The sequence below is a fragment of the Achromobacter sp. NCFB-sbj8-Ac1-l genome (assembly GCF_052695805.1).
This window is the reverse complement of the sequence record NZ_CP199812.1, coordinates 5,251,335-5,361,843: the sequence shown is the minus strand read 5'-3', so window position 1 is coordinate 5,361,843 and position 110,509 is coordinate 5,251,335. Positions and strand designations below refer to the sequence as shown.

Annotated in this window: 104 protein-coding genes (2 of these 104 only partly in view); 48 read left to right on the top strand and 56 right to left on the bottom strand. The window is 67.7% G+C overall.

Annotation, left to right across the window (positions count from 1 at the left end; genetic code table 11):
- The 3 genes from ACUDP5_RS24680 to ACUDP5_RS24670 form a co-directional block, all read left to right on the top strand.
- A protein-coding gene (locus ACUDP5_RS24680; protein WP_263909975.1) for a thiamine pyrophosphate-requiring protein crosses the window boundary here: on the top strand, positions 1-326 show its 3' portion. The gene continues 1,444 nt to the left of window position 1, outside the view; only the last 326 of its 1,770 coding nucleotides appear in the window; its start codon lies beyond the left edge, outside the window; the stop codon is at positions 324-326.
- Positions 327-447: 121 nt separating this feature from the next.
- Positions 448-756, top strand: a complete 309-nt coding sequence (locus tag ACUDP5_RS24675) for a DUF883 family protein (RefSeq protein WP_445657437.1) — start codon at positions 448-450, stop codon at positions 754-756.
- A gap of 66 nt (positions 757-822) precedes the next feature.
- Positions 823-1,227 carry a PRC-barrel domain-containing protein gene (locus ACUDP5_RS24670; protein ID WP_445657436.1) on the top strand — a complete coding sequence of 135 codons (405 nt, stop codon included), beginning with the start codon at positions 823-825 and terminating at the stop codon, positions 1,225-1,227.
- Here ACUDP5_RS24670 and ACUDP5_RS24665 read toward each other — a convergent pair.
- Positions 1,218-1,625 (bottom strand): MarR family transcriptional regulator, encoded by a 408-nt coding sequence (locus ACUDP5_RS24665; RefSeq protein WP_263909981.1) that lies wholly within the window; start codon positions 1,623-1,625, stop codon positions 1,218-1,220. The genes ACUDP5_RS24670 and ACUDP5_RS24665 overlap by 10 nt on opposite strands.
- 105 nt (positions 1,626-1,730) lie before the next feature.
- Between ACUDP5_RS24665 and ACUDP5_RS24660 the strand changes: the two genes are divergently transcribed.
- The 3 genes from ACUDP5_RS24660 to ACUDP5_RS24650 all read left to right on the top strand — a co-directional run bounded on the left by ACUDP5_RS24660 (position 1,731) and on the right by ACUDP5_RS24650 (position 4,861).
- Positions 1,731-2,867 carry an FAD-dependent oxidoreductase gene (locus ACUDP5_RS24660; protein WP_445657435.1) on the top strand — a complete coding sequence of 379 codons (1,137 nt, stop codon included), beginning with the start codon at positions 1,731-1,733 and terminating at the stop codon, positions 2,865-2,867.
- Positions 2,868-3,007: 140 nt separating this feature from the next.
- Positions 3,008-3,487, top strand: coding sequence for a type III secretion system chaperone (locus ACUDP5_RS24655; protein ID WP_263909985.1), 480 nt, complete (start codon positions 3,008-3,010; stop codon positions 3,485-3,487).
- A gap of 12 nt (positions 3,488-3,499) precedes the next feature.
- Complete coding sequence (locus ACUDP5_RS24650; protein ID WP_445657434.1) at positions 3,500-4,861, top strand: hypothetical protein; 1,362 nt, start codon at positions 3,500-3,502, stop codon at positions 4,859-4,861.
- 5 nt (positions 4,862-4,866) lie between these two features.
- Here ACUDP5_RS24650 and ACUDP5_RS24645 read toward each other — a convergent pair whose 3' ends face one another.
- From ACUDP5_RS24645 to ACUDP5_RS24590, 12 genes are all read right to left on the bottom strand, one after another.
- On the bottom strand, positions 4,867-6,096 hold the full coding sequence (locus tag ACUDP5_RS24645; protein WP_445657433.1) for a hypothetical protein: 1,230 nt from the start codon (positions 6,094-6,096) through the stop codon (positions 4,867-4,869).
- A 76-nt stretch (positions 6,097-6,172) separates the two neighbouring features.
- Positions 6,173-6,901, bottom strand: coding sequence for a hypothetical protein (locus ACUDP5_RS24640; protein ID WP_445657432.1), 729 nt, complete (start codon positions 6,899-6,901; stop codon positions 6,173-6,175).
- A gap of 124 nt (positions 6,902-7,025) precedes the next feature.
- Positions 7,026-9,452 carry a fimbria/pilus outer membrane usher protein gene (locus ACUDP5_RS24635; protein ID WP_445657431.1) on the bottom strand — a complete coding sequence of 809 codons (2,427 nt, stop codon included), beginning with the start codon at positions 9,450-9,452 and terminating at the stop codon, positions 7,026-7,028.
- Entirely contained in the window at positions 9,449-10,159 is a 711-nt protein-coding gene (locus ACUDP5_RS24630; RefSeq protein ID WP_263909995.1) for a fimbria/pilus chaperone family protein, read from the bottom strand. The genes ACUDP5_RS24635 and ACUDP5_RS24630 overlap by 4 nt, the downstream gene beginning before the upstream one ends.
- Before the next feature lie 69 nt (positions 10,160-10,228).
- The gene (locus tag ACUDP5_RS24625) at positions 10,229-10,864 is read right to left on the bottom strand and encodes a DUF1120 domain-containing protein (RefSeq protein WP_445657430.1); all 636 of its coding nucleotides are present in this window, start codon (positions 10,862-10,864) and stop codon (positions 10,229-10,231) included.
- 38 nt (positions 10,865-10,902) lie between these two features.
- Positions 10,903-11,574: a DUF1120 domain-containing protein gene (locus tag ACUDP5_RS24620; RefSeq protein WP_263909999.1), complete on the bottom strand. Its 672-nt coding sequence runs from the start codon at positions 11,572-11,574 to the stop codon at positions 10,903-10,905.
- Between the two features lie 49 nt (positions 11,575-11,623).
- Entirely contained in the window at positions 11,624-12,376 is a 753-nt protein-coding gene (locus tag ACUDP5_RS24615) for a hypothetical protein (protein ID WP_263910001.1), read from the bottom strand.
- 47 nt (positions 12,377-12,423) lie between these two features.
- Complete coding sequence (locus tag ACUDP5_RS24610) at positions 12,424-13,161, bottom strand: hypothetical protein (protein WP_445657429.1); 738 nt, start codon at positions 13,159-13,161, stop codon at positions 12,424-12,426.
- A 172-nt stretch (positions 13,162-13,333) separates the two neighbouring features.
- Positions 13,334-14,413 carry an extracellular solute-binding protein gene (locus tag ACUDP5_RS24605; protein ID WP_263910005.1) on the bottom strand — a complete coding sequence of 360 codons (1,080 nt, stop codon included), beginning with the start codon at positions 14,411-14,413 and terminating at the stop codon, positions 13,334-13,336.
- 43 nt (positions 14,414-14,456) lie between these two features.
- Positions 14,457-15,101 (bottom strand): response regulator transcription factor, encoded by a 645-nt coding sequence (locus ACUDP5_RS24600; protein WP_263910007.1) that lies wholly within the window; start codon positions 15,099-15,101, stop codon positions 14,457-14,459.
- Positions 15,102-15,167: 66 nt separating this feature from the next.
- The gene (locus ACUDP5_RS24595) at positions 15,168-18,452 is read right to left on the bottom strand and encodes an ATP-binding protein (RefSeq protein ID WP_445657428.1); all 3,285 of its coding nucleotides are present in this window, start codon (positions 18,450-18,452) and stop codon (positions 15,168-15,170) included.
- Entirely contained in the window at positions 18,449-19,639 is a 1,191-nt protein-coding gene (locus tag ACUDP5_RS24590; RefSeq protein ID WP_263910011.1) for an EAL domain-containing response regulator, read from the bottom strand. The genes ACUDP5_RS24595 and ACUDP5_RS24590 overlap by 4 nt, the downstream gene beginning before the upstream one ends.
- A gap of 260 nt (positions 19,640-19,899) precedes the next feature.
- Between ACUDP5_RS24590 and ACUDP5_RS24585 the strand changes: the two genes are divergently transcribed.
- Positions 19,900-20,397, top strand: a complete 498-nt coding sequence (locus tag ACUDP5_RS24585; protein WP_263910013.1) for a hypothetical protein — start codon at positions 19,900-19,902, stop codon at positions 20,395-20,397.
- A 17-nt stretch (positions 20,398-20,414) separates the two neighbouring features.
- Here ACUDP5_RS24585 and ACUDP5_RS24580 read toward each other — a convergent pair whose 3' ends face one another.
- Positions 20,415-21,290, bottom strand: a complete 876-nt coding sequence (locus ACUDP5_RS24580; RefSeq protein WP_263910015.1) for a glycosyl transferase — start codon at positions 21,288-21,290, stop codon at positions 20,415-20,417.
- A gap of 150 nt (positions 21,291-21,440) precedes the next feature.
- On the bottom strand, positions 21,441-22,181 hold the full coding sequence (locus ACUDP5_RS24575; RefSeq protein ID WP_445657427.1) for a sulfite exporter TauE/SafE family protein: 741 nt from the start codon (positions 22,179-22,181) through the stop codon (positions 21,441-21,443).
- Positions 22,182-22,355: 174 nt separating this feature from the next.
- On the opposite strand from ACUDP5_RS24575, the gene pdxR reads away from it, so the two are divergent.
- Together pdxR and ACUDP5_RS24565 are read left to right on the top strand one after the other, a co-directional pair.
- On the top strand, positions 22,356-23,807 hold the full coding sequence (gene pdxR, locus ACUDP5_RS24570) for a MocR-like pyridoxine biosynthesis transcription factor PdxR (protein ID WP_445657426.1): 1,452 nt from the start codon (positions 22,356-22,358) through the stop codon (positions 23,805-23,807).
- Between the two features lie 60 nt (positions 23,808-23,867).
- Positions 23,868-24,629, top strand: a complete 762-nt coding sequence (locus tag ACUDP5_RS24565; RefSeq protein ID WP_025139155.1) for a class II aldolase/adducin family protein — start codon at positions 23,868-23,870, stop codon at positions 24,627-24,629.
- Positions 24,630-24,732: 103 nt separating this feature from the next.
- Here ACUDP5_RS24565 and ACUDP5_RS24560 read toward each other — a convergent pair whose 3' ends face one another.
- Together ACUDP5_RS24560 and ACUDP5_RS24555 are read right to left on the bottom strand one after the other, a co-directional pair.
- Complete coding sequence (locus ACUDP5_RS24560) at positions 24,733-25,518, bottom strand: hypothetical protein (protein ID WP_445657425.1); 786 nt, start codon at positions 25,516-25,518, stop codon at positions 24,733-24,735.
- A gap of 116 nt (positions 25,519-25,634) precedes the next feature.
- Positions 25,635-27,059: an MFS transporter gene (locus ACUDP5_RS24555; RefSeq protein ID WP_445657424.1), complete on the bottom strand. Its 1,425-nt coding sequence runs from the start codon at positions 27,057-27,059 to the stop codon at positions 25,635-25,637.
- Between the two features lie 97 nt (positions 27,060-27,156).
- Here ACUDP5_RS24555 and ACUDP5_RS24550 point away from each other — a divergent pair, with 97 nt between their 5' ends.
- The 4 genes from ACUDP5_RS24550 (at position 27,157) to ACUDP5_RS24535 (ending at position 30,149) form a co-directional block, all read left to right on the top strand.
- On the top strand, positions 27,157-27,825 hold the full coding sequence (locus tag ACUDP5_RS24550) for an ArsR/SmtB family transcription factor (protein ID WP_445657423.1): 669 nt from the start codon (positions 27,157-27,159) through the stop codon (positions 27,823-27,825).
- A 57-nt stretch (positions 27,826-27,882) separates the two neighbouring features.
- Complete coding sequence (locus ACUDP5_RS24545) at positions 27,883-28,758, top strand: NAD(P)-dependent oxidoreductase (protein WP_445657422.1); 876 nt, start codon at positions 27,883-27,885, stop codon at positions 28,756-28,758.
- A 69-nt stretch (positions 28,759-28,827) separates the two neighbouring features.
- A complete protein-coding gene (locus ACUDP5_RS24540; RefSeq protein ID WP_445657421.1) occupies positions 28,828-29,277 on the top strand; it encodes an acetyltransferase in 450 nt (149 codons plus the stop codon).
- Positions 29,274-30,149, top strand: coding sequence for an alpha/beta fold hydrolase (locus ACUDP5_RS24535; protein ID WP_445657420.1), 876 nt, complete (start codon positions 29,274-29,276; stop codon positions 30,147-30,149). Before ACUDP5_RS24540 ends, ACUDP5_RS24535 begins: the two co-directional genes overlap by 4 nt.
- Before the next feature lie 38 nt (positions 30,150-30,187).
- Here the strand turns inward: ACUDP5_RS24535 and ACUDP5_RS24530 are convergent, their stop codons facing one another.
- Positions 30,188-32,512, bottom strand: coding sequence for a molybdopterin-dependent oxidoreductase (locus ACUDP5_RS24530; protein WP_445657419.1), 2,325 nt, complete (start codon positions 32,510-32,512; stop codon positions 30,188-30,190).
- A 231-nt stretch (positions 32,513-32,743) separates the two neighbouring features.
- On the opposite strand from ACUDP5_RS24530, the gene ACUDP5_RS24525 reads away from it, so the two are divergent.
- Together ACUDP5_RS24525 and ACUDP5_RS24520 are read left to right on the top strand one after the other, a co-directional pair.
- On the top strand, positions 32,744-33,679 hold the full coding sequence (locus tag ACUDP5_RS24525; protein WP_175191257.1) for a 4-hydroxy-tetrahydrodipicolinate synthase family protein: 936 nt from the start codon (positions 32,744-32,746) through the stop codon (positions 33,677-33,679).
- A 136-nt stretch (positions 33,680-33,815) separates the two neighbouring features.
- Positions 33,816-34,823, top strand: coding sequence for a Bug family tripartite tricarboxylate transporter substrate binding protein (locus ACUDP5_RS24520; RefSeq protein WP_445657418.1), 1,008 nt, complete (start codon positions 33,816-33,818; stop codon positions 34,821-34,823).
- 134 nt (positions 34,824-34,957) lie between these two features.
- Here the strand turns inward: ACUDP5_RS24520 and ACUDP5_RS24515 are convergent, their stop codons facing one another.
- Positions 34,958-35,467: a DUF1993 domain-containing protein gene (locus ACUDP5_RS24515; protein WP_263910039.1), complete on the bottom strand. Its 510-nt coding sequence runs from the start codon at positions 35,465-35,467 to the stop codon at positions 34,958-34,960.
- Between the two features lie 235 nt (positions 35,468-35,702).
- Here ACUDP5_RS24515 and ACUDP5_RS24510 point away from each other — a divergent pair, with 235 nt between their 5' ends.
- Positions 35,703-36,941: an MFS transporter gene (locus tag ACUDP5_RS24510; protein WP_263910041.1), complete on the top strand. Its 1,239-nt coding sequence runs from the start codon at positions 35,703-35,705 to the stop codon at positions 36,939-36,941.
- Positions 36,942-36,986: 45 nt separating this feature from the next.
- On the opposite strand, the gene ACUDP5_RS24505 is transcribed toward ACUDP5_RS24510, so the two are convergent.
- From ACUDP5_RS24505 to ACUDP5_RS24490, 4 genes are all read right to left on the bottom strand, one after another.
- Positions 36,987-37,592, bottom strand: coding sequence for an ATP-dependent Clp protease proteolytic subunit (locus ACUDP5_RS24505; protein WP_175191252.1), 606 nt, complete (start codon positions 37,590-37,592; stop codon positions 36,987-36,989).
- A gap of 62 nt (positions 37,593-37,654) precedes the next feature.
- Positions 37,655-38,011, bottom strand: coding sequence for an SRPBCC family protein (locus ACUDP5_RS24500; protein ID WP_445657417.1), 357 nt, complete (start codon positions 38,009-38,011; stop codon positions 37,655-37,657).
- Positions 38,008-38,322 carry an ArsR/SmtB family transcription factor gene (locus ACUDP5_RS24495; RefSeq protein WP_263910046.1) on the bottom strand — a complete coding sequence of 105 codons (315 nt, stop codon included), beginning with the start codon at positions 38,320-38,322 and terminating at the stop codon, positions 38,008-38,010. Before ACUDP5_RS24495 ends, ACUDP5_RS24500 begins: the two co-directional genes overlap by 4 nt.
- Positions 38,323-38,427: 105 nt before the next feature.
- Positions 38,428-39,483 carry a sensor domain-containing diguanylate cyclase gene (locus ACUDP5_RS24490; RefSeq protein ID WP_263910048.1) on the bottom strand — a complete coding sequence of 352 codons (1,056 nt, stop codon included), beginning with the start codon at positions 39,481-39,483 and terminating at the stop codon, positions 38,428-38,430.
- Positions 39,484-39,664: 181 nt separating this feature from the next.
- Here ACUDP5_RS24490 and ACUDP5_RS24485 point away from each other — a divergent pair, with 181 nt between their 5' ends.
- From ACUDP5_RS24485 to ACUDP5_RS24470, 4 genes are all read left to right on the top strand, one after another.
- A complete protein-coding gene (locus ACUDP5_RS24485) occupies positions 39,665-41,512 on the top strand; it encodes a methyl-accepting chemotaxis protein (RefSeq protein ID WP_263910050.1) in 1,848 nt (615 codons plus the stop codon).
- A 179-nt stretch (positions 41,513-41,691) separates the two neighbouring features.
- Entirely contained in the window at positions 41,692-42,186 is a 495-nt protein-coding gene (locus ACUDP5_RS24480; RefSeq protein WP_445657416.1) for a CHRD domain-containing protein, read from the top strand.
- A 443-nt stretch (positions 42,187-42,629) separates the two neighbouring features.
- A complete protein-coding gene (locus tag ACUDP5_RS24475) occupies positions 42,630-43,019 on the top strand; it encodes a tripartite tricarboxylate transporter TctB family protein (RefSeq protein WP_445657415.1) in 390 nt (129 codons plus the stop codon).
- A 12-nt stretch (positions 43,020-43,031) separates the two neighbouring features.
- Positions 43,032-44,543, top strand: a complete 1,512-nt coding sequence (locus ACUDP5_RS24470) for a tripartite tricarboxylate transporter permease (protein ID WP_263910054.1) — start codon at positions 43,032-43,034, stop codon at positions 44,541-44,543.
- 115 nt (positions 44,544-44,658) lie between these two features.
- Here the strand turns inward: ACUDP5_RS24470 and ACUDP5_RS24465 are convergent, their stop codons facing one another.
- From ACUDP5_RS24465 to ACUDP5_RS24455, 3 genes are all read right to left on the bottom strand, one after another.
- Positions 44,659-45,117 carry a lysozyme inhibitor LprI family protein gene (locus tag ACUDP5_RS24465; protein WP_445657414.1) on the bottom strand — a complete coding sequence of 153 codons (459 nt, stop codon included), beginning with the start codon at positions 45,115-45,117 and terminating at the stop codon, positions 44,659-44,661.
- A 75-nt stretch (positions 45,118-45,192) separates the two neighbouring features.
- Positions 45,193-45,645, bottom strand: coding sequence for a GNAT family N-acetyltransferase (locus ACUDP5_RS24460; protein ID WP_445657413.1), 453 nt, complete (start codon positions 45,643-45,645; stop codon positions 45,193-45,195).
- Positions 45,646-45,742: 97 nt separating this feature from the next.
- Positions 45,743-46,909 carry a mandelate racemase/muconate lactonizing enzyme family protein gene (locus tag ACUDP5_RS24455; protein WP_445657412.1) on the bottom strand — a complete coding sequence of 389 codons (1,167 nt, stop codon included), beginning with the start codon at positions 46,907-46,909 and terminating at the stop codon, positions 45,743-45,745.
- Positions 46,910-47,063: 154 nt separating this feature from the next.
- Between ACUDP5_RS24455 and ACUDP5_RS24450 the strand changes: the two genes are divergently transcribed.
- A complete protein-coding gene (locus ACUDP5_RS24450; RefSeq protein WP_445657411.1) occupies positions 47,064-47,975 on the top strand; it encodes a LysR family transcriptional regulator in 912 nt (303 codons plus the stop codon).
- Between the two features lie 5 nt (positions 47,976-47,980).
- Here ACUDP5_RS24450 and ACUDP5_RS24445 read toward each other — a convergent pair whose 3' ends face one another.
- The 3 genes from ACUDP5_RS24445 to ACUDP5_RS24435 are packed head-to-tail and all read right to left on the bottom strand — an operon-like array spanning position 47,981 to position 49,645.
- A complete protein-coding gene (locus tag ACUDP5_RS24445) occupies positions 47,981-48,331 on the bottom strand; it encodes a DOPA 4,5-dioxygenase family protein (protein WP_445657410.1) in 351 nt (116 codons plus the stop codon).
- Between the two features lie 4 nt (positions 48,332-48,335).
- Entirely contained in the window at positions 48,336-48,695 is a 360-nt protein-coding gene (locus ACUDP5_RS24440; RefSeq protein ID WP_175191240.1) for a translation initiation factor Sui1, read from the bottom strand.
- Between the two features lie 47 nt (positions 48,696-48,742).
- Positions 48,743-49,645 (bottom strand): LysR substrate-binding domain-containing protein, encoded by a 903-nt coding sequence (locus ACUDP5_RS24435; RefSeq protein ID WP_445657409.1) that lies wholly within the window; start codon positions 49,643-49,645, stop codon positions 48,743-48,745.
- A gap of 101 nt (positions 49,646-49,746) precedes the next feature.
- Here ACUDP5_RS24435 and dkgB point away from each other — a divergent pair, with 101 nt between their 5' ends.
- From dkgB to ACUDP5_RS24420, 3 genes are all read left to right on the top strand, one after another.
- Positions 49,747-50,550, top strand: coding sequence for a 2,5-didehydrogluconate reductase DkgB (dkgB, locus tag ACUDP5_RS24430; RefSeq protein ID WP_445657408.1), 804 nt, complete (start codon positions 49,747-49,749; stop codon positions 50,548-50,550).
- A gap of 70 nt (positions 50,551-50,620) precedes the next feature.
- Entirely contained in the window at positions 50,621-51,511 is an 891-nt protein-coding gene (locus ACUDP5_RS24425; RefSeq protein ID WP_445657407.1) for an NAD-dependent epimerase/dehydratase family protein, read from the top strand.
- Between the two features lie 134 nt (positions 51,512-51,645).
- Positions 51,646-52,695: an NADP(H)-dependent aldo-keto reductase gene (locus ACUDP5_RS24420; RefSeq protein ID WP_445657406.1), complete on the top strand. Its 1,050-nt coding sequence runs from the start codon at positions 51,646-51,648 to the stop codon at positions 52,693-52,695.
- A 49-nt stretch (positions 52,696-52,744) separates the two neighbouring features.
- Here ACUDP5_RS24420 and ACUDP5_RS24415 read toward each other — a convergent pair whose 3' ends face one another.
- Entirely contained in the window at positions 52,745-56,671 is a 3,927-nt protein-coding gene (locus ACUDP5_RS24415; RefSeq protein ID WP_445657405.1) for a molybdopterin-dependent oxidoreductase, read from the bottom strand.
- Between the two features lie 390 nt (positions 56,672-57,061).
- Here ACUDP5_RS24415 and nirB point away from each other — a divergent pair, with 390 nt between their 5' ends.
- The 3 genes from nirB to ACUDP5_RS24400 are packed head-to-tail and all read left to right on the top strand — an operon-like array spanning position 57,062 to position 61,348.
- On the top strand, positions 57,062-59,641 hold the full coding sequence (gene nirB / locus ACUDP5_RS24410) for a nitrite reductase large subunit NirB (RefSeq protein ID WP_445657404.1): 2,580 nt from the start codon (positions 57,062-57,064) through the stop codon (positions 59,639-59,641).
- Positions 59,641-60,069, top strand: a complete 429-nt coding sequence (gene nirD / locus ACUDP5_RS24405; RefSeq protein WP_263910070.1) for a nitrite reductase small subunit NirD — start codon at positions 59,641-59,643, stop codon at positions 60,067-60,069. The genes nirB and nirD overlap by 1 nt, the downstream gene beginning before the upstream one ends.
- Positions 60,070-60,094: 25 nt before the next feature.
- Positions 60,095-61,348 carry a nitrate- and nitrite sensing domain-containing protein gene (locus ACUDP5_RS24400; RefSeq protein ID WP_263910071.1) on the top strand — a complete coding sequence of 418 codons (1,254 nt, stop codon included), beginning with the start codon at positions 60,095-60,097 and terminating at the stop codon, positions 61,346-61,348.
- 84 nt (positions 61,349-61,432) lie between these two features.
- Here ACUDP5_RS24400 and ACUDP5_RS24395 read toward each other — a convergent pair whose 3' ends face one another.
- Positions 61,433-62,245, bottom strand: a complete 813-nt coding sequence (locus ACUDP5_RS24395; RefSeq protein ID WP_025139195.1) for a metallophosphoesterase — start codon at positions 62,243-62,245, stop codon at positions 61,433-61,435.
- Positions 62,246-62,317: 72 nt separating this feature from the next.
- Here ACUDP5_RS24395 and ACUDP5_RS24390 point away from each other — a divergent pair, with 72 nt between their 5' ends.
- The gene (locus ACUDP5_RS24390; RefSeq protein WP_263910072.1) at positions 62,318-63,295 is read left to right on the top strand and encodes a helix-turn-helix domain-containing GNAT family N-acetyltransferase; all 978 of its coding nucleotides are present in this window, start codon (positions 62,318-62,320) and stop codon (positions 63,293-63,295) included.
- 360 nt (positions 63,296-63,655) lie between these two features.
- Positions 63,656-65,893 carry a phosphocholine-specific phospholipase C gene (locus ACUDP5_RS24385; protein ID WP_445657403.1) on the top strand — a complete coding sequence of 746 codons (2,238 nt, stop codon included), beginning with the start codon at positions 63,656-63,658 and terminating at the stop codon, positions 65,891-65,893.
- A gap of 43 nt (positions 65,894-65,936) precedes the next feature.
- Here ACUDP5_RS24385 and ACUDP5_RS24380 read toward each other — a convergent pair whose 3' ends face one another.
- The 3 genes from ACUDP5_RS24380 to gvpU form a co-directional block, all read right to left on the bottom strand.
- Positions 65,937-66,623 carry a pentapeptide repeat-containing protein gene (locus ACUDP5_RS24380; protein WP_445657402.1) on the bottom strand — a complete coding sequence of 229 codons (687 nt, stop codon included), beginning with the start codon at positions 66,621-66,623 and terminating at the stop codon, positions 65,937-65,939.
- 32 nt (positions 66,624-66,655) lie between these two features.
- Positions 66,656-67,306, bottom strand: coding sequence for a response regulator (locus ACUDP5_RS24375; protein WP_263910076.1), 651 nt, complete (start codon positions 67,304-67,306; stop codon positions 66,656-66,658).
- A gap of 66 nt (positions 67,307-67,372) precedes the next feature.
- On the bottom strand, positions 67,373-67,828 hold the full coding sequence (gene gvpU / locus ACUDP5_RS24370) for a gas vesicle accessory protein GvpU (RefSeq protein WP_263910077.1): 456 nt from the start codon (positions 67,826-67,828) through the stop codon (positions 67,373-67,375).
- 175 nt (positions 67,829-68,003) lie between these two features.
- Here gvpU and ACUDP5_RS24365 point away from each other — a divergent pair, with 175 nt between their 5' ends.
- Positions 68,004-68,393 carry a hypothetical protein gene (locus ACUDP5_RS24365; RefSeq protein WP_445657401.1) on the top strand — a complete coding sequence of 130 codons (390 nt, stop codon included), beginning with the start codon at positions 68,004-68,006 and terminating at the stop codon, positions 68,391-68,393.
- Positions 68,394-68,494: 101 nt separating this feature from the next.
- Here ACUDP5_RS24365 and ACUDP5_RS24360 read toward each other — a convergent pair whose 3' ends face one another.
- Positions 68,495-69,478, bottom strand: coding sequence for a helix-turn-helix transcriptional regulator (locus ACUDP5_RS24360; RefSeq protein ID WP_445657400.1), 984 nt, complete (start codon positions 69,476-69,478; stop codon positions 68,495-68,497).
- 118 nt (positions 69,479-69,596) lie between these two features.
- Here ACUDP5_RS24360 and ACUDP5_RS24355 point away from each other — a divergent pair, with 118 nt between their 5' ends.
- A complete protein-coding gene (locus tag ACUDP5_RS24355) occupies positions 69,597-70,205 on the top strand; it encodes a glutathione S-transferase family protein (RefSeq protein ID WP_263910080.1) in 609 nt (202 codons plus the stop codon).
- A gap of 67 nt (positions 70,206-70,272) precedes the next feature.
- Here the strand turns inward: ACUDP5_RS24355 and ACUDP5_RS24350 are convergent, their stop codons facing one another.
- Together ACUDP5_RS24350 and ACUDP5_RS24345 are read right to left on the bottom strand one after the other, a co-directional pair.
- On the bottom strand, positions 70,273-71,595 hold the full coding sequence (locus ACUDP5_RS24350) for a ParB/Srx family N-terminal domain-containing protein (RefSeq protein ID WP_445657399.1): 1,323 nt from the start codon (positions 71,593-71,595) through the stop codon (positions 70,273-70,275).
- A gap of 72 nt (positions 71,596-71,667) precedes the next feature.
- Positions 71,668-72,849, bottom strand: a complete 1,182-nt coding sequence (locus ACUDP5_RS24345) for a multidrug effflux MFS transporter (RefSeq protein ID WP_445657398.1) — start codon at positions 72,847-72,849, stop codon at positions 71,668-71,670.
- Between the two features lie 90 nt (positions 72,850-72,939).
- Between ACUDP5_RS24345 and ACUDP5_RS24340 the strand changes: the two genes are divergently transcribed.
- Complete coding sequence (locus tag ACUDP5_RS24340) at positions 72,940-73,728, top strand: AraC family transcriptional regulator (protein ID WP_263910083.1); 789 nt, start codon at positions 72,940-72,942, stop codon at positions 73,726-73,728.
- Here ACUDP5_RS24340 and ACUDP5_RS24335 read toward each other — a convergent pair.
- The 6 genes from ACUDP5_RS24335 to cyoA form a co-directional block, all read right to left on the bottom strand.
- Positions 73,725-74,831 carry a porin gene (locus tag ACUDP5_RS24335; RefSeq protein ID WP_263910084.1) on the bottom strand — a complete coding sequence of 369 codons (1,107 nt, stop codon included), beginning with the start codon at positions 74,829-74,831 and terminating at the stop codon, positions 73,725-73,727. The two genes, ACUDP5_RS24340 and ACUDP5_RS24335, sit on opposite strands and share 4 nt — an antisense overlap.
- A 198-nt stretch (positions 74,832-75,029) precedes the next feature.
- Positions 75,030-75,842 (bottom strand): SURF1 family protein, encoded by an 813-nt coding sequence (locus tag ACUDP5_RS24330; protein ID WP_263910085.1) that lies wholly within the window; start codon positions 75,840-75,842, stop codon positions 75,030-75,032.
- A 4-nt stretch (positions 75,843-75,846) separates the two neighbouring features.
- Positions 75,847-76,242: a cytochrome o ubiquinol oxidase subunit IV gene (gene cyoD, locus ACUDP5_RS24325; protein ID WP_445657397.1), complete on the bottom strand. Its 396-nt coding sequence runs from the start codon at positions 76,240-76,242 to the stop codon at positions 75,847-75,849.
- Positions 76,239-76,880 carry a cytochrome o ubiquinol oxidase subunit III gene (gene cyoC / locus ACUDP5_RS24320; protein ID WP_175191214.1) on the bottom strand — a complete coding sequence of 214 codons (642 nt, stop codon included), beginning with the start codon at positions 76,878-76,880 and terminating at the stop codon, positions 76,239-76,241. The genes cyoD and cyoC overlap by 4 nt, the downstream gene beginning before the upstream one ends.
- The gene (gene cyoB / locus ACUDP5_RS24315; RefSeq protein ID WP_445657396.1) at positions 76,873-78,876 is read right to left on the bottom strand and encodes a cytochrome o ubiquinol oxidase subunit I; all 2,004 of its coding nucleotides are present in this window, start codon (positions 78,874-78,876) and stop codon (positions 76,873-76,875) included. Before cyoB ends, cyoC begins: the two co-directional genes overlap by 8 nt.
- 59 nt (positions 78,877-78,935) lie before the next feature.
- Positions 78,936-79,979, bottom strand: coding sequence for a ubiquinol oxidase subunit II (gene cyoA / locus ACUDP5_RS24310; RefSeq protein WP_263910088.1), 1,044 nt, complete (start codon positions 79,977-79,979; stop codon positions 78,936-78,938).
- 221 nt (positions 79,980-80,200) lie between these two features.
- Here cyoA and ACUDP5_RS24305 point away from each other — a divergent pair, with 221 nt between their 5' ends.
- A complete protein-coding gene (locus tag ACUDP5_RS24305; RefSeq protein ID WP_263910089.1) occupies positions 80,201-81,535 on the top strand; it encodes an MFS transporter in 1,335 nt (444 codons plus the stop codon).
- Positions 81,536-81,563: 28 nt separating this feature from the next.
- Here ACUDP5_RS24305 and ACUDP5_RS24300 read toward each other — a convergent pair whose 3' ends face one another.
- Positions 81,564-82,583 (bottom strand): amino acid ABC transporter substrate-binding protein, encoded by a 1,020-nt coding sequence (locus tag ACUDP5_RS24300; protein WP_263910251.1) that lies wholly within the window; start codon positions 82,581-82,583, stop codon positions 81,564-81,566.
- Between the two features lie 45 nt (positions 82,584-82,628).
- Positions 82,629-83,957 (bottom strand): aspartate aminotransferase family protein, encoded by a 1,329-nt coding sequence (locus ACUDP5_RS24295; RefSeq protein ID WP_445657395.1) that lies wholly within the window; start codon positions 83,955-83,957, stop codon positions 82,629-82,631.
- Positions 83,958-84,097: 140 nt separating this feature from the next.
- On the opposite strand from ACUDP5_RS24295, the gene ACUDP5_RS24290 reads away from it, so the two are divergent.
- Entirely contained in the window at positions 84,098-84,997 is a 900-nt protein-coding gene (locus ACUDP5_RS24290; RefSeq protein ID WP_263910091.1) for a LysR family transcriptional regulator, read from the top strand.
- Here ACUDP5_RS24290 and ACUDP5_RS24285 read toward each other — a convergent pair.
- From ACUDP5_RS24285 to ACUDP5_RS24275, 3 genes are read right to left on the bottom strand one after another with little or no spacing between them, the layout of a single operon-like run.
- On the bottom strand, positions 84,985-86,028 hold the full coding sequence (locus ACUDP5_RS24285) for a histone deacetylase family protein (protein ID WP_445657394.1): 1,044 nt from the start codon (positions 86,026-86,028) through the stop codon (positions 84,985-84,987). The genes ACUDP5_RS24290 and ACUDP5_RS24285 overlap by 13 nt on opposite strands.
- Positions 86,029-86,068: 40 nt before the next feature.
- Positions 86,069-86,647 carry a YdcF family protein gene (locus tag ACUDP5_RS24280; RefSeq protein ID WP_263910092.1) on the bottom strand — a complete coding sequence of 193 codons (579 nt, stop codon included), beginning with the start codon at positions 86,645-86,647 and terminating at the stop codon, positions 86,069-86,071.
- Positions 86,648-86,657: 10 nt separating this feature from the next.
- Positions 86,658-87,986 (bottom strand): XAC2610-related protein, encoded by a 1,329-nt coding sequence (locus tag ACUDP5_RS24275; RefSeq protein WP_445657393.1) that lies wholly within the window; start codon positions 87,984-87,986, stop codon positions 86,658-86,660.
- A 71-nt stretch (positions 87,987-88,057) separates the two neighbouring features.
- Between ACUDP5_RS24275 and ACUDP5_RS24270 the strand changes: the two genes are divergently transcribed.
- Complete coding sequence (locus ACUDP5_RS24270) at positions 88,058-88,459, top strand: hypothetical protein (RefSeq protein WP_445657392.1); 402 nt, start codon at positions 88,058-88,060, stop codon at positions 88,457-88,459.
- Between the two features lie 57 nt (positions 88,460-88,516).
- On the opposite strand, the gene ACUDP5_RS24265 is transcribed toward ACUDP5_RS24270, so the two are convergent.
- The 3 genes from ACUDP5_RS24265 to ACUDP5_RS24255 form a co-directional block, all read right to left on the bottom strand.
- The gene (locus tag ACUDP5_RS24265) at positions 88,517-89,131 is read right to left on the bottom strand and encodes a hypothetical protein (protein ID WP_263910095.1); all 615 of its coding nucleotides are present in this window, start codon (positions 89,129-89,131) and stop codon (positions 88,517-88,519) included.
- A gap of 49 nt (positions 89,132-89,180) precedes the next feature.
- Positions 89,181-89,582, bottom strand: coding sequence for a hypothetical protein (locus ACUDP5_RS24260; protein ID WP_445657391.1), 402 nt, complete (start codon positions 89,580-89,582; stop codon positions 89,181-89,183).
- Between the two features lie 87 nt (positions 89,583-89,669).
- Positions 89,670-90,563, bottom strand: coding sequence for a LysR family transcriptional regulator (locus ACUDP5_RS24255; RefSeq protein WP_263910097.1), 894 nt, complete (start codon positions 90,561-90,563; stop codon positions 89,670-89,672).
- A gap of 107 nt (positions 90,564-90,670) precedes the next feature.
- Here ACUDP5_RS24255 and ACUDP5_RS24250 point away from each other — a divergent pair, with 107 nt between their 5' ends.
- Entirely contained in the window at positions 90,671-91,669 is a 999-nt protein-coding gene (locus tag ACUDP5_RS24250; protein WP_263910098.1) for a TerC family protein, read from the top strand.
- 158 nt (positions 91,670-91,827) lie between these two features.
- Positions 91,828-92,592, top strand: coding sequence for a trans-aconitate 2-methyltransferase (gene tam / locus ACUDP5_RS24245; RefSeq protein WP_263910099.1), 765 nt, complete (start codon positions 91,828-91,830; stop codon positions 92,590-92,592).
- Between the two features lie 9 nt (positions 92,593-92,601).
- On the opposite strand, the gene ACUDP5_RS24240 is transcribed toward tam, so the two are convergent.
- Positions 92,602-93,405, bottom strand: a complete 804-nt coding sequence (locus ACUDP5_RS24240; RefSeq protein ID WP_263910100.1) for a helix-turn-helix transcriptional regulator — start codon at positions 93,403-93,405, stop codon at positions 92,602-92,604.
- A gap of 85 nt (positions 93,406-93,490) precedes the next feature.
- Between ACUDP5_RS24240 and ACUDP5_RS24235 the strand changes: the two genes are divergently transcribed.
- The gene (locus ACUDP5_RS24235) at positions 93,491-94,726 is read left to right on the top strand and encodes an MFS transporter (protein ID WP_445657390.1); all 1,236 of its coding nucleotides are present in this window, start codon (positions 93,491-93,493) and stop codon (positions 94,724-94,726) included.
- A 101-nt stretch (positions 94,727-94,827) separates the two neighbouring features.
- Here ACUDP5_RS24235 and ACUDP5_RS24230 read toward each other — a convergent pair whose 3' ends face one another.
- Both ACUDP5_RS24230 and ACUDP5_RS24225 read right to left on the bottom strand, forming a co-directional pair.
- Positions 94,828-95,166, bottom strand: a complete 339-nt coding sequence (locus ACUDP5_RS24230) for a protealysin inhibitor emfourin (RefSeq protein WP_263910102.1) — start codon at positions 95,164-95,166, stop codon at positions 94,828-94,830.
- Positions 95,163-96,227: a M4 family metallopeptidase gene (locus tag ACUDP5_RS24225; RefSeq protein ID WP_263910103.1), complete on the bottom strand. Its 1,065-nt coding sequence runs from the start codon at positions 96,225-96,227 to the stop codon at positions 95,163-95,165. The genes ACUDP5_RS24230 and ACUDP5_RS24225 overlap by 4 nt, the downstream gene beginning before the upstream one ends.
- Before the next feature lie 138 nt (positions 96,228-96,365).
- On the opposite strand from ACUDP5_RS24225, the gene ACUDP5_RS24220 reads away from it, so the two are divergent.
- Positions 96,366-97,010 carry a DMP19 family protein gene (locus ACUDP5_RS24220; RefSeq protein WP_445657389.1) on the top strand — a complete coding sequence of 215 codons (645 nt, stop codon included), beginning with the start codon at positions 96,366-96,368 and terminating at the stop codon, positions 97,008-97,010.
- A 6-nt stretch (positions 97,011-97,016) separates the two neighbouring features.
- Here ACUDP5_RS24220 and ACUDP5_RS24215 read toward each other — a convergent pair whose 3' ends face one another.
- Positions 97,017-98,471: an aminotransferase-like domain-containing protein gene (locus tag ACUDP5_RS24215; RefSeq protein WP_445657388.1), complete on the bottom strand. Its 1,455-nt coding sequence runs from the start codon at positions 98,469-98,471 to the stop codon at positions 97,017-97,019.
- 123 nt (positions 98,472-98,594) lie between these two features.
- Here ACUDP5_RS24215 and ACUDP5_RS24210 point away from each other — a divergent pair, with 123 nt between their 5' ends.
- Together ACUDP5_RS24210 and ACUDP5_RS24205 are read left to right on the top strand one after the other, a co-directional pair.
- Entirely contained in the window at positions 98,595-99,395 is an 801-nt protein-coding gene (locus tag ACUDP5_RS24210) for an arylamine N-acetyltransferase (RefSeq protein WP_263910106.1), read from the top strand.
- Between the two features lie 234 nt (positions 99,396-99,629).
- Positions 99,630-100,472, top strand: coding sequence for a prohibitin family protein (locus ACUDP5_RS24205; protein WP_175191481.1), 843 nt, complete (start codon positions 99,630-99,632; stop codon positions 100,470-100,472).
- Here the strand turns inward: ACUDP5_RS24205 and ACUDP5_RS24200 are convergent.
- Positions 100,465-102,558, bottom strand: coding sequence for a PTS sugar transporter subunit IIC/EAL domain-containing protein (locus tag ACUDP5_RS24200; protein WP_263910107.1), 2,094 nt, complete (start codon positions 102,556-102,558; stop codon positions 100,465-100,467). The genes ACUDP5_RS24205 and ACUDP5_RS24200 overlap by 8 nt on opposite strands.
- A gap of 287 nt (positions 102,559-102,845) precedes the next feature.
- Between ACUDP5_RS24200 and ACUDP5_RS24195 the strand changes: the two genes are divergently transcribed.
- From ACUDP5_RS24195 to ACUDP5_RS24165, 7 genes are all read left to right on the top strand, one after another.
- Complete coding sequence (locus ACUDP5_RS24195) at positions 102,846-103,088, top strand: hypothetical protein (RefSeq protein WP_263910108.1); 243 nt, start codon at positions 102,846-102,848, stop codon at positions 103,086-103,088.
- A gap of 154 nt (positions 103,089-103,242) precedes the next feature.
- On the top strand, positions 103,243-103,746 hold the full coding sequence (locus ACUDP5_RS24190; protein ID WP_445657387.1) for an RNA polymerase sigma factor: 504 nt from the start codon (positions 103,243-103,245) through the stop codon (positions 103,744-103,746).
- 52 nt (positions 103,747-103,798) lie between these two features.
- Positions 103,799-104,803, top strand: coding sequence for a FecR domain-containing protein (locus ACUDP5_RS24185; RefSeq protein ID WP_263910110.1), 1,005 nt, complete (start codon positions 103,799-103,801; stop codon positions 104,801-104,803).
- A 208-nt stretch (positions 104,804-105,011) separates the two neighbouring features.
- On the top strand, positions 105,012-107,333 hold the full coding sequence (gene fhuE, locus ACUDP5_RS24180; RefSeq protein ID WP_445659209.1) for a ferric-rhodotorulic acid/ferric-coprogen receptor FhuE: 2,322 nt from the start codon (positions 105,012-105,014) through the stop codon (positions 107,331-107,333).
- 154 nt (positions 107,334-107,487) lie between these two features.
- Positions 107,488-107,997: a sigma-70 family RNA polymerase sigma factor gene (locus ACUDP5_RS24175; RefSeq protein ID WP_263910112.1), complete on the top strand. Its 510-nt coding sequence runs from the start codon at positions 107,488-107,490 to the stop codon at positions 107,995-107,997.
- A complete protein-coding gene (locus ACUDP5_RS24170; protein ID WP_445657386.1) occupies positions 107,994-109,007 on the top strand; it encodes a FecR domain-containing protein in 1,014 nt (337 codons plus the stop codon). The genes ACUDP5_RS24175 and ACUDP5_RS24170 overlap by 4 nt, the downstream gene beginning before the upstream one ends.
- Before the next feature lie 109 nt (positions 109,008-109,116).
- Positions 109,117-110,509: the 5' portion of a TonB-dependent siderophore receptor gene (locus ACUDP5_RS24165; RefSeq protein WP_445657385.1), read on the top strand. The gene runs 1,079 nt beyond the window's last position; 1,393 of the gene's 2,472 nt are visible here — the first part of the coding sequence; its start codon is at positions 109,117-109,119; its stop codon lies off the right edge, out of view.

Genomic DNA, 110,509 nt, shown 5'->3' with positions numbered 1-110,509 from the left:
GGGAGCAGCGCGTCATGGGCGGCGACCCGCGCTTTGTGGCGTCGCAGGAATTGCCTTCGTTTTCGTATGCGGACTATGGCCGCATGCTGGGACTGGAGGGTATCCGCGTCACGTCGCCCGACGATGTCGGCCCCGCCTGGGACCGCGCGCTGGCTGCGGGGCGCCCGGCGGTGCTGGAAATCGTGACCGACCCCGAAATGCCCCCGTTGCCGCCGCACGTGTCGATGAAGCAGTTCGGCGCCTACATGGCGGCGCTGCGCAAGGAAGAACCCGGCGTGGGCGCCGCGGCCTTGCGCGCGACGATCAAGCAGTGGTGGGCGAGCTGAACGCAGCGTCGCAGCCCGGGCACGCCGCTTGCGACGGTATGGGGTCCCCGGGGCGGCCATTGCGCCGGGGCACAGGCCGGGACAGGCCTGATTGAACCGGTCATTTCTTCAAGGAGGTGCCATGACTACACGAAACGGCGACGGCACGACGTTGCGCGACCTGATATCCGGAACCGAGAACCTGCTGCGCAGCACGGCCAGCTACAGCGGCGCCGAGGTCGAGGCGGCGCGCGACCGCCTGAAACAGCAGCTCGATACCGCGCGGGCCGAGGCCCGGGGCTTGAAAAAGCGGGCGTGGCGGCGCGCCAGGGATGTGTCCGAGGCCACCGACGGCTACGTGCACGAAAACGCCTGGAAGAGCATTGCCGGGGCGGCGCTGGTCGGTGCGCTGGCCGGGATGTGCCTGATGTCCGAGTACCGGCGCCGCTAGCGCCGCCTCGGCATTTCACGATTTCACGATGTACAGCGCGGGAATCCCCCGCACAGGAGAGTAGCGATGGAACAACAGCAAACCACGAATATCGTTGGCGGCCCCAAGACCTCGGCCCAGGGGCCCGGCCCGGAAGTCATGGCGGCCAACACGCTGGAAGGCAATGATGTCTACAACGCCGAAGGCGAAACGCTCGGTGACATCAAGGCCATCATGATCGACGTGCCGCGTGGGCGCGTGGCCTACGCGGTACTGTCGCGCGGCGGCATCCTGGGCATGGGCGAAAAGCTCTTTGCCATTCCGTGGGCGGCCCTGAAGCTGGATACCGACCGCAAATGCTTCGTGCTGCACGTGGACAAGGAAACCCTGAAGAACGCGCCGGGTTTCGACAAGGACAATTGGCCCCGCATGGCCGATGAAACCTGGGCCCGCGACCTGCACAAGTACTACAACCAGGATATCTACTGGTAGGCGCTTTCCACCAGGCGCAGCAGCAGCCGGGCCAGCAGTTCACGTTCCGCCGGCTCGAAGATTGCGCAGGCCTCGTCGTCCATCTGTTTCAGGACGGCGCGGCCTGGCTCCAGCTTGCGCATCGCCGCGGGCGTCAGCGACACCAGGCTGCTGCGCCCGTCAGTCGGTGACGGTTCGCGCCGCACCAGTCCGTCGCGTTCCATGCGCGCCAGCAACTGCGCCATGCTGGGTTGCTCGACCCCTGCCGTTTCGGCTAATTCCTTCTGCGTCAGCTGGCCGCCACCCTTCAATGCCACCAGCACCGGCAATTGTGATGCCGTTACGCCCAGCGGCCGCAGCCGCTCGTCGACCTGTTTGGCCATGACGCGGGCGTACTGGTTGATGAGCAGGGTCGGCATTTGCCGGGGTTGCCAATCGATGGGGCCAGGCATGGATGTCCTTTTATTTTAATAGGCACCTATGTAATATGCATAGGTGCCTATCAAGTTAAAGGAAATGCCGCCATGCCGCAACCCCTTGCCATCGCCATCATCGGCGCCGGCCCTGCCGGCCTGACCGCCGCCAACGTGCTGCAACGCCACGGCTGGCGCGCCGACATCTTCGAGGCCGACGCCGCCCTGGGTGCCCGCGACCAGGGCGGATCGCTGGACCTGCATCCCGGCGAAGGACAAGTGGCGCTGCACAAGGCGGGCCTGTTCGATGCCTTCATGGGGATTGCCCGGCACGAAGACCAGGAACAGCGCCTGGCCGACCATGCTACGGGCGAGCTGCTTCGCGAGGAAATCCCCGAGCCTGGCGCCGGCGATCGTCCGGAAATCGACCGCGTGGTGTTGCGCGAACTGTTGCTGCAACGCTTGGCGCCCGATACGGTGCACTGGGGCGTACGCCTGCAGGCGGTGGTGGCACGCCCCGACGGCCGTTATGACCTGCGATGCCAGGGCGGCCTGGCTGGCCCCTACGACCTGGTGGTGGGCGCGGACGGCGCCTGGTCCAAGGTGCGCGCCGCGCTGACGCCCGTGCAGCCGGTCTACACCGGCGTCACCTTCGTGGAGTTGTGGCTGGCCGATGTCGACCGCCACCACCCCGAGATTGCCCGGCGCGTGGGCCACGGCACCTATTTTTCGATGCATGGCGGCGCGGGCATCGTTGCGCAGCGCAACGGCAACGCCACCCTGCGCGTCTATGCGGCGATCCGCACACGCCCCGAAGAAACGGACCGCCCCGATCTGGCGCTGGCCGGCATGACGCGCGAAGACCTGTTGGCGCGTTTTCCCGGCTGGGCGCCGTCGCTATTGGCCATGATCCGCCAGGCGGACCGGATCGCGGCGCTGCGGCCCATCGTCGCCTTGCCGCCAGGCACGCGCTGGCCCCACCGCGCGGGCCTGACCCTGGTCGGCGATGCCGCCCACGTCATGCCGCCGCTGGGCGTGGGCGTGAACCTGGCGATGCTGGATGCGGCGGAACTGGCCGAAGCCCTGGTCGGCGGCGACGACTGGCGGGCGGCGCAGCAGCGTTACGAAGCCCGCATGCTGGACCGCGCTGCCGAGACCGCGGCGCAATGCGCGCAATCGTTTGAAGAGATGTTCGAGGAAGAGGGCGGGCTGGCCTTGCAGGCGCAGCGGGATGCGCTTCGACCTTAGCGTCTCGCCAGGGCCGGCACGACGCGCGCCCTGCGATGGAACCTCGCGGCCATGCCGGTTACTAATGCCTGGATCGCCTGAACCCTCTGGGCGCAGGCTCCGGTGCGCCGACGTGCGCACCTCACCCCGGGGAGAGGACCATGCCTGCCGAAGTCTTTCGCTTGCGGGTTGCCGAGCTTGGCCAGTTGCTCGGTCAACCCGACTTGCCTGTCAACGACGCGCAAGTCTGTTCGATTCAAGTGAACGAGTCATGCTGGGTGCATATCAGCTACGACGAAGAGCATGACCGGGTGCATTGGACCGCGCTGGTGGGCAGCGTCGTCGGCGCGGGCCACGCCTCGCTGTTGCGGCATCTGCTTCGCTGCAACATGCAGAGGGCACTGACTGCCGGCGGCTATTTCGGCGTAAGCGAGCTGACCGACGCCATTACCTATTGCTATCACGAACCGCTCGAGGTCCTGCACGCGCAGCGCTTCGGCGCCGTGTTCGAGTCCTTCAGCGGCATGGCGACGTATTGGACTGCGCGGCTGGCCGAGCGCGCCGCGCGGCAAAGCGCAGTTGACGAGAGCGTGGCTACCGCAAGCGCCGGCGATCCGGGCGCATTGATCAACCGGGCCTGAGGAGGGCAAGACATGGGTATCGAGAGCAACATCCAGAATCCTGTCGGCATGGAACAATGGCGGCAGATCGCCCACGCGGGCGACACGATGCGGGTGGTCCTGAACGGCAGCGGCGGCGTCCATGGCCAGGATGCGCCGCAGACTGCGCCCGACTACGCAGTTCAAAACCAGCAGGCATTTGACAACCTGTTCTCGGCTTTGCATGGGGCGGGACATTCCGATCAGGCGATGGGAGTGCTGCGTGACTTGTTGGAGCGTACCCGGGATAGCGGCCTGCCGCTGACGGGCGCATTGGTGCATCAAGCGCTGCATGTGGCCAATGACTTCGCGCCGCCGGATTGCGTGGCGCTATGCCGCAAGTGGGATGTCATCGGTCAGACAGACGTATTGTCCCCGCGTACCGACCTGGGCTATGCGTTCCACGATGAACTCGATATCGTCATGATGAACCGGTTGATTGCGCAGTTCGGCGCCGACGCCCAGCCCGGGCAGATGCGGCAAGGGTTGGAAGAGATGATTTCCCAATTGCGCGATGCACAGGGGATCGGCCCGGAAATTCGAGAAAAGACCGATTCGGTGCTGCGCATGCGGTTGGAGCAGGTTCGCTTCGGAGAGCGTGCCGGACAGCTGGCCCACACCGCATTGGGCAAGCTCGATGATGCCGCCAGCGATGCCTACAAACTGGTCATGGACGGAAAACACCACGCTTACGGTGCGGCCTACTTCGAGAACGAGCGCGGCTACATGGCGGGTATGTTGAGCGCCTTGAACCTGATGCTGGACGAAGTGACACAGCCACTGACCGCGGACAGCTACCTGGCCTTGCATGACACCGCCGTGGCGGGGGTGCATAAGCGCGACCAAATGGGAACGGGTAGCCTGTTTCAGCAGGGGTATCGGGACAACGAAGGGGTCATGTTCGGCTTGGGCCTGAGCAACTGGTCCGTGGAAGGCAGGCTGGAATTCGAGGCGTCGGCCAAGGCGAGCGATCACCACGCCTGGGTGAAAATTATGCCGCATCCCGAGCAACTGGTGGACTACGTGGTGGCGCAGGCCAAGCCGGCGCAGCAATGCAGGGACAAGGCGGCCGCCATCATCCAGACCTACCACGATGAGCTTGCCCTGGCGCAGGATGAAGAAGGCAAGCTTGCCTGCATCGCCAAGTGTTGCCAGGATCTTGACCAGCATCACCTGTTCGCGGACGGCAACATCCGCACCGCCGCGTTCCTGACGCTCAACAAGCTGCTGCTGCAGAACGACATGAGTCCGGCGCTGTTCGAGGATCCCAACGTGCTGGACATGCATTCGATCAAAGAGATCGTCGACTTCATCCGGGCAGGGCAGGCGCTGTACGGCGCGTTGTTGTCGACCTGATCGTCTCAGTCGGTCGCCAGGTACGCCTGTCCGCCCGGCTTCAGATACTGCGTCAAATCGCTGAACGGCACCAGCGCCAGCGTGCCCAGGCAGATGCCCGACGCATGGCCCACGCCGGACACCGACAGGCTCAGCGCGCCGGGCGCCTGGGCGCCCAGCACCAGGTTGTCGGGCCACAGGCTGGCGCAGCCATCCTTGGACGGGTCCTTGGTGGTGCCTTCGGCTTCGGCAGCGGCCAGCGTGCGTTGCACGGTGGCCGTGATGTCGACCAGGGTCGGGCTGGCCTGGGGGCGCCCACGGCCGCGGGGCGCGTAGGCGTCGAAGACGCGGTTCCAGTCCAGGTATTCGCCGCGCAGCAGGTCGTAGGTGTAGGGCTCGAAATGGTTGTCGGGGTGTGCGCCGCCGCAATCCAGGCTGCCGCTTTCCGTCACGGTCATCAGCGCTTGCGACAGCCAGGTGACGGTAATGACTTCGTCATCGAAATTGCCCAGCGTGCCCGCGGATGGGAAGTCACCCATGCGGGTATAGGCCTCGCCCATGCATTGCAGCGCACCCAGGCTCTTGCGCCAATGGCGCTGTTCCAGCAGATGATTCACCCGCGCGCGGACCTGTTCATCGGGGTGGCGCGTCAGGCGCGGATACGGAAACCGCGTGCGCGGGTCGCGCCACATGCGGTAAGCCACCGCGCCGCGGCCGATTTCGTCGCCCATGGGTTCGGCATGGCCGGCCAGTTTCAGCGTGTCGTACGGGGCTTGCGCGGCATTGATCTCGGGGAAGGTGGCGATGCCGTTGTGCACCTCGGTGGCGGGCGGCGTCTTGGGGTCGTACTCGGCCACGCGGCGCAGTTCGAACGTGCGCTGCTTGCCGCTGCGCGCGTCCGTCCAGGTGCCGCGGTACCCCTGCGCGTCGCGCACGCCCTGCCAGGTGGCCGCGGTGGGCGGCGTGTCGGCCGATGCCGAATGGCCCGGTTGATCGCGCTTCCAGAAGGGCGGCGGTTCCGCCAGCGCCTGGGCGGTGCCGTGCAGGGGAATGTCGACGCCCGCCTTCGGGTAGAAGTAGCGCCCGTTCAGCGCGCCGTCCGCGGCCGCCTGGGCGTCCAGTTCCATCACGACCTCGCCGGCGCCTTGCAACGTGCCGGTATAGACGATCTTCGGGGCGGCGTGGGCGTTGCCCAGGGCCAGGCAGGCCAGTGCGCCAAGCAGGCAAGCTTGCAACGGGGTAGAAAAGCGGAACATCGGATCGCCGTCCAGGAGTTTGGGGGTCGGATCACTATACAAGAGTCCGCGTCGGCGCTGGTACCGGGGCCTGTCGTTACGGCAGCGGTTCCCAGGCGCCGCAATCCGGCCTGACGCCCAGGCGGGCGCCATTGCCACGCACCTGTTCTTCATCCTGCTGCGCAGCGTCGGCGGCGACGTCGAACGCGATGCCCAGCGCATCCGCCACGCGGGCGTCTTCGATCGGCAATTCCCAGGTCAGGAACACCTGAGACAGGTCCCGCGCGTCGGGAAAATCCGCCTCGTCGAAGCGGCTGGCCCCGCGCGGCACCACGCCGTGCGGCTGGCAGGTGTCGAACAGCAGGGCGGTGCCGCGCCGCAGTGCAATACGCTGGCCGGTGCCGGGGTAGATCAGATCCAGCCCCTTGTCTTCGCTGATGAACAGATTGCAGAAGGCCGCGCTGCCGTACTGCATGCCGTCGTGGTGGTAGCGCGCGCCGCGGCAGGCCATCAACGCGATGTCGCTGCAGGCCAGCACCTCGCCCAGGCCCAGCGCGGCGGTCCAGTCGCGCATGGCCCGCAGGCACTGGTGGTAATCGGGCCAGCGCGTCATGGTGCGCGCCAGCGGCATCTGTTCCACGTCGCCGGGGTCCAGCACCAGCCGCGATTCGATTTCCCGGGCCCAGTCGGCCGCCAGGCGGGCGGGGGCTTCGGGCACGTCCAGCGTGGCCGTGGCCACGCGGGCGCTGACGCTGCGGCTGCGGATGACGTCGCCGCTCCAGAAATAGGAGGTCAGCGCTTGCGGGGATGGAAAGAGGGCGGGCATGGCGGCGATCATGTTACCGCCTGGTGCGGGCCTGTGCCTGTCCCGCCCCACCCTCAGCGTTTGGCCCCGCGCAGCGGCCGATAGGGTTGCCGCATGCCTTGGGACCGGAAGATCCGTATCGCGATCAGCCGGTTTTCCCTTGCGGCCCCATGCGGCATACGCCCTGCGCCTCCTGGTAGGGCAGGTCCGGATCGGGCTTGCCGATGGGCTGGACGTCCAGGAAGCACTTCGCGCCGTCGGTCAGAGATACCTGCAAGGGCATCGGGTAGGCATCGTCCAGGAAAATCTGGCCGCCTTTGCCCACCAGGGTGATCAGGTTGCCGCGCGCGTCCATCACCGGCAGGCGTTCCGCCAACGGTTGCTGGTCGGCTGCGGAGACGGCCGACATCAGATAGCGCTGCACCTGGCGCAGGTTGAAGTCCACCACCTGCACCGAGCCGCGCGCGGGCTTGACCGACTGCACCCCATTGGGCAGGTTGGCATTGCGCGGCAGGCTGGTGGTGTTGATTTCCACCGAGCTTTCACTGTAGGCCGTCAGGCCCGGAATGACGGCATGGCCCCACGCGTCCGTCCAGGCCGGGCCCGCCGGCGTCTGGATCTGCACCCCGCCCAGGTCGCCGACCTTGGCGATGCCGAACGTATCGCCCACCTCATAGGGCGAGAAGGCCACGGCGCCGCCGGCCGCCACGACCGAGCCTTGCACGCCCCAGTTCGTCGACACGCTGCCCTGGGCATCACGGTTGGCCGACAGGTTGACGTGGGTGTAGCGCGGCAGCGCGTCGATCGAGGCCGACGAATTGACGGCGTTGCCCGGGTTGGCCACGCTGGATGTCAGGCTGTAGCTCAACTGCGGATTGACGGTATCGGAATAGCTTGCACCAATCGCGCTGCTGTCGCCCGCCTTGCTGGCATACACACCGGCGCTGGCGCTGCCCAGGGGAAAGCTGAGCGTCAGGAAGTACTGGTTGTCTGATCGGGCGCGGGTGTCGGCGCTGAGGTCCTTGGCCGCGGACAGGGTCACCGAGGTGCGTCCGAAACTGCGGCTCCACGACAGCGTGGCGCGCTGGCGCGTCGCGTCCAGGCCGGTCAGGCGGCTGGCGCTATAGCTGGCGGAAATGGCGCCCAGGGTCGGCTGGAACCAGGACACCCCAGCGGTATAGGTCTGGCTCGCCCGGCCGGCACTGCGCGGGTCGTCGGTGCGTTGCAGCACCTGCGCCATGTCGCGATAGCCGTCCGTCTGCCAGGTGGCCGAGAAATTGGTGGATAGCCGTTCCAGGGGAGACACGGACAAGGTGGCCGCGACCTGCTGCCCTTGCAGCTTGCTGCCGTTGGCGACCGCGCTGGAGGCGCGCAGGCCGATGGAGCCGCTCAGGGCGTCGTTGGGCGAGGCCGCAAAGGTGAACGCCAGCGCGCGATAGGGCGCGGAAATCAAGGCGCCGGCACTGAGGGTGCTGCGGCTTCCCAGGTTCCAGCCGTTGCTGGCGGTGGCCACCAGCGGCGTCTGGCTGTCGCTGCCGCGGCTGGCCTGGTAGCGTCCCACGGCAATGGACAGTCCTTGCGCCGTGGTGTTGCGCACGGCGCCGAACGATGCGGCCGAGACCGTGAACTGCTGCCGTTCGCCAGTGGTGGAAATCACCTGCACGTCCAGGTCGGAATTGCCGCTGATGATAGGCACGTCGGTGATGGTGTAGGCGCCCGCCGGCACCTGCGTCATCAGGATCAGCGTGCCCAGTTGCCGGACTTCAATGCGACTCTGGCCGTTGGCGATGCCGTTGAAGTTGACGCCCGAGGCCTGCGTCTGCCGCAGCGCGTACTCGGGAAACAGTTGCAGGCCACGCAGGGTGCCGACCGAGAACAAGGAGCCGGCGGGCGAGATCTGACCCGCCTGGAACGTGGCGCGCATGCTGGGCACGGCGCGCTGCGCATACGTGTCGCCTTGCGTGAAGGTCGACATGCCGCCCTGCGAGTAATAGTCCTGGCGGCTGCGCAGGATCCAGTCGGCGATGTTCAGGCCGGTTTCGCTGTAGGCGCGCAGGTATTGGTAGCCTGATTCGCCACTGCCGCTGCGCGCACCGCTCAGGTTGTAGTTGACCAGGGCGGCGGTGCCGCCTGACGCGTATTGACCCTGGATGGCTTCTTCGACGGGCGCGCGCGCCGCCAGCGGCGTCACGATGTGCACCTCCGACTGATTCGGCAACTGCGTGATGTCGGTTTCCGGATAGGCCTTGCGGTAGTCCTGGCAGGCTTGCTCCGAGGTGCCATCGGGCACCTTCAGGCCGGCGCGTTGCAGCAGCTCTGGCGTGAAGCACAGCGTGCCTTCGTCATTGAAGCGCACGTCCATCGTGCCCAGGTCGGCGCCGTTGACCTTCATGCGGACCCGGCTGACACCGGGAAGAAAGCGCGAGGTCTTGCTGAAGTAGGCGGCGGCTTCGGGCGAGATGCCCAAGCGCTTCAAGGTCTGTGGATCGAATTGTTGCGCGAACGCGGTTGCGGGGGCCGCCATGCAGACAAGTGCGGCCAGGCCCGCGGCCGGGATCGCGAGCAGGTTCATTTCACGGGTGTCGGCTTGCAGCCATTCGTCAAGGGGATGGCGTAGCTGCCCGCGGCGTAGCCATAGACCGTGGCCGGCCAGATCGTGACCGTGCTGCCGTTCGCGGGCTGGTCGCGGGTCGCCAGTTCAATGCGTTCGCCCGGCAGCAGGTAGGTCTTGGGCAGGGGCAGGTTGGCATTGCGGCTGTCCAGGCGGACTTGCTGCGCCATGCGCACCACGTAGCCGCTGTCATTGCACAGCCGCAGCTTGCCGTTGTCTGCCGTGGCGGTCAGGCGCGTCCAGGGATCCTTCAGCTTCTCCAGCGAGCGAGGCTGGATGATCATCGGGATGTTCTGGCGGAAGGTGGTCTGGATCTGGTTGTCGGCGCCGCGGGCGAAGGGGATGCCCTCGAACGCCACGCGCTTGAGGCGTTGCGTGGCGAGCGGGCCCTTCTTGGTCAACATGAACCGCACCAACTGCGACTGGCCGGCTTCGAGCCGTGCCATGGGCGGCGTGGCGACGACCAGTTCTTCCTGGTCCTCGGCGATGTTCTCGATGGTGGTGTACAGCAACACGGGCGCCGAGTCGGTGTTCTGCACGGTCATGGTGCCTTCGCCGGTCGCTTCGTCGACGATGAGCACCGAGGTTTCAGGGACGACGCCGGCGGCGCCGGCCGTGTTGGCCAGCAGGGTGCAGGCCAGGGAAACGCAAGTCAGCAGGGGTTTCATATCAGCAGGAATAGACGTGTTCAAGCCGGCCGGTGCCGACCTGTGTTAATTGGCCATCGGCAGGACGGCCTACTGGAAAATGGCGGACAGGCTTATCGAGCCGTCGAGCAGGGCCTCTCGGCCCAGGTACAGCGTGGAGGTCGGCGCGATGGCCGTTTCGATCCGCACGCCGACCGTCAGCGTGCGGCCGCTGGCCGGGCGGCGTTGCTCGCCGCGCGCCCAGGCGATCAGGTCGGTGGCGCCGACCACGGTGTCGGCGTCCATCAGTCGCCACGTCGCGCCGCCATCGGCCGAGACGATCAGTTGTACCGGCACACCGTCCAGCGTGGCCGTGTCGCGACGCCAGCGCAGTGCGAAGGCGCCCAGCGGCCTGCCGGATACCAGGCCAATACCGTGGCTGGTTTCCGGCGCCAGGCCGAGCTTGCTGCCGGCCGCGGGATTGGCAGAACCATCACCGCTGGACTGCCGCAGCGCCACCGCAGCCGGCTGGTCACAGGTCACCGTCACGCTGCGTTGCTGGGCAGGCAGCGCGGCGGCGTCAGCGGCGCGCAACAGGTTGCGCTTGATCTTGCCGTAGTCCACCGTGGTGGCCCCGCTCAACTGCATGCGGCAGCTGGGTGCCTGAGGCGCGGAGGGCGCGGCCGGGCTCGGCGCGCCGAGCGTTGCGCCCGCCAGGGCGATGAGGAATTTCAGGTAAGGCTTCATGATCAGCCGGCCATCCCGGCACAAGGCGGCGTCGGCCGCTAGAGATAGACGAGTGTCAGGACGGCTCCGCCGATGAAGGGAACATCAGCCGCCACGCCGAGCCGGCTGGCTCTGTCCAGCGCCGCCTGTGCACGCAGGGTGCCCACGAATTCGTAGCCGAACGCCGGTTCCTTGCGACCGGGATCGCTCCAGGTTTCCAGGCTGCCATCATCGTGGAAGAAGTTGCCGACCGAAGGCTGCCACGTCTTGCCGTTGTCGCCGCTGTAGATCGAATCCGTGGGCTTCTGATCCACCGTGAAGCCAGGCACCAACTGCACCGCCCAGGAGCCGATGGCGCGCCCGGCGTCGTTGCGCAAGCCATACTGCCGCGCGGCTGACCAGCTCTTGCCATGCCCGCCAAAGAAGACGATGTCGTCCTTGAACGGCACCAGGCCCGCATTGGCATCGCTGATGGTCAGCGCCACCGTGGTTTTCGCCTCGCACGAGATGCGCAATTCACGGTCGATCGCCGGCAGCAGCGTATAGGTGTCCAGCTTCAGGTCCTGCACTTTCACCTTGCCGAAGTCGAACGTGGCCTGCTGGGCGATTTGCAACGTGCAGGCCGCAGGTTTGATTTCCCCTTGCACCGCGACCTTCAGCGGCGCGTTTTGCGCCAGGCTTGCGATGGGGGCGATGGCGCAGGTCCAGGTAAGCAGAGTTCTGAGTTTCATGGTCGTTGGTCGCTCATCGACGCAGGCGATGCGCCGATGAGCGCGCCGATCAGAGATAGCTGAGGGTGATGGTGGTTTCGCCGCGGAACGACAGGTCGGTATTGAGCGTCAGCGCCGATTTCGGCTGGATGACGGCGCCGATCATGATGTCGCCATCGAACAGCGATGCGGATACCGGTACGGCGGGCGTGGCCGGGTCGGCGAAGCTCACGTAGGTGGTGCCGTCCGATTTCAACTGCGCCGCGTTGGCTGCGGTGTCGGCGGCAGTGGTCCACGCGGCCTTGTCGCTGCTGCTCACGACCACGGCCTTGGCGGCAGTACCGTTCGCCGCCGCGGTGGTGTAGCTGAAATTGCGAAACTGGAAGACATAGCGGCCGATACGGGAATTCGACGTCGCCACATCCACCAGGTCGTAGATGTAGCCCTTTTTCGCTTCGGCGCTGATGCCGGTGGCCTTGTGGTCGAGCGCGTCTTCCGAGGCGGTGGCCGCCTTGGCGGTCCCGGCCACGGACAGGGCCACCGCGGCATCGCCCTGGCACTTGATGGACAAGCGCTGAACGATGGGGGCGAGGGGGGTCTCGGCCTTGTCCTTCAGCGACGCTGGGTTGACCTTCTTTATGTCGAAGGCCAGCGCGTCAGCGGCCGGCGTGCAGCTGCCCGGCATGATGACGCCGCCGACCTTGACTTGCAGCGCGGCCGGGGTTGCCGCGCTGGTTGTCTGGGCGTTGGCGGTCGAAGTCGCCGCTGCGGCGGCGCAAGCCAGTGCCGCGTACAGGATCTTGCTGGAATGTGGGTGTTTCATGATTGCTCTCGAAATATCGAAGCCTGCGCTGCGCGAGCAGACGCGGATCAGAGGTAGTTCAGCGTGATGGTCGCGCCGCCTTCGAATTTGAGGTCACCGGTCAGCTTCAGGTCTTTCTTGGCCAGGATGAGCGGCGAAATCATCAGGTCGCCTTCAAATACGCTGGCCAGGACAGGGACGGTGTTGGCCTTCGTGTCGGCGAACGAGAGATAGTTGCTGCCGTCCCGCTTCAGTTGCGCGGTGTTCCAGCCATTCAGGTTGTCGGCGTAGGCCCACGTGACCTTGTCGTCGCTCTTGATGACCGCTGCCTTGGTGGGGACGGAGCCCGTGCCGCCACCGGTGTACGTGAAGTTGCGGAACTGCATGGCATACACACCGACGCGGCTGTTGCTGTCCGTGGGATTCACCAGGTCATGCAGCGAGTTCTCTTCGGTGGACGTGCCCGCCGGATGGTTTTCCATGCTCGAGCCGTAGGCCTTGCCCGACGCCTTCGTCGAACCCGTCACGTTCAGTGCGATCGCGGTGTCGGCGGTGCAGGTGATCTTGACCTTCTGGGTGATGCCGCTGAGCATGGTGACCTTGTCAGCGTTCAACGATTTCGGGTTGATGCTCTTCATGTCGAACGTCAGGTCGCCGGAGGCCGGCGTGCAGCTGCCCGGGGCGATGGTGCCGGTGACGGTGATCTTGAAGCTGGGGGCGGCGGCGGGGGCCGTCTGGGCCAGGGCACCCGTGCTGGCGGCGCAGGCCACGAGGGCGGCGAAAAGCTTGCTGGTGTGGTGTTTCATGGTTGTCTGAAAGCCAATGAGAGGGCGTGTCGGATGTTTCGTGGCGCCGCGCCCGGGGTTCAAACCAGGCGCTTTCACCACGGAAGCAAAGGTAACAATCCAGCACGGCAGCGCACCATCAGACAATTCCGGTAATCGGCCGCCCAAAAACAGGGACCGGGACCTTCCCGGCTCAGGAGGCCGGCTTCATGACCCGGGACAACCAGCCCGCGCGCAATTTGGCGAGATGCTTGATGGTCACGGTGGCCCATTCCACCGGGATCAGCCGGGTGTTCGGCGACAGCAGCGGGATCCGTGCTCGCGCGGCTTCGCTGACCTTGGTCTTCTGATTCGATGGCGCGTAGTACATCGCTTCCGAAAAGGCCTGTTGCGCCTGGGGGCTGAGCGCATGGTTGATGAAGGCCTGCGCCACGTCGCCGTGGGGCCGGTCTGCAACGCGGGCAATCAGGATGGGGATGGCGATGGTGCCTTCCTGCGGCACGGTGGTGCCGTAGCCGCCCAGCATGTCCATCTGGCTCTGGCTACGCGAATTCCAGCCTTGGGCCAGCAACGCCTGCTTCTGGGACACCAACCAATATTGGCTGGGACGGGGTGTCCAGGTCATGACATTGGGCGCGAGTTTTTCCAGGTAGTCGATGGCGGCGTCGAAGTTGTCGGTGCCGTCGGACCCGCCGGCAAGCCGATTCGCCAGCATCGTCATGGCGATCATGCTGCCGTTCACTTCCTTGCTGGAGGGCATGGCCACCTTGCCGCGGTATTTGGGGTCCCACATCTCGCGCCAGCTTTTGGGCGGCTGCGCGAACGCCGATTTGGCATAAACGAGCGTCATGGAATCGTACATGGCGGGCAAGGCCCAGAAGCCCATTTCCCGGCCAAGCGGCCCCAGGTCGGCGGCATTCGGGACGAGCTTCGGGTCCATCGGCGCGAGCAGGTGTTCGTCCTGCGCCAGCCGCGCATTGGGCGGATCGATGATCACCACGTCAATCCGCGGCGCCATGCGTTGCGCGCGCAGCACCGCCAGGGCATTGCGCGAATCTCGTACGGCGTAGTAGTTCACCTGGACGTTGGGATGGGCGGCTTCGAAAGGCCGGATGACGGTGCGTTGGTATTTTTCGTCGAACGCGTCGACCCCATAGGCCATCACCGTAAGCTGGACCGCGGTGGCGGCATGGACGGGCGTGGCGGCCATCGGCAGGGCGAGCAAGACAAGCGCCATGCCGATGGCCAGGGGACGGGTCTGACGGAGGTTCATGAGGGGCGGGGGGGCACGTTGAAGGAGGATGTCGCACAAGGGGTCATTTGAAGACATCGTGGTTGACGCCGAACATGACCAGTTCGTGGTCCGTTTCCACGTCGAGCTTGCGCATCGCGGCAATCTTGTGGGTGCTGACCGTCTTCACGCTGCGATTCATGATGCGTGCGATCTCACCTACCGAGGTCCCCGACAGGAAATGGCGCAGCACCTCCAGTTCCTTGGGCGACAGGCGTGCAATTCGGGCCGCCGCGTCCTGCGATTCGCCCGGATAGGCCGCGGAAAACACCTGGGGAGAGCTGCGGTAGATCTGGTTCTTCTTCAGCGTGTCCAGCGCCGTCTGGATTTCGGCCAGGTCGCGGCTTTTGAACAGCACGCCGTTGACGCCTTCTTCGTACAGGCTGGCGACGATCACCGGGGAAGTGATCATGGTGTGGATCAGGATGCGGATGGCGGGAAAATTCCGGCGCAGGTACTGGACCAGCGCGAGTCCGTCGCCATAGCCATCGTCGGACGGCATGTTGTAGTCGGTAATGATGATGTCGGGAGCAAGTTCACGTGCCTTGCGGATAAGGTCGGCGGCGTTCGTGGCGTCGCCGACGATCTGATAACCCGCGACGCCTTCCAATGCGTTGCGCACGCCCAGTATCACGACCTGGTGATCGTCGGCCAGCAGGATTCTTGTCATGTTTTCCGTCCTTGTGTGATGCTCTTGGCGATTGGCCTGGGTTCTATCGGGGCTTGCACTGCCGGGCTATAGCTCCTTGAACCGTTCCGTCAGTTGTGCGAGCGTGCTCTTGACCGCGTTCTCGAGCATGGGCGTGATGCCCTCGTCGGAAATCTTCTGTTCCAGCACGCCGCAAAACCGGGCGATGTCTTCCGCGTTCACGACCACCAGCGATCCGCGCATGCGGTGCAGCGTCGCTACCGCCGCCGTGGCGTCGCGCGCCGCCAGTGCGGTTCGCATGGATGCCATGTCTTCGCGCATCGTCGTGTTGAACGCTGCCCGAAGGTGATCATCGTAGAACTCCTTGGGTTTGTTGGGTGGCGGCGCCGCGCCCGCGAATTTGGCGCTGATGATCCTGGCGCAGGCGGTGCTCAGGGCGTCATGCAAGGTGCGCAGGTCCACGGGCTTGACCACCCAGGCGTTCAGCCCGGCGGCAAAGCCCGCATCGCGCTGCGTTTGCAGCGCGTCGGCCGTCAGGCCGATGATGGGGGCATTGGTACTGCGCGCGCGCAGCGTGCGCACCAGTTCGTAGCCATCCATCAGGGGCATGTTCATGTCCGTGATCAACACGTCGAACTCGTCGCCATTCCAACGGGCCAGCGTCTCCAGGCCGTCACCGCACAGCGTGACTTCGCAGCCCAGCTCTTCCAGCTGCCTGACCAGCAGGGTGCGATTGACGGGATTGTCTTCGGCAACCAGTACGCGCAGCCCCAGCCGCCGCAGACCGGCATCAGGCCGGTATTCGTGGGTGACAGGCGCCTCCGCCGGTTCGGCCTGGGCGGGCGCGGCGTCGGCCGACGCCGGGCGCCCATGCTGCGCCAGGGCAACGGCCTCGACAATGCTGTGCCGCAGGTGGCAGGTCACGTGGATTTCCGACAGGCTCCATTGTGGCGTGTCGGGGCCGTCCGGGATGCACGACACGCGTGGCCCGTTCCATTCGATGGGGGGCAGGCGCTCTGGCAACAGTTCCACCAGTATGCCCTCGCGCTTGGCCGGCAGGCCGCCGTGGATCACCCTGGCATTGGCGCCGGCCAGGGTGAGCCAGGCGCAGGTGTCCTGGGCCAGGTCCGTGACGGGCGCGCGTACCCATACGGCGGGCGACGCCGCGATCTCGCCGCTGCCCGCCCGGTGCGCCGCATCCACGGCGACGCGCAGGGGCAGCCTGAAGATGAACGTGCTGCCCCGACCGGGGCTGCTGTCCAGGGTGATGCTGCCTTGCATCAATTCGCACAGGCTGTGGCAGATGTACAGGCCCAGCCCGGTGCCCGGCAGGGCCTGTCCCGCGTTGCCGTGCGCCTGGTAGAACGGTTGGAACAGTAGCGGCTGCTGCTCGGCAGGAATGCCCAGCCCCGTATCGGCGATGCGCCATTCCAGCACCGCCTGGCCATCGGCTTCGCCCTTGAGTGTCAGGTCGACCCGGACCCAACCGGCTTCGGTGAACTTGATGGCGTTGCTGACGAGATTGTTCAGCACCTGTTTGATGCGCAAGGCGTCGCCGTGGGCATGCACGGGCACGTCGGTGGCGATGGTCGAGAAGAACTGCAGGCCCTTGGCGTCCGCGGTGGCCGCATAGGCCTGCAAGGTTTCCTCGGTGATCATGGCCGGATCCAGGCGCTGATCCTTGAGCGTGATCTGCCTGGACTCGATCTTGGACACGTCCAGGATGTCGTTGATGACATTGAGCAGCCCCGCGGACGAGGTCTGGATGGTGCGCAGATAGCCGCGTTGCAGATTGGTCAACGGCGTCAAGCTCAGCAGTTCCACTGTGCCCAGGGTGCCGTAGAGCGGGGTGCGTATCTCGTGGCTCATGGTCGCCAGGAACACGGTCTTGCCCGCGTTGGCATCGTCGGCAGCCCGTTTGGCCTGCGCCAGCGCGGCCTGGGCCCGCTTGTGGTCGCTGATGTCGCTGAAGGTGGCAAGGATGACGTCTTCACCCTGATAGGTGACTCGCGAGGCGCTGAAACTCAGGTGTCGCCCGCCCACCTCGATTTCGCCTGCGGTTGCGGGATGGTCCGGTGAAAAGGTGAGCTGCCGGACGATTTCGATGTCTCCCAGCCAATCGTCGGCCAGGTGGTTCTTGGCCACGATCTGCTGGTCGCTGACCCGCAGCGCACAGACGGCCACGCGGGCGGCCTGGATCACGGCGCGATTGAAGGACTCGCTTTCCACCACACGCTCGTGGGAGGCCTGGGCGGGACGGACGACCAGGTTGCGATGGCGCCGGTACAGCGCCATGCTGATGCCGGTGCACAGCAACAGCAGCACGCCGAACGACATCAATTGCCATTGGCCCGTCAGGAAGAACTGGGCGTAGGGCACCAGGTAGCTCGCGGCCCAGCCATCTTCGCACCACGTGTCGATGCGGGCGCCGTCCAGGCCGAAGCGCACGCGGCTTTGCACGTCTTCCAGCGCCCCATGCTCCTGCTCGGGGGCCGAGGGGGGGACGGTGCCGGGCGTCGTGCCCAGGTCCTGGAAATAGACGCGTCCGTAGGCGGGGTCGCCAGCGTAGACGTCGCGCATTTCGATGAAGGTCGCCACCACCAGGTCGCGCTTGACGGTGCCGGGCAGCCACAGGGCGTCCGGCAGGTCGATGGGGCTGTACACGATGTAGCCGATGCGATCCTCGCCGTTGCCAGGCAGATTGACGCGGATCCAGCGAGCCCCTTCGGGACTGGCCTGCGCCGTCTGGGTATAGATCAGCTCGCGCACGCGATTGGCTGACAGCGGGCAGCGCCACCACCGATGCGCGTCGTCTGTCACGGAATCTTCGGAGCAGGGCACCGAAATACTGACCTGGCTGTTCAGATCCAGCAGGAAAGCCTGCATCCCGGGTTGCTGCCAGGTGCTGCGGGAGGTGCCATACAGGCTGGCCAGGCCCGCAGCCACGACGTGCAGGCGACGACTGTAGTCGCTGCCGCCTGCGGCGTCGCTGCGATTGACCTTGATGATGTAGGGCATGGCCAGGTTGTCGCCCTGGCCCTCGTAGGTATTGGTGGTGGCGTCGCTGTCGATCAATTCGAACGAGGCAGGCGCGCCCTGCGGCAACGCCAGGTTGAGTCGGACCGCGTCGTTGCGAGTGGTGCGGGCCAGGAAGGACTCCTGGCCGTGCAGGTTGTAGGCCAGTTGCTGGAAGTGTGAACGGGCGCCGTGGCTCGCCAGGGTGATCAGGCTGTTCACGACCCAATAGCACAGCACCAGCATCACGATGGCCAGGATCAACGTCACGATGAACAGCACCTGCACCCGTAGCGAGGCCTTGGCCAGGTCGCCAATCGACGCGATGCGCGTGTGCCGTGGCGTGGTGCGGATCATCTGGGCAGGCTTGGGTTGCGCTTGAGGAACCCCAGCAACAGCTCAGGGGTGAGGGCCCGGGAAATCAGGAAGCCCTGCGCCGTATCGCATTGCATTTTCTTCAGCAGCGCAAGCTGTTCCCACGTTTCGACGCCTTCCGCGACGACGTTCAGCGCCAGTCGGCGGCCAAGCGAGACGATGCTCTCGACCGCGGCCTGGGCGCCGTCGTCGGCGACGCAGCGGCTGATCAGGGAGCGATCGATCTTCAGTTCGGTGAAGGGCGTGGAAACCAGGTTGAAAACCGAGCTGTAGCCCTGGCCAGAATCGTCCTGGGCCAGGCCAAAACCCTTCATGCGCAGGCGGCAGGCGCCCGCGTAATAATCGCTTATCTCGTCCGTGGTCGTACCCTCGGTCAGTTCAAAGCAAATATCCTGCGGATTGCCGCCCAGGCGCATGACGTGGTCATACAGGCGGTCGGGCAGGTCCGCGTCTTGCAGCAGGTGTGTCGGCAGATTGACGGACACGTCGATGCGGAATTCATGCCGTTGCCAGGCATGTTGCGCCGCGATCGTCTGCGCGAGCATCGACAATAGCAGTTCGTCTTCCAGCTCGTCCAGTATCAGGGCGGGCAGGAACTGGCCGGGCAGCAACACGCTGCCGTCAGGTCGAACCCAGCGCACCAGCGCCTCGGTGGCGTTGATCGCCCCGTCGGCGATGCGCATCTTGGGTTGGAACCAGGCCCGGATTTCCCCCGAGCTCAATGCATGTTGCAGTGCGGAACGGTCAAAGACCTGCCCCGATACCAGCGACTCCGCCTTCAATCTTGAAGCGGCCTTGAGTTTGGCCACCAGCGCGATGATGGCTTGCGGCTGGGCGGGTTTGGACAATTGATCGATCACCCGCATGCCCAGCGTCTTGGCCACGAGACTCGCCCCGGCTATCAGGCGCCGGGGCGAGGAGCTGATCACGGCCAGCAAGGGCGGCGTCTCGTAGGTGGACAGGCGTTGGATCAGTTGCACGCCATCCAGTTCGGGCATGATCAGGTCGCTCAGCACGAGGTCGTAAGGCTGCTGTTCCAGCAACCGCAGGGCGTGACAGCCGTTCTCGGCGGTGTCCACGTGGGCGATGCCCGCCTGCAGGAACAGGCTTTTCAGGTATTCACGTTGCAATAGCTGGTCGTCGACGATCAAGACGCGATAGGACAGCATGAGGGGGGTCTCCAGGGCTCGCCGTTTCCCGCAATGGTCGAAGTGGGCCCGGCAGGAACGGGGCGCGCACGCCGGCGGTCAGCGAGGCGCCATTAGAGCGATGCGCACGGGTCGCTGACCATCAGACATTTCCGAATATGCAGTCCGGCATGTCGGAAAGCCGGGCACCGGCGCGAGCGTGTGGTTTTCGGATTTGTCTGATGCGCCAGCGGCCGATGGATTTCTAGAATGCACGGCTTTATCCCCTGCGACCCTGCGCCGTGCCCAATTTTTCTTTTCTGCACCAACTGCATCTGCATGCCCAGTACATCGACCGGGCGCCCACGCTGGCCGCCAGTCTGCGGGAGGCGGTGCCGTCAATCCGTTTCTATACGGACACCCAGGCCAGCCTGTACGCGCGGGCCGGGGGCGCCGGCAGGCACTACCTGCTGGTAGAGGGGCGGTCGCCGTGGCTGCTCCGATTCTTCTCGCTGCCGCATTGCCCGCAGATTTCGGGCGTGGTGGCCGTGGTCACGGACAAGGCCTCATCGGGGGAACGGGCCCGGCTGTTGCTGGCGGGGGTGGATATTTGCCTGCCGGGATCGGCGCAGCCGCGGGAAATCGTGGCGGCGTTGTCGGTGCTGTCCCGGATGGAGGGCAGAATCCGGGGGGCTGACGCCGTGCACCGGGATGGGGCAGCCACCGAACCTGGGGGGGCCGCTGATGCCAGCCAGGCGGGTCCGCCCGTGGCGCCGCAGGGCGCAGGCCTTGCGGATTAGCCGTTGCCTGCCAACCGTCAGCCGCGCGCCGCACCCGACCAGAGTCGCTGCCACCAGGAGCGGCGCTCGGGCCGTGGCCGGTTGCCGGTGTAGTCTTTTTGCGAGGCCTTGACCACGTCGCCGAACGGCGCCGCGTTGCGATAGGCCTCCAGCGTGTAGCCGGCGTCGATGGCTTCGCGGTAGTAGCGGTCGAACAGTGCTGTCAGCTCGTGGCGGGCATGCGGCACGACCTCGCCGTCGAACCAGTGATGGCGGCCTTCGGCGCGCAGGCGCGGCAGCGCGTAGCGGTGCGAGAACTGCGTGCCCATGTCGGAGTAGTGCAGGATGCGGATGTCGTCCGCGGCCAGGCCGTCGCCGTCGATGCTGTTGTAGCGGGCGTCCAGGTGCTGCACCAGATGGGGCCGGTCGGCGAAGTAGTGCTTCATTTCGCGGTTGGCGTGGCGCTTGGCGCGCAGCGCTTCCAGGGACGGCAGATGGGCGCGCGCGCGTTCGCAGTCCCACAAGGCCACGCACGAGCGCCAGCCGTTGCCGTCACCATCGCGGCGGCCGGCGACGATGGCTTGTCCTTGCAGAGGCAGGTCCCAGAGTTCGGCCAGGTCGCATAGCACCAGCATGTCGGCATCCATGTACAAGGCGCGGCCCTGGAAGCCCGCGGCGGCGGGCACCGCCCAGCGAAAGGCGGAAAAAGGCGTCGACCATTTTTCGGTGCGCCAGCCGCGACCACGCGCGGGGTCGCAATACCAGGGGCTGGCGGGGTCGCGCGACAGGCGCATCCAGGTGATGTCGACTGGGCGGGAGGTATGTTTGCGGGCGCTGTATTCCAGCACCATCATCTGTTCCAGGTCGCAATCGTTGGGGTCGCAGCCGACGAAAATCCTGATGGCGTTGTGCATGTTGTCTCGTCATCCCTGGCAATGTCGCCGGTCCTCGAGGCCGGCGAACCTGAATTATTGCTGAATTGTAGGGGAATCAGTGCCCATCCACGTAAAGAAGTGTCTGGTTTTTGCGTAATTCTGTCCGAGTATCTCGTGGTCGCAGGACGTTCACCGCACGCGGATCATCATGTGGGCGCCGGCCGCCAGCAGCGTCAGCAGCACGATCCGGTTGAAGACGACGACATTGATGCGGTGGTAGAACCGCCGCCCCAGCCACGACCCGACGATCGTGCCTGGCAGGGCTTGCCAGGCCAGCGAGACGACCTCGGCGGTGACGATGCCCGACACGGCTTGCCAGGCCAGCGCCACGGCCAGGATCGACAGGTTGAACGACTGGAACACCGCGCGCCGCTCGTCCTTGGTCCAGCCTTGCAGGCCCGCCCACAAGGTGGGCAGGGGGCCGGACAGGCCTGCAATGCCGCCCAGCAGGCCGCCGCCCAGTCCCACCAGGCCGTCGGCCACAAGGGAGATCCGCGGATGCGTGCGCGGCAGGCGGACCTGGCCGTTCAGCAGCAGCAGGGCGCACAGCGTCACCAGGATCACGCCCAGCCCGCGCTCGAACAGCCGCGGCGACACGTAGGGCAGCGCCGCGACGCCGACCGGCACCCCCATCAGACCGCCGGCGATGAACGGCGCCGACCGGCGCAGGTCGATGGCATGCCAGATCGACGGCAGCGTCTGCAACTGCGAGGTCACCGAACAGATGATGACCAGCGGCGAAGCCAGGGCCGGGGGCAGGGCCAGCAGCCAGATCGGCAGTGCCGTCAGGCCGGTGCCAAAGCCGGTCAGGCCGGACACCAGGCCGCCGGCCAGGGCGCCGCCGGTAATGAGCAGGGTAGAGGTCAGCACGCGGAATCAATTTGGGAGGCGGGTCGGGGTCCTCGTTGTAGCGCCGAACCTTGGCGCGCGAGCCGTCCGCTTTGCCGATGTCCGGCCTACCAGTGACGGTCCATCGACACGGCGTTGCCCCTAAAATTCCTGCTGACCCGCTGCGCGATGCGCGCATTTTTTGCATCCTTGCCCATGACTTCCCAAGCCGTGACCTGGCTGGTGCTTGACCGGCCCCAGGGCGATCTCGAAGGCCAGTTGTGCCGCGCCATCCGCGAACGGGTGCGTGCCGGCCGGCTGGGCGCGGGCGAGCCCTTGCCCTCGACCCGAACGCTGGCCCTGGCGCTCGGCGTCGCCCGGTCCACCGTGGTGCAGGCCTACGAACGCCTGCGTGCCGAAGGCTATGTCGAGACCGTGCGCGGGTCGGGCACGCGGGTGTCGACGGCGCGGCCCCGGCCGCTGGCGGGGGCCGCGCGCAGCCGCGCGTCCGCGTCGGCAGCGCGCACGGCGACGCCGGACGCATCGCGGCAGCCCCCCGCGGCGGTTGCCTCGCGCACCCTGCCGTTTCAGCCCGGCGTGCCGGACCTGAAGAGTTTTCCGGCGGCGGCGTGGGCGCGCTGCGTGGCCGGCCGGATCAAGTCCTTGCGCATTCACGACCTGGGTTATGGGCCGGTGGCGGGCCTGCCCGAGCTGCGCGCCGCCATCCTGGCGCACGCCGGCACCGCGCGCGGCGTGGTCGCGCAGGCGGATCAGGTGGCGGTGTTTCCGTCGGCCGCTGCCGCCATCGATACCCTGGCTCGCGTGGCGTTGGCGCCCCAGGCCAACACCGCCTGGATCGAAGATCCCGGCTGGCCCCGCGCGCGCGCCTTGCTGCGGCGGGCGGGCGCGCAGCTTGTGCCGGTGCCGTGCGACGCCGATGGCATCGATCCGTCGCGCGTGGCGGGTGGCGCCCCGCGCCTGATCTACGTGACGCCTTCGCACCAGTGCCCCACCGGCGTCACGATGAGCCTGCCGCGGCGGCTGGCGCTGCTGGACGCCGCGCAGCGGCACGGCGCCTTCATCATCGAAGACGACTACGACAGCGAATTCCGCTACGACGCCCGGCCCATCGCCGCGCTGCAAGGCATCGACACAGGCCAGCGCGTGGCCTACGTCGGCACGTTTTCCAAGACGCTGGCGCCGGGGCTGCGCGTGGCCTATGCCATCTTGCCGCCGGAATTGGTGGCCGCCTGCCATGCCGACATGGCCTTGCGCCAGGGCGACGTGCCGATCCATATCCAGGCCGGGTTGGCCGACTTCCTGAACGATGGCCATTTCCGCAGCCACATCCGCCGCATGCGCGGCGTGTACGCCGAACGCATGCACAACCTGGTGCGCGCGCTGACGCAGCACTGCGGCGATTGGCTGGATGTAGCCGATGGCGGCGGCGGATTGAAGCTGGCGGCGCGGCTGCGTGACCACGGCGTGGACGATCACCGCGTGGTGCGGGCGCTGGCCGAACGCGGCTACGGCGCCCGGACATTTTCCGAGTTTTGCCTCTCGGCGCCGGTGCCGGGGCTGGTGTTCGGCATCGCGCAAGGCACGCCCGCGCGCTGCGAGGCCCTGGCGCAGGCGCTGGCGGCCATTTTGCGCGACGCGGCGCAGTAGTACAGTGCCAGGCACCTGCGGCGCGGATGCCGCGGGCAGAACGCCATAACGGGAGACAGCATGGATACGGTAGGCAAGGGCGCCAGCGTGCGCGAACAGGTCGGCGAAACGGAATGGCAGGTCCGCAAGGATCTCGCGGCGCTGTACCGGCTGGTGGCGCTGTTTGGCTGGGACGACCTGATCTTCACGCACATCACGGCCAAGGTGCCGGGCACCGAGCACTTCCTGATCAACCCGTACGGCATGATGTTCGACGAAATCACCGCGTCCAGCCTGGTCAAGATCGACCTGGACGGCCGCAAGGTGATGGACTCGGAATACGACATCAACCCGGCCGGCTTCACCATCCACAGCTGTATCCACGCGGCCCGCAAGGATGCCATGTGCGTGCTGCACACGCATTCGATCAACGGCGTGGCGGTGTCGGCGCAGAAGGGCGGCCTGTTGCCGCTGTCGCAGTTTGCATTCATTGCGCTGCGCTCGCTCAGCTATCACGACTACGAAGGCCTGGCGCTCAACCCCGAAGAGCAGCCGCGGCTGGTGCGCGACCTGGGCAGCAACAACTACCTGATCCTGCGCAACCATGGTTTGCTGACGGTGGGCCAGACCATGGCCGAGGCCTTCCAGGCCATGCACCGGCTGGAAGCCGCCTGCATGGTGCAGGTGCGGGCCCAGGCGGGCGGCGAACTCACCTACATCCCGCCCGAGATCCTGGCGCGCGCCGCCGTCGAGTCCCCGGCCGATCGCGCACACAAGGCAGCGCTGGCCTGGCCCGGCCTGTTGCGCCGGCTGGACCGGCGCAACCCGGGCTACGCCGACTGACGCGGGTTGCCTGGCGCGGCCGGACCGCCACCGCTGCGCAACGCGTCGGCAGCCTGCCGGTGCGCGATACCGTCCGCGCGCCCCGGCCCGCCGCCTGACCGGCCTACTGCTTCTTCGGCTGCGCTTGCAGGAACTCGGCGCAGTCCGGCACCGGCGTCGCGGGCCGGTAGACCGACGTGTCTTCGTGCCACTTGTAGGTCACCGTGTAGCTGCACTGCTTGTCGGTCTGCGGCGCCTTCTGGGCCTCGGTGGGCGCCGGCAGCTTGCTCGAGTCCGCATAGCGGCTGGCCCCGGCCGGCGTGCGCGTGGCATGGGTGGTGACCTGCAGGTCGGGATACTTGCCGCCGGGCAGCGCCTTCAGGGCCGCCTGGAAGCGGTACGTATCGACGCAGTTGCCATCGCGCCGGGTCTGGTCCGCGTCATTGAAGCAGGCGCGGATGCGGGCGTTGGCGGTGTAGGGCATCACCTGCACCAGGCCGGACACGTTGTCGCCCAGGTTGACCATGAACAGGTACAGGTCCTTGCGTGCGAAGCTGCCGCCGGAGAACTGGATTTCTTCCTTGTAGTCCGGCTCGGTCGGGCCGATCACGCCGACCAGCGCGCGTTCTTCGTCCAGGCGGATCAGGTGCGGCCAGACGGTGAAGTGCGAGAAATTCGGAATGTCGGGCAGGTCCCAGAACGGCCATTCGGCGCGCAGGGTGCGGCTGGTGGCGAAGGGGCCGTTGTCCTGCATCGAGCCGTCCGTCTTGATGCCGACGCACCAATCGGTCTGGGCGTTGCAGTACAGCTTGTTCTGCGGGTTCAGCGTCAGGGGTTCGACGTCCGGCTGTGCCGCGACGGCGGCCAGGGGCATCAGGCCGGCGATCAGCAACGCAAACGCTTTATTCATGGTGATTCCTTTGTGGCGGATGGGCGCGGGCGCATTGTTACCCGATTTGCCGGATAAGGCGTCACCAATTGTTTAAAACGCTTCGAATCCTGCGCGGCCTGCCTGGCACGCTGGCCCTATCTCGCCAAGCGCGCCGACAGCACGGCCGCCAGTGCCGGCGCCAGGGCGAACACGCTGAACAAGGCCAGTGCCGCCGTCCGGGCGCCTTCGACGCCGCCGGGCTCGGTCAGCCCGCCGGCATTGGCCACCACGCCCGCCAGCGCGGCGGTCAATGCGGTGGCATACAGCTGCACGGTCGTGATCGAGGACGACGCCAGGTTTTCCTCGCCGGGCGCGGCGGCCGAGAATACGCGCGTCAGCAGGTGCGGCCAGGCCAGCCCGATGCCAAAGCCCACCGCGGTCAGCGCCACGCAGTAGATGACCGTGCCGAACCACGCCGGATTCCAGGCCGTCACCGGCATGGTCGCGGCCAGTGCCGCGATCGCGGCAAAGACCACCCACGGACTGATCCGGATCAGCCGATGCGCTTGCAGGGCGCTGCGGCCGGCGCTGTACACCGACGCCACCGTCCAGCCGCCGGCCATCATCGCGGTCATGTAGCCCGCGGCCAGCGGCGTCTGCTGGTGCACCACCTGCAGGAAATACGGCACGAAGATCTCGGTGGTCAGCGCCGCCACCAGCAGGCTCATCACGGCATACAGCACGCCCAGCGGTGTGCGCAACGAGTAGGCGCCGGTGGGCAGCAGCCGGGCGCGGGCCTGCCTGTCGATGCGCACGATCAGGGCGGCGATGGCCACGCCGGCCGCGATGCCGGCGGCATTCCAGAGCAGCCGCTGCGACAGGCTGGCGGCGGAAATCGCCAGCACCGATAGCACCAGCAACGCGATGGTCAGCCACGGCACCCGGCCGGGCGGCGCGTCGGCCGCGGCCTTGCCGCGAAACTGGCTGGCCACGATCAGCGCCAGCAGCAGCGCCACCGGCACCAGTACCCAGAACGCCGGCCGCCAGTGGCCGCTTTGCGCGAACACGCCGCCGATGGCGGGGCCGCCCAGCGTGGCCACGCCCCACATGCCCGACACCAGCGCCATGGCGCGCGGCCACAGCCGGGCGTCGAACACCACGCGGATCAGCGCGTAGCTCAGTGCAAAGAGCACGCCCCCGCCCAGGCCCTGCACGGTGCGCCCCAACAGCAGCACCGGCATCGACGGCGCCATCGCGCAGGCCACCGCACCGATCGAGAACACCGCCAGCGCCACCAGGTACGCCAGGCGTGGCCCCAACTGCTCGATCAGCTTGGCCGACAGCGCCGACCCGACGATGGACGCGGCCACGAACAGGGTGGTGTTCCAGGCGTAATACGTCAGGCCGCCGATCTCCTGGATGATCGTGGGCAGGATGGTGGTGACCACGTAGATATTCACCGCGTGCAGTGCCACGCCGCCGGCCAGGGCGATCGAACGCAGGCCATTGCGGCCGCGCAGCAGGTCGCCCCAGGACGCGGACGCCGGTTCCGCCGCTGTCAGGCTCGGGCTCGATGACATGGACCTGTCTCCTTTTAAATTATCAATCCAACAAATGATGGAATGATAGGAAGATGCTATGTTCCCGTCAATGAAGACCTTGCCGCCGTCCCCGTCTATGCCCTTGCCCCTGGCCGATCCCGCCGACTCGCTCGACGAGTTGGCCGATGCCGCCAAGACGCTGGGGCATCCTCATCGCCTGGCCCTGCTGCAGGCCGTGCTGCAACGAGAAAGCACGGTCGAGCAACTGGCGTTGTTGTCCGGCCTGTCGATCACCAACGCCTCGCAACACTTGCAGCAGCTCAAGCGCGCCGGCTTCATCCAGTCGCGGCGCGACGGCAAGCACGTGCTGTACCGCGGCGGCGCGGGGCCCGTGTCCGAAGTGCTGTCGGCCCTGCAGGATTACCTGGCCCACCAGCGCCAGGAGATGCAGCGCGTGGCGTCCGACAGCGTGAACCGCCCCGAGCAGCTCGAAGCCGTGTCCATCGAAGCGCTGGTCGCCAAGCTGGACGACGGCGCGCTGCTGCTGGACGTGCGTTCGCCCGACGATTACGCCGCCGGCCACATTCCGGGGGCGGTCAACCTGCCCACCGAAGCGCTGGAGGCCCACCTGGCGCAGCTGCCGCGCGACCAGGCCATCGTGGCCTATTGCGGCGGCCGCTACTGCGTGCTGTCGATGCGGGCGGTGGCGCTGCTGCGCGCCCGTGGCTTCCAGGCGCAGCGGCTGGGCGATGGCTTTCCCGCCTGGAAGGCGGCCGGCCTGCGGGTCGAGTCCGCGCCGCATTGAGGCAGGCCCGCATTCAGCGCACTCATTTTGCTCACCAGAAACACGCAGGAGACACGCATGACTATCGGATTCATCGGCCTGGGCGTCATGGGGACGCCCATGGCGCTGAACCTGGCCCGCGCCGGCACGCCGCTGGTGGCCTGGAGCCGTTCGGGCGGCAGCTTCGACGCCTTGCGCGCGGCGGGCGCCCATATTGCCGACACGATCGATGAGGTCTACGCGCTATGCGGCACGGTCATCCTGATGCTGGCCAACGACGCCGCCATCGACGCCACGCTGGGCCGTGGCACGCCAGACTTTGCCACGCGGGTGCAAGGGCACCTGATCGTCAACATGGGCACCACGTCGACGGACGTCTCGCGCCAGCTGGGCGCGGACATCCGGGCGGCCGGCGGCCGATATGTCGAGGCGCCGGTGTCCGGCTCGCGCAAGCCCGCCGAAGCCGGCCAACTGGTGGTGATGCTGGCCGGCGAACCCGACGACGTGGCCGCGATCCGCGCGCTGGTGCAGCCGCTATGCCGCGACAGTTTTGTCTGCGGCGCCGTGCCGTCGGCGTTGGCCATGAAGCTGGCCGTGAACCTGTTTTTGATCACCATGGTCACCGGCCTGACCGAATCCGTGCATTTCGCCGAACGCCAGGGCATCGACCTGGCGCTGTTTGCCGACGTGCTGAACGCCGGGCCGATGGCCAGCGACGTGTCCCGCGTGAAACTGGGCAAGCTGGTCACGCAGGACTACTCGGTGCAGGCCGCCATTACCGATGTGCTCAAGAACAGCCGCCTGGTGGCCGAGGCCGCGCGCAGCATCGGCATCGCCTCGCCGCTGCTGGACGCCAGCCATGCGCTCTACGGCGAAACCGAGGCGCTGGGCCTGGGCACGTCCGACATGGTGGCGGTGATCCGCGCCATCGAACAACGCACCGCCGCGGGTTGAGCCGCGGCGCGGGCCGGCAAGCGTGTATCTTGCCGCCTTCTTCCGAACTGACACTGCCTTTCTTGAATCATGTTCACGCTTAGACCCTCCACGCCCGCCGATGGCGCCGCCGTCGTCGACATCTGGCGCCGCGCCGTCGATGCCACGCATCACTTTCTGACCCCCGAAGACCGCCAAGCCATCGACGCCGAAGTCGTGGGCTTTTTGCCCGCCGCCACGCTCGATCTGGCCGTGGACGAGGCTGATCGCCCCGTCGCCTTCATGCTGCTGGACGGCGACCGCATGGAAGCCCTGTTCGTGGACCCGGACCATCGCGGCGCGGGCGTCGGCCGCCTGCTGGTGCAGGATGCGCTGCGGCGCCAGCCGGAATTGGCGACGGACGTGAACGAGCAGAACGGCCAGGCCGTGGGCTTTTACGAACGGCTGGGTTTCGAGCGCATCGGCCGGTCCGGCCAGGACAGCCAGGGGCGGCCGTATCCGCTGATCCATCTGCGCTATCGCGGCAACGTGCCGGCATGAATCCGGTCTACAAGTCCGAGCGCCACGCGCAAGCCGTGCGCGCGGCTTACGACGCCGCGCTCGCCCACTGGCCGCAAGGGTGGGTGCGCCAGACGGTGTCCACGCCCGTCGGCGATACGCACGTGCTGGTGTGCGGCCGCGAAGATGCGCCGCCGCTGGTGTTGCTGCACGGCGCCCAAAGCACCGCAGCCAGCTGGCAACGGCAGGCCGAGGCCTGGGCGCCGCATTTCCGCCTCTACGCCATCGACCTGATCGGTGAGGCGGGGCTGAGTGCGCCCGCACGCCTGCCGCTTGACGGCGACGCGCATGCCGCCTGGTTGCAGGCCGTGCTGGACGGGCTGGGCATCGCGCGCGCCGCGTTCTGCGGCATTTCGTTGGGCGCCTGGATGGCGCTGGACCTCGCGGTGCGCCGCCCGGCCCGGGTGGAACGCCTGGCGTTGCTGTGCCCGTCGGGCATTGGCCGGCAGAAGAACATCCTGCCCTGGGTCCTGCCGCTGTTGTTGCTGGGGCCGGCGGGGCGTGCGCTGATACGCCGCCGCATCATCGGCGTGCTGCCGGCCGATCCGGCGCCCGCCGATCGCGCCCAGTTCGACTTGATGCGCGCCATCGATCAGGGTTTTCGGTCCCGCTTCGGCAAGATTCCGGTGTTCAGCGACGAGGCCTTGCGCCAACTGGCGCCGCCGCTGCTCGTGGTGGTCGGGGGGCGCGACGTCATGCTGGACTCGCAGGGCACCCGCGACCGCCTGCAGCGCCTGGTGCCGCAGGCCAACGTGACGCTGCTGCCGCAAGAACGCCACTTCGTGCGCGGCCAGAACGAACGCGTGCTCGCTTTTCTGCGAGGCACCTCGACGGACACTGCGGCTGCGGCATGACGCGGGCCGCGCGGCGCGAGGCGGCTGCGTGCCGGCCGCTAGCGCGCGGCCGCGTCGCCGTCCGTCAGCGTTTCCAGCGCCGGGGGTTCAAACGCCTGCACCGCAGGCGCGGCGCCTTGCCAGCGTTCCACCTGCACCAGCGCCGACAGCGCGCTGGGCCCTTGCGCCAGCCGTGACGTACCCACGTCCACCGTCAGCACGTTGGGATTGCCGTGGCGTTCCAGCGCTGCGTCTTGCGGATCGAACCACGCCCCGGTGGGCATCACGACCACGCCGCGCAATAGATCGCCGCTGAGCTGCGCGCCGCCCAGGCAGGCGCCGCGGTCGTTGAAAATGCGCACCACGTCACCCTGCGCGATGCCGCGTTCGGCGGCATCATCGGGATGCAGCAGCACCGCTTCGCGTCCGGCCACCTTGTTCTGGCGGGTGGCGGGCGCGGGGTCCAGCTGCGAGTGCAGCCGGTCGGCGGGCTGGCAGGTCACCAGGTGCAGCGGCCAGCGCGCGGCGCGCTCGGCGCCCAGCCATTCCACCGGCGGCAGCCAGGCGGGGTGGGGCGGGCAGTCGTCGTAGCCGAATTCGGCGATGGCTTCGCTGTACAGCTCCAGCTTGCCCGAACGGGTCTTGAGCGGATGCGCGGCGGGGTCCTGGCGGAACGGTTCGAACAGCACGAAGTCGCGCGCCGGGGGCGGCAGCGCGATGTGGCCGCGATCCCAGAATTCGTCGAACGCGGGCAGCGTCAGTTGCGCGGCTTCCCAGGCTGGCCGCATCTGTTCGTAGATGTGGCGGATCCAGGCCATTTCGTCGCGGCCTTCGGTGTAGGCCTGTTCGAAGCCGCCGCGCGCGGCCAGTTCGCGGTAGATGTCGAAGTCGTTGCGGCTGTGGCCCACCGGCGCCACCGCCTGGCGCATGGCCAGGATGTAGCGGTCGCGCGACGAGCCGCCGATGTCGTTGCGTTCAAGCGTGGTGGTGGCGGGCAGCACGATGTCGGCGCGGCGCGCGGTGGGCGTCCACCAGGGTTCGTGCACGATGATGGTCTCGGGCCGCGTCCAGGCCTGCGCCAGGCGGTTCAGGTCCTGGTGGTGGTGGAACGGATTGCCGCCCGCCCAGTAGACCAGCCGGATGTCGGGATAGACGCCGGTCTTGCCGTTGAATTCATAGGACTCGCCCGGCGTAAGCAGCATGTCGGTCAGGCGCGCCACCGGAATGGACGTGGCGGCCGGGTTGCGGCCGGCGCGCATTTCAGGGGCGGGCAGGTCGGGGCGCGGATTGCCGGCGCCGTTCATGGACCCGTGGCCGAAGGCGAAGCCGCCGCCGGGCAGGCCGATCTGGCCCAGCAAGGCGGCCAGCGCCACGCTGCCCCAATAGGGTTGTTCGCCGCGATGGCCGCGCTGCAACGACCACGACAACGACAGCAGCGTGCGGCAGCCGGCCGCGGCCAGCGCCAGTTCGCGGATGGTGGCGGCAGGCACGCCGCAGATGGCTTCGGCCCAGGCCGCCGATTTGGGCTGGCCGTCGCGGCGGCCCAGCACGTAGTCGGCATAGGCCTCGAAGCCGTTGCAGTACTGGGCCACGAACGCATGGTCGTGGCGGCCTTCGACCAGCAGCGTGTGGGCCATGCCCAGCATCATCGCGGCGTCGGTATTGGGCCGGATGGGTATCCATTCGGCGGCCAGCGCATCCGGTGAGTCGCCACGGGTAGGGCTGATGACCACGCTGCGGATGCCGGCCTGGCGGGCCTGGGCCAGCCAGCCCGGGGCGCTGTGGTCGCCGGCGCCGCCGGAGGCGATCTGGGTGTTGCGCAAGGGGATGCCGCCAAACGCGATCAACAGCCGCGTGTGCTTGACGACGCTGTTCCAGTCGGTGATGCGGCCGGTCACCGGCGCGTAGGTGCCGATGATGTGGGGCAGCAGGAATTGGGCCGCGCCCCAGCTGTAGTTGCCCGACTGGTCGACGCAGCCGCCGCCGGCGTACAGGAAGCGGTGCGTCAGCGTGCGCGCATGGTGCAGCCGCCCGGCCGACGACCAGCCGTACGAGCCGCCGAAGATCGCGGTGGGGCCATGTTGCGCGCGCACCCGTTGCAACTCGCCGTGCACCAGATCCAGCGCCGTATCCCAATCGACTTCGACATAGCCGTCCACGCCGCGCAGTTCGGGCGCGCCGCGATGTTTCAGCCAGCTGGCGCGCACGCTGGGCCGCGCGATGCGCAGCGGCGAATGCACCATATCGGGCATCGTGTGGATAAGTGGGGACGGGGCCTGGTCATGGGCGAAGGGCTCGCAGCCCACCACGCGGCCATCGCGAACCAGCGCGGTGTAGGCGCCCCAATGAGACAGGGACGGATGACGGGAAGTCGCTTCGGGCATGAGGGGCGGGGCGGTCAAAAACGTATTGTTATGGAAATCCTCATAACTTAAACGCATTGCCTTAGAAATTCTTTGTCTTTCGGACCCGCTTAAAGTGTGGAAAATAGAAAAATTTTCGGGGCCGCTCTTCCTATACTGCGTAAGCAACAAGGGGAATGGTCAGGTGGTAGCGCCGATCAGGCGCACCCCTGGCTTTTTAGTCGAGCAGTCCTTCCGCATGTGGAGTGGTTCATGAGCAAAATGAAAATCCAGGGGTCCTTCGTCGCTATCGTGACGCCGTTCAATCGCGACGGCAGCGTCGATTTCAGCGCCTTTCGCAGCCTGCTGAAGTTCCAGGAGGACAACGGCACCGCCGCGGTGCTCATCATGGGCTCCACCGGCGAAGTGTCGCTGCTGTCCCCGGAAGAGCGCCGCCAGGTCATCGTCGAGACGGCCAAGATGAAGAGCGGCAAGATGAAGCTGTTCTACGGCTGCACGGGCAACAACACCGACAGCACCATCGAATACCTGAAGTTCGCGCAGGCCAACGGCGCCGACGGCGCGATCCTGGCCGCACCCGCCTACATCTGCGCGTCCGAAGCCGATACCGAAGCCTATTTCCTGGAAGTGGCCGACGCCACAGACCTGCCGCTGGGCATCTACAACAACCCCCCGCGGGTCAAGAGCGACCTGCACTGGGACCAGCTGCTGCGCATCTTCAAGCACCCGAACTACGTGGTGCACAAGGAATCGACCACGCGCGTGGGCCAGGTGGCGCAGGTGCTGCGCGGCCGTCCCGACGTGTCGGTGATGTGCTGCGATTCGCCCAATCTGGGGCTGGTGGTGCCCACCATGAGCCTGGGCGGCCACGGCACCGCCAACATGACCGGCAACATCGCGCCGGCTGAAATGGCCGACATCTCGCGTCCGTGGGACACGCCCGACGTGTCGGTCAGTTTCCGCGAAGGCTACCTGGGCCTGCTGCCGATGCTGCACTACTCGTACTCGGCCATCAACCCGGTGGCCATCAAGTCGCTGATGAAGGCGGTGGGGCTGCCGGTGGGCGACCTGCGCCGTCCGCTGCGCGGCCTGGAGGGCGAGGCCCTGGCCAAGGGGCTGCGCATCGTGCGCGAACTGGGGCTGGACACCAAGTACGGCTTCAGCTCCGCGCAGCTCAAGGCGGCCTGATTTCCCCGTCCGGCGGCGTGAGGCCGCCGGACCCATCCTGACGATCCACGGCATGGCGGACGCGCGCATCGCGTCCGATGGCGTGGACCGCTGCTGCGCGCTCGAAATGACTGCGCCATCGCCGAGAGAGACCATCATGTCCCGATTCCTGTCCCGCCCCACGCCGCTCAAGCGGCTGCTCAGCGTCGCCCTGCTGGCCGTGGGGGCGCTGTCCGGCGCCGCCGCGCTGGCCGAAGACGCCTATCCGCAGCGCCCCATCACGCTGGTGGTGCCGCACCCGCCCGGCGGTTCCGTCGACGGTGTGGCGCGGCTGTATGCCGAGCAGCTGGGCAAAGAGCTGGGCCAGTCCGTGGTGGTGGAAAACCGCGCCGGCGCTTCGGGCATGATCGGCGCGGCCTACGTGGCGCGCGCGGCGCCCGACGGCTACACGCTGTACCTGAACGCGTCGATCCACGCGATCAATCCGCTGCTGTACAAGAAGACCATCAAGTTCGACTCGGTCAAGGACTTCACGCCGATCAGCGAATTGGCCCAGGGCGCGTTGATCTTCAGCGTCAACCCCAAGGTGCCGGCCAACAATGTGCAAGAGCTGGTCAAGGTCCTGAAGGCGGACCCGCAGAAGTATTCGTTTGCCACCACCGGCTTCGGCTCGGCCGGCCACCTGGCCGCGGCCTCGTTCCTGTACGACAACGGCCTGGACCAGATTCCCATCGTGCTGTATCGCGGCGGCGGCCCGGCCCTGTCGGACATGGTGGGCGGCCAGGTGCAGGGGCTGATCGACCCGATGCTGTCGTCCTTGCCGATGGTGCGCGCGGGCAAGCTGCGCGCCGTGGCGCTGACCGGGGCCGAGCGCAGCCCGTTGCTGCCCAACGTGCCCACCATGAAGGAACAGGGCCAGAAGAACTTCGAGTTCTATTCCTGGTACGGCGTATGGGGCCCGGCCAACCTGCCGCAGCCGATCCTGCGCAAGCTGGAATCGGTGTCGGCCAAGGTGATGGCCAGCCCCAAGATCGTCGAACAGCTGAACGGCCTGGGCTTCGAGCCGTCGGTGAAGGACTCGGCGGCGTTTGCCAAGTTCATCGATGCCGAGATGAAGCGCTACCAGGTCATCATCGACCAGGCCAAGATCCAGATCACGGAATAGTCCAGGCGCGGGCCGACTGGCGACGCTGGCGTGACCGGGCATGCCAGCCGCCCGGTCACCCCGTGATCCTGATCAGCAGGCTGGGCCGGGCGGGTGAGCCGCCGGCCGCTTGAGCCCCTGATCCGCGCTGCGGATCAGTACGCGCCCATGTAGTCGCGCTTGCCGATTTCCACGCCGTTGTGGCGCAGCAGGTCGTAGGCGGTGGTGACGTGGAAGAAGAACTGCGGCAGGCCATAGTGCAGCAGGTAGGCGCTGGCGCTCAGCTTCTTTTCCTTGGGCGTGCCCGGGCGCAGCACGATTTCGCGGCCTTCGCTCTGGGCGAACTGGTCCGGCTGGAACGAGCCGACGTGGGCCAGGGCCTTGGCGATCAGGGCTTGCAGCTCGGCAAACGTGGTTTCGGTGTCGGGCCAGGACGGCACGTCGGCGCCGGCCAGGCGCGACGAAATACCCTTGGCGAAGTCGCAGGCGATCTGCACCTGGCGCACCAGCGGGAACATGTCGGGGAACAGGCGTGCCTGCAGCAGCGCGTTGGGGTCGATGTTCTTGGCGACGACGTGGGCCTCGGCCTTTTGCAGCACGCCGGACAGGGCGGTGAGCATTTGCGTGAGGACGGGCACGGAAGCCTGGTACAGGGGGCTGGTCATGGTGGACTCGCTGAAAGAAGGGGCGCGGAAAATGCCGCGCGGCGCTGCAAGACTAACAGCATTCCTGTGACAGCCGGGGGGCGGCGGCAGCCGTCGGCCGCCGGCAGGCAGAGTTGCCGCTGGGGGGTAGCCGCAATACCGGTATCGGGGCTGGCCTTGTTGCCGTGGGCCCGGCTGGCAACAATCCGGCAGGCGCGCGGGCCTTTCGCCGCGACAACCCACGAGGATTCCTTACATGACTTCCCCCACGGCCAGCGCCGCGCCGGACGAAAACGTCCACTGGCGGCGCAATCTGGCGGTCTGTTTCGCCGGTTCGTTCAGCACCATCGTGGCGATGACGCTGCTGCTGCCGTTCCTGCCGCTGTACGTGGAAGAGCTGGGCGCGGTGGGCCATGCCGCCATCGTGCAGTGGTCGGGCGTGGCGTATGGCGCGACGTTTTTCGCGGCCGCGCTGGTGGCGCCGCTGTGGGGCCGGCTGGGCGACCGCTACGGCCGCAAGCTGATGCTGGTGCGCGCCTCGCTGGGCATGGCGATCTGCATGTCGTTGACGGGCATGGTGCAGTCGGTGTGGCAACTGGTGCTGCTGCGGCTGCTGGTGGGTTTTGCGGGCGGGTATGCGTCGGGCTCGACCATCCTGGTGGCGATGCAGGCGCCCAAGGCGCGGTCGGGCTGGGCCCTGGGCGTGCTGTCGGCGGGCATCATGGCGGGCAACCTGGTGGGGCCGCTGATCGGGGGCGCGCTGCCGCCCTTGATCGGCATCCGCGCCACGTTCCTCCTGGCCGGCGGCGTGATCTTCCTGGCGTTTCTGGCCACCGTGTTCCTCATCAAGGAAATGCCGCGGCCGCCCAAGGCCCGTGCCGATGGCCCGAAAAAAGGCGGCTGGGCGCAGATTCCCGACAAGCGTCCGGTGGTCGCCATGCTGGCCACCGGCATGCTGCTGATGTTCGCCACCATGTCGATCGAGCCCATCATCACCGTCTATGTGGGCGAGCTGGTGGCTGACCCGGCCCGCGTCACGCTGGTGTCGGGCGTGGTGATGTCGGCGGCGGCGCTGGGCGCCATCCTGTCGGCCTCGCGGCTGGGCCGGCTGGCCGACCGCGTGGGCCACTGGACGGTGATCGTGGGCGCGCTGGCCGTGGCCGCGCTGCTCTTGATTCCGCAGGCCTTCGTGACCGCGGGCTGGCAGCTGGTGGCGCTGCGCTTCCTGATGGGCTTGGCGCTGGGCGGACTGCTGCCTTGCGTGACCAGCGTCATCCGCCACAACGTGCCCGACGGCGTGGGCGGCAATGTGCTGGGGCTGTCGATTTCGGCGCAGTACGTGGGCCAGGTGGCGGGCCCCTTGCTGGGCGGCTTCATCGGCGGCCATTTCGGCATGCCGGCCGTGTTCCTGGGAACCGCGGCGCTGCTGGCCGTGGGGGCTGCCGTCAACGCCGTGCTGCGTGCGCGGCACCAGCGGCCGTTGGCCCAGGCCTAGCGCGACGTCCGTGCGGCGAGCCTGGCGGCCTGCCGGGCGCCCTCATCAATTCCCCATCGTGCGCGGGTCCATCACGCGGTCGATCAGGCCCCATTGCACCGCTTCTTCGGCGCTCAGGTAGCGGTCGCGGTCCAGGCTGCGTTCGACGTCTTCGTAGCTGCGCCCGCAGTGTTCGGCGTACAGCCGGATGATGCGCTGCTTGGTGCGCTGCATTTCCTCGGCGTGGATCAGCATGTCCGACGCCTGCCCCTGGAAGCCGCCCAGCGGCTGGTGCACGTGCAGGCTGGCGTTGGCCAGCGCGGCGCGGTGGCCGGGTTCGCCGGCCATCAGCAGGAACGAGCCCATCGACCGCGCGGTGCCCATGCACAGCGTGTGCACCGGCGACTTGATGAACTGCATGGTGTCGTACATGGCCAGCCCGCTGGTGATGACGCCGCCGGGCGAGTTGATGTACAGGTGGATCGGCTTGCCGGGGTTTTCGGCTTCCAGGAACAGCAACTGCGCGCACACCAGGGCCGACACGGCGTCGTTGACCTCGCCGGACAGAAAGATGATGCGTTCGCGCAGCAGGCGCGAGTAGATATCGAAGGATCTTTCGCCGCGGCCGGACTGTTCCACGACCATCGGGACGAGCTGCATCGTGTCGCGCATGGGCGAGCTCCTGTCAGGCGGCCGCAGAACGGCCGCGCATTGAAAAACAAAAAAGGGTGGTGTCAGGCGGCCAGCTTGAACGCCTGCCAGGGGCCGTTGGCGGCCTGCGGCACGGGCCGCGCCAGCCGGGCGTCGTCCGGTGTGTGGATGATGGTGAGGCGGGTGCCGCCGTCGGCGGTGGGGTGCAGCTGGAAGGTCACCACGCTTTCCAGGCAGGGCGGCAACGTATCGCGCAGGCGGTAACGGACCTCGACCCCGGGCGTGGCGGCCAGCGGTTCGGCGTCGGCCAGCTCGGTGCCGGGCAGCCATTGGTCGCGCAGCGCCGGGATGCTGAGGGCGCGCCAGACTTTCTCGGGCGGGGCGTCCAGGGTGTAGTCCAGCACCAGCGTCGTGTCCGGGTCGGGGGCCGTGGCGTTCATTGGTCCATGTCCTTGAGCAGGGCCTTCAGGGCGTCGACCCGTGCCGGCCAGTAGGCGCGGTACTTGGCCAGCCAACCGGCGATCAAGGCCAGGCCGTCCGGGTCGACTTCGTAGTTGACGAAGCGTCCCTGGCGCTGTTCGCGCACCAGCCCCGCCTGACGCAATACCGCCAGGTGCTGCGAGACGGCGGGCTGGCTGACGGCCATGCCGTCGCGCAGCGCGCTGGCGTTCATGCTGCCTGCGGCGAGCTTGTCGAAGATCGCGCGGCGGGTCGGGTCGGCCAGGGCCTTGAAGATGTCGTTTTCCAGCATGGCAACACATTAGCAAATACTTATGTGTTGTGCAAGCCCCGGCAGGATGGGGCGGTGCCCGCCGGCCGGCCGGGCCTCGGCCGACGGCCCGGACCGGCCCCGATGTCAGTGGATCGTGCGCGCCGCCTTGCGCGCCCGCTTGATCTCATACATGCGCGCATCCGCCAGCCGTACGGCTTCTTCGGCGGCCAGGCCGCGCGGGTCCAGCGCCACCACGCCGACGCTGGCGCCTTCGTACGGCAGGGCGGTGTCGCCCAACGGGTAGCGCCCGACCGTGGCCGCGGTGGCCCGGTCTTCGAGCGAGCGGGCGGCTTCCTGGGCGTCGCCGCGTTCGGCGTCCTGGCCCGGGGCGGCATCGCCGCGCGCCAGCGCGGGCCCGGGGCCGATCAGTACGAACTCGTCGCCGCCCAGTCGCCCGACCATGTCGGAGGTGCGCACCGCCATGGCCAGTCGCCGCGCGATTTCCTGCAGGAAAACGTCGCCCTGCTGGTGACCGTAGGTGTCGTTGATGCCCTTGAAGCCATCCAGGTCGACCACGCCCACCAGCACGCTGCCGCCTTCGCGCAGCGCGCGGCTGCGCAGGCGGTCCAGCTCTTCGTAGAGCGCCCGTCGGTTCGGCAGGCCGGTCAGCGGGTCGGTCAAGGCATAGGCCATCAGCTGCGCGTTGGCCTGGCGCAGTTCCGCCACCAGTTGTTCGCGTTCGATGAAATTGGCGATCACGCTGGAAAACAGCCGCAGGATGGATTCGGCCTGCGGCGCCACGGGCTGCTGGCGGGCGCTGGCGCCGCAGAGCGTGCCCAGCAGCAGGCCGTCGTCGGTGCGGATGGGCGCGCTGACATAGGTCTGGATGCCCAGTTGCCGCGCCGCGTCGGAATCGGGCCAGCAGGTGGCGACGTCGCTGGTGGCCATGCGGCCTTCGTCCAGCGCGCGCTTGCACAGCGTGTCGGACCACGGCACCGACAGGCCTTCGGGAATCTGCAATCGGCCGACATTGCGTGCGTAACGGACGTGCTGCCGGTCGGCGTCGGGGTCGATCGATGTGAGGTAGGTGGATTCCAGGCCCGTCACGGTGCCCAGCATGTCCAACAAGGGGCGCGTCAACTGCTCGACCGATTTGGCCGCCTGCAGCGACGCCGACAATTCGGCAAGAATGGGGTCCAACGAAAGCTCCCTGGAAAACGCTGGCATTTCGCCGCCGGCCTGCGGCCGACGGTCGCACCATTATGCCTTGGCCCTAAAGTCCCATGTTGCACTGCCGTAAGTCAGGGTGACGTGGCCGCAAAGGCCGCGTACCTGGATACCCGTGCCCTCCGGCATGGGCAGTTGCAGTCAGAAGGCAAGCATGAAAATCACCTCGTTGCGCAACAGGATCCTGTTGATTACCTGTGTCACCGTCATCGGCGCGCTGGTGCTCTCGGGCATCGTCACGTACCAGATCGTGCGCGACAACATGATGGCGACCATCTCGGCCGACCTGGACGCCATCGCCGCCGGCAATGCCAGCGCCATCGAACGCTGGTCGGCCGACAAGGCCCAGGCCGTCACCGCCACCGCCGCCGTGATCGAAAAGGGCGACCCGCGCGGCCTGGCCAAGCTGATGGGCGAGACCAATGGCTTTCCCATCACCACCGTCGGCTGGTCCGACAAAAGCTATCTGTCGACCACGCAGACGGCCGCCGACTACGACCCCACGGCACGCCCCTGGTACAAGAGCGCGGTGGCCGCGGGCAAATTGACCGTGACCAAGCCCTATGGCGATTCGGGCACGGGCAAGCTCTACGTGGCCTTCACCACGCCCATGGTGCGTAGCGGCCAGACCGTCGGCGCCCTGAGCGGGGCCGTGCCGCTGGACGGCATCCAGGCCATCATCAAGGCCATCCGGCCCACGCCGTCCAGCCTCGCGTTCGTGCTGGCCACTGACGGCCAGGTGATCTCGCACGTGGACGACAAGCTGGCCTTGAAGCCGTCCACCGACGTGGCCGCCGAGCTGACGCCCGCTGTCCTGGCCACGATGGCGCGCGACGGCGCCACGCCCGTGGCGGTGTCGCTGGCCGGCGTGCCCAAGCTGCTCAAGGCGCGCGCCATTCCGGGCACCGACTGGTTCCTGGTGATCGCGCTGGACCGCGCCGAAGCCACGGCCGGGCTGACGCAGGTGCTCAACGCCACCTTGATTTCGGTGGTGGTGCTGACGCTGGTGGCGGTGCTGCTGGCCAGCGTGGTGACCTCGCGCGCGTTCAAGCGCCTGTCGGCAGTGCGCGACGCCATGGACACCATCGGCTCGGGTGACGGCGACATGACGCACCGGCTGGCGGTGGTGGGCCATGACGAGGTGGCGCAGATCTCGGCGTCGTTCAACGCATTTGTCGACAAGATCAGCCACGTCATGCTGGACGTGCGCACCGGCGTGCATTCCATGACGGCCGCCACCAGCGAAATCGAAATGGGCAATCGCGACCTGTCGCAGCGCACGGAAACGTCGGCCGGATCCTTGCAGGAAACCTCGTCGGCGCTGACGCAGCTGACCTCCAGCGTGCGCCAGACCGAAGAGACCGCGGAACAGGCGACGCGCCTGGCCACCGAAGCCAGCTCGGCCGCCGAGCGCGGCGGCCAGGTGGTGACGGACGCCGTCACCACGATGAGCGCGATATCGCAGTCGTCCGAACGCATCACCGAGATCATCAGCGTGATCGACGGCATTGCCTTCCAGACCAACATCCTGGCGCTCAACGCCGCCGTGGAAGCGGCCCGCGCGGGCGAGCAGGGCCGCGGCTTCGCGGTGGTGGCGGGCGAAGTGCGCACGCTGGCGCAGCGCAGCGCGGCATCGGCGCAGGAGATTCGGGGCTTGATCCAGAACTCGGTGCAGAACGTCAAGAGCGGCACCGAGCGGGTGCAGGCGGCCGGGGTGACCATGGGCGAGATCGTCGATGGCATTTCGCGCGTGCAGCGCCTGGTCGCCGAGATCCACGGCGCCATGGCGGAACAGAGCGTGGGCATCAGCCAGATCGATCGCGCGGTGTCGGACATGGACCAGGCGACGCAGCAGAACGCGGCGCTGGTGGAAGAGTCGGCGGCCGCATCGGCCATGCTGAGCGACCAGGCGCGCGCCCTGGCCGGCACCGTGGCGCTGTTCAAGCTGCGCGACGATGCGCAAGCGGCGGGGCAACCGCGCCTGGCCCTGGCGCACGCCTGACGGCGCGCCGTCACGGGACGGCCTGTCCGCGCTACGATAGTCCCGCCGCAATCCGGCGGGATTTTTTTCGTTTGCCGCTTTTGTCCTTCTTTTCGTCCTAAAAAGGGATGCCCATGCTCCGCCGACGTCAGACCCTCTTCGCCTTGCTTCGACTGGTTGCGGGCGTGGCAGGACTTGCCATGACGCGGTCCGCCTGGTCGGGCGGTTTTGGCGTGGCGCCGACCGCCGCCGAACGCGGCGCATCGGCCCAGGGCGGCGGCGCCGCGCCGCGGCCCGACTTCATGTTCTTCGAAGCCTGGATCGACGCCAAGTACGTGGTGCCGCCGGTCAAGGCGCCGGCGGGCGGCTCGATGCGCGCCACGTTGTACACGGCCACCGGCGTGCTCGAATGGCGCGTGACGCTGGCCCGCATGACCGGGCCGGAAACGCAGGCCGCTTTCCACGGGCCCGCGACCGAGCACGAGAACGCGCCGGCCCTCATCGTGCTGCCGCCTTTCGTGCTGGAAGAAGACCGTGGCGCGCGGGAATTGCAAGGCCGCAGCACGTTGACCCCGGCGCAGATCGAAGACCTGATCGCCGAGCGCTGGTATGTCAGTGCGTCCACCGCGGCGCATCCCGAGGGTGAACTGCGCGGGCAGATCAAGACCTATCGGGGCGGGGTACACGGCGGCTGACTGCGCGCCGCATTTCAGCCCCGCTTTCCACCCGGGTTGTCCGCCCGGGTTTCCTCCCCATCATTCCCCTCCCGCTGCCGTTGTCCGCAGCGTCGGATCGGCCTGCGCGCTTCGTTTTCACCTTGCTGAAAACGGGGTCGTGCCTGACGGCTTCCTGAATTTTTTCATGCATTCAGAAATCAGTCAGCTTCATGTCACGCGACCTACGGGAAAGCGATAAGTCTTTCGCGCGTTCCGGCGCAAAAAGCGAAAGCAGATTGGAAGTGTCGATCTCTACTATCTGCCGAACTCGCCCGCAGCACCGAAATTTTCAGCGGAAAGACAGGCGGGTAAACCTGGCCGGTTGGAGAACCGGGCGGAAAAAAAACAAGCAAAAAGTGCCATCGCCTGGGAGGGCGTGTCTTATGTATCTAAGCAATAGAAACTTCGTTGCGGGGCTCTTCATGATCGCCTTCGCGTTGTTGTTCGGATTGGCGGCCACGAAATATCAGTTGGGGACGTTCAGCCGGTCCGGACCAGGGTTGTTCCCGCTGATGGTCAGTTCGCTGTTGGGGGTGATCGGCCTGATCACGGTGCTGCGCTCGCGCTTCGTGCCGCCGGTGCCGCTCAGCTACAGCTTCAAGAACATCGCCATCATCATGCTCAGCCTGTGCGGCTTTGCGGTGGTGTCCGGCTACATCAACATGATCGTCGGCATCGTGTTCCTGGTGTTCTGCTCGACGCTGGCGGGGACTTCGTATTCGGTGGTGCGCAATATCAAGATCTCGCTGGGCCTGATCGCGGTGGCGTTTGCCTTTCGCAATCTGCTCGGTCTTAACCTGCCCCTGTTCTGATGAGACGACGCCATGGATATCCTGACTAACCTCGCGTTCGGCTTCGAACACGCGCTGACCTTGCAGAACCTGATGTACTGCGCCATCGGCTGCGTGGTCGGCACCCTGGTCGGCCTGCTGCCGGGCCTGGGCCCGCTGTCCACCATCAGCCTGCTGTTGCCGCTGACCTATTCCATTCCCACCGGCGGCGCGCTGATCATGCTGGCCGGCATCTACTACGGCGCCCAATACGGCGACAGCGTCAGCGCCATCACCATGAAGATCCCGCATGCCAGCAGCATCGTGGCGTGTATCGACGGCTACCAGATGAACCTGAAGGGCAAGACCGGCCTGGCCTTGTTCACCGCGGGCGTCTCCAGCTTCATCGGCGGCACGGTCGCCATCGTGGTGTTGTCGACCATGGCGCCGGCGCTGGGCGAAGTGGGCCTGCTGTTCGGTCCGGCCGACTACTGCGCGCTGATGCTGCTGGGCTTTTTCTGCGTCAGCTTCGTCAGCAGCGGCAGCCTGCTCAACGGCCTGGCCATGGCCATGATCGGCATCCTGCTGGGCGTGATCGGCACCGACGTGAACAGCGGCGTGGCGCGCTACACGATGGACCTGGCGTTCCTGCAGGACGGCGTGGGGCTGATCAGCATCGCGCTGGGCTGCTTCGGCATCGCCGAAATCGTCAAGAACCTGGACAACCGCAATACGCTCACGCCGTTCAACGGCAAGATCAAGCTGATTCCGACGTGGCCCGAGTTCAAGCGCATCATCCCCAGCGCGTTGCGCGGCAGCGTGGTCGGTTCGGTGCTGGGCATCCTGCCCGGCGGCGGCCCCACCATCGCGCAGTTCGCCGCCTATGCCGCCGACAAGCGCTTCAGCAAGTATCGCGACGAAATCGGTAGCGGCGCCATCGAAGGCGTGGCCGGTCAAGCCGCGGCCGACGAAGCGGCCGCACGCACCAGCTTCATTCCGTTGATGGCCATCGGCATCCCCGAAAACGCCGTCATGGCGCTGATGCTGGCCGCATTCATCGTCAAGGGCATCCAGCCCGGCCCCAACATGATCGCCACCCACCCGGACCTGTTCTGGGGCCTGGTGGCCAGCATGTGGGTGGGCAACTGCTTCCTGCTGATCCTGAACGTGCCGCTGGTGCGCTACTGGCTGTCGGTGTTCAAGATCCCGTACACGGTGCTGTTCCCGGCGATCCTGTTCTTCTGCTGCATCGGCACGTTCAGCATCAACAACAACCTGGACGACATCTACATCACGGCGATCTTCGGCCTGATCGGCTATCTGTTCCTGCGCCTGGGCATGGAAGCGGCGCCGTTGATGCTGGGCTTCATCCTGGGCCCCATGCTGGAAGAGAACTTCCGTCGCGCCATGCTGCTCAGCCGCGGCGAGTTCGGCACGTTCTTCTCGCGTCCGATCAGCGGCACGCTGCTGGGCCTGATCGGTGCGGCGGTGGTGTGGCAGCTGGTGGTGTTCATGCGCAAGGCGCGCAAAGCCCCGGCGCTGGCCCCGCAGACCGCCGACCATTGAGGCCGCATGGCCCGGTCGACACGGCTTGCCGGGTGGACGGGGCCTGACGGATTGCCCTGGCGCGTGCCTCGCACGTGCTAGGGCCTGTGCGAGGCTCCTTCAGTGTGAACAGGCCCTAGGGCAGATAGGCCTGCCACTCCTGCAACTGCCCGGTTCGCTGTTGCGTTCTCTTGAGCAGGCAGGCCATCTGGTCTGCGTTGCGTCCGGTACCGGCCTGGTTGACCCCGTACCAGGCATCGCACTCGCTATCCCGAAAACGCACCCACTGCCGTTGGGCCTGGGTGAATTTCGTTTTCAGCGTGGGGTAGTCGATATCCTCGGTGCGAGGCTGCGACAGCCTTTTCAGCACCTGCTGGTAGACCTTGTTGAGATCACTATCGGCCGCCTCGTAGGCGGCCTGTGCCCGCATGTCGGTACAGATGGGCGAGTAGTCGTCCGCCTTGCAGTCCTGCGCCTGCGCGAGGGGCGCGGCGCTCAGGATGAGCGTGGCAAGGAGGCCATGGCAAAGTGTCGATCGCATGCGCATGTCGGCGGTGGGAGGGGAGATGGGCCGGGTGTCGAGCGGCAACTTCAAGCCGCTGATTATCGTCCATCCGGCCCAATGAGTCAGCGCCCCATGATGCGCGCGGCGGCCAGCGTCGACCCCGGATTATTCGTATTGATAGGCCAGTACGTCGTCGCCGGCCTCGTCCCGTTCGCCGGTGGCGACCCAGCCCAGATGCCGGTAAAAGCCGTAGGAACGCACGTGGGGATCTGCCGCGCAGCTCAGGAACAGCCGCGTGTGGCCCGCCTGCCGCAACATCGCCATGACCTGCGCGAGCAGGGCGCGGCCGATGCCCAGGCCTTCGTACGCCGGCAGCAGGGCCAGCACCATGATTTCACCGCTGTCGCGGTCGCCGAAGCAGTAGCCGGCCAGCACGCCGTCGGCCAACGCCACCACGCCGGGCAGCGCGCCGTCGCGGATACCGTCGGACCAGCTTTCCTGCGTGACGCCGACGGCGCGCAGGTCATCGGCCGAGAACGCGTTTTCACGGGTGCGGCCGCGCAGGTCGATGCAGGCGGCGGCGTCTTCGGGCCGGGCGGGGCGGTAGACGAGGTTCATGGCAAGGCAAGGAAAATGGAACAAGCCGAAGGATACCCGGGCTTGCCAGTCGCGCCCGCCGCTCCGCCAGGTCTTGGGGGCCCCCAACAGCAGGCCCTTATTCCGCCAACTTGTGCATCTCGGCGATCAGGTCCGACTTGCCCTCGAAGCCGATGCCGGGCAATTCCGGAAGCGTGACGTAGCCGTTGTCGACCCGCACGCCATCGGGAAAGCCGCCATACGGCTGGAACAGGTCGGGGTAGGATTCGTTGCCGCCCAGCCCCAGGCCGGCCGCGATGTTCAGCGACATCTGGTGGCCGCCATGCGGAATGCAGCGGCTGGCCGACCAGCCATGCTGGCGCAGCATGTCCAGCGTGCGCAGGTATTCCACCAGGCCGTAGCTGAGCGCGCAGTCGAACTGCAGCCAGTCGCGGTCGGGGCGCATGCCGCCGTAGCGGACCAGGTTGCGCGCGTCCTGCATCGAGAAGAGGTTTTCGCCCGTGGCCATCGGCTTGTCGTAGTAATTGCGCAAGGTGGCCTGCAGTTCGAAGTCCAGCGGGTCGCCGGCTTCTTCATACCAGAAGAGATCGTACTGCGACAGCGCCTTGGCGTACTGGATGGCGGTGTCCAGGTCGAAGCGGCCATTGGCGTCGACCGCCAGCTTGCGGCCGTCGCCCAGCACGCTCAGGATCGAGTCGATGCGGCGCAGGTCTTCGTCCAGCGAGGCGCCGCCGATCTTCTTTTTCACCACCGTGTAGCCGCGGTCGACGTAGCTGCGCATTTCGTCCTTGAGCTTGGCGTGGTCCTGCCCCGGGTAGTAGTAGCCCCCGGCCGCGTAGACGAACACGCGGCGGTCAGGTTGGCCGTTGCCATAGCGTTCGGCCAGCAGCTGGAACAGGGGCTTGCCCTCGATCTTGGCCACCGCGTCCCACACCGCCATGTCCAGCGTGCCGATGGCCACCGAGCGTTCGCCGTGGCCGCCGGGCTTTTCGTTGGTGTACATCGTGTTCCAGATGCGGTGCGGATCCAGGTTGTCGCCCGCGTCGTTCAACAGGCTGGCGGGGTCCGCTTCCAGCAGGCGGGGAATGAAGCGTTCGCGCATCAGCATGCCCTGGCCATAGCGGCCATTGGAATTGAAGCCGTAGCCGATCACGCGCTTGCCGTTGCGCACCACGTCTGTCACCACCGCCACCAGGCTCAGCGTCATCTTGCTGAAGTCGATGTAGGCGTTGCGGATGGGCGAACTGATGGGAACGGTCTTCTCGCGAATCTCGATGATTTTCATGCTGTCTCCTGGGCCGGGCGGCGGATGGGAAAACCGTAGATTATTCGCGTCTCCTCGCATTATGATTCGCTGGAAATCACATCTTTATTAACTTAAAGTGAATAAAGCCGCGCCCGGCATCGGGTGCGATAGTGCCTTCGCGCAAGGGCTTCCCATGAACCACGACCTGGCGTCTTCGCTGGAATTCTTCGTGCTGCTGGCCCGCCACGGCAATCTGTCGGCGGTGGCGCGCATGCTCGACCTGACCCCGCCCGCGGCCACCAAGCGCCTGGCGCAACTTGAAGCGCGGCTGGGCGTGCGGCTGGTGAACCGCACCACGCGCAGCATCAGCCTCACGCCCGAAGGCGAAACCTATCTGCACTACGCCACGCGCATCCTGGCCGATGTGCGCGAGATGGAAGACGTGGTGTCGTCCAGCCGCTCGGTGCCCAAGGGCCTGCTGCGCATCAATGCCACGCTGGGCTTCGGCCGCACCGCCATTGCGCCCATCGTGTCCGAATTCGCCGCGCGCCACCCGCAGGTCGAGGTGCAGCTGGACGTGACCGACCGCCCCATTGACCTGGTCGAAAGCGGGGTGGACCTGGGCATTCGTTTTGGCGCCTTGCCCGACCAGCGCCTGGTGGCCCGGCGCGTCCTGTCGAACCGGCGCTTCCTGTGTGCGGCGCCGCGCTACCTGGCGCAGCATGGCGAACCCGCCAGCCTGAAAGACCTTGAGCGGCACCAGTGCATCATCCACCGCCAGAACGAAGACGCCTATGGCGTGTGGCGCTTCACCCGCAACGGCCGCGCCGACACCGTAAAAGTGCACGGCGCGCTGTCCAGCAACGACGGCGACATCGTGCTGAACTGGGCGCTGGACGGCCACGGCATTTTGATCCGTTCGGAATGGGACCTGGCCAAGTACCTGGAAAGCGGCCGGCTGCGCGTGGTGCTGCCGGATTTCATCCTGCCGTCGGCGGACCTGTTCGTGTACTACCCCAGCAAGCGCAACCTGTCGGCGCGCACGCGCGCGTTCATCGATTTCCTGATGGCGCGGTTCGAGACGCCCGCGGCGTCAGCCGCCTAGCGTCGTCAGCCGCCCAGCGCGGCCAGGTTCAACACATGGCTATGCCCGATCCAGGCCGCGCAGTCGCGGTGGTCGCGCAGTGACTGGCCGGTGTTGGGGTGCAGGAACACGTCCAGCGCGCCATGGTTCAGCGTCAGCCACGTCATGACCTGATGCAGCGCGGCCGGCGCGAACGCGATCTGGTAGCTCCATTGCGGATGTGGGCCGACCGGGCGTTCATGGAAGCGGCCCATGTCGACCGTGTCGCCGAAGTGCGCGATGACCTGTTCGCGCAAGTTCCAGGCCGCGTCGCGGCTGTCGGCGTTGAAATAGACGTGGGCGTGCCAGCTGTCGACGAGTTCGGGGTTCAGGATCATGGCGTCAGCCTCCGGCGCGTTTGGCGCGGTGGCCCAGTTTGTTGAGTGCGTCCAGGATGCGGTCGCAGTGGTCGCCCTGGACTTCGATGATGCCGTCCTTGACGGTGCCGCCCGAGCCGCAGGCGGTGCGCAATTGCTTGCCCAGCGCGGCGAGCGCGTCGGCGTCCAGCGGCAGGCCTTTCACCACGGTCACGGCCTTGCCGCCGCGGCCCTTGGTTTCCCGCATGACGCGCACGCCGCCGGGGGCCGGGGCGGGGCGCGCTGGCGCCTGGCATTGGCAATCGGCAAGCGGGCGCCGGCAATCCGGGCACATCCGGCCGCCGTCGGTGGAATAGACGAGTCCGCCCTTGGAGCTGTTCTTCATGGTGTTGCGGGGTGAGGCAGGTTCAAGCGGCCATTATGCCGTACCGCCTACTCGTCAAAGCCACGCGGGCCCAGGGTGTCGGTCAGGTAGTCGATGAACGACTTGATGCGCGACGAGATCGCGGTGTTGCGGTAGTAGACCGCGTTGATCGGCTGGCGCACGTCCAGCGTCTGGCGCGCAAACAGCGGCTGCAAAGCGCCCGACTGGCGGTCGGCGCGGGTCATGAAGTCGGACAGGCAGACGATGCCGGCACCGTGCAGCGCCAGTTGCCGCAGGGTTTCGCCGCTGTGCGAACGGATGGCGGGCTGGATGTGCAGCGGTTCGCCGGTGCTGTCGGCCAGGGGCCATTGGTTCAGCGCTTCCAGCTGCGAGAAACCCAGCAGGGTATGGGCTTGCAGGTCGTCGATGCGCTTGGGCGTGCCGTGCGCGGCCAGGTAGGCGGGGCTGGCCAGCACTCGCACGCGGCTGCGGCCGATGGGCACGGCGTGCAGCGACGAATCCTTCAGGCTGCCGATGCGCAGCGCCAGGTCGGTACGGCGTTCGAGCAGGTCGATGTTGCCTTCGTTGCTGTTCAGTTCCAGCTCGACCTTGGGATAGCGCGCGCGGTAGCCCGGCACCAGCGGCACGATGACGTGCAGCATGAAGGGCGAGGCGGCGTCGACCCGCAGGCGGCCGGCCGGCTGGTTGCGGCGCGCGGTCATCAGTTCTTCGGTTTCCTCGACGGCGGCGATGATCTTCCTGGCCTGCTCCAGGTAGGCGCGGCCCTCTTCGGTCAGTTCCAGCCGGCGGGTGGTGCGGCGCATCAGCGTGGTCTGCAGCTTTTCTTCCAGCCGGCTCATGGTGCGGCTGGTGGCGGAAATGGTCTGCTGCAGCACATCGGCGGCGGCGGTGATCGAGCCGCTGTCCACGATGGCGATAAAGACCTGCATTTCGTCGAGTGTCGTCTTCATATTTGACGTTATATCAAAAGTATTTCGCCAATACAGGGCTTATTCCGCAAGTATCGCGCAGGCACACTGAACCCATTCCAACACTTATCCGGAGTTTTTACATGAGCATTCCGTCTTTTGGCGTGGGTACCTTCCGCCTGCAGGGCCAGGTCGTCATCGATTCGGTGCGCAACGCGCTGGACGTGGGCTACCGCGTCGTCGATACCGCCCAGATCTATGAAAACGAAGCCGAGGTCGGCCAGGCCATCGAGGCCAGCGGCGTGGCCCGAGGCGACCTGTTCCTGACCACCAAGATCTGGGTGCCCAACTACAGCCGCGCGAAACTGGTGCCCAGCCTGAAGGAAAGCCTGGCCAAGCTGCGCACTGATTACGTCGACCTGACCCTGATCCATTGGCCCGCGCCCGGCAATGGCGTGTCCGTGGCCGAATTCATGGCCGCGCTGGCCGACGCCCGCGAACAGGGCCTGACGCGCCAGATCGGCATTTCCAACTTCCCCATCGCCGAAACCCGCGAGGCCATCGCCGCCGTGGGCAAGGACGCCATCGCCACCAACCAGATCGAACTGAGCCCGTACCTGCAAAGCCCCACGCTGGTGAGCTTCCTGCAGGCGCAGGGCATTCACATCACCTCGTACATGACCCTGGCCTACGGCAAGGTGCTCAAGGACCCGGTGATCGGCCAGATCGCGCAGCGCCACAACGCCACGCCGGCCCAGGTGGCCCTGGCCTGGGCATTGCAGCGCGGCTTTGCCGTGATTCCATCGTCGACCAAGCGCGACAACCTGGCCAGCAACCTGCTGGCCCGCGACCTGCGCCTGACCGAGGACGACATGGCGCAGATCGCCGCGCTGGATCGCAACGGCCGTGAAGTCAGCCCCGACGGCCTGGCCGCCGCCTGGGATTGAGATCCGCCACGACTGGACCCCGGTGTCCGGGGCCTGGCCCGCGGACGCGGCACGCAAGGAGCAACGCATCATGAAGCTATTCATCACAGGCGCCAGCGGTTTCATCGGCGGCGCGGTGGCCGCCTCGATGGCCCGCGCCGGCCATCAGGTCCGCGGCCTGATCCGCAATCCGGAGCGGGCGGATGAGCTGCGCCGGTTCGGCATCGAACCCGTGCTGGGCACGCTGGACGACGTCGCGCGGCTCAAGGCCGAAGCGCAGGCCGCCGATGCCGTCATCAACGCGGCCAGCAGCGACCACCGCGGCGCGGTCGAAGCGCTGCTGGCCGGGCTGGCCGGCAGCGGCAAGGCGTTCATCCACACCAGCGGCAGCAGCCTGGTCAGCGACGACGCGCTGGGCGAGCCGGGGGACGCGGTGTTCGACGAAACCACGCCGGTCGACCCGGTGCCCGGCAAGGTGGCGCGCATTGCCATCAACGACCTGATCCTGGGCGCCGCGCCGGGCGTGCGCAGCGTCGTGCTGTGCCACAGCCTGATCTATGGTTCCACCGAGGCGCCGCGCGCGCAGAGCGTGCAGATTCCGCCGCTGGTGGCACAGGCCCGCGAAAGCGGCATCGCGCGGTACGTGGGCCGGGGCCTGAACCGCTGGTCCAACGTACACATTGCGGACGTGGCCGAGCTGTACCACCTGGCGCTGGCCCAGGCGCCGGCGGGCAGCTTCTATTTTGTCGAGAACGGCGAAACGGCCTTTGTCGACCTGGTGGGCGCGATTGCCCAGGCATTGAAGCTGGGGCCGGCCCAGGCCTGGGACCCCGTCCAGGCGGTGGCGTACTGGGGGCAGGACCTGGGCGCCTACGCGTTGGGATCCAACAGCCGGGTCCGGTCGGGCAAGGCGCGCCGGGAACTGGGCTGGGCGCCGCGGCACGGCGACGTGATCGCCTGGGTGCGCGACGCCATCGCGTAAGGCGGGGGCGCGCCCCATGCTCGGCGGGCCGGCCGTCCACGGGATGGCCCAACGGCCGGCCGCCGTCAGCAAAACGCCAACCGAGTTGCGGTAAGGTAATCGTTCCCCTTCAGTGACACCGCACGGAGCAGAACTTGAAATACCGCAAACTCGGCCGTACCGACCTGGACGTCAGCCTGATCGGCCTGGGCACCATGACCTGGGGCGAGCAGAATACCGAGGCCGACGCCCACCAGCAGCTGGATTACGCGCTGGAGCGCGGCATCAACCTGGTCGACGTGGCCGAGATGTACCCGGTGCCGCCCAAGCCCGAAACCCAGGGCCTGACCGAAACCTATATCGGCACCTGGCTGGCGCGCAGCAAGCGCCGCCAGGACATCGTGCTGGCCAGCAAGGTGGCCGGCCCGGTGCGCGACCCCAAACGCCCCGGCCACATCCGCGACGGCAAGACGTTCCTGGACCGCAAGAACCTGACCGAAGCGCTGGACGCCAGCCTGAAGCGCCTGCAGACGGACTACCTGGACCTGTACCAGCTGCACTGGCCCGACCGCACCACCGCGACCTTCGGCCAGCTGTCGTACCCCTGGGTCAAGGACGACCACACCGTGCCGATCGAAGAAACCCTGTCGGTCTTGCAGGATTTCGTGCGCGCCGGCAAGGTGCGCCACGTGGGCGTGTCCAACGAAACGCCGTGGGGCGTGTCGCAATTCCTGAAGGCGTCCGACAACCTGGGCCTGCCGCGCATCGCGTCCATTCAAAACGCCTACAGCCTGCTCAACCGCGTGTATGAAATCGGCCTGTCCGAATTCACCCACCACGAAGGCGTGGGCCTGTTGGCCTATTCGCCGCTGGCGATGGGCATGCTGTGCGGCAAGTATCTGGACGGCGCCCGTCCGGCCAATGCGCGGCTGACGCTGTACACGCGCTTCACGCGCTACAGCAATCCGCAGGCCGAGGCCGCCACCCGCGAATACGTCGAACTGGCGCGCCAGCACGGCGTGTCGCCCACGCACCTGGCGTTGGCCTGGATCAACCAGCGCCCGTTCGTCACCAGCAACCTGATCGGCGCCACCAACCTCGATCAACTCAAGGAAAATATCGACAGCGTCGATGTGGACCTGTCGGCCGACGTGCTCAAGGCCATCGACCAGATCCACGTGCGCCACCCGAATCCGGCGCCCTGATCCCGCTTGCCGGGGACGAGGGCCGCCCGCGCGACCCCCGTTCCCGCGGTCAATACACATCCCGCACGTACCGCTTGTCCGCCGCCATGCCGGCGACGTAGGCGGTGGCTGCGTCGGCGTCCATGCCGCCATGGTCTGCCACGACCTGCCGCAGCGCGGCGTCCACGTCCTTGGCCATGCGGCTGGCATCGCCGCACACATAGAAGTGCGCGCCCGCGTCCAGCCACGCCCATAGCTGCGCGCCTTGTTCGCGCATGCGGTCCTGCACGTAGATCTTGGCCGCCTGGTCGCGTGAAAACGCCAGGTCCAGCCGGGTGAGCAGGCCCTGACGCTGCAACGCCTCCAGTTCCTCGCGATAGTAGAAGTCGCTGGCCGCGTGCTGTTCGCCGAAGAACAGCCAGTTGCGGCCCGGGTCGCCGCGCGCCTGGCGTTCTTGCAGGAACGCGCGAAACGGTGCGACGCCCGTGCCCGGGCCCACCATGATCATCGGCGTGTCGCCGCCCTGCGGGGGACGGAAGTGGCGCGTCGGCTGCACGAAGATCGGCACGTCCACGCTGCCCGCGCGGTCGGCCAGGAATGTGGACGACACCCCCTTGCGGGTGCGCCGGCCGTTGTCGTAGCGCACGGCCGAGACGGTCAGGTGGACGTGCCCGGGGTACGCCTTGGGGCTGGACGAAATGGAGTACAGCCGCGGCTGAAGGCGCTTCAGGACACCCAGCCATTCGCCGGCGGACAATGCCGCCGGGTAGGCGTGCAGCACGTCGGCCAATTGCTTGCCCCACAGCCATTGCTGCAGGTCGGCGCGATGCGTCTCGTGCAGCAACCGGCGCAGGCCCGGGTCGCGGGTGCGCTCGGCGATCAACGCCAGGGCGGCGGGCGCGGGCCGCGCGATCTCGTAATGCCGGGCCCAGGCCTGGGCCAGCGACATGTCGCCGACGCCCGGCACCGTGACGAGGGTATCGGGCGACAGGCGGGTCTGCGCCAGCAGTTCGAGCACCAGTTCGGGACAGTTCTCGGGCCACACGCCCAGCGCGTCGCCGGCCTCGTACGCCAGGCCGGTTTCACCGATATCCAGCGCGAAGGCGCGCGTGTCCTTGGCGCCGCCGGCGGTATTCAGGCGTCGGTTCTGGACCAGGCGGGCCAGGGCGGGGCGGGTTTTGGACGGGGCCGGGTGAGAGGGCCCGGCGTTGCCCGGCGCGGCGGCAGCGGGCCAGTCGTCCTCGGCCGTCCGCGACGCGGCGATGTCGTCGGGCGGGACGCCCGGTGCGCAATGCGCGCGCGGATTGCCCTCGGCCGTGCGAATGGCGGCCACCACATCCGCCAGCCAGGCGTCGGCAGGAGCCTCGAAATCCGTATCGCAATCGACCCGCGCCACCAGCCGCCGTGCGCCCAGCGCTTGCAGCCGTGCATCCAGGTTGCGGCCATGGCCGCAGAAGGCGGCATAGTTGCTGTCGCCCAGCGCCAGCACCGCGTAGCGCACCGATGCCAGCGATGGCGCGTCAGTCGTCGCCAGCGCGCGCCACAGGTCCTGGCCGTTGTCGGGCGCATCTCCATCGCCGAAGGTGCTGCTGATGAGCAGCAGGTAGGGGTTGCGCGTCAGCATGTCCGCGGTCACGTCGGCCATGCAGGCCGTGCGCAACTGAAAGCCGGCCTCCAACAAGGCGTTGGCATGGCGTTCCACCAGCGCTTCGGCGTTGCCGGTCTGCGAGGCCCACAGGAGCGTCACGCGGGGGCGGGGGCCGATGATATGGACGGCACCGGCCGTCAAGGTTTCGGCTGCGGCCGCCTCGTCCGACGCCCTGGCCTTGGGCGCGGCGGCCGCCACCCGGCACAGCGCCACCGCGCAGTATTTCAGTTCGGGCTGCTGCGACACCGGGTCGATGGCGTCGTGGGTTACCGCGTTGATGCACAGGTCGTCGCCGTACACGTCGTTCCAGTGCATGGGGGCAAAGCACTGGCCGGGCTGCACCCGGTCGGTGATCGTCGCCGGCAGCACCGCGCGGCCGCGGCGCGAGCGCACTTGCACGCGGTCCCCCGCGCCGATGCCCAGGGCCTGGGCGTCGTCGGGATGCATCTCGATGAAAGGGCCGGGGTTGAGCTTGTTCAGCATCGGCACTTTGCCGGTCTTGGTCAGCGTGTGCCACTGGTGTTGCACGCGCCCGGTGTTCAGCACCAATGGGTACTCGTCATCGGGCAGCTCGGCCGGGTCGACGTGCGGCCGCGCGAAGAACTGCGCCCGGCCGCTGGCGGTGGCGAACGCCAGGCGCGGGCGCGTGCCGTCCGCGTCCTCACGCAGCGTCTGGCTGACGCCATCGTTCAGGTAGCGGATCGGATTGCGTACGGGGCCGTCGGGTCGTGCACAGGGCCATTGCAGCGGGGTATCGCGCAGCCGCGCATGGCTGGCGCCGCGCAGGTCGTAACCGGTGGCGGGGTTGAAGAAGCCGGTGATTTCCTCGAACACTTCGGCCGCGCTGGCGTAGGTGAAGGCGTGGCCGTAGCCCATCTCGCAGGCGACGTCGGCGATGAGTCGCCAGTCGGGCGCGGCATCGCCTGGCGGCGGCACGGCTTGCGGCATCAACGTCAGGGTGCGCTCGGAATTGATCATCACGCCATCGGCCTCGGCCCACAGCGCGCCGGGCAGCAGGATGTCGGCGTAGCGATTGGTCTCGGTGTCCAGGTAGGCATCCTGCGTGATCACCAGTTCGGCCGCGCGCAGGCCGGCCACCACGGTCTGGCGATTGGCGACGCTGGCCACGGGGTTGGTGCAGATGATCCAGCAGGCCTTGACCTCGCCCTGCGCCATGCGCTGGAACAGGTCGATGGTGCCCTTGCCCAGGCGCGTGTGCAGCGTGCCGGCCGCCACCCCCCAGCGCTGTTCGACAAAGGCGCGGTCGTCGGCCGACAGCACGCTGCGCTGGCCCGGCAGGCCCGGCCCCATGTAGCCCATCTCGCGCCCGCCCATGGCGTTGGGCTGACCCGTCAGCGAAAACGGGCCGCTGCCCGGGCGGCAGATCGCGCCGGTGGCCAGGTGCAGGTTGCACAGCGCGTTGGTGTTCCAGGTGCCATGGGTGCTCTGGTTCAGGCCCATGGTCCAGCAGCTCATCCATTGCCCCGCCGCGCCGATCCACTCGGCCGCCTGGCGCAGTTGCGCGGCGGGCAGGCCGGTGATGGCCTCGACCCGTTCGGGCGCGTAGTCCGCCAGGAACGCGGGCATCGCGTCCCAGCCGTCGGTGCAGGCGGCGATGAAGGCGGCGTCGGTCTTGCCGGCCTGGTGCAACAGGTGCAGCAGGCCATTGAGCAGGGCCAGGTCGGTGCCCGGGCGGATGGCCAGGTGCAGCCCGGCCTTCTCGGCCGTGACGGTGCGGCGCGGGTCCACCACGATCAGGCGCGCGCCGGCCTTCACGCGGTCCATCATGCGCAGGTACAGGATGGGATGGCAGTCGGCCATGTTGGCGCCGATGACCAGGAAAAGGTCGGCGCGGTCGATGTCCTGGTACGAGCCGGGCGGCCCGTCGGCGCCCAGCGACAGCTTGTAGCCGCTGCCGGCGCTGGCCATGCACAGGCGCGAATTCGATTCGATATTGTTGGTGCCGATGAAACCCTTGGCCAGCTTGTTGGCCAGGTACTGGGCTTCGATCGACATCTGCCCCGACACATACAGCGACACCGCGTCGGGGCCGTGGGTATCGATGATGGCGCGCAGCCGCCGTGCGGTGTCCTGCACGGTGTCGCACAGGGGGCGCGGCACGGGGTCCTGATCGCGCTGCAACCGCGCGCAGGCGTGTTCCAGCCGCCCCGACTGGCGCAATGCGACGTGGGCCGACGCGCCCTTGGTGCACAGGCGGCCGGCGTTGCCGGGATGCTCGCGGTTGCCGGTGATCTTCACCACCTGTTCGCCCTGCACGTGCAGGGTCATGCCGCAGCCCACGCCGCAATAGGGGCAGACGGTGTCTACGGTGCGCAGGCTGCCGTTCATGCTCGCTTCCAAAAAAAATGCGCCCTGCCGGTGCGGCCGCAGGGCCGGACGGGCAGGGCGCCATTGCCCTGGTGCCCGGCGTCGCCGGGTCGATACGGCATTCGATGCAAGTTCCATGCCAGTGGCGGTTCGCCCGGGGAACCGGGGGTGGTTCGCGCACGGCGGTGCGCGTCTGCACCGGGATGGTGCGAGAGCGACCCGTTCAGGTGCGTGGCGGGCAGCGTCGCGGGCCGCATCCGGGCGCAAAGCCGATGGCACGCTTATTGCTTTGAAATCCATACCGGGCCCGAGTCCGGCCAGACAACGCATGCAGTGCAGGCAACGGCGCCCGGACCCTCCAGTCCCGGGCGCCGTTTGTCTTTTCGAAACCCAAATGGCAGCTGAAACCCCATGAGCACAGCGACTTCCTCGAATTCCATGCAGACCCTGATCGTCATCGGCAACGGCATGGTCGGCCATCACTGCGTCGAGCAGCTGGTGGAACGCGGCGCGCTCGCACGCTGGCGCATCGTGGTGTTCGGCGAAGAAACCCGCCGCGCCTATGACCGCGTGCATCTGTCCGAATACATCGGCGGGCGCGATGCGGAATCGATGGCGATGGGCGAGGCCGCCTTCTACGAGCAGCCGGGCCTGACGCTGCGCCTGGGCACGCCCGTGCTGCGCATCGACCGCCAGCAGCGCCAGGTGGTCACGGCCGACGGTAGCCATCCCTACGACAAGCTGGTGCTGGCTACGGGGTCGTACCCGTTCGTGCCGCCCATCGCGGGCGCGCAAGGCGCTTCCCGCCTGGTCTACCGCACGCTGGACGATCTGGACCGCATTCGCGAGGCGGCCGACGGCGCGCGCCGCGGCGTGGTGGTGGGCGGCGGCCTGCTGGGGCTGGAAGCGGCCAACGCGCTGAAGTCGCTGGGGCTGGAGGCGCACGTGGTGGAATTCGCGCCGCGCCTGATGCCGGTGCAGCTGGATGAAGCCGGTGGCGCGGCGCTCAAGGCGCGCATCGAAGCGCTGGGCGTAGGCGTGCATCTGGCGCGCGCCACCCAGGAAATCAAGGACGGCACGCAGTACCGCTACCGCATGCGCTTTGCCGAAGGCGCGCCGCTGGAAACCGACCTGATCGTGTTCTCGGCCGGCATCCGCCCCCAGGACGCGCTGGCGCGCCACGCCGGGCTGGCGGTGGCCGAGCGCGGCGGCATCGCGGTTGACGGCCAGTGCCGCAGCAGCGATCCGAACATCTACGCCATCGGCGAGTGCGCGGCGTTCAATGGGGCCATCTTCGGCCTGGTGGCGCCCGGCTACCAGATGGCGCGCACCGCGGCTGCGGACCTGTGCGGCGACGATGCCGCGGCCTTCCAGGGCGCCGACATGTCCACCAAGCTCAAGCTGCTGGGCGTGGACGTGGGTTCGATCGGCGACGCGCACGGCACCACACCCGGCGCGCGCAGCTACCGCTATATCGACGAGGCCGGCGCCTCGTACCGCCGGCTGGTGGTGTCCGAAGACGGCAAGCGCGTGCTGGGCGCCGTGCTGGTGGGCGACAACAGCTATTACGACACGCTGCTGCAATACGCGCAGAACGGCATCGCGCCGCCCAAGGATCCGGCCAGCCTGATCCTGCCCGTGGGCCAGGGCGCGCCCACGCTGGGCGTGGATGCGCTGCCCCTGGCGGCCACCGTCTGTTCGTGCCACAACGTCAGCAAGGGCGCGATCTGCGACGCGCTGGACGGCGGCTGTTCGGACCTGGGCGGCGTCAAGGCCTGCACCAAGGCGGCCACGGGGTGCGGCGGCTGCTCGGCGTTGCTCAAGCAGGTCGTGGAGCACGAGCTTGCGCGCCGCGGCGTGGCCGTGGACAAGAGCCTGTGCGAACACTTCGCCCATACCCGGCAGGAACTCTACGCCATCGTGCGGGTGCAGGGCATTGAATCGTTCGAGGAACTGTTGGCCCGCCATGGCCGCGGCCACGTCGGCTGCGACATCTGCAAGCCGACGGTGGCGTCGATCCTGGCGTCGTGCTGGAACCGGCCGATCCAGGACCCGCATCTGGTGCCGCTGCAGGACACCAACGACACCTTCATGGCCAATATGCAGAAGAACGGCACCTATTCGGTGGTGCCGCGCATCCCCGGCGGCGAGGTCACGCCCGATGGCCTGATCGCCATCGGCGCCGTGGCCAAGAAGTACCGGCTGTACACCAAGATCACGGGCGGCCAGCGCATCGACCTGTTCGGCGCGCAACTGCACGAGCTGCCGGACATCTGGGCCGAACTGATCGCCGCCGGCTTCGAGACCGGCCACGCCTACGGCAAGTCCACCCGTACCGTGAAGTCCTGCGTGGGCAGCACCTGGTGCCGCTATGGCGTGCAGGACAGCGTGGCCATGGCGCTGCGCATCGAAGACCGCTACAAGGGCCTGCGCGCGCCGCACAAGCTCAAGTTCGCGGTGTCCGGCTGCACCCGCGAATGCGCCGAGGCGCAAAGCAAGGACATCGGCGTCATCGCCACCGAAAACGGCTGGAACCTGTACGTGTGCGGCAACGGCGGCATGCGGCCGCGCCACGCCGAGCTGTTCGCGCAGGACCTGGACGACGCCACCCTGATCCGCTACATCGACCGCCTGCTGATGTTCTACATCCGCACCGCCGACAAGCTGCAGCGCACCTCGGTGTGGCGCGAGTCGCTCGAGGGCGGACTGGACTACCTGAAGGCGGTGGTCATCGACGACAGCCTGGGCCTGGGCGCCGAACTCGAAGCGCAGATGCAGGCCGTGGTGGACCGCTACGAATGCGAATGGGCCAACGCCCTGTCCGACCCGGAAAAGCTCAAGCGCTTTCGCACCTTCGTCAACCGCGCGGGGGGAGACCCCGACATCCGCTTCGTGCAGGAGCGAGGCCAGCCGCGCCCCGCGCCGCTGGCGCAAGAGGCCGCCGCGCGTGCCACGGCACGTGTCATTCCGATCAACGAGGAGATTGCCTGATGCCCCCGCCGACCGCTGCCCGCGCGGCTGTACCGACTGATACGCCCGCCACGCCGACCCGCCCGACCGAGGCGACCCATCCGGCCACCGCATGGCAACCGGCCTGCACGCGCCGCGACCTGGTTGCCAATTCCGGCGTGGTGGCGCTGGTGGGCCAATGCCAGGTGGCGGTGTTCTACCTGCCCGACGCCGCCGGCCCGACGCTGTATGCCCTCGACAACCGCGACCCGAAGTCCGGCGCCAACGTGATCGGCCGCGGCATCGTCGGCCACCTGGGCGGCGAGCTGGTGGTGGCCTCGCCGCTGTACAAGCAGCATTTCCGGCTGCGCGACGGCGCCTGCGTGGAATACCCTGATCAGTCCCTGCGTGCCTGGCCCGTGCGCTTCAATGGCGACGCGGTGGAAATCGCGCCGCCGGTCGCGCCATGACGCCCCCCCGATGAGCCCATACGCCATGCCCCCCACGCTGCGCTTTCTGCTCGCCGCCCGCCGCAGCGAACTGCACGGGCTGGAAACGCTGGCCAGCACCTGTGAACTGGCCACGCGCGTCAGCAAGCTGGCGCACGTGCTGCAAAAGGAACGGGGCTGCTCCAACCTGTATCTGTGTGGCGGCTCGGACGCGCTGCGGCCGACGCTGGCCGGATTGAGCTCGGACGCGTCCGCCGTCGAAGAAGAGGTGCGCCGCTTCCTGGACCGGCTCGAACCCGACGTGACCCGCAGCGCCGGCAAGGCGCGGCTGCTGAACTGCGTGGCCTATGCGCTGTACCGGCTGGATGAACTGCCGCGCCTGCGCGGCCGCATCCGCGACCGCCGCGTGGTGGCCGAGGAGGCCGGCGCCGCGTTCACCCGCCTGATCGCCAGCCTGTTCGCGCTGGTGTTCGAAGCCGCCGATTCGTCGCTGGACGCGGGGGTGACGCAGCTGCTGGTGGCGTTGTTGAACTTCATGCAGGGCAAGGAATTGTGCGGCCAGGAAAGGGCCCACGGCGTCATGGGCTACACCGCCGGCTTTTTCACCGAGCCGCAAAAGGTCCGCCTGCTGGAACTGGCCGATCTGCAAAAGCGTTGCTTCGACGGCTTTGCGCAATGCGCCGCGCCCGACGCGCTGGCCGCCTGGGAACAACTGGCGCCTGGCGCCGGCCAGGTGCAGCGCCTGCGCGACATGGCGCTGCGCACGTCGGAGGCGGCACGCGTGGACGCGGGGCTGGCCGAGGTATGGTTCGGCGTCTGCACCGAGCGCATCGACGCCATGCGCGCGGTGGAAAGCCTGCTGGCCGAAGCGCTGACGCTGCAATGCCACCGCCGGATCGTGGAAACCCGCGCTGAACTCGACAACCATCGCCTGCTGCTGAACCGCTTCGCTGACCAGGCCCGCGACGACGCGCCCGCCATGCTGTTCAAGCTGCAAGGCCGCATCCTGGACGTGCCGCCCGAAGACGGCGTGGGCGAGGAAATGGAACGGTCCATCCTGGACCTGATGCGCGAACAGGCGCTGCGCCTGCGGCAATCCGACGACGCGCTGGCGCTGGCGCGCGGCGCGCTGGAAGAACGCAAGCGGGTGGAACGCGCCAAATGGCTGCTGGTCAGCCGCTATGGCGTTAGCGAGCAGGCCGCGCACGACCGCTTGCAGCGCGCGGCGATGGACCAGCGGCGATCGCTGGACGAGATCGCGCGGCAGGTGCTGGCCGAGCTGGAAACGGCGGCGCCTTGATGGCCGGGCGGACCGGGAGCGGCGCCGGCCGGGGGGCCGCCTGGGCGGCAGGCAGGTCATCGGGGCGCAGGCCCGCCCGCGGCCTCAGCGCCCCGGCACGTCCCACAACGCGTCCGGCAGGAAGCCTTCCTGTTCGCCCTTCTTGGCATAGCCCAGCGGATTGGCGATCACGCGGCAGCCGTCCTTCACGTAGTCCAGCGCGCAGTGCAGGTGGCCGTGCATCCAGACGTCGGCCAGGGGCAGCAACGCATCCAGCGCGTTGCAGAACCCCGCCGTGCCGGGCGTAACGCCGTAGCGCGGGTCGGCGCTGGCCAGCGACGGTGCGAAGTGGGTGATGGCCAGGGTGGGGCCGTCGAAGGGCGTGCGCAGTGCGTCTTCCAGCCAGGCCTGGCAGGCCAGGCCCTGTTCGCGCATCTGCTCGGCCATGAAGGGCGCGCCGTGGCGCCGCATCTGCGCCTTTTCCAGGTAGAAGTCCGCCGCACGAAACGCCTTGCCGCGCTTGTTCAGCGCCTGCGTCAGCGTGTCGCCGGGCGCGGCCAGCGCGTCGAAGTCGGTCCAGAGCGTCGTGCCCACCAGCCGCACGCCGTCGATGACCCGGGTCTCGCGCTCCAGCCACTGGATGTCCAGCGCATGGCACAGCGCCTGCAGACGGTCATGCGTCTCGTCGAAATCCAGGTTGTCGTATTCGTGGTTGCCCGGCACATAGACCACCGGCGTCGGCCAGCCGTTGCGCGGCGAATAGGTGCCCAGGCCGAAGTCGTCGGTGGTCAGCCTGGACCGTTGCTGGTACGAACCGATGTCGCCCGCCAGCACCAGCAGGTCGGCCCCCGGGGTGGGTGACGCCACGAACGTGGGGTTGTTCTCCAGGTGCAGGTCGGACAGCAGTTGAATTTTCATGGGCCGGGGGCTTGTTTTGGTTGCGACACGCAAGTATATTGGTTGCGACCCGCAACTTCAGGACGCGCCATCATGGATGTTATCGACTTTCCCGCCCGATCCCGTGACCAGACCATCCGCGACCTGCGGGAATTCTCGCGCAAGCTGGTGCGCGAACTGGGTTTCATGCGCGCGTCGCTGGCCGACAGCGACCTGGCGCCGTCCGCCGTGCACGCCATCATCGAGATCGGGCTGCAACCCGGCATCCAGGCGCGCGACCTGGCGCTGATCCTGCGTCTGGACAAATCCAACACCAGCCGCCAGGTGGCCAAGCTGGAAGCCGCCGGCCTGGTCAGCCGCGAAACCGACAGCGGCGACGCCCGCGCCTCGCGGCTGTCGCTGACGCCGGCCGGGGTCGAGCTGCGCAAGCGCATCGACCAGTTCGCCACCGACCAGGTGTCCAAGGCCCTGCGCCAACTGGCGCCCCACGACCAGGAAGCGCTGATCCGCTACCTGTCGCTGTATGCCGATGCGCTGGCTCGCGAGAACCCCAACACCCGCGCCGCGCAGGCCGCCGAGGCCATCGACGCACAGATCCAGGAAGGCTACGCGCCCGGCTGCATCGGCGACGTGGCCAGCCTGCACGCGCGCTACTACGCGCAGGCCGCCGGTTTCGGCGTGGTGTTCGAACGCCTGGTGGCCACGGGCCTGGCCGCCTTCGCCGAAGCGCTGCCCGCGCCCGGCAAGAACCTGTGGCGCTACACCGACGGCAGCCGCACGCTGGCCTCGATCGCCATCGACAGCGACCTGCCCGCGCGCACCGCGCACCTGCGCTGGTTCATCGTCGACGAATCGCTGCGCGGCATGGGCGTGGGCCGCGCCTTGCTGGCGCGCGCGCTGCGCTTTGCCGATACGCTCGATGTGGATGAAACGTATCTGTGGACCTTCAAGGGCCTGGATGCCGCCCGGCACTTGTACGAGTCCGCCGGCTTCGTGCTGACCGACGAAGCCGAAGGCACGCAGTGGGGCGGCGTGGTGGTCGAGCAGCGCTTCAGCCGACCCGCGCGCTGACGCATCTGGACACACTAAAGGGCCGTGCAAACGCGCCGCGGCCCGCTTGAACACGCCACCTTTCACGGCGCTGTCACTTCACGTTCCTAGACTCGCTGGGGTCTTGCCGGTACTGCCCGGCAAGGTCGGTCTCTCCCTTTCTGAAGAACCTCCCCATGCCCTCCATGCGTCTTGCAAGAAGCCTTGCCGCGATCCTGCTCGCGGCCGCCACGCTCACCGCCTGTGGCGGTGACGATTCCTCCGATGATGATCCCGCGCCGTCCGCCCCGCCGGTGACCGAACAGCCCAAGCCTGCGCCCCAGTTGCGCTGCGCACCGTAAGCGGCGGTTGCGCCGTCCTCAACGATCCCGAGTACACCTGATGACTACCCGCCGCAATTTCCTGCAGACCGCCACGGGCGCGGGCTTTGCCGCCGCCGCCCTGGCCGCCTTTCCGCCCAGCATCCGCCGCGCGCTCGCCATTCCCGCCAACAATGCCACCGGCACCATCAAGGACGTCGAGCATGTGATCATCCTGATGCAGGAGAATCGCTCGTTCGACCATTACTTCGGCACGCTCAAGGGCGTGCGCGGCTTTGGCGACCGCATCACCATTCCGTTGGCCAACGGCCGCAAGGTCTGGCAGCAGCAGCGCAGCAACGGCGTCGTGCTGACGCCTTTCCACCTGGATGGCAGCACCCATAACGCGCAACGCGCCAACGGCACGCCGCACAGCTGGAACGACAGCCAGAATGCCTGGGACCACGGCCGCATGGCCAAGTGGCCCACGTACAAGACCGACATCTCGATGGGCTACTTCAAAGAGCGCGAGATTCCGTTCCAGTTCGCGCTGGCCAATGCCTTCACGCTGTGCGATGCCTATCACTGCGCCATGCACACCGGCACCGACGCCAACCGTTCGTTCCACCTGACCGGTACCAATGGCGCCACGGCCACCAACACCGCCTTCGTCAACAACGAATGGGACTGGATCGACGGCCTGCCAGCCGGCGTCAACACCGGCTACACCTGGAAGACCTACGCCGAGCGCCTGGAGGCGGCCGGCGTCAGCTGGATCTCGTACCAGAACATGCCCGACGAATGGGGCGACAACATGCTGGGCGCGTTCCGCCAGTTCCGCCAGGCCAACATCGCCTCGGGCTTTCCGGTGTCCAGCGGCGGCTCGCCGGGTTCGCCGTACGCCAACACCGGCCAGGCGCTGCCGTACAAGGCCTACGATCCGGCCACCGACAACGCCGCCAACCCGCTCTACAAGGGCATCGCCAACACGCTGCCGGGCACGGCGCCCGAGCAGTACCTGGATGCCTTCAAGCGCGACATCCGCGAAGGCAAGCTGCCGCAGGTCTGCTGGATGAACGCGCCGTCGATCTATTGCGAGCATCCCGATCCGTCCAGCCCCGTGCAGGGTGCCTGGTTCCTGCAAGAGGTGCTGGACGCGCTGACCGCCGTGCCCGAGGTCTGGAGCAAGACGGTGCTGCTGATCAACTTCGACGAGAACGACGGCTACTTCGACCACGTGCCGTCACCGTCCGCGCCGGCGCCGGCTGGCGGCGGCGCCTTCGCGGGCAAGGCGACGCTGTCGGCCGCCGACATGGCGTTCGAGTATTTCACCCACGGCGCGCCCACCGGCAGCACCAGCCAGCCCGCCCCGGACGGCCGCGTCTACGGCCCCGGCCCGCGCGTGCCGATGTACGTGATCTCGCCCTGGAGCCGCGGCGGCTGGGTCAATTCGCAGGTGTTCGACCACACCTCGGTGCTGCGCTTCCTGGAAGCGCGCTTCGGCGTGGCCGAGCCCAACATCAGCCCGTTCCGCCGCGCCGTCTGCGGCGACCTGACCAGCGCCTTCAATTTCAAGACGCCCAACACCGAATCGCTGCCGACCCTGGCCGGTCGCGCCACCCGCAGCGCGGCGGACCAGCTGCGTACCGCGCAGGAAGCCCTGCCGCAGATGCCGCTGCCCACCGACATGCAGCTGCCGCTGCAGGCCAGCGGCACGCGCCCGTCGCGCGCCTTGCCGTATGAACTGCACACCAGCGCGCGCTGCGACGCGGCCGGCACGGTGCAACTGGTGTTCGCCAATACCGGCACGCAGGCCGCGGTATTCCACGTGTACGACCGCTACCACCTGGACCGCCTGCCGCGCCGTTATGCGGTCGAGCCGGGCAAGACCCTGGACGACACCTGGAACGTGCTGGCCGACAACCTGGGCATGTACGACCTGTGGGTGCTGGGCCCCAACGGCTATCACCGCCATTTCAAGGGCGACACCAACCGCATCGCCGACAGTGGCGTGCTGCCCGAGATCCGTGTCTGCTACGACATCGCCAATGGCGAGGTCTACACCGAGCTGCTCAACACCGGCGGCAAGGCCTGCACCTTCACCATCACGCCGCTGGCATATCGGCAGGACGGTCCCTGGCCGCAGGCGGTGCCTGGCGGCGGCAAGGCGTCGATGAACTGGGCGCTGGCGGCCAGCGGGCTGTGGTACGACTTCGCCGTCACGTGTTCCAGCGACCCGGCGTTCTATCGCCGTTTCGCCGGCCGCGTGGAAACCGGCGCGCACACGGTCAGCGATCCGGCCATGGGCGTGGTGGCCTGACGCGGCGCGGGCCGCGCCCGTCCGGCGCGGCCCGCGCGGTGTATCAGATCACGGTGATGCGCAGCTCGGCCAGCAGGGTCGCCGCCTGGGTCTTGGAAATGGCGGCGCCGGCCAGCCGTGCGGCGGCGGACAGGTCGATGCCGCCCAGGTCGGCCTCGCGCAGGTCCGCGCCTTCGAAGCGCGCATTCTTCAGCGTGGCATTGCGCAGGCTGCCGCCGTGGAACACCGTGTCGCGAAAGTCGCAGCCGGTCAGGTCGGCATCGGAAAAATCCAGCTGGTGCAGGGCGGTCTTGCGAAACGAGATGCCGCGCACCAGCGCGCCGACCAGCAGGCATTCTTCGAGCGTCCAGCCCAGGCAGGCGATGCCGTCGAAGTCGGACCCCGTCAGCTTGCAGCCACGAAAGCGGGCCGTGGCCAGGCGCGCGCGGCGCCAGCTGGAATTGTTCAGGTCGCAGCCGGAAAACACCGCGTCGCTGGCGTCGGCCGAGGCAAACACGGCGTGGCCGCCGCGGCAGCGCAGCCACTCGGTGTCGGCCAGCGTGGCGCCCTGGAACGAGGTGTCGGCGATGGCGCAGGCGGTAAAGCGCGCGCCGCGCAGGTCCAGCCGGGAAAAATCGGCGTCCTGGAAATCGCAGTCTTCGAAGACCAGGGGGCGGTTCTGTGCCTGTTCGATCAGCGCCTGCATGGCCTTGCGGTCCAGCGCCAGGCCCGTTATCGGGGGCTGCGTCATGCCATCGTCTCTGTGGTGTTGCGGTAAAGGCGCTATTGGAACATGCCGCTTTCGGCGCAGAACGTCACCAGTTCCTGGTCGGTCTGCACGTTCAGCTTGCGCATGGCCGATATCTTCTGGCCGCTGACGGTCTTGACGCTGCGCTTCAGGCTGTCGGCGACCTGCATCATGGATTCGCCGCGCACGAAGAGCCGCAGCACTTCGAATTCCTTGGGCGTAAGGCTGTTGATGCGTTCGCCCAGGAAGCGGGTGCGCGCGGCCGCGCTGCCGTCGCGCTGGAAATCCGGCGGATAGTAGCGGCGGCCGGCTTGCAGGGTGTGCAGCGCGGTGACGATTTCGGCCAGGTCATCGCGCTTGAGCACCACCGCCGCGACCCCGGCGTCGTACAGCGCCGAGATGATCATGGGGTTGGACACCATGGTCAGCACCACGATGCGGGTGGCCGGGTAGTGGCGGATGAGGTACTTGACCAGGCGGATGCCATCGCCGTAGGTCTCGTCGCCGGGCATCGAATAATCGGTGATGACGACCTGCGGCAGATCTTGCGCCAGGTGCTCGACCAACGCCGTCGGGCTCGACAGCGTGGCCACGACATCGAAACTCAGGTCCTTGGCGAGCAGGTCGCTCATGCCCATCAGCACCAGCGGATGGTCATCGGCGAGGACGATGCGTAGTCTTTGCATGCGGGGCGCGGTCAAGTGGGCAGGAAGGGCGGACGGACTATTCTGCACCAGGATTGCGCGGCCCGCTCAACCGATCTGCTCGGCCTGCAGGCGGCCCAGGATGAAGCCGTCGACCGCGTTGCTGCGGCCGCGCCACAGCGTGGGCTGCCCGGCGATGGGCGTGCCGTCGGCGGTGAAGAACAGGGCATCGGCCAGGTGGATGTAGTTGGGCAGCGGTTCGGCCGGCTGCGGCAGGCGGAACACGTCGCCCAGCTCGGCCAGCGAACTGCGCACGGTTTGCCGGGCCGACGATTCCATGTCCGTCAGCGAATCGGCGAAGCTTTCGGCGAAGCGGTCGAAGTATTCGGCGCCCGACACGATCGAGCCGGACACCAGCATGCCGCCCATCTGCAGCGTGACGCCGATGCTCTTGAGCTGGCCGCCGTTGTTCACCAGGTTCACCAGGAATTGCAGGAACACGTCGGCCTGAGGATTGGCGGCGACGGGGGAAACGGGCGTGTCAGGCGTGGGATCGAGACTCATGGGGTCGAGCTCCGGTTGGGTGCAAGGGAGTCACAAGATACTCGAACGGCGGCGAATGCGCATCGGGGGCAATCGGCGGATAAGGCGCCGTATCGGGCGGCAGTCCGGCCAATCGCCCCGGCCGCCGCGGGAGTAACGTTCGGATGATCGAGACTCTCCACGACCAGGCTACCCCATGATCGCCGTGAATCCCTTGACCGCCGGCAAGGCGGACGACACCCGCAAGACCTCCTCTGGCCAGAGCGCGTCGTCTGGCGCTTTCCGTGCCGCGTTCGTCAATGCGCAGGAACGCGGCGCTTCGGCCCTGGCCGGCGGCGTGAAGGGCGCGGCCCAGGCCGCGCCGTCCGCGGCCCAGGCCGCGCCGTCCGCGGCCGAGCAGGAGTTCACGGAGTACGCGTCCATGTCGCTGCAGGACAAGATGTTCTACGCCGCGCTGGCCGCGTTGGGCATTTCCAAGAAGGACTACGACGCCATGTCGGCCGCCGACAAGCTGAAGGTCGCCGAGAAGGTGTCGCTGATGATGCAGCAGCTGGCCAAGGCCGACCAGGCCAAGCAGGTCAGCTGACGTTCGCAAGCGGGCGGCACCGCGATCCTCTGTTGTCGGCAGGGCCGCGGCCCTCGATGTTGCAGGATGGCCGCCCGCCTGTCGCCGCCGCCTCTGCCCGCCTAGCCGCGGCCGCCGGCCGCGTGCCGTTGCAGCATGCGGCCGACCCGCTCGCCCGCCGCCCGAAAGCGCTCGGCCAGCGAGGCCGGCGCCAGCACGTCGAATTCCACTTCCAGCGCCAGCAGCCAGTACGTCAGCGCTTCCAGTGACTGGCCGGTGCAGCGCAGCAGGCAGCGGCTGTCGTCGTCCAGCGCCTCGACCTGGCCGGCCGATGCGGGTATGCGCGCCGCCATCACCGCGCGCGGCGCGTGCAGCACGATGCGGGCCTCTTCGGCATTGGGCGCCTGGCCGACGGAACGCGCCACATAGGCCCGCAGGTCGCCCCCTTCGGGCGGCGGACGCGGCGCGAAGTGCGCGCCCGGCGCGACCGGGCCGGTGATGCGGTCCAGCCGGAAGGTGCGCCAATCGTCGCGCGCCGGATCCCACGCCACCAGATACCAGCGGTAGCCCGTGTGCGCCAGCCCCTGCGGCTCGACCTGGCGGGTGCTGGCCTGGCCGCGGCTGTCGGCGTAATCGAAGTTCACGCGCAGCTGGTCGCGGCAGGCGGCCGCCAGCGTGGCCAGCTGGCCCGCGTCCACCAGCGGGCCGCCGCGCGGCAGCGGCACGATGGCCGAGCGCAGCGCGTCCAGCTTGTGCCGCAGCCGCGTCGGCATGACCTGTTCCAGCTTGACCAGGGCGCGCAGCGCGGCTTCTTCCACGCCGCCGACCGAGCCGGTGGCGGCCGTGCGCAGCGTGATCGCCACCGTCATGGCTTCATCATCGTCCAGCAGCAGGGGGGGCAGCGTGTTGCCCGCGCGAAACGCATAGCCGCCCGCCACGCCGCTGCTGGCCTGGATCGGATAACCCAGTTCGCGCAGCCGGTCGATGTCGCGCCGCAGCGTGCGCGGATGCACCGCCAGGGTCTGCGCCAGGTCGGCGCCGGCCCAATGACGGCGGGTCTGCAACAGGGAAAGCAGGCGTAGCAGGCGGTTGCTGGAGCTGAGCATGGTGCGTCGACGATAGTCCGTATCGAGGGCGGAAACTGTCCGCAATGGATTCTACAGTTCGTCCGTCGTCAGCGGCCATGGGGCCGCGGCACCTACCCCGACATCCGGAGGCTTTTCCATGTCCATCGTTTTCTATTGGTATCCCCAGTCCAGCGCGTCGCCCATCGCCTGCGCCCTGGCCGAATTGCAGGTCCCGCACGAACGCGTGAAGGTGGATATCCGCGCGGGCGAACAGCGCCGCCCGGAATTCCTGGCCCTCAATCCCAATGGCAAGGTGCCGACGCTGACGGTGGACGGCGCGCCGATGTTCGAGGCCTTGGCGATCCACCTGTGGCTGGGCGAAAACTGGGGCGTCAAGCAAGGCCTGTGGCCCGCCGCCGGCACGCCCGAGCGGCTGGCCGCGCTGTCGTGGTGCGCCTGGGCCTACGTGACGTATGGCGCGGTGCTGTCGCGCCTGTTCCTGACGGCCTATGGCGATGAACACATCCGGGATGCCGGCCAGGCCGCACGCGCCACCGCCGACCTGGATTCGCTGCTGGGGTTGCTGGATGCGCACCTGACGCGCCAGCCCTGGATGCTGGGCGGCGAGTACTCGCTGGCGGACCTGGTGGTCGGGTCCGTGGTCGGCTACTCCGCCATGGTGGGGGCGCCCGTGGCGGCGCATCCCAGGGTGCAGGCGTGGCTGGGCAAGGTCAAGAGCCGTCCGGCGATGCAAGGCGAAGTCTGAACGTGACAACGCCGCGCTTGAGCAGCGCGGCGTTGTCCGGCACAGGGCGCGAGACCGCGGCGCGCGCCTACCAGCCCCAGCAGGTGCCGGCGGCGGGCTTGCCGCAAGCGCGGTAGTTCACCGAATACCAGAGCTTGCCAGCCGTGCGCGGGTCGCCGTTGGTCTTGACGTCATTGCGCGGCAGCTCTTCAAGCGCGTCGCGCGCCGCCTTGGTGGGCGTGCCGCTGGCGGCGCCCGGCACCAGCACGATGCGGCCCAGGCTGGCCGCGGTGGTGTCCTGGTACACGATGTCGGTGTCGGCCAGCGCCGACATCTTCAGGGCGGCGTTGCGGACCGCGGCGGCGTAGCCGTCGTTGGCGCCGGTGGGCGCCAACGCGGCGCTCAGCGTGCTGACGGTCAGGATCTGCGCGGGCGTGGCCGGCGCCACCATGGCGTACGTGTCCAGGCCGGCCAGTTGGCCGCCGGCCACCTGGCGGCGCAACCAGTCGCCCCACAGGAATTCGGCGAACTCGGGCAGGTTGCCGTTGCTGTAGGCGATGTCGCGGGTGAAATACACCAGCGAGCGGTAGCGGTCTTCCTGCATGCCGCCGGCTTCCTGCGCATTGGCGATGCCCACGCGGGATGGCAGCTGGTCCACGGTAATGGGCTGGTTCTGCCCGTCACGCAACCAGGCGCGACGCTCGTCGACCATGCGTTGCCAGAACGCGGACGCCGTGCCCAGGTTGCTGTAGTTGGCGCTGACCTTGACCCACACCGGCAGCTTGGGACCGCCGTCGAAGATCTCGCGCAACGACGAGAACGTGTGGTGCCCGTCCGTCAGGTACAGATTGCCGTCCCAGCCGATCACCACCGTCTTCAGGTTGGCGGGATCGCTGCCGGGCGCTGCGGTGCAGGCGAAGGTGTCGGGCTTGTCCAGGCGGGCGGCCTGGGCCTGGGCGACCGAGGTGAATGCGATGGCCGTGGTGCCGCCCATGTCTTCGCAGTAGTCGCTGAATTTCTTGCCGACCGTGCGGTTCACGTAGTCCAGCTGGTTGGCCGGGTTGCCGGCCCAGGTCGGGCGGGCGAAGTCGCCCTGCCAGCGGCCGAGCTTGTAGTAGATCTGGTCGTAGCCGATGGCCGCCTGGGTGGGGCGCAGTTCTTCGATACGCACTTTGAGCACGTCGCCCGTCTTGGCGGCCAGGTAGGCCGGGTTGCGGGTGTCGACGGGCGGCGGCGTCGGGGTCGGGGTTTGAGCGACCGGGGGCGGGGGGGCGGGGGCGTCGTCATCGTCGCTGCTGCCATTGCAGGCCGCCAGCCACAACGGCAGCGTGGCCAGCGCCAGCACACGCAAGGTGGGGCGCCAACGGGCGGCAAAGGGCAGGGGAGCAACGGAGGCAGGCGTGCGGGGCATGGGCGTCAAAGGGGGATTGATCAGGGAAGTATCCAATGATGACGGAATCGTGTTGCGTGATCATTGCATCTGTCATGTCCGCGACAAAATGGTCGGCGCGCTGCCGCGCAGCCCGATCAACAGCAGGGCCACGGCCACCCAGGCCGCGGACAGTGGCCGGGGCGTGTCGAACGGCAGCCACGCACTGGCCGCCAGCCCCAGACCCAGCAGACTGTAATAGGCCAGCCCGAACAGCGCGCCGGCCCGCCCCAGGCAATGCCCATAGCGGCGCAGCGCCGGCCCCAGCAGATTGGGAATCGCCAGGCCATAGCCCACGAAGATCGGCAGCGCCGTGGCCGCCCACAGCCAGCCTGGTTCGGGGCGCCACAGCACGGCGGCGGCTTGCGCAACCGCGCCCGCGGCGACGCAACGCAGGCCATGGCCTACCCGCGTGTCCGCGGACGAGGCGGCGGGCAGCAGACGGTTCAACATCGCGCCCAGCGTGCCGGCCAGGGCGACGCCCAACCCGACCCAGCCGAATCCCAGGCCAGGCAGTTCGCCGGTCATGAACGGCCCGGCGGCATAGAACGAAAACACCAGCAGGTTCAGGCCCGCCACGCGCAGCACGGCCACGCGCAGGTCGGCATCGGCCAGCATCTGGCGCGCCAGCGCCGCCAGCGGCACCGCGGTCGTGGCGGCCGGCCGTGTTTCGCGCCAATGGCGCAGGGCGCAAAGCAACAGCGCGGCAATGGCGAGCGCGATCGCGGTCAGCACGCCCGCATAGCCCTGGCGCTGCGCCACCAGTTGCCCCGTCAGCGGGCCCACGGCGGGGGACCACGCCAGCACCGCGCCCAGCGTCACGAAGTAGCGCGTCAGGGGTTCACCGGCCAGGCAGTCCCGCAACAGCGTCTGCGTCACGACCGAGCACGCCGCCAGGCCGAGTGCCTGCACGAAGCGTCCGGCCAGCAGCCACTCGTAGTGCGGGGCGACCGCGGCGCCCAGCGTGCCCGCCAGGCTGATGGCCAGCGCGGTCAGCAACGCCGGGCGGCGGCCCCAGGCGTCGGCCAGTTGGCCCCACAGCAGCACGCCGCAGGCAAAGCCCACGAAGAAAACGCCCATGACAGGCTGGGTGGCGGCCGCGTCCAGGCGCCACTGGCGCGCCAGGTCCGGCAGGGCCGGGGCCAGGATGGTTTCCGCGATCTGGGGCAAGGCAAGCAGCGCGATGATGAGCCAGCGCGGCGGCAATGCGGGCGCGGACGAGGGAGAATGAGACATGGCGAGGCGGTGCGGCAAAAGGACCCTAGCGTATCCGGCCGGCTTTGCGCAAAATCACGACATCTCGCCATAAAACATCGCCAATCGGACATGCCCGTCTATTCTCCCGCGTTCGTCGAAGATCCCGACAGCGTGGCCTGTCCTGTCGTGGGCCAGGCCATCGACACCCGCGCGCATGCCTCGGACTGGCATGCCCATCGGCGCGCGCAATTGCTGTATCAGGTGCGGGGCGGGGTGACCTTGCATCTGGCGGACCGCGTGGGGCAACTGGCGCCCTTGCAGGCGGCCTGGCTGCCGGCAGGTTGCGTGCACCGCACGGTCATGCAGGGCGCATTCGCCTATCGCAGCCTGTATTTCGACGTGGATTCTTTTCCGGACCTGCCGCAGCAACCGGGCATCCTGGACGTCAATCCCTTGCTGCGCGAGATGATCGTGCGCATCACGCAGTGGCCGTCGGACCAGCCGCTGGACGCAGTCCGGCAGCGCCTGGTGGCCACCCTGCTGGATGAACTGGCAGCGGCGCCCACGGCGCCGCTGCATCTGCCGATGCCGCGCGACCGGCGGCTGGCGCCGATTGCGCAGGCGCTGCTGGCCGACCCGGCTTGCCCGCGGTCCATCGAAGACTGGGGCAAGCAGGTGGGCGCCAGCGGCCGCACCTTGGCGCGCGCCTTCCTGGCCGAGACGGGGTTGCCGTTCACCCGCTGGCGCACCCAGTGCCGGCTGCTGATCGCGCGGGCCCGGCTGGCCGAGGGGGCCTCGGTCACCGAAGTGGCGCATTCGGTGGGCTATGCCAGTGACAGCGCCTTCATTGCCATGTTTCGGCGCGCCTATGGCGAGCCTCCGGGACGAAGGCTGCACAGGCGCGCCGCAGCGCCTTAGAACACGTGGCGGATGCCGACGCCGGCCGCGGTGCTCTTCAGGCCGTCGATGAACGCGTAGTCCTTGCCGTACGAACCGTAGGCGTACAGGTTGGTGCGCTTGGACAGGTCGTAGGTGTAGCCCACGCTCCAGACGTTCATGTTGGCATCGCCGCCGGTCAGGCGGTCGTTGGACGGCGACACGTGCTGCCACGACGTGAACACGCTGCTGGCGCCACCCACGGGGATGGTCGCGCCCAGCATGTAGGCGTTGGCCTTGAAGCCGTCGACGTAGCGGTTGGTGCCGAACTCATCGCTGAACGGCGTGCCGCCGGGCAGGTCCTGGCCGACGAACCAGCCATCGGTGGTGCGGCCGTAGGCGGCGGCCAGCTTCACGACTTCCAGGTCGTACGAGATGCCGGCGGCGTACTGGCGCGGGGTGGCATCGTGGTCGATGGCGGCGCGGTTCGAGCCGTTGAGCTGGTCGTAGGTCAGCGTAAGGTTCAGGGGCCCTTGCACATAGCGCGCGCCGACGGTGATGCCGCGCGAGTTGTCGGCGGTGCGAAAGCCCGTTTCGTTGGCGTTGGTGTCGTCCGCGTTGAACGAGTAGCCCGCGGCGAACTCGAAGCCGCTCATCGAGGGGCTGCGGTACATGACCATGTTGTCCCAGCGCATGGTGTTGGCTGCGCTGAAACCCAGGCCCAGGTTGGATTGCGTGTAGCTGGTGTAGAAGGGGTCGATGTCGGCCAGGTAGTTCGAGCCCACGGTCGCCTGGCGGCCGAATTCCACGGTACCCCAGGCGTCGCTGGCCAGGCCGATGGTGGCCTGGCGGCCGAACAGGCGGCCGTTCTGGGCGCGCGAGCCGTTGCCCGAATCGAAACCGCTTTCCAGCGTGAACACGGCGCGCAGGCCGTCGCCCAGATCTTCGGATCCGCGCAGGCCCCAGCGGGAGCCGGCCTGGATGCCGTTGATCATGCCGAGTTTGCTGCCGTCATAGCCATCGCCCTTGATCTTGTTGTAGCCGAGGCCGGTGTCGATGACACCATAGAGAGTGACTGACGTTTCTGCCTGAGCGACGCCTGCAAAGGTGGTCAACATTGCGGCTGCGAGCAGCGTCTTTTTCATCCGGAAAACTCCTAGAGTAAGGGTGGAAAAAACAAAGGGAACAGCACGTTAGGCAAGGCGCCCAGCGGTGTTCCCAACCCTTAGTGTAGACCAGTCTGGTCTATTTTCCGGCAATTCGGACGAAGATCTGGCTATTTACGGCAATTTCCAGACCGGTCTGAGCGCGCGGCCACGGCCCGAGAGACCGTCGCCGCCGTCCTAGCCGCGGCGCCCGCGCAGGCGTCGTTCTTCCCGCACCACGATGGCCACGCCCACGATGACCATGGCGGCCAGGGCGTACCAGGTGATGGCATACACCAGGTGATTGTTCGGGAAGGTCAGCACCGTCAGGCCGGCCACGGGGGCCTTGGCCGGATCGCGGGCGGCGCCGGGGGCGGCGTCCGCGTCGATGAAGTAGGGCGCCACGTCCGACGCCGTCAGCCCGCGCGCCGCCGCAATGGCCGGCAGATCGCGCGAATACCAGAGGTTGGACGCCGGATCGTTGTTGCGCAGAAAGCCGCTGCCCGGTTCGCCCATGCGCAACAGGCCGGTGACCTGCACCGGGGCCGCCGCGGCCTCGGCCTGGGCTTGCGCCTGGCCGGCGGCCTGGCTCTTGCGCCACTCGGGCAACACGAAGCCGCGGTTCACCAGCACCGTGCCGCCGCCATTCGCCAGTTGCAGGGGCGTCATGACCCAGTAGCCGCTGCCCAGCTCGGTGGCCGCCTGCACCAGCGTCTGCTTGTCGTATTGGTACACGCCGGCCGCCGACACGCGGCGGTATTCCGCGTTGTCCGACGTCAGCGCCGCCCAGTCGGCCCGCGCCGGGGCGGGCGTGGGCGCCGCGTGGGCGCGCTGGTCGACCTGCGCGATCAGGCCTTGTTTCCAGGCCAGCCGATGCACCTGCCAGGTGCCCAGGGCGCACAGGCCCGCGAACAGCGCAACGGCAATCACCCCGAGTATGACCAGGGTGCTTGCCTTGCGGGGATTGCGGGAGGTGTCGCCGGGTAGGGAAGAGTCTTTTGTTGCCGCCATCACATCAGGGCATATTCCGCATGTCGTGGACGGACATGGGCATCATGTTGGAGTTCAAGTGATACATGATCCAGATGGATCCGCTGAGCGTAATCACGACCAGCACCAGGGTGAATATTAACGCCAACATGTTCCAGCCGCTTTCGGACTTGGCGTCCATGTGCAGGAAGTACACGATGTGCACCACGATCTGCACCGCCGCGAACGCCAGGATGATCAGCGCGGTGGTGCGCGAACTGTCGAACACGCGGCCCATCACCAGCCAGAATGGAATCGCCGTCAGGATGGCCGCCAGCACGAAGCCGGTGACGTAGCTTTTCAGGGTGCCGTGGGCGGCGCCTTCGTCGTCGTCGTGGTGGTCGTGGCCGCCGTGGCCAGCGTGGTCGGCATGGGCGGTCATGGCAGCACTCCCATCAGGTAGACAAAGGTGAACACGCCGACCCAGATCAGGTCCAGGAAGTGCCAGAACATCGACAGGCACATCAGCCGGCGGCGGTTTTCGGGGATCAGGCCATGCATGCGGACCTGCACCATCATGGTCACCAGCCAGACGATGCCGAACGTGACGTGCAGCCCGTGCGTGCCCACCAGGGTGAAGAACGACGACAGGAACGCGCTGCGCTGCGGACCCGCACCGATGTGGATCAGGTGCGCGAACTCATACAGTTCCAGGCACAGGAAGCCCAGCCCCAGGATGCCGGTGACCGCCAGCCAGCCCTGCGTGGCGCCCACCCGGTTGCGCCGCATCTCCAGCATGGCAAAACCGTAGGTGATGGACGACAGCAGCAGCAGCGACGTGTTCACGGCCACCAGCGGCAGGTCGAACAGGTCGGCGCCGGACGGCCCGGCCGCGTAGTTGCGCCCCAGCACGCCATAGGTGGCGAACAGGCAGGCGAAGATGAGGCAGTCGCTCATCAGGTAGACCCAGAAGCCCAGCAGGGTGCCGTTCTTCGGGTGATGTTCGCCGGGCACGTGGAAAACGGGCTCCGGGGGCGGCGTGGCGCCGCCGGGCAGGGTGGGGGCCAGGGTATCAGACATGTTTCGCCAACAAGTGGGTGCGGGCGTCCTCCGTGCGCACGACCTCGTCGGCCGGCACGTAGTACTCGCGCTTGTAGTTGAAGGTATGGACGATGGACACGACGACCAGCGCGGCGAACGACAGCACCGCCAGCGGCCACATGTGCCAGATCAGCGCAAAGCCCATCACCACGCTGATGCCCGCCAGCACGATGCCCGCCCAGGTGTTCTTGGGCATGTGGATGGGAATGAAGCCGGTCTGCGGGCGCTGGTAGCCGTGCTGCTTCATCTGCCACCACGCGTCCTGGTCATGCACGCGCGGCGTGAAGGCGAAGTTGTAGTTGGGCGGCGGCGACGACGTCGACCATTCCAGCGTGCGGCCGTTCCAGGGGTCGCCGGTCAGGTCGCGCAACGATTCGCGGCGGCGGTAGCTGACCACCAGCTGGATCAGGAAGCAGGCAATGCCGATGGCGATCAGGAAGGCGCCGAATGCGGCCACCTGGAACCAGATCTGCAGCGACATGTCCTCGAAGTGATTGACGCGGCGGGTCACGCCCATCAACCCCAGCACGTACAGCGGCATGAAGGCGAAGTAAAAGCCCACCAGCCAGAACCAGAACGAACACTTGCCCCAGAACGGATCCAGCTTGTAGCCGAAGGCCTTGGGGAACCAGTAGGTGATGCCGGCCATCAGGCCGAACAGCACGCCGCCGATGATGACGTTGTGAAAGTGCGCGATCAGGAACAGGCTGTTGTGCAGCGCGAAGTCGGCCGGCGGCACCGCCAGCAGCACGCCGGTCATGCCGCCGATCACGAAGGTCACCATGAAGCCCATGGTCCAGAGCATCGGCACTTCGAAGCGGATGCGGCCGCGGTACATCGTGAACAGCCAGTTGAAGATCTTGGCCCCCGTGGGGATCGAGATGATCATCGTCGTGATCCCGAAGAACGAGTTCACGCTGGCCCCGGACCCCATGGTGAAGAAGTGATGCAGCCACACCAGGTACGACAGCACCGTGATCACGACCGTGGCGTACACCATCGACGCATAGCCGAACAGGCGCTTGCTGCAGAAGGTGGCCACGACTTCCGAGAAAATGCCGAAGGCCGGCAGGATCAGGATGTAGACCTCGGGGTGGCCCCAGATCCAGATCAGGTTCACGTACATCATGGCGTTGCCGCCGAAGTCCGCCGTGAAGAAGTTGGTGCCCACGTAGCGGTCCATCGACAGCAGCGCCAGCACCGCGGTCAGTACCGGGAAGGCCGCCACGATCAGCACGTTGGTGCACAGCGCGGTCCAGCTGAAGATGGGCATGCGCATCAGCGACATGCCTGGCGCGCGCATCTTGACGATGGTGACCAGCAGGTTCACCCCTGACAATAATGTGCCTACCCCCGCGATCTGCAACGCCCATATGTAGTAATCGACCCCGACGTCCGGACTTTGCGCGATGCCTGACAAAGGCGGATACGCCAGCCAGCCGGTGCGGGCGAATTCACCGACGAACAGCGACATCATCACCAGCACGACGCCGCCGGTGGTCATCCAGAAGCTGAAGTTGTTCAGGAACGGGAAGGCCACGTCGCGCGCACCGATCTGCAGCGGCACCACGTAGTTCATCAGCCCCGTGACCAGCGGCATGGCCACGAAGAAGATCATGATCACGCCGTGCGCGGTGAAGATCTGGTCATAGTGGTGCGGCGGCAGGTAGCCGGTCGAATCGCCGAAGGCCACGGCCTGCTGCAACCGCATCATGATGGCGTCGGCAAAGCCGCGCAGCAGCATCACGATGCCCAGGATCATGTACATGATGCCGATCTTCTTGTGGTCGATGCTGGTGAACCATTCGTGCCACAGGTAGCCCCACTTCCTGTAGTAGGTGATGGCGCCCAGCACCACCACCCCGCCCACGGCCACCATCAGGAAGGTGACCAGCAGGATGGGCTCGTGAAAGGGAATGGCATCCCAGGTCAGGCGACCGAAGATCAGCTTGGTGAGGTCTGGTTGATCAGTCATCTCGGTTCCAGGGTGAAGACCTTGATTTCATGCTGCCGGACCGGTGCGCCGGGCCGGCCCTACATCGTCAATTCGGCGGCCGACGTGCACATGGCGCCCACGTACTTGCGCGGCGGGGTGTCGGTCAGGCCCAGGCGTTCGCGCGTGGCGGCATCCAGGCTGGCGATGTTGTGCGCGCCGGGAATGCCCATGCCGCCGCCCGCGTCGATCGCCATGGCGTCTTTCATGCACATGCGGTTGGGTTCCACGCAGCGATTGACGATGGCGTCGAACAGGCCGGGCGCCACGCTGGCATAGCGCTGCACCGGGTTGCGTTCGCTGGGTTGCTCTAGCTTCAGGTAGGTTTCGCGGCTGAGCGCATTGCCCGAGGCGCGTGCGTCGGCGATCCATTTTTCGAAGCCCTGCGTGTCCATGCCATGGAAGCGAAAGCGCATGCCCGAGAAGCCCGCGCCGCTGTAGTTGGCCGACAGGCCTTCGTAGTCGCCGGGATGGTTGATGACCGCGTGCAGCGTGGTCTGCATGCCAGGCATGGCGTAGATCTGGCCGGCCAGCGCGGGCACGAAGAACGAATTCATGACCGTCGACGAGGTGATCTTGAACTGGATCGGGCGGTCGACGGGGGCGGCCATTTCGTTGACGGTGGCGATGCCCTGTTCGGGGTACAGGAACAGCCATTTCCAGTCCAGCGCCACCACTTCGACCACCAGCGGCTTGGTGCCGGCCGGCACCTCGCGGCCTTCGGACAGGCGCGCCAGCGGCCGGTAAGGATCCAGCTGGTGGGTGCTGACCCAGGTCAGGGCGCCCAGCGCGATGATGATCAGGAGCGGCGCGGCCCAGATCAGCAGCTCCAGCATGGTGGAGTGGTTCCAGTCGGGATCGTAGTGGGCCTCGCGGTTGCTGGCGCGGTAGCGCCATGCGAACAGGAAGGTCAGGAAGATCACCGGCACGATGATCAGCAGCATCAGGCCCGTGGAGATGATGATGAGGTTGCGCTGCTGCACCGCCACGTCGCCGGATGGCGAGAGCAATACTGCATTGCATCCTGCGAGCAATGGCAGGGCGGCAAACAGGATCAAACCGCTAAGCCTGGGGAAAGACGGCATGGCCATACCTCGAAACGTAACCGTGGGAGGTAAACGCAACACTACGCTGGAAGCCGCGAAAAATCTAGGGTAAAAAGAGCAAAAGTATGCACGTCCAAGGCGTGCGGGGCGGGGCCGGGCACTGTCGGGCTGCGGCCCGCAAAGCCATTGGCGCCCGTGCATACCGGTGTATTGCAAAAGCGTAGACAAGGCGTCTTAACTTCCTTTCAGCGAGCAATCACATGGCGACCACCACGCAGGTTCCCGGCCACGTCTCCCCCTTGCCCCTTCCGGGTTCGGCGGGCGCCGCGCCCAGCCACGCCAAGGTGGCGCCTGGCGAGATCGCCGTCGGCGTCGTCATCGGACGGGCGTCCGAATACTTCGACTTCTTCGTGTTCGGCATCGCCTGCGTGCTGGTGTTTCCGCGCGTCTTCTTCCCGTTCGAGCCGCAGCTGGAAGGCACGCTGTGGGCCTTCGTCATCTTCTCGTTCGCTTTCATCGCGCGGCCCATCGGCACGGCGCTGTCGATGGCCATCCAGCGGCGCTGGGGCCGCGGCACCAAGCTCACCACCGCGCTGTTCCTGCTCGGCACCGCCACGGTGGGCATGGCATTCCTGCCCGGCTACAACGTCATCGGTGCGCATGCGATCGTGCTGCTGGCCGTGTTCCGTTGCCTGCAGGGCCTGGCCTTCGGCGGTTCGTGGGACGGCCTGCCGTCGCTCTTGGCGCTGAACGCGCCGCCCAACCGCCGCGGCTGGTATGCGATGCTGGGGCAGCTGGGCGCGCCTATCGGCTTCATGATTGCCAGCGCGCTGTTCCTGTACCTGCACGTCACGCTGACCGAAGCCGATTTCCTCGACTGGGGCTGGCGCTACCCGTTCTTCGTGGCCTTCGCCATCAACGTGGTGGCGCTGTTCGCGCGGCTGCGGCTGGTGCTGACCGAGGAATACACCCAACTGCTCGAAGAAGGCGAACTCGAACCCATCGGCACCACGCAGATGGTCCGCGAGCAGGGCTACAACCTGTTCCTGGGAGCGTTCGCGGCGCTGGCCAGCTATGCGCTGTTCCACCTGGTGACCGTGTTCCCGCTGTCCTGGATTGCGGTCAGCGCCACGCAGCAGATATCCGACGTCCTGATCGTGCAGATCATCGGTGCGTTCGTTGGCATCCTGGGCACCATCGCTTCGGGCCTGATCGCCGACCGCATCGGCCGGCGCACCACGCTGGGCCTCCTGGCCGGCCTGATCGGCGTGTTCGCGCTGTTCACGCCCTGGCTGCTGGGCGGCAGCCCCACGGCGCAGGATGCCTTCATCCTGATCGGTTTCGCGCTGTTGGGCCTGTCGTACGGCCAGGCGTCCGGCACCGTCACGGCCAACTTCAGCAAGCGTTTCCGCTACACCGGCGCCGCGCTCACCACCGACATGGCCTGGCTGATCGGCGCGGCCTTCGCGCCGCTGGTGGCGCTGGGGCTGTCGGCGCGCTTCGGGCTGGTGGCGGTCAGCATCTATCTGCTGTCCGGCACGGCCTGCACGCTGCTGGCGCTGCGCATCAACAAAGCGCTGGAAACGCGTGACTGATCCGGTTGCGACGACTGCCCGCCCCGCGTCAACGCACCGGCCAGCCGTACATCAGCCCGCCATCGCGCCACTGTGCATTGAGCGCGCGCGGCAGTTTCATGGCGCTGGCCATGCCCAGGTTGCGCTCGTAGCTTTCGCCGTAGTTGCCCACCTGCTTGATCACCGAGTACGCCCACTTGTCGTCCACGCCCAGGTTGCGGCCCATGCCGGGCGTGACGCCCAGGATGCGCTGCACATTGGGGTTGGCGCTTTGCAACTGGCTGTCCACATTGGCCGAGGTCAGGCCGAATTCTTCCGCTTCCAGCGTGGCGTAGAAGGTCCACCGGACCACGTTCAGCCAGCTTTCGTCGCCCTGGCGCACCATGGGGCCGAGCGGACTCTTGGTGATGTTCTCATCCATGATCACGTAGCGCTCGGGATGCTCCAGGGTGGTGCGCGAAGCGGCCAGCTGTGATTTGTCGGACGTGAACGCATCGCAGCGGCCCGCGGAAAAGGCCCGCACGATTTCGTCGTACTTGTCGATCACCACGGGCTTGAAGTGCAGGTTGTTGCCGCGGAACCAGTCGGCCAGGGCCAGCTCGGTCACCGTGCCGGGCTGCACGCAGAAGGTGGCGCCGTCCAGTTCCTTCAGGGTCTTGACGCCGAGCCTGGCGGGCACCATCACCCCCTGGGCGTCGTAGTAGTTCACGGCCACGCTGAGCAGGCCCAGGGTGGTGTCGCGTGCCAGGGTCGGCGTGACGTTGCGGGTCAGCACGTCCACCTCGCCGGATTGCAGGGCCGTGAAGCGGGCCTGGGTGGTCAACGGCGCCAGGCGGAACTTGCTGGCATCGTTGAAGACGGTGGCCGCGATGGCGCGGCACAGGTCCACGTCCAGGCCTTGCCAGTCGCCCTTGCTGTCGGGCGCGGAAAAGCCCTGGATGCCGGTCGAGACGCCGCATTGCACGTAGCCGCGCTTCTTGACGGCGTCCAGGGTGGGGCCGGCATAGGCCAGGCTGGTGGCGGCCAGCGCCAGGGCGCCGGCCGTCGTTCGGAACACAGTGTGGAACATCGACATTGCTTCTCCGGCCGGGCCCGGCCCGGCGCCATGAGGGGGTTACGCGGCCAGCGCGCGGGTGGTGGCGATCTTGTCCAGGCTTTCGGTCAGGGCCTGGTCCAGGATCGAAATGGCACGATCGATCTCGCCGTTGCTGACGGTCAGTGGCGGCGCAATGCGCCAGACCGCTCCGCGTTCGGGGCGGCGGCGGATGTTCATCGACAGGCCCAGCTCGAAGCAGCGCTGCGTCGTGAGGGCGCCCAATTCGTGGTACGGCTCGCGGGTGGCTCGATCGCGCACCAGTTCCACGCCCAGCAGCAGGCCCAGGCCGCGCACGTCGCCGATGGCCTCATGGCGTTGCTGCAGTTCCAGCAGGCCGCGGCGCAGGTAATCGCCCTGCTTGCGGGCACGCTCGATCAGGTGTTCGCGTTGCAGGGTGTCCAGCACGGCCAGGCCGACGGTGGCGGGCAGGGGGTCCGACACATGGCTGGTGTAGAAGGTGAAACCCTTTTCATGCACGTCCTGTTCGATGGCCGGCGTGGTGATGGTGGCGGCCAGTGGCAGGCCGCAGCCCAGGGTCTTGGATACGCTGATGATGTCGGGCGTGACGTCGAAGTGGTCGGCGCCGGTGCGGCTGCCGATGCGGCCGAAGGCGGTCTGGGCCTCGTCGAAGATCAGCAGCATGCCGCGCTCGTCGGCGGCACGGCGCAAGGCCTGCATGTACGACTTGGGCGGCACCAGCACGCCGCCTGCACTGATCACCGGTTCGACGATGATGGCCGCGGGCCTGCCGGCGGATGCCATGTCGAACATTTTCAGGCCGATTTCCAGGCAGGCCAGGGCGGATTGCTCGCCATCCAGTCCGGCGATGTAGGGTCGGTAGGCATTGGGCTCGGGCATGACGAACACGCCGGCCGGAGGCACGCCGTAGCCCTTGCGGTCGCTGGCATACGAGACCGATCCCGCACCGCTGGTGACGCCATGCCAGGAGCCGCCGACGGCCACGATCTCGAAGCCGCTTTTGTGCATCTTGGCCATGCGCAGCGCGATTTCGTTGCTCTCCGAACCGGTGTTCACGAAGATCGATTTGGTCAGGCCGGTCGGCATCCAGTCGCGCGCCACGGTCTGGGCCAGTTGCGCCACCACTTCCGGGATCATCCCGCTGAAGAAGTGGAAAGCCGTCTCGCCCGCGCGGTGTACGGCTTCGACGATGGCGGGGTGATTGTGGCCGATGGTCGCGCACATCTGGCCGGAAGTGAAATCCAGGATTTCACGTCCGGTGTCGTCGCGCACGATCGTGCCCTTGGCCGACCTGAACAGGTTCGGGAAGGTGTCGCCGCCGTAGCGAATGAGGTATTCGCGGGCTGCGGCGCGCAGGGTTTGATCCATGTTGATACTCCGGCGGTAGGCAGGTTCCAATGCGGAACCGTCAGGCGCAGTGTCTGGCGCGGCGGAGCCGGCGTCCAATGCGAAGTACGCATGGGCGATGCGCGGCACGCATGGCCTGTGCGAATCACGCGAGGAGCAGTATGGATACCCGGTGGCTGCAGGACTTCATCACCTTGTCGGAGCTGCGCAATTTCACCCGCGCGGCCGAAACCCGCAATCTGTCGCAGGCCGCTTTCAGCCGCCGCATACAGAGCCTTGAGAATTGGGCCGGGGCGCGCCTGATCGACCGGTCCGCGTTTCCCACCCAGCTGACCGAAGCGGGCGAGCGCTTTCTCGTCTCGGCCATCGAACTGGTCAATCAGCTGGCCGAAGCCAGGGCCGGCATTGCCGCCGTGCCGGCGCGCAACCAGTTACGCCTGGCAACGTCATACGCGTTGGCGACCACGCACCTGCCGGGGTGGTGGCGCAAATGGAGCGCGGGGCAGCAGCTCAGTTGCAGCCTGCAGACGGGCAATGTGCACGACACCGTGTCGGCCTTCACGTCGGGCACGGCCGACCTGCTGATCTGCTTTCACCAGGTGGCGCAGCCCTTGCCGCTGGATCTGGCGCGCTACGAGAGCCTGACCTTGGGCACGGAGTTGATTCGCCCCTACGCGTCGCGGGCGCTGTTGGCGCGCGATGGCCTGGATTTCCCGGGCACCCTTGCGCGGCCGGCACCGTTGCTGATGTATTCGCCCAACGTCTATTTCGCGCGGCTGATCGATGCGGCGATTGAGAACGGGCCCGAGCCGCTGCATGGTGTGAAGCTGTTCGAAGCCGAGATGTCGGACGTGCTGGGCGACATGGCCGCCCAGGGCCTGGGCGTGGCCTGGTTGGCCGACAGCGCGTTGCAACGGCGCGGGGTGGCCGACCTGCAGCCGCTGGCCAATCGGGCCTGGGATATCGAAGTGGCGATCCTGGCGTTCAAGGACCGTCGCGACGCGCGCCCCGCCGTCGATGCGCTGTGGCAGCGGATGCGCGCGATGGCTCAGCCGGCGTAGCCTTCCAGCACGTTGGCGACGTTGATGCCGACCTCGGCGACCGCATAGCCGCCTTCCATCGTGAACACCGCCGGCAGGCCCAGTTGCGCCAGTCGCGCACCGACCTGGACGTAGTCCGCGCTTTGCAGCTTGAACTTGGAAATCGGATCGCCTGCGTAGGTGTCCACGCCCAGGGCGATGACCACCGCGTCCGCTTTGAAGCGCCGAATGGCGTCGATGCCCTGGTCCAGCGCCTGCATCCAGGTGGCGAAGTCGGTGCCGGCGGCCAGCGGCAGGTTCAGGTTGCAGCCGGCGCCGTCGCCCTGGCCGGTTTCATCGGCATAGCCCAGGAAGAACGGATATTCGGTGGTGGGGTCGCCATGCACCGAGACCGTCAGCACGTCGCCGCGTTCGTAGAAAATGCTCTGCGTGCCGTTGCCGTGGTGATAGTCGACGTCAAGCACGGCCACGCGCGCAGCGCCGGCATCGCGCAGCGCCTGCGCGGCCAGCGCCGCGTTGTTCAGGAAGCAGTAGCCGCCAAAGAAATCCGCCCCGGCATGGTGGCCGGGCGGACGCGTCAGCGCCATGGCCGCGCGGGGGCCGCCCGTGGCCGAGACGGCCCGCGCGGCATCGATGGCGCAGGCCGCGCCGGCGGTGGCGGCTTCCCAGGTGCCGGCGGTGAGCGGGCTGCCGCTGTCGAACGAGAACAGGCCGACGCGGGCGGCGAAGTTGGTGGGCGCGATGTCGTGGCGAAAACCGCGCACCGGCCACACCGACGGCAGGATGTCCAGGTCGGCGTTGGCCGGGTCCAGCGCGATCCAGTCGGCCCAGGCGCGTTGCAGGAAGTCGACGTAGCGCGGGCTGTGCACGCGCCGGACCAGGTCCATGTCGGCCGCCGACGGGGCCTGCAACGCGCCGATGCCGCGCTGGCGCAGCGCATCCAGCACGTATTCGAGCCGTGCCGGCGTTTCGTGGCAGGGCACCAGCTTGCCGCGGAACATTTCCTGGCGGCCATCGTGTTTGCTGTGGACGGGGTTGTGGAAGATATGCACGGGGTTGCCTGCGCAGGAAAAGGGAAAGGGGAAAGCGAAACTATAGCGGCCGCACGGCGTACCAGGCCAAGGCCGGCAGCTCGCGCAGGATCGAATACAGGTCGCGGGCCTCGAAGAACCGGGGCGAGGCGCCGCCCACCTGCGCCACGCCCTGGCGCTTGAGCGCCAGCATGGTGCGCGGCACATGGAAGTACTGCGTCACCGCCAGGGCGCTGGTGTAGCCGTGCTCGCGCAGGTAGGCGCTGGCATGGCGGGCCGTGGCCCAGCTGTCGTTGCCCAGGCTGTCCGCCACGATGTGTTCGGCGGGCACGCCGCGTGCGATCAGGTAATCGCGCATCACGGCGGCTTCGTCGTGGCCATCCGGGTCGACGCCGCCGCTCACGAAGACGATCTTGCAGCGCGCGGCGGCATGGCAGTCGTAGGCGCGGTCCAGCCGGGCCGCCAGGCGCGGTGAGGGCTTGCCGTTGGCGTCGACGGTATTGCCCAGCACGACGGCGACGTCGGCGGCGGGGGCGTCGGCCAGCAGGCCCGCGGCCACCAGGGCGCCTGCCGCGATCAGCACGAGCGCGACCCCGGCGGCCAGGGCGCGCCACAAGCCGCGTGTCAAAGAGGTTTTCATTGGTTGCACGTCAGGAGGGCCGCTTCGGGAACGGGTAGTCGACTTCGATCTCGTTCGAATAGACCGGCGCTGGCAGGTCCGGGTCGGTCAGTACCACGGCCAGGCGGTAGCGGCCCGGCGCCAGGTCGGGAAAGAACGGCACGTACTGGCCGTTGCCTTCGCTGACCTGGTACTGCTGCCTGCCGTCTTCTCCGGCGCGCCACACGACCGGGTCGTCGGCCCAGCGCGCCACGTGGTGGGGGGCGGCCGCGGGGGGCGGAGCGGGGCGGTCTTCGACCTGGGACGAATACGAGTCGGCCGCCGGCGCGCCCAGTGTGACCGCGGGGCGCGGGTACAGGGGCTGCAAGGTGCGGCGCCCTTGTGCATCGGAGAACAGCAGCCAGACGCGCGGCGATGCCAGCGTCGCCGTGCCGGGGCCCAGGTTCGCCACGTACAGCGTGAAGCGGCCGCCGGCCTCGTAAAGCTGCGTGCCCAGGTGGCCGCGTACCGACAGTTCCAGCCCGCGCATGGGCAAGCGCTGTTGCGGCACGTAGGCGTATTTGTCGATCTTCAGGTCCGCGTAGCGCACCCATTTCAGGGGCGCGTCCGCCTGGCCCGCGGGATAGCGCACCTGCAACCATTGCGGGCGCAGCGCCACCACTTCCAGTGGCTCGCCGGCCTGGGCCGTCTGCGTGGCGGGCGCCTTGACGTCGGGTGCGTCGTACAGGTCGAGCCGGCTGACCGGCACGCGGCTGTCGCCGTCCAGCGGCGAGCCTTCGCCGTCGATCTGGATGCGCGCCACCGCGCCCTGGTCATCGAAACGGGTGTTGACGTCGAAGGAGGCGTCTTCCAGGTCGAACCGCGCGCGGCTCATCCAGCGCACCGGACGCGCCGTGCCATCGGCGCGCAGCACGTAGTCTTCGGACCCATAGCTGTCTGCGCCGTAGCGGCAGCCCACCGAGAAGGCGGCCCGTTGGGCGTCGAATACCGGGTTGACGAACTGATGGCAGGGGCTGGCGTCGGGCGCCGGATGCGGAATTTCCTGGAAGGTGCCGTCTTTTGGCCGATACAGGAACAGGCGGGCATAGACCTGGGTGCTGCCGCCGCTTTGGCCGATGACGAGGTCGCGATAGCCGTCGTGGTTGATGTCCGGGGTCTGGATCTGGTCGATGGCGTCATCGTCCAGGCTGGCCAGGTCCTGCCTGGCGCCACCGCGCACGCGCACGCTGACCGCCTGGCGATCGGTGCCGGTGACCGTCACGACGGCCGGCAAGTCCGGCTTGATGGCGTAGGGGAAATCCCGTGCGCAGGCAGGGGCGCCGACGGTGGCCAGGGCAGCCGCGAGCAGGAACGTTTTCAAGATACCGCCTCCCGGATTTTCGTGTCGGCGAATTATGCCTTGTAGAATCAACGGATAGCTTGCGGTGCGCCATGAACTTCCCGTTTCCCATCCGTCAAGAATGCCCGCCGGGCGCCTGTGAGTGCGACCGCGACCGGCTGCTGGCCGATCCAGCGGCGGACGTGCGCGTGCTGCGGCTGACCCGCGAAGAAGAAAAGCGGTTGGTGGCGAGGCTGGAAAACATCTCCAGCCTGGAAGACCTGCGCGCCATGCAGGGCCGTATCGAGGCGCAGCTGGGCATCGTGGTGCGCATCACCCCCAGCGACCACGAAGTGCGCACCTCGCGCGGCATCGCCATCCAGCTCGACGCCCAGCCCGGCCTGTGCCGCAAGACGCGCGCGTCGATCCCGGCCGCCATTCGGCGCGGCTTCGACAACACGCCTGAGATCGTCTATGCGCTCTTGAACGAGCGCGACCTGCTCAGCGGTACGTAGGGCATCCGTCAAGCGGACGCATCGGCGCCCGCATGGCGAAGGCGGCTGCGCCTGGCGCTATTTGCCGCGCGGCGCGGGGCAGGGCGCCAAGGGCACGACTTCGGTCGGTGTGCGACCCGCTTCGGGGCGGGTGTCCAGTTTCTTGCCGCTGCGCGCCGGGTAGGCCAGCAGCACGGCGCTGCCGGCGTCCAGCCGGGGGCTGTTGGGCCCGCCATACGCCACCGTCCAGCCGCGCACCGCCAGCGGCGCCAGCGTGTATTGCAGCGCGGAGCCGGGCGAGACATGCGCGACCTTGCCGGCGAACAGCTCCTGCTGCCGGGTTTCGACGCCGTTGACGGATTGGTAGGTGGCGATGCTGACCAGCGCGGCCGATTCGCCGTGCCGCGCCAGGATGGCCGTTTCGTATCGGCCGGGGGGAATGTCGGTCAGGCTGACGCTGATGTTGCCCTGGGCCTGGCCGCCGGCGTCGAGCTTGACGCCGGTGACGTCGGCGCGGGCCAGCGGCGCCGAGCCGGTGTTGCGCACCCGCACGCTGTATTGCCCCGACGTGCCGGTGAGCGTGCAGACCTCGACGCCGTAGGGCGTGGCGCCCGTGCTGGCGTGGGCCGGCGCGAACGCGGTGATGAGGATGGCGGCGGGCAAGCTGGCGGCGCGGATAAGTCGGGACGGCACGGTACGCTCCTGGGAGGCAGCGCGCCGGGATGCCGCGTCGCCTGCCTTATTACACCACTTGGCGCCCCGCGCCGTCGGCTTGCACCCGTTTGCCCGCCAGCCAGTGCAGGATCAGGGCCAGCACCAGCAGGGCCGCCATGATGAAGCCCCAGAAGATCCAGCCCAGCACGGCAATCCAGGTGCCCAGGCTGCCGGCGGCCGGCAGCACCTGGTTCAGGGCGCCCACCAGCCAGACCAGGCTGTCCTGCAGCGATTGGATGAGGCCGGCGTCGGCCCAGGGCGCGGCCCAGGCCGGGGCCTGCCAGGGCGTGGATTGCAGCGCCGCGGCGCCGGGCACCTGCGCGGTGGCGATCGTGGCCAGCACCCAGTCCGCGAGCTGCAGCGTGATCGCCACCAGCCCGGTCCAGAGTGCGGCCAGCACGGCGAAAGCGAGCCAGATGATTTTCTTCATTGCGGTGGTACTCCGAGGATTCAAAAAAAGAAGCTCAACGATAGAGCGGATTGTCTTCCCGAAAAACCAGCGTCTTTGTGACAATCGTTAAGAAAAAACCGAAGTCTTGGCCTGCGCCAGGATCTGCTGCACCAGGGGGTGATGCTGGCCCCGGCGGTTGCGGATGCCGTGGATTTCCTCGTGCACGCTGTCGCAACGCGCCAGCGGCCGCAGGCCGCGCAGCAGGCCCACGTCGTCGCCGCCCAGCCGGCTGAGCGGAAATACGCCGAGGCCCCGGGCCGCGAACACCGACATCAGGGCGCTGTCTTCAAATTCGCCGACCACATTGGGCCGCAGGCCCTGTTCGTTGAACCAGCGGTCCAGCGTCTGGCGCAGCACCGAATGGCCGGTGGGCAGCAGCACGGGCAGGCGTTCCAGGCAGCGCGGGAAGTCCTGCGTGTCGGCCTTGCGCACCCACCGGGCCGGGCCGTACCAGTCCACAGGCGATGACACCAGGCGGTCGCTGGTCAGGCGCAGGTTGGGGTTGGCCGGCGCGCCCTGGCCGGCCAGCACCAGGTCCAGATGATGGCGCGCCAGTTCGCCCAGCAGTTCTTCGACCTCGCCTTCGTGGCAGGTCAGGCGCAGGTCGGGGGTATCCAGCACGGGGCCCAGCAGCGCGTGGGCGGCCAGCTTGGAAATGCCGTCCGACAGGCCCACCGACAGCCGGATGACCGGCTTGGTGGCGGCGGCGCGCACTTCCTGCGGCAGTTCCTGGCCGATCTGGAAGATTTCCTCGGCGCGGGCAAAGGCCGCCTGGCCGGCATCGGTCAGGGCGACGCCGCGGCCCGCGGGGCGCAGCAGCTGGTGGCCCAGGTTCTTTTCCAGTTCGCGCACCTGGGCGCTGATGGTCTGGATGGCCATGTCCAGGCGTTCGGCGGCGCGGGAGAAGCCGCCTTCCTTGGCGACCATCCAGAAGTAATACAGGTGACGGTAATTGAGCATGGCGATATTCACTTCGGTTTTTTCGAACCATAACTCACTTTCAGGCTGATTTCTCCGGTGGGCCGGGATCCGGATCATGAGTGCCTTCGAACACAAGCGGGAACATCATGGAAGCCTTGCTCTCTTTTCTTCATACCGACTTCGTCGGCACGCCGGCCTGGAGCTGGCTGCTCTTCATGGGCATCGTCGCGGCCTTGCTGGCCTTTGACCTGGGCGTTCTGCACAAGGACGATCGCGAGATCGGCGTGCGGGAAAGCCTGCTGCTGTCGGCCGGTTACATCACCGCGGCCCTGCTGTTCGGCGGCTGGGTCTGGTGGCAGATGGGCCCGACCAGCGGCATGGCCTACTACACGGGCTTCCTGATCGAGAAATCGCTGTCGCTGGACAACGTCTTCGTGATCGCGCTGATCTTCAGCTTCTTCGCCATCCCGCGCCAGTTCCAGCATCGCGTGCTGTTCTGGGGCATCCTGGGGGTGATCGTGCTGCGCGCCATCATGATTGGCCTGGGCGCCGCGCTGGTCAGCAACTTCGGCTGGTTGATGTATCTGTTCGGCGCCTTCCTGGTGTTCACGGGCATCAAGATGTGGATGATCGCGGATCAAGAGCCGGACATCGCCACCAACCCGATCCTGAAGTTCCTCAAGCGCCGCATGCGGGTGACGGACGGGCTGCGCGGCAACGCCTTCTGGGTGCGGGAACCGGACCCGGCGACGTCCAGGCCGGTGCGTTGGGCCACGCCGCTGTTCCTGGCCCTGGTATTGATCGAGTTCGTGGACCTGCTGTTCGCGGTGGATTCGGTGCCGGCGATCTTCGCCATCACCACCGACCCGTTCATCGTGTACACCAGCAACATCTTCGCGATCCTGGGCCTGCGTGCGCTGTACTTCGCGCTGGCGGCGATGATCCACCGCTTCCACTACCTGAAGTACGCGCTGTCGCTGGTTCTCGTGTTCATCGGCACCAAGATCTTCCTGGTGGGTTTCATCGGCAAGATCCCCGCGGTGGTGTCGCTGTCGGTGACCTTCGGTTTGATCGCGGGCGGTGTGCTGTTCTCGCTGTGGAAAACCCGCTCGGGGCAATCGCAGCCTGAACTGAAGACCGAGTAATCGCGGTATGCGTCAACGCCCCGGGGCCCGCCAATGAGCGGGCCCCGGGGCTTTTGTCATATCGGGTGGATATCGATTTTGTGTCGACTATATATTTGTCATATGGAATCGTGCGGCGTAGAGTGCAGGGCGTACACAGACCTATGCAAGGAGCCGCCATGACCTGGTCCGCCAAACAATATTCCGCCTTTGAAAACGAACGCACGCGCCCGGTGCGCGACCTGGTCGCCGCGCTGCCCAATGTAGCGGTCGCCAGCGCGGTCGACCTGGGTTGCGGCCCGGGCAATTCCACCGAAGTGCTGGCCAGCCGCTACCCCGAGGCGGCGGTGACCGGCATGGATAGTTCGGACGACATGGTGCAGGCCGCGCGCAAGCGCCTGCCTGGCATTGCGTTCGAACTGGCCGATATCGAAACCTGGAACCCGCCACAGCAGTACGACGTGATCCTGGCCAACGCCGCGCTGCAATGGGTGCCCGACCATGCGACGCTGTACCCGCGCCTGGTCAGCAAGCTGGCCCCGGGCGGCAGCCTGGCGGTGCAGACGCCGGACAACCTGGAAGAGCCCGCCCACCGGCTGGCGCGCCAGGTGGCGGCCGATGGCCCCTGGGCCGCCAAGATCGGCACGGTCAAGCATCCGCCGCGGCACAGCGCGGCCTGGTACTACGAATTGCTCAAGCCGCATTGCGGCCGGCTGGACGTCTGGCGCACGACCTACATGCACCCGCTGGCGGGCGCGCAGGCGGTGGTGGAATGGTTCAAGGGCACGGCGCTGCGGCCCTACCTGAACCGGCTGGACGCCGACGAGCAGGCGGCCTTCCTCGCGCGCTACCTGGACGAGATATCACGCGCCTATCCGGCGCTGGCGGACGGTACGGTGCTGCTGCCATTTCCGCGGCTGTTCCTGGTGGCGGGGCCGAAGTAGGTCCTGCCCCTACATCGCGCCGCGCTCTTCCGCCTTGTCCGAAAAATAGCGCGCGGGCGTCTGCCCCAGCGCCTTGCGGAACATGGTGATGAAGGCGCTGACCGATTCATAGCCCAGGTCTTCGGCCGTGCGCTGCACCGACACGCCCGACGACAGGCGTTGCAGTGCCATCACGATGTGCATCTGCTGGCGCCAGCGGCCGAAGCTCATGCCGACTTCCTGCTGCACCAGCCGCGCCAGTGTGCGTTCGCTCATGGCCAGCCGCCGGCCCCATTCGGCCACCGTGCTGCGATCGGCCGGATCGGCGCGCAGGGCGGCCGCGATTTCCTTCAGGCGCGGGTGGTCGGACAGCGGCAGGTGCAACTGTTCGGTGGGCAGCTGCGCCAGCAGTTCGACCAGTACGCCGGCCAGTCGGCGATTGGCCGGCTCGGCGGTGGCGGGGGGCGGCAGGTCGGCCAGGTGGGCCACCATTTCACGCACCAGCGGCGTCACGGCCAGCGTGCAGCACTGGGTGGGCAGGCCCGGCGTATCGGCCGGCACGAACAGGAAGCAGACCCGGCCGTTGTCGGTCACGCGGTTGCTGTGCGGCACGCCGCCCGGAATCCAGACCGCGCTGCCCGGGGGCACCATCCACAGGCCTTGTGGCACGAAGCTGGTGACCCCGCCCTGCAGCGACATCACCAGTTGCCCCATGCGGTGGCGGTGGGTGGGCGATTCGTGCTCGTTCTTGGCCGCGTTCACGCGCATGCCATAGGTCCATTGCTGCGGGGTGTCGGGGTCGAAGTAGGGGCTGTGCTGGTGGGGTGGGTACATGGCGCAGCGGTGCTTGGCAGAATTTAGGGATATTTTGTCATTATCTCGAAATTCAGCAGAAGCGGCATTGCTTAAGCTACTCGCCATGAATGTGCCTGCCCCCTCTCTCGCTTCCCAACGCCCCGTCTTGCTGATCGTGGGCATTCTTTTCATCGCCATGGCCTTGCGCGCGCCCTTTACCGGCATTGCGCCGCTGATCGGCCTGATCCGCGAGCAGATCGGCCTGTCGTCGTCCGCCGCCGGCATGCTGATCGCGCTGCCGCTGCTGGCATTCGCCATCGTGTCCCTGGGCGTCGCCAGCCTGGCGCGCCGCTACGGGCTGGAACGCACGCTGTTCGCGGCCTTGGTCATCATCGGCGCCGGCATCGTGCTGCGCAGCCACGGCGCCGCCTGGGCGCTGTACGCCGGCACCGCCGTCATCGGGTCCGGCATCGCCATCGGCAACGTGCTGTTGCCCAGCCTGCTCAAGCGCGACTTCCCGCAGCGCGTGGCCGGACTGACCTCGGCCTATGTGCTGACCATGAGCATCGCGGCCGGCGCCGCCTCGGCGCTGGCGGTGCCGCTGGCCAGCCTGGCGGGCGGCGACTGGCGCTTTTCGTCGCTGTGCCTGCTGGTCGTGCCGCTGGCCGGCGTGCTGCTGTGGCTGCCGCAACTGGCCAACCACACGCCGCCCGCGGCCACCACGGCGCATGCGCCGCATGGCGCCCGGCTGTGGCATTCGCCGCTGGCCTGGCAGGTGACGCTGTACCTGGGCATCAATTCCTTCGTGTTCTACGTGGCCGTGAGCTGGCTGCCGGCGATTCTTCGCGACGCGGGCTATTCGGCAGAACGCGCGGGTTCGCTGCATGGGCTGCTGCAACTGATGTCGGCGGGGCCGGCGCTGTTCCTCGCGCCGGTGGTGCGCCGCATGCAAGACCAGCGCGCCGCGGCGTTCTGCTCGGCGGGGGCGTCCTTCGTGGCGCTGACCGGCCTGATCCTGGCGCCCGCCTGGGCCGTGCTGTGGATCGTGCTGCTGGGCCTGGGCACCGGCGGCGGCATCATCCTGGGACTGATGTTCGTCGGCCTGCGCGCCAGCCACGCGCAGCAGGCGGCGGCGCTGTCGGGCATGGCGCAGTGCGTGGGCTACCTGTTCGCGGCCTGCGGCCCGGCGCTGGTCGGCGCCCTGCATGACCGGCTGGGCGACTGGTCGGTCGCGCTGGGCCTGTGCGCCGCGCTGTGCCTGGCGATGGCCGGCTGCGGGCTGCTGGCGGGCCGCGCCATCCAGATCGGGCCGTTCCGCCCGCATGGCGTGGCGGCGAAGGCCGACGCGCGCCAAGGGTAGCGATACGCGCGCAGACACTTGCCCAGGACGTGGGCAGGGGCCATGCGGGAGCGGGCCCCGGGTCGATCCCGCCACCGTGCGCGGGCGGGTCTACCGCCCCATCACGGTCTGGCGCCCTGGCTGCGCCAAAGCTGCACCAGGGTGTCGGGGGCCTCGGCTTCGGGCACGTCGAACACCAGGCTGGCGGTCGAGCCATCGGCCGGATCTCTGAAGACCAATTCCACATGGAAGTAGCGCTGGTCGCCGCCTTGCGCGCCGGATTCCGGCGTGGCCCGCGGCGCCGCGCTTTGCAGCGCTTCGCAGACCTGATCGCGCAGGCCCGGCGGGCAGGTGGCCATGTCGATGCTGCGGGCGCGCGCCAGGCCGGGCAGATAGGCCAGGCCGCCTTCCCGGGTCAGGCTCACGCGCAGCGCGAGTTCAAGCGGGGGCAGGGTGATCATGGCTGCACGCCCACCGCGGCCCAGGCGCTGGCCACGGCCTTGTGAGCCGCGGTGTCGTGGCGGGTGCGGGCGATGTCGAGGGTCAGGCGCGCAAACGCCGCGAAGTCGGCATCGTGACGCAGCCGCTTGTCGCACAGCGTCTCGTACCAGATGCGGCCGGCCACGGCCCAGGCCGGGCCGTCCAGCGCGGTGGCGGCCAGGTAGAAGGCGCGGTTGGGAATGCCGGAATTGATGTGCACGCCGCCGTTGTCGCGCGGCGTATCGACGTAGCCGCTCATGTGGGCGGGCTGCGGGTCCTTGCCCAGCATCGGGTCGTCGTAGGCCGTGCCGGGCTCGGCCATCGAGCGCAGCGCGCGCGCCTGCACCTTGGGCAGGAACAGGCCCTGGCCCACCAGCCAGTCGGCTTCGCGGGCGTTCTGACCCAGCGCGTACTGCTTGACCAGCGCGCCGAATACGTCGCACAGCGATTCGTTCAGTGCGCCCGACTGGCCCTGGTAGGCCAGCGCCGCTTCGGTATCGATGACGCCGTGCGTGAGTTCGTGGCCGATGATGTCCACCGCGACGGTGAAGCGGTTGAAGACTTCGCCATCGCCGTCGCCGAACACCATCTGCGCGCCGTTCCAGAAGGCGTTGTCGTAGTCTTCGCCGTAATGCACGCTGCCCACCAGGGGCAGGCCGCTGGCGTCGATGGAGTCGCGGTGATAGATGTCCCAGAACAGCTTGTAGGTGGCGCCCAGGTGCGCATAGGCCTCGTCCACCGCGGCGTCGCCGCTGGCCGGCGCGCCTTCCGCGCGCACCAGCCGGCCGGGCAGGGTGGTGCCGTTGTCGGCCGTATGCACCGTGCGCTGCGGGGTGCCCGCGTCGGGATTCGGGCGGGGCTGGGCCAGGCGCGCGCGGGGCGGCTGCTCGGCCATTTCGCGCAGGCCGCGTTGTTGCTGGTCGATGATCAGGGTCTTGACCGCCGGCATGCTCACGCGCTTGTCGGCATGCTGCGCCAGGTGGTCCAGGACGTAGGGCGGGATCACGCCGATCAGCGGCGCGGACTCGGAAGGTCGGGTCATCGTCGGTCTCCGTCTGCGTGGATTGCGGATGGGGTGCCGGGCCGGGTAGCGTGCCCGGGACCATTGCTTTACGGTACCAGATGGGCCGCGCGGGCAAGTAACAGTATGCTTGCCGCTTTGCCTGCCTGAAACCTTCACATGCCAGACGCCGACTACCGCATCCGCGATCTTTCGCTGACCGACACGCACGTTGTCCTGACCCTGGCCAACGGCCGTACGTTGCATGAACCGATCCGCCGCCACATCCGGCTGGAAAAAGGCAGCCCGGCCGAGCGCGCGCAGTGGCAATTGGTGGACGACGGCCACGGCGTGGTCTGGCCGGCGCTGCTGGCGCCGTCTGCCGAAGGCATGCTGAACGTGCGCGACCTGCTGTGGGACGCGGTGTACGAGCGCGCGCTGGCCACGCTGCAGGCGGCCGGCTGGCAGTTGGACAGCCTGTCGCCGCGCGACCAGGAACTGGTGGCGTTGTGGCGCATGGAAGCCGACATCAACAACGGCGGCTTCATGCAGTTCCTGTGCAACTGGGGCGACCCCACCTGCCAACTGGCGCTGGGCGCGCTCAAGAAGATCGGGGCGGCGCGCACGCATGCCATCCTGGCGGACATGCGTGGCCTGATCGACCGCTTCGAGGAATCGCCCGAGGTGGTGCAGCTGAACGACATCTACGGCGCGATGACCGAAGACGAACAGGCGCGCCTGCAGGAACTGGACGAGGCGTATTTCGAGTACCCGGACAACCTGGCCCGGCTGGGCCTGGCGTATTACGGGGCGGCGGCGGGCTGATTCGGCCTAGCTGGCAGACGCAGCCTGCGCCTGCCGCGCGGCGTCGCCCAGCGCCCGCAGGCCGGCGGCCAGGGCGGGCGTCCAGGGACGGGCGATGTTCAGGCGCAGGCAGTGGCCGTATTTGCCCGTGGCCGAAAACAAGGTGCCCGGCGTGTACGAGATGCCCCGCGCCACCGCGTTGCGCAGCAGCGCCAGCGTGTCGGCGGGCTCGGGCAGTTCCACCCACAACCACCAGCCGCCTTCCGGGCCGCGCACGCGCGTGCCCGCCGGAAAGTGCTGGCGCACGCTGTCGCGCGCCATCGGCACGACCGACGCCAGCCGGGTACGCAGCTTGCGCAGGTGGGCGGGCAGCTTGCCCGATTTCATGTAGTCGGCCAGCACCTGTTGCTCGAACAGGGGTGCGGCCAGCGAGTTGCTGATCTTCAGCGATTCCAGTTGGCGCTGGCGGCGCCCGCCCAGCACCCAGCCCAGGCGGAAGGCGGGCGCCAGGCTCTTGCTGCATGAGCCGCAGTAGATCACCCGACCGTCGCGGTCCCACGCTTTCACGGCCGGGGGGCGATCGGTCTTGTGGCCCAGGTCGCCGAAGGCGTCGTCTTCGATCACGGTGATGTCGTGGCGCTGCGCGATCTTCAGCAGGCGCTGCTTGGCCGCATCGGGCATGCAGTCGCCCAAGGGGTTCTGGAAGGTCGGCATGACGACGATGGCGCGCACGTCGGGCTGGTGTTCCAGCGCATATTCCAGCGCCTCCAGGCTCAGGCCCTGGCCGGGGGAGCAGGGTACCTCCAGCGCCCGCAGGCCCAGGTTCTCGATGGTTTGCAGCAGCCCGAAGTACACCGGCGATTCCACGATGACGGTGTCGCCCGGCCGCGCCACCGACCGCAGCGCGATCTGCATGGCTTCGGTGGCGCCGTTGGTGACCAGCACGTCATCCGGCGTGGCGTCGATGCCGCAGGTCGCCAGGTGGGCGATGAGTTCGGCCTTGAAGGCCGGCAGGCCGGTGCCCGACGGATAGGCGCCCAGCGCCAGCGGCTGCTGGCGCAGCTGGCGCTGGGCCAGCCGGGACAGCGCATCGCAGGGATACCACTCGGGCGCGGCGCTGGCCAGGTGCAGGGCCAGCGGCAGCGGCTGCGCGGTCAAGGCGTACAGCTGCGTCATGCGGTGCTGCAGCGACGCCAGGCGCTCGTATTCCATGCCGGCAGACGGCGCGGGCGCAGCCGCTGGCGCCGCCCCGCGGGCCTGGCGCAGCGCCTTCCAGTCGGCCACGTACATGCCCGATTTGTAGCGGGCGTCGGCGTAGCCTTCGCGTTCCAGCTGACGGTAGCAGCGCGTGGCGGTGGACACGCTGACGGCATGCGCCGCCGCGAGTTCGCGCACCGACGGCAGGCGCTCTCCCACGGGGTACTGGCCAGACCGGATGGCGGTCTTCAACCGCGCGGCAAGGACGGAATAACTGTGCTGCATGACAGATGCCGGAAGTGGATATCTGTGCAGCATAGCCTGACACCGGCCTGTCGTCGCGAAACGGCGTCGGCGCCCGCATGATGTGGCCTTTCCCTTGTCGCTTACCTTCGGAAGACGCACACCATGCAAGCCCGCAATTTCACGTTGTCCCGTTACCTTGAACGCATCGGCCATGACGGTCCGGTGGCGCCTGACATCGCCACCGTGGCCGCGCTGATGCGGCGCCAGCTGTTCACCGTGCCATTCGAGAACCTGGATGTGCAGGCGGGCCTCGGCGTGTCGCTGGTGCCCGAAGACATCGTCGACAAGATCCTGGAACGCGGCCGCGGCGGCTACTGCTACGAGGTCAACGGCCTGTTCGCCATGGCCTTGCAGGCGCTGGGCATCCCGTATCGCTACGTCGCGGCGCGCCCGATGTTCTACCCGGTCAAGCGGCCCAGGACCCACATGGCGCTGGTGGTGCACGCCAGCGGCGCGGACTGGCTGTGCGACCTGGGGTTCGGCAGCTACGGCATCCGCGCACCGCTGGCCTTGGCGGACCTGGACCGCGAGGTGCGCCAGGACATGGACCGCTTCATGCTGAGCCGGACGGAGAACGGCGACTTCCTGCTCAAGGCGTGGGCGGGCGGGCAATGGCAGAACCAGTACGGCTTTGATCTGTCGCCGCAGGAATGGATCGATTTCGCGCCGGCCAATTATTTGAACTCGACGCATCCGGACGCCATCTTCGTGCAGAAGCGCGTGGTGGTGCTGCACGCCGAAACCGGCCGCAGCATTCTGCTGGGCAATGCGCTGAAGGTGGTCGGCGCGGATTCGGTCGAGGAATCCACGCTGGACGAGGCGGGCGTGACCGAGGCGCTGCAAGGACGCTTTGGCCTGGCGGTGGCGGCGCCGGCCTCATCTGACAAGATGAAACAACCGTAACTTTTCTGTCGATATTCGGGGACGGACACGCGCTAGAATCGCTGGCTTCTATCCCGGGGGGGACTGCCAGATGCGTTATTTCCTGATCTTGGTTGGGGCGGCCGTGGTCGCCTATCTGCTCGCGCGCGGCATCGCCGCCGTGCTCTCGGACCGTAAACGCAATAAATCAGAAAAGGACTCCAAGTGAAGCCGACCGACCTGCAGATCGTCAAATCCGCCAAGCCGCGCAGCCTGATGGTGGCCGTGGTCACGGGCGTGCTGTTCCTGTTGATCCTGTTCATCGCGTTCGGCTCGTGGTTCCAGGTGGACCAGGGCGAACGCGGCGTGGTGCTGCGCAACGGCAAGCTGGTGCGCGTGTCCGAACCGGGGCTGGACTTCAAGACGCCGTTCATCGACAGCGTCATGATGGTGTCGGTGCGCGACCACACCTTCGTGTTCGAGAAGCTGGAAGCCTACAGCTATGACCAGCAACCGGCCACGCTGCGCGTATCCGTCACCTACCGCGTGCCGTCCGAGCACGTGGCCGAGCTGTATTCCGAATACGGCACCATCGGCAACCTGCAGATGCGCGTGCTGGAACGCAAGACGCCCGACGCGGTCAAGAACGTATTCGGCCAGTACACCGCCGTGCGCGCCATCCAGGAACGCCAGAAGCTGGGCCTGGACGTGAACAACGCGGTGCTCAAGACCATGGAAGGCGCGCCGGTGCAGGTGGTGGGCGTGCAGATCGAGGAAGTGGGCTTCTCGCAGGCTTACGAGCATTCCATCGAACAGCGCATGCTGGCCCAGGTGCAGATCGAGACCACGCGCCAGCAGAAGGAAACGGCGATGATCAACGCCGAGATCCAGGTGGTCAAGGCCAAGGCCGAAGCCGATGCGCGCCGCCAGCAGTTCACGGCCGAAGCCGACGGCATCCGCATGCGGGGTGAGGCCGAAGCGGCGTCCATCCGCGCCAAGGCCGAGGCCCTGGCCGCCAACACCAACCTGGTCAGCCTGAACGCCGTCGAGAAATGGGATGGCGTGCTGCCGGCCACGCAGGTGCCCGGCTCGGCAATGCCGTTCATCGGCATCAAGTAGGCGCGCTGGCGCCCTGCGCGGTGGCCTGCCTGCGCCGCCGCGCGAAATCCACCACGTTCTCGCCCGGCAGCGCGCGGCTGTAGAACCAGCCTTGCACGATGATTTCGGCGCTGGATGCCAGCGCCGAAATCTGTTCCTGGGTTTCCACGCCTTCGACGATGATCTGCAGGTCCAGCGCTTCGCAAAAGCGCAGCAGGCCGCTCATGACCTGCGCGCCGCGCTCGCTGCGCTGGGCCACGACGAAGCTGCGGTCGATCTTGACCGCGTCGATCTCGAACTGGTGCAGGTAGCTCAGCGCCGAATAGCCGGTGCCGAAGTCGTCGATGTAGATGCGGCAGCCGATGCCGTGCAGGCGGCCGAAGGCCGTGTGCAGCGCCTCGGCGTCTTCCACCAGCGCGTCTTCGGTCAGTTCCACCGAGACCTGGCCACGGGCCTGCTCCAGCACCTTCACCAGCTTGTCCAGGTACGAGGCCGACGTCAGCGTGCTGCTGGTGACGTTGATGGTCAGCGGCAGCGTGAAGCCGGCCCGACGCCAGACCTGGCATTGCAGCACCGCCTGCTTGGCCACCCACAGATCCACCTCGCGCATCAGGTCCGCCTGCGCCAGCCAGCGCAGGAATTCCAGCGGCGCCTGCTGCGTGCCTTCGGGCCCGGTGGCGCGCAGCAGCGCCTCGCAACCGGTGCATAAGCCGGTGCGCAGCGACACCTGCGGCTGGTATTCCAGGTAGAAGTCGTATTCGCTGATGGTGCGGATGCGCGAGATCTCGGCGCTGCGCCGGGCGCGGTTGGCGTAGGTCGACACCACCGGATCGTGCGCGAACAGCAGGGATTCTTCCTGCAGCCGTGGGAAGGTGGTGTCCAGCGATTTGAAATAGACGGTGGCGTCGGCCTTGCGCTGGCGTTCCAGCGCGACCACGAAGGGCGCGTACATGCAGGTGCCCAGGGCGATCAGGAACACCTGCAGCACCACGCCGCCCAGGTGGCCGCCGGACCCGAGGTACGCGTTCAGCAGGACGGGCGAGGTCAGCGGCAGCGTCACGGTGGCGGGGTCCAGCCAGCCCAGCTGCACCACGGCCAGCGCGATGACGACGTTGCACACCGGCGCCAGGATGAATGGCATGAGCAGGCGCGGGTTCAGGATCAGCGGCAGGCCGAACAGCAGGATCTCGTTGACGTTCAGCAGCGATACCGGGATGCTGGCCAGCGCCAGCAGGCGCAGCGATTCGCTGCGCGAGAACACCAGAATGGCGGCCACCAGCGACAGCGTCGCGCCGGCGCCGCCGATGAAGGCGAAGGCGCCCAGCAGCGTGCTGTTCAGGGCGTACATGCCTTGGTAGCCGGCGGCGGCGCTGGCGGCGTTCAGCGAGGTGGCCTGGTCCAGCACGTCGAGGATGGGCGCCATGGCGTGATAGCCGTGGATCCCGAAGAACCAGAAGACCGAGTTCATCGCGGCGATCATCGGGCCGGTCGTGAAGGGGCTGTCCAGCGAGGCCAGGTCGACGGGGATGTTGAACTGCGCCACGCCCGGAATGCGCAGTATCGCGCTCAGGATCAGCACGATGACGGCGGCGACCAGCAGCCCCGGCACGACCATGTTCAGGGTGCCGCGTACGTTTTCGCCGATCAGGCCGTCGGGGGCCAGCCGGGTCCAGCGGCGCCGGTGCAACCAGGACAGGAGCGGCACGGTGCCCAGGGGCGAGACGATGGCGATGAACAGGGTCAGGGTGGCGGCGGCGTGGGGGTAGGGCGCGAGCAGGCCTTCGGCGATGACCACGTACGACAGGCACAGAAAGGCGGCCGGCAGGTTGGGCACGCGGTAGCGGATCGACAGCATGTAGCCGATCGACGTGCTGACCAGCATCGGCATCACCGCGTTGAGCTTGTCGTGGACGCCGGACAGCACGTCGGCCACGTGGGGCGGCAGCCCCAGATGGCGGGCGACGATGGCCAGCACCAGGAACAGCGCAGCCACCAGCAGGCAGGGCATCGTCCAGAGCAGGCCTTCGCGGATGGCACGCAGCGCGCTTGCGCCGGCCAGGGCCGCCAGCCGATCTTTCGGATAGCGCATGAAGCTCGATGTCGGCATACCGGTGTCGCCCTTAAAAGCCCGCTACCGAGGGAGGGCTGTCCCAGGGGCCGCATCGTGCCGGCGACCTGGGCTTTGTAAGAATGCTTTGCGGAATCCTAGCGCCTGAGTTCCCGCTTTAGCAATCGCGTTTCGAAAAAATCCTAGGGATTCCCCTCTGTCAAGAATTGAAAAGGCGGCGCATCGTGCGCTTATCAGGCGACAGGCAGGGCGATACGATCAATGGGAAGTCGCCGGTTTCGTGGGACGGCGGCTTCACGCAAGGGCTTTACCGAGAGGACGACAGGATGTCTCAGTTGGAGTGGGTGCCCGGCGACAAGACGCCGGAGCGGCAGGGCTATTACGAGACCAGGCTGGATACGGGCGGTACCGCGATTTCGCTGTATAGCGTGCTGGGATGGATGCCGGCCAGGGCGCCGGGCAACATGGTGAGCTGGCGTGCGCTGCCGCCGGCGGCCGAACGCGAAGAGGCCGAACGGCATATCCAGGAGCTGCGTGCGGCCCAGAGCCATGTGCCGATGGATTACTAGGACCGAATCACCAGATCAGATGCGTCTGATTTCCCTGGGGGACAGGGCCGGAACGCGCGGCTCGTAGCGGGCACGGATCGCGGGCGTCAGTTGCGATAATGAGAATTATTTGTAAAATCCGCAGCGTTCCCCCCCTACGCTACCGGATCGACCCATGTCCCGCCCCGCCTCGTCCCGCCCCGGATGGCTCGCCTGCTATGACGAGCTGATCGGCGCCTGGACGCGCCGGTCGGGCAGCCGGCACGACGCCGAAGACGCCGCGCACGACGCGATCGAGCATCTGCTCAAGGCGGACGGCAGCGTGGCGGCCAGGGCGCGTGGCTATCTGTTCCAGGTGGCCGGGCACCGCCTGATCGACCGCTGGCGTCGCCAGGGGCGCGAGCAGCACGTGCCGCTGGACGACCTGGCCGAAGCCGATCAACCCGCCGCGCCCGATCCCGATGCCCCGCTGCGGGCGGCGCGGCTGGCCGACGACCTGGCCCGCGTCCTGGGGGAACTGCCGCCCAAGTGCCGCCAGGCGTTCGTGCTGAACCGCATCGAAGGCTGGACCCAGGCCGAGGTGGCCACCTACATGGGGCTATCCAAGAATATGATTGAACGCTACGTCATGCGGGCGATCGAATACGTGCAGGAGCGTCTGCGCGAGCACGCGCCGTGACGCCGCCTTCCTTCACAACAGATTCGCGCCCCGACGCGGACGGCAGCCACCGATGACCGAGTCCTTTACCCGCGATGCCGACGACCCGCGCCAGCCCGCCACCGCCGCCTGGTGGTTTGCGCGCTGGCATTCGGGCGACATGACGCGCCGCGAACGCCGCGCCTTCGCGCGCTGGCGTCGCGAGCAGCCGGACGCGGCACGGGAATTCGACCGCATGCAGCAACTGGGGCAGGCGGCCGAGCGGCTGCCGCAAGACCGCGTCCAGGCCCTGCTGGGCGGATCCGTGCCGGCCCGGCCCAAGGCACGCCGATGGTTGCCGTCGGCGGCACCGCTGCGCGTGGCCTTTGCCTGCGCCTTGCTGGCGCTGGTGGCCCTGGCGGGCTGGTGGAGCCTGCCCGGCGAAGCGCCGTCGTTCACCACCGTGGTGGGCGCCGACCGCGGCGAACGCAAGCAGGTCACGCTGCCCGATGGCTCGGTGCTCGAGATCAACGGCAACACGCTGGCCGAGGTCAAGTTCTACGGCGGGCGCCGCGAGGTCGAATTGCAGGGCGGCGAGATTCTCTTTTCCGTCAGCCCCGATGCCGAGCGGCCGTTCCTGGTGCGTGCCGGCAGCGGCGAGGTCCGCGTGACCGGCACGGTGTTCGATGTTCGGCGCGACGAAGACGTCGTCACGGTGCTGGTGCGGTCCGGCACGGTGGAAGTTACCGGTGGCCATTGGTGGAACCTGGGCCTGGCGGTGCTGCGCGGCGGCCATGGCATCCGCGTGCCCGGCAGCGGCGCCATCGGCGTGCCGGCGCCCGCCGACGTCGAGACGGCGCTGGCCTGGCAGACGGGGCGCGTGGTGTTCAAGAACGCGCCGTTGGCCGAGGTGGTCAGCGAGATGAACCGCTACCTGGCCACGCCGCTGCGCGTGGCCGACAGCCGGGCGGGGCGCCTGCGCGTGTCCGCCTCGTTCAGCCTGGACCGCCCCGAAGCGTTGCTGGATGCGCTGCCGGCGGTGGCGCCTGTGAAGCTGGCCCCCGCGGCCAACGGCGTGATCGAGGTGTCGGCGCGCTGACTGTTACAAATTAAGCGGACAAAACATTCAGGTTTTTCCGCCGCTGCATCGTTCCAGGCAAGAAGGCGCGTCGCGCCGCGTTCCCGCTTCGGGGACTTTCCTTCTTGCCGTTGAACCGAATCCGCAGCTGACCGTGAATCTTCCCGTCTGGCGCCCCGTGCGCGCCGCCACCCGTTTTGCCCTGTCTTCCCTGACGCTGTCGCTGGCCATGGCACTCGGTGCCAGCTCCGCCGTACAAGCCCAAACCCCACCCCAGGCCGTGGCGGTGGACATCGCCGCCATGCCGCTGGGCGATGCCTTGCTGCAATGGGCCGCGCAGACCCGCCAGCGCGTGTTCTACGCGCCCGAGGTGGTCGCGGGAGTGCGCAGCCCCGGCCTGCGCATGAGCGGCAGCCCCGAGCAATCGTTGGCCCGCCTGCTGCAAGGCACGGGCGTGGCCTATCGCTGGCAGGGCGACAGCATCATCCTGTCGCGTGAAGGCGAAGTGGCCAGCCTGGCGCCGGTGACGGTGCTGGGCGCGCGCGATCCGGCCGTGACCGAGGGCACGGGGTCCTACACCACGCCGGCGACAGCGACCGCGACCGGGTTGTCGCTGTCGCTGCGCGAAACGCCGCAGTCGGTGTCGGTGGTGACGCGCCAGCGCATCGACGACCAGAACCTGCGGTCGCTGGACGAGGTGATGGGCAGTGTGGTGGGCATCCAGGTGGTGGCCGAAGACAGCGACCGCACCGATTTCTGGTCGCGCGGCTTCTACATCGACAACCTGCAGTACGACGGCGTGCCCACCACGATCGGCCTGTCGATGTACGGCGAATCCGACAACGACTCGATCATCTACGACCGCATCGAAGTGGTGCGCGGCGCCACGGGGCTGATGACCGGCGCGGGCAATCCGTCGGCGTCGATCAACCTGGTGCGCAAGCATGCCAACAGCCGTGAATTCACCGGCTCGATCAACACCGGGGTGGGCTCGTGGAACCAGTTCCGCAGTTCGGTGGACCTGAGCACGCCGCTGAACCAGGAAGGCACGGTGCGTGCACGCATGGTCGCGCTGTACCAGAAGAAGGATTCGTACATCGACCTGTACCACACCGACAAGAAGGTGTTCTACGGCGTGATCGATGCGGACCTGACGCCGTCCACCACGCTGAGCGTGGGCATGGATTCGCAGGACAAGCGGCCGCGCGGCACCACCTGGGGCAGCCTGCCGGTGGTGTTCAGCGACGGGACGCCGACCGATTGGCGCCGGTCCAGGACCACCGCAGCCGACTGGACCTATTGGCACACCACGCAGCGCACCACCTTTGCGTCGCTGTCGCATCGCTTTGACAATGACTGGGAAGCCAAGGCCGATTGGTCGCTGCGCAAAAGCAAGTACGACGCCAAGCTGCTGTACCTGTACGGCCAGCCGGACCGCGACACCGGCGAGGGCCTGGGGGCGTTGCCGGGTTACTGGAATTCGTATGCGCAGCAGACCTCGCTGAACCTGCAGGTCAAGGGGCCGTTCCAGCTGCTGGGCCGCCGCCACGAGCTGGTGCTGGGCGCCATGCGCAGCCGCTACAGCGAAGACTTCTACAGCTATGGCCGCGAGGGCGCGATGCCCGATACGGGCTCGTTCTACGACTGGGACGGCTCGTACGCGCAGCCCAACTGGACGACGACCACGCTGCGCGACACCATCACGCACCAGCGCGGCGCGTACGCCGCCGCGCGCTGGTCGCTGACCGACAGCCTGACGCTGATCACCGGCAGCCGCTATGCCACGTGGCAATCCCGCTCGCCGACCCGCGACCAGAAAGACTCGCGCCTGATTCCCTACGCGGGCGTCGTCTACGACATCAACAGCACCTATTCGGCCTACGCCAGCTATACCGACATCTTCCAGCCGCAGGACTACCGCGACCGCAGCGGCAACTACCTGGACCCGGTGCAAGGGCAGAACTACGAAGTGGGCGTCAAGGGCGAATACCTGGATGGCCGCCTCAATGCGTCGGTGGCGCTGTTCAAGGTGAAGGAAAGCAAGACCGGCGTGCCGGACCCGGGCTACCTGGTGCCGGGGTCCACCGACGGCGCCTACAAGACGGCCGACGGCGTCACCACCCGCGGTATTGAAATGGAAGTGACCGGCCAGCTGGCGCCGGGCTGGAACACGACGCTGGGCGGCACGTACTACACCAGCCGCGACGTGCACGGCGTGTCGGTCAACACCGAACGCCCGCGCGCGACCGCCATGCTGTTCACGACCTACCGCCTGCCGGGCGCCTGGAACAAGCTGACCGTCGGCGGCGGCGTCAACTGGCAGATCAGCACGTACAGCACCGTCGAACTGGACGAGGGCAGCGTGACCGCCAAGCAGAAGGCCACGGCGCTGTTCAACCTGATGGCGCGCTACGACTTCAATTCGCGCCTGTCGGCGCAGCTGAACGTGAACAACCTGTTCGACAAGAAGTACTACCTGGGCGGCGTGGCCAACCAGGTGTATTACGGCGAGCCGCGCAGCGTGTTCCTGAACCTGAAGGCGACGTTCTAGCGTCACGGGCGTCGGCCGTCGGGCATGCGACGGTCGAGGCTGCACGTCCCAGGCCGCAACGGGGGATCTGTTCAAGGCGGCCGGCCGGACTATAATGAGAATAGTTTCCATTACATTAACGTCTCTGGTGGCCCCGGCCGGGGGCCGGGCCGTCATGCACTCCACTTCCCTAGCGCCTCATGCCGAGGTGCAGTCCGTCTATCAGGCGCACCACTCCTGGCTGCGCACCGTGCTGCAACGCAAGCTGGGCAACGCGTCCGATGCCGCCGACGTGGCCCACGACACGTTCGAAAGGCTGATCCGCGCCAATGTCGCCCAGCCCCTGAGCGAGCCGCGCGCCTACCTGCGCACCATCGCCAACCGCCTGTTGATCGGGCGCGCGCGCCGTGCCGCGCTGGAAGCGGCCTATGCCGAATCCCTGGCCTTGCAACCGGCGGCGGTGGAGCCGTCGGTGGAGTCACGCGCCTTGATCCTGGAGGCGCTGGAACAGGTCTGCGAACTGCTGGATACCTTGCCCATGACCAGCCGCCGCATCTTCCTGATGGCGCAGATCGACGGCCTGTCCAACATCGAGATCGGCGAACGCCTGGGCCTGACGCCCAACGCCGTGCAGAAATCGCTGGCCCGAGCGCTGGTGCGTTGCTATGCGGCGGTCTACGGGTGAGCGGCCCGCTGGATAGCGTCCGTCTGCTCCGGCCGCTGGCGCCGGAAGCCGGCAAGCTCGACCCCAAGGTGATCCGCCAGGCGGCCGACTGGTGGGCGCGGCTGCGCGATGGCGCAACGCCCACCGAGCGCGATCGCTTCGAGCGCTGGCGCCAGGCGCAGCCCGCCCACGACCTGGCCTGGCAACGGCTGGGCGCGTTGACCCGGGGCGTGTCCCTGGGCGCCGAGCAGGCCGGCGCCGACGTTGCCTCGCGCACGCTGCAGCAGGCGCCGCTGATCCGCGCGCGGCGCAACGCCATCCGCTGGATGATGGCGGCGACCGGCGTCGGGCTGGGCGCCTGGGCCGTCAACGACCGCGAGGCCCTGCGCAAGCTGGCAGCCGACCTGCGCACCGGCACGGGTGAACGCCGCAGCGTGGTGCTGGCCGATGGCACTCGCGTCGAACTGAATGCCGGCAGCGCGGTGGACCTGCGCTACACGGATACGCGGCGCGAGCTGGTGCTGCGCGAAGGGGAAATCCTGGTGGCCACCGGGCAGGATCCGCGGGGCCGTCCCTTCACTGTGCGAACACGCGCCGGCGTGCTGACGCCGGTGGGCACGCGCTTCCTGGTGCGCGACCTGGGCGCGGGACGCGTCCGCGTGGCCGTGCTGGAAGGGGCGGTGGATGTCGCGAACGGCCAGGCCGGCGCGGCGCCGCGCCGGGTGCCGGCGGGCGGGCAGGCCGAGTTTTCCGCTGCGGGCGACTTCGTGCCGGCGGCGCTGGCGCCGGGCGTCTCGGCCTGGCTGGACGGCATGCTGCTGGCCGATGCCATGCCGCTGGCCGACTTTCTGCGAGAACTGGGGCGTTACCGCCCTGGCGTGCTGCGCTGCGCGCCGGAGGCGGCGCATCTGCGGGTGGTGGGCGCGTTTCCGGTGGCGGACACGGACCAGGTGCTGTCGATGCTGCAGGACGTGCTGCCGGTACGGGTCCAGCGCTATACGCGCTACTGGGTCAACGTGCACCTGGCCTGACGCGATTGATTTGTAACCGCAACGGCGTGATCGGCGTTCTCACGCGTCATGTAGGGAAAGCAGCCCGCCAGACGGGCGGCGCCCATCCCTCGTGAACCAGGACTTCTTCATGCCTTGCCATTCCCTTTCCGCGGCCCGCGCCGCCAATGCCGCCCGCCGCGGCGTCCTGCCGCGCACGCGACTGTGCGTGGCGCTGTCGCTGGCCTTGCCGCTGGTGGTGGCGGTGTGGCCCGCCGCGTCCGTCCAGGCCCAGGCCGCGCCGGTCGCGCGCACGGTGTCCTTCAATGTGCCTGCCGGCCCGCTGGGCGCGGCGCTGGGCGCCTTCGGCATGCAGGCGGGCGTGATGGTGGCGTCCGACCCGGCCCTGACGCAGGGCGCGCGCACCGACGGCGTGTCGGGCGCCTATTCCGTGGATGCGGCGCTGGAGCGGCTGCTGGCAGGGACCGGGTTGCAGGCCGTGGCGCGTGGCGAGGGCGGCTATCGATTGCGCCAGGCGGGGACGGGCCAGGCGCAGACGCTGGCGCCGGTGACCGTGACCGGCAGCTATCAGGCCACCACCGATGGCACGGGGTCGTATACCTCGCCCGCGGCCACCATCGGCAAGACCACGCAGGCCTTGAAGGACATTCCCCAGTCCATCACCATCCTGACGCGCCAGCGCATGGACGACCAGGACATGACCAGCCTGCCGGACGCGATCAATAACACCACCGGCATGGTGGGCGTGCAAGGCGTGGGCCCGGGCATCGCGATCAACGCGCGCGGCTTTCCGGTGGACATGCTGCAGTACGACGGCGTGCCGCTCTTGCGCAACAACTACAGCCTGGGCAACTGGGAACAGGATTCGCTGGTGTTCTACGACCGCGTCGAGATCCTGCGCGGCGCGGCCGGCCTGCTGCAAGGGGCCGGCAGCCCGGGCGGCGCCGTCAACCTGGTGCGCAAGCGCGGCGGCGCGGAACCGTCGGTGGTGGTCACGGGCAAGCTCGGTTCGTGGGACCGCTATGGCCTGCAACTGGACGCCGGCAGCCCGTTGAACGCAGCCGGCACGCTGCGCGGCCGGGTGGTGCTGGACGATGACCGCAGCCATTCGTACACCGATTACGTGTGGGACAAGACCCGCAACCTGTACGCGGCGCTGGACTACGACATCAGCCCCGACACCACCGCCGGCATCGCGGTCAGCAACCGCTTCAGCCGCTCGCGGCCCATGTTCGTGGGCTTTCCGCGCTTTGCCGATGGCGGCGACATCGACCTGCCGCGTTCCACCTACACGGGGTCGACCTGGAACCGCGCCAAGAACGACCAGACCGTGTTTTACGCCGACCTGGAACACCGCTTCAACGAGGCCTGGCGTTTCAAGCTGGGCGGCGTTGCCATGAACGAGAAGAACACCACCGTGCACCAGCGCGTGGCCAACGCGGTGCAGCGCGACGGCAGCGGCTTGTCGTATGGCAATTTCGGCGTGGACTTCGACAGCAGGCAGCGCGGCCTGGACATGTCGG

Coding starts and splice junctions, on each gene's coding strand:
- ACUDP5_RS24675 (WP_445657437.1), top strand. CDS start 448: ATGACTACACGAAACGGCGACGGCACGACGTTGCGCGACCTGATATCC.
- ACUDP5_RS24670 (WP_445657436.1), top strand. CDS start 823: ATGGAACAACAGCAAACCACGAATATCGTTGGCGGCCCCAAGACCTCG.
- ACUDP5_RS24665 (WP_263909981.1), bottom strand. CDS start 1,625: ATGCCGACCCTGCTCATCAACCAGTACGCCCGCGTCATGGCCAAACAG.
- ACUDP5_RS24660 (WP_445657435.1), top strand. CDS start 1,731: ATGCCGCAACCCCTTGCCATCGCCATCATCGGCGCCGGCCCTGCCGGC.
- ACUDP5_RS24655 (WP_263909985.1), top strand. CDS start 3,008: ATGCCTGCCGAAGTCTTTCGCTTGCGGGTTGCCGAGCTTGGCCAGTTG.
- ACUDP5_RS24650 (WP_445657434.1), top strand. CDS start 3,500: ATGGGTATCGAGAGCAACATCCAGAATCCTGTCGGCATGGAACAATGG.
- ACUDP5_RS24645 (WP_445657433.1), bottom strand. CDS start 6,096: ATGTTCCGCTTTTCTACCCCGTTGCAAGCTTGCCTGCTTGGCGCACTG.
- ACUDP5_RS24640 (WP_445657432.1), bottom strand. CDS start 6,901: ATGCCCGCCCTCTTTCCATCCCCGCAAGCGCTGACCTCCTATTTCTGG.
- ACUDP5_RS24635 (WP_445657431.1), bottom strand. CDS start 9,452: ATGAACCTGCTCGCGATCCCGGCCGCGGGCCTGGCCGCACTTGTCTGC.
- ACUDP5_RS24630 (WP_263909995.1), bottom strand. CDS start 10,159: ATGAAACCCCTGCTGACTTGCGTTTCCCTGGCCTGCACCCTGCTGGCC.
- ACUDP5_RS24625 (WP_445657430.1), bottom strand. CDS start 10,864: ATGAAGCCTTACCTGAAATTCCTCATCGCCCTGGCGGGCGCAACGCTC.
- ACUDP5_RS24620 (WP_263909999.1), bottom strand. CDS start 11,574: ATGAAACTCAGAACTCTGCTTACCTGGACCTGCGCCATCGCCCCCATC.
- ACUDP5_RS24615 (WP_263910001.1), bottom strand. CDS start 12,376: ATGAAACACCCACATTCCAGCAAGATCCTGTACGCGGCACTGGCTTGC.
- ACUDP5_RS24610 (WP_445657429.1), bottom strand. CDS start 13,161: ATGAAACACCACACCAGCAAGCTTTTCGCCGCCCTCGTGGCCTGCGCC.
- ACUDP5_RS24605 (WP_263910005.1), bottom strand. CDS start 14,413: ATGAACCTCCGTCAGACCCGTCCCCTGGCCATCGGCATGGCGCTTGTC.
- ACUDP5_RS24600 (WP_263910007.1), bottom strand. CDS start 15,101: ATGACAAGAATCCTGCTGGCCGACGATCACCAGGTCGTGATACTGGGC.
- ACUDP5_RS24595 (WP_445657428.1), bottom strand. CDS start 18,452: ATGATCCGCACCACGCCACGGCACACGCGCATCGCGTCGATTGGCGAC.
- ACUDP5_RS24590 (WP_263910011.1), bottom strand. CDS start 19,639: ATGCTGTCCTATCGCGTCTTGATCGTCGACGACCAGCTATTGCAACGT.
- ACUDP5_RS24580 (WP_263910015.1), bottom strand. CDS start 21,290: ATGCACAACGCCATCAGGATTTTCGTCGGCTGCGACCCCAACGATTGC.
- pdxR (WP_445657426.1), top strand. CDS start 22,356: ATGACTTCCCAAGCCGTGACCTGGCTGGTGCTTGACCGGCCCCAGGGC.
- ACUDP5_RS24565 (WP_025139155.1), top strand. CDS start 23,868: ATGGATACGGTAGGCAAGGGCGCCAGCGTGCGCGAACAGGTCGGCGAA.
- ACUDP5_RS24560 (WP_445657425.1), bottom strand. CDS start 25,518: ATGAATAAAGCGTTTGCGTTGCTGATCGCCGGCCTGATGCCCCTGGCC.
- ACUDP5_RS24555 (WP_445657424.1), bottom strand. CDS start 27,059: ATGTCATCGAGCCCGAGCCTGACAGCGGCGGAACCGGCGTCCGCGTCC.
- ACUDP5_RS24550 (WP_445657423.1), top strand. CDS start 27,157: ATGCCCTTGCCCCTGGCCGATCCCGCCGACTCGCTCGACGAGTTGGCC.
- ACUDP5_RS24545 (WP_445657422.1), top strand. CDS start 27,883: ATGACTATCGGATTCATCGGCCTGGGCGTCATGGGGACGCCCATGGCG.
- ACUDP5_RS24540 (WP_445657421.1), top strand. CDS start 28,828: ATGTTCACGCTTAGACCCTCCACGCCCGCCGATGGCGCCGCCGTCGTC.
- ACUDP5_RS24535 (WP_445657420.1), top strand. CDS start 29,274: ATGAATCCGGTCTACAAGTCCGAGCGCCACGCGCAAGCCGTGCGCGCG.
- ACUDP5_RS24530 (WP_445657419.1), bottom strand. CDS start 32,512: ATGCCCGAAGCGACTTCCCGTCATCCGTCCCTGTCTCATTGGGGCGCC.
- ACUDP5_RS24525 (WP_175191257.1), top strand. CDS start 32,744: ATGAGCAAAATGAAAATCCAGGGGTCCTTCGTCGCTATCGTGACGCCG.
- ACUDP5_RS24520 (WP_445657418.1), top strand. CDS start 33,816: ATGTCCCGATTCCTGTCCCGCCCCACGCCGCTCAAGCGGCTGCTCAGC.
- ACUDP5_RS24515 (WP_263910039.1), bottom strand. CDS start 35,467: ATGACCAGCCCCCTGTACCAGGCTTCCGTGCCCGTCCTCACGCAAATG.
- ACUDP5_RS24510 (WP_263910041.1), top strand. CDS start 35,703: ATGACTTCCCCCACGGCCAGCGCCGCGCCGGACGAAAACGTCCACTGG.
- ACUDP5_RS24505 (WP_175191252.1), bottom strand. CDS start 37,592: ATGCGCGACACGATGCAGCTCGTCCCGATGGTCGTGGAACAGTCCGGC.
- ACUDP5_RS24500 (WP_445657417.1), bottom strand. CDS start 38,011: ATGAACGCCACGGCCCCCGACCCGGACACGACGCTGGTGCTGGACTAC.
- ACUDP5_RS24495 (WP_263910046.1), bottom strand. CDS start 38,322: ATGCTGGAAAACGACATCTTCAAGGCCCTGGCCGACCCGACCCGCCGC.
- ACUDP5_RS24485 (WP_263910050.1), top strand. CDS start 39,665: ATGAAAATCACCTCGTTGCGCAACAGGATCCTGTTGATTACCTGTGTC.
- ACUDP5_RS24480 (WP_445657416.1), top strand. CDS start 41,692: ATGACGCGGTCCGCCTGGTCGGGCGGTTTTGGCGTGGCGCCGACCGCC.
- ACUDP5_RS24475 (WP_445657415.1), top strand. CDS start 42,630: ATGATCGCCTTCGCGTTGTTGTTCGGATTGGCGGCCACGAAATATCAG.
- ACUDP5_RS24470 (WP_263910054.1), top strand. CDS start 43,032: ATGGATATCCTGACTAACCTCGCGTTCGGCTTCGAACACGCGCTGACC.
- ACUDP5_RS24460 (WP_445657413.1), bottom strand. CDS start 45,645: ATGAACCTCGTCTACCGCCCCGCCCGGCCCGAAGACGCCGCCGCCTGC.
- ACUDP5_RS24455 (WP_445657412.1), bottom strand. CDS start 46,909: ATGAAAATCATCGAGATTCGCGAGAAGACCGTTCCCATCAGTTCGCCC.
- ACUDP5_RS24450 (WP_445657411.1), top strand. CDS start 47,064: ATGAACCACGACCTGGCGTCTTCGCTGGAATTCTTCGTGCTGCTGGCC.
- ACUDP5_RS24445 (WP_445657410.1), bottom strand. CDS start 48,331: ATGATCCTGAACCCCGAACTCGTCGACAGCTGGCACGCCCACGTCTAT.
- ACUDP5_RS24440 (WP_175191240.1), bottom strand. CDS start 48,695: ATGAAGAACAGCTCCAAGGGCGGACTCGTCTATTCCACCGACGGCGGC.
- ACUDP5_RS24435 (WP_445657409.1), bottom strand. CDS start 49,645: ATGAAGACGACACTCGACGAAATGCAGGTCTTTATCGCCATCGTGGAC.
- dkgB (WP_445657408.1), top strand. CDS start 49,747: ATGAGCATTCCGTCTTTTGGCGTGGGTACCTTCCGCCTGCAGGGCCAG.
- ACUDP5_RS24425 (WP_445657407.1), top strand. CDS start 50,621: ATGAAGCTATTCATCACAGGCGCCAGCGGTTTCATCGGCGGCGCGGTG.
- ACUDP5_RS24415 (WP_445657405.1), bottom strand. CDS start 56,671: ATGAACGGCAGCCTGCGCACCGTAGACACCGTCTGCCCCTATTGCGGC.
- nirB (WP_445657404.1), top strand. CDS start 57,062: ATGAGCACAGCGACTTCCTCGAATTCCATGCAGACCCTGATCGTCATC.
- nirD (WP_263910070.1), top strand. CDS start 59,641: ATGCCCCCGCCGACCGCTGCCCGCGCGGCTGTACCGACTGATACGCCC.
- ACUDP5_RS24400 (WP_263910071.1), top strand. CDS start 60,095: ATGCCCCCCACGCTGCGCTTTCTGCTCGCCGCCCGCCGCAGCGAACTG.
- ACUDP5_RS24395 (WP_025139195.1), bottom strand. CDS start 62,245: ATGAAAATTCAACTGCTGTCCGACCTGCACCTGGAGAACAACCCCACG.
- ACUDP5_RS24390 (WP_263910072.1), top strand. CDS start 62,318: ATGGATGTTATCGACTTTCCCGCCCGATCCCGTGACCAGACCATCCGC.
- ACUDP5_RS24385 (WP_445657403.1), top strand. CDS start 63,656: ATGACTACCCGCCGCAATTTCCTGCAGACCGCCACGGGCGCGGGCTTT.
- ACUDP5_RS24380 (WP_445657402.1), bottom strand. CDS start 66,623: ATGACGCAGCCCCCGATAACGGGCCTGGCGCTGGACCGCAAGGCCATG.
- ACUDP5_RS24375 (WP_263910076.1), bottom strand. CDS start 67,306: ATGCAAAGACTACGCATCGTCCTCGCCGATGACCATCCGCTGGTGCTG.
- gvpU (WP_263910077.1), bottom strand. CDS start 67,828: ATGAGTCTCGATCCCACGCCTGACACGCCCGTTTCCCCCGTCGCCGCC.
- ACUDP5_RS24365 (WP_445657401.1), top strand. CDS start 68,004: ATGATCGCCGTGAATCCCTTGACCGCCGGCAAGGCGGACGACACCCGC.
- ACUDP5_RS24360 (WP_445657400.1), bottom strand. CDS start 69,478: ATGCTCAGCTCCAGCAACCGCCTGCTACGCCTGCTTTCCCTGTTGCAG.
- ACUDP5_RS24355 (WP_263910080.1), top strand. CDS start 69,597: ATGTCCATCGTTTTCTATTGGTATCCCCAGTCCAGCGCGTCGCCCATC.
- ACUDP5_RS24350 (WP_445657399.1), bottom strand. CDS start 71,595: ATGCCCCGCACGCCTGCCTCCGTTGCTCCCCTGCCCTTTGCCGCCCGT.
- ACUDP5_RS24345 (WP_445657398.1), bottom strand. CDS start 72,849: ATGTCTCATTCTCCCTCGTCCGCGCCCGCATTGCCGCCGCGCTGGCTC.
- ACUDP5_RS24340 (WP_263910083.1), top strand. CDS start 72,940: ATGCCCGTCTATTCTCCCGCGTTCGTCGAAGATCCCGACAGCGTGGCC.
- ACUDP5_RS24335 (WP_263910084.1), bottom strand. CDS start 74,831: ATGAAAAAGACGCTGCTCGCAGCCGCAATGTTGACCACCTTTGCAGGC.
- ACUDP5_RS24330 (WP_263910085.1), bottom strand. CDS start 75,842: ATGGCGGCAACAAAAGACTCTTCCCTACCCGGCGACACCTCCCGCAAT.
- cyoD (WP_445657397.1), bottom strand. CDS start 76,242: ATGACCGCCCATGCCGACCACGCTGGCCACGGCGGCCACGACCACCAC.
- cyoC (WP_175191214.1), bottom strand. CDS start 76,880: ATGTCTGATACCCTGGCCCCCACCCTGCCCGGCGGCGCCACGCCGCCC.
- cyoB (WP_445657396.1), bottom strand. CDS start 78,876: ATGACTGATCAACCAGACCTCACCAAGCTGATCTTCGGTCGCCTGACC.
- cyoA (WP_263910088.1), bottom strand. CDS start 79,979: ATGCCGTCTTTCCCCAGGCTTAGCGGTTTGATCCTGTTTGCCGCCCTG.
- ACUDP5_RS24305 (WP_263910089.1), top strand. CDS start 80,201: ATGGCGACCACCACGCAGGTTCCCGGCCACGTCTCCCCCTTGCCCCTT.
- ACUDP5_RS24300 (WP_263910251.1), bottom strand. CDS start 82,583: ATGTTCCACACTGTGTTCCGAACGACGGCCGGCGCCCTGGCGCTGGCC.
- ACUDP5_RS24295 (WP_445657395.1), bottom strand. CDS start 83,957: ATGGATCAAACCCTGCGCGCCGCAGCCCGCGAATACCTCATTCGCTAC.
- ACUDP5_RS24290 (WP_263910091.1), top strand. CDS start 84,098: ATGGATACCCGGTGGCTGCAGGACTTCATCACCTTGTCGGAGCTGCGC.
- ACUDP5_RS24280 (WP_263910092.1), bottom strand. CDS start 86,647: ATGAAAACCTCTTTGACACGCGGCTTGTGGCGCGCCCTGGCCGCCGGG.
- ACUDP5_RS24270 (WP_445657392.1), top strand. CDS start 88,058: ATGAACTTCCCGTTTCCCATCCGTCAAGAATGCCCGCCGGGCGCCTGT.
- ACUDP5_RS24260 (WP_445657391.1), bottom strand. CDS start 89,582: ATGAAGAAAATCATCTGGCTCGCTTTCGCCGTGCTGGCCGCACTCTGG.
- ACUDP5_RS24255 (WP_263910097.1), bottom strand. CDS start 90,563: ATGCTCAATTACCGTCACCTGTATTACTTCTGGATGGTCGCCAAGGAA.
- ACUDP5_RS24250 (WP_263910098.1), top strand. CDS start 90,671: ATGGAAGCCTTGCTCTCTTTTCTTCATACCGACTTCGTCGGCACGCCG.
- tam (WP_263910099.1), top strand. CDS start 91,828: ATGACCTGGTCCGCCAAACAATATTCCGCCTTTGAAAACGAACGCACG.
- ACUDP5_RS24240 (WP_263910100.1), bottom strand. CDS start 93,405: ATGTACCCACCCCACCAGCACAGCCCCTACTTCGACCCCGACACCCCG.
- ACUDP5_RS24235 (WP_445657390.1), top strand. CDS start 93,491: ATGAATGTGCCTGCCCCCTCTCTCGCTTCCCAACGCCCCGTCTTGCTG.
- ACUDP5_RS24230 (WP_263910102.1), bottom strand. CDS start 95,166: ATGATCACCCTGCCCCCGCTTGAACTCGCGCTGCGCGTGAGCCTGACC.
- ACUDP5_RS24225 (WP_263910103.1), bottom strand. CDS start 96,227: ATGACCCGACCTTCCGAGTCCGCGCCGCTGATCGGCGTGATCCCGCCC.
- ACUDP5_RS24220 (WP_445657389.1), top strand. CDS start 96,366: ATGCCAGACGCCGACTACCGCATCCGCGATCTTTCGCTGACCGACACG.
- ACUDP5_RS24215 (WP_445657388.1), bottom strand. CDS start 98,471: ATGCAGCACAGTTATTCCGTCCTTGCCGCGCGGTTGAAGACCGCCATC.
- ACUDP5_RS24210 (WP_263910106.1), top strand. CDS start 98,595: ATGCAAGCCCGCAATTTCACGTTGTCCCGTTACCTTGAACGCATCGGC.
- ACUDP5_RS24205 (WP_175191481.1), top strand. CDS start 99,630: ATGGTGGCCGTGGTCACGGGCGTGCTGTTCCTGTTGATCCTGTTCATC.
- ACUDP5_RS24200 (WP_263910107.1), bottom strand. CDS start 102,558: ATGCCGACATCGAGCTTCATGCGCTATCCGAAAGATCGGCTGGCGGCC.
- ACUDP5_RS24195 (WP_263910108.1), top strand. CDS start 102,846: ATGTCTCAGTTGGAGTGGGTGCCCGGCGACAAGACGCCGGAGCGGCAG.
- ACUDP5_RS24190 (WP_445657387.1), top strand. CDS start 103,243: ATGTCCCGCCCCGCCTCGTCCCGCCCCGGATGGCTCGCCTGCTATGAC.
- ACUDP5_RS24185 (WP_263910110.1), top strand. CDS start 103,799: ATGACCGAGTCCTTTACCCGCGATGCCGACGACCCGCGCCAGCCCGCC.
- fhuE (WP_445659209.1), top strand. CDS start 105,012: ATGGCACTCGGTGCCAGCTCCGCCGTACAAGCCCAAACCCCACCCCAG.
- ACUDP5_RS24175 (WP_263910112.1), top strand. CDS start 107,488: ATGCACTCCACTTCCCTAGCGCCTCATGCCGAGGTGCAGTCCGTCTAT.